At 73.5% G+C, this 110305-nt stretch carries 109 protein-coding genes and 2 pseudogenes (1 of these 111 only partly in view); 65 read left to right on the top strand and 46 right to left on the bottom strand.

Annotated elements, in window-relative coordinates:
• Positions 1-1032, bottom strand: partial view of a HelD family protein gene (locus tag IH00_RS0113745; RefSeq protein ID WP_234334845.1) — the 5' portion only. The gene continues 921 nt to the left of window position 1, outside the view; 1032 of the gene's 1953 nt are visible here — the first part of the coding sequence; its start codon is at positions 1030-1032; its stop codon lies off the left edge, out of view.
• Positions 1033-1355: 323 nt separating this feature from the next.
• Here IH00_RS0113745 and IH00_RS43345 point away from each other — a divergent pair, with 323 nt between their 5' ends.
• The gene (locus IH00_RS43345; protein WP_199819749.1) at positions 1356-1532 is read left to right on the top strand and encodes a hypothetical protein; all 177 of its coding nucleotides are present in this window, start codon (positions 1356-1358) and stop codon (positions 1530-1532) included.
• Here IH00_RS43345 and IH00_RS0113735 read toward each other — a convergent pair.
• The 3 genes from IH00_RS0113735 to IH00_RS0113725 form a co-directional block, all read right to left on the bottom strand.
• Positions 1519-3186 carry a DNA repair helicase XPB gene (locus tag IH00_RS0113735; protein ID WP_031073211.1) on the bottom strand — a complete coding sequence of 556 codons (1668 nt, stop codon included), beginning with the start codon at positions 3184-3186 and terminating at the stop codon, positions 1519-1521. The two genes, IH00_RS43345 and IH00_RS0113735, sit on opposite strands and share 14 nt — an antisense overlap.
• A gap of 127 nt (positions 3187-3313) precedes the next feature.
• Positions 3314-3475, bottom strand: coding sequence for a hypothetical protein (locus tag IH00_RS42735; RefSeq protein ID WP_158827806.1), 162 nt, complete (start codon positions 3473-3475; stop codon positions 3314-3316).
• A 225-nt stretch (positions 3476-3700) separates the two neighbouring features.
• Positions 3701-6391: a helicase C-terminal domain-containing protein gene (locus IH00_RS0113725; protein WP_052411376.1), complete on the bottom strand. Its 2691-nt coding sequence runs from the start codon at positions 6389-6391 to the stop codon at positions 3701-3703.
• 41 nt (positions 6392-6432) lie between these two features.
• Between IH00_RS0113725 and IH00_RS0113720 the strand changes: the two genes are divergently transcribed.
• Together IH00_RS0113720 and IH00_RS0113715 are read left to right on the top strand one after the other, a co-directional pair.
• Complete coding sequence (locus tag IH00_RS0113720; RefSeq protein ID WP_031073206.1) at positions 6433-7368, top strand: hypothetical protein; 936 nt, start codon at positions 6433-6435, stop codon at positions 7366-7368.
• 391 nt (positions 7369-7759) lie between these two features.
• Positions 7760-8404, top strand: a complete 645-nt coding sequence (locus IH00_RS0113715) for an HAD family hydrolase (protein ID WP_031073205.1) — start codon at positions 7760-7762, stop codon at positions 8402-8404.
• Here the strand turns inward: IH00_RS0113715 and IH00_RS0113710 are convergent.
• Positions 8371-8643, bottom strand: coding sequence for a hypothetical protein (locus tag IH00_RS0113710; RefSeq protein WP_031073203.1), 273 nt, complete (start codon positions 8641-8643; stop codon positions 8371-8373). The genes IH00_RS0113715 and IH00_RS0113710 overlap by 34 nt on opposite strands.
• Before the next feature lie 196 nt (positions 8644-8839).
• Here IH00_RS0113710 and IH00_RS45245 point away from each other — a divergent pair, with 196 nt between their 5' ends.
• Positions 8840-9223, top strand: coding sequence for a cold-shock protein (locus tag IH00_RS45245; protein WP_031073201.1), 384 nt, complete (start codon positions 8840-8842; stop codon positions 9221-9223).
• Between the two features lie 92 nt (positions 9224-9315).
• On the opposite strand, the gene IH00_RS0113700 is transcribed toward IH00_RS45245, so the two are convergent.
• The 4 genes and pseudogenes from IH00_RS0113700 to IH00_RS0113685 all read right to left on the bottom strand — a co-directional run bounded on the left by IH00_RS0113700 (position 9316) and on the right by IH00_RS0113685 (position 12770).
• On the bottom strand, positions 9316-10194 hold the full coding sequence (locus tag IH00_RS0113700; RefSeq protein WP_031073199.1) for a 1,4-dihydroxy-6-naphtoate synthase: 879 nt from the start codon (positions 10192-10194) through the stop codon (positions 9316-9318).
• Positions 10191-10914: pseudogene (locus tag IH00_RS0113695) on the bottom strand (futalosine hydrolase). The gene IH00_RS0113700 and the pseudogene IH00_RS0113695 overlap by 4 nt, the downstream one beginning before the upstream one ends.
• A complete protein-coding gene (locus IH00_RS0113690) occupies positions 10911-11393 on the bottom strand; it encodes a hypothetical protein (protein ID WP_031073194.1) in 483 nt (160 codons plus the stop codon). Before IH00_RS0113690 ends, IH00_RS0113695 begins: the two are co-directional and overlap by 4 nt.
• 27 nt (positions 11394-11420) lie before the next feature.
• On the bottom strand, positions 11421-12770 hold the full coding sequence (locus IH00_RS0113685) for an MFS transporter (RefSeq protein ID WP_031073192.1): 1350 nt from the start codon (positions 12768-12770) through the stop codon (positions 11421-11423).
• Between the two features lie 292 nt (positions 12771-13062).
• Between IH00_RS0113685 and IH00_RS0113680 the strand changes: the two genes are divergently transcribed.
• From IH00_RS0113680 to IH00_RS0113665, 4 genes are all read left to right on the top strand, one after another.
• A complete protein-coding gene (locus tag IH00_RS0113680; RefSeq protein ID WP_031073190.1) occupies positions 13063-13986 on the top strand; it encodes a DUF3027 domain-containing protein in 924 nt (307 codons plus the stop codon).
• A gap of 669 nt (positions 13987-14655) precedes the next feature.
• Entirely contained in the window at positions 14656-17772 is a 3117-nt protein-coding gene (locus tag IH00_RS0113675; RefSeq protein WP_039946909.1) for a sacsin N-terminal ATP-binding-like domain-containing protein, read from the top strand.
• A 203-nt stretch (positions 17773-17975) separates the two neighbouring features.
• The gene (locus IH00_RS0113670) at positions 17976-18227 is read left to right on the top strand and encodes a hypothetical protein (RefSeq protein ID WP_158827804.1); all 252 of its coding nucleotides are present in this window, start codon (positions 17976-17978) and stop codon (positions 18225-18227) included.
• A 32-nt stretch (positions 18228-18259) separates the two neighbouring features.
• Positions 18260-19048, top strand: a complete 789-nt coding sequence (locus tag IH00_RS0113665; protein ID WP_031073184.1) for an SAM-dependent methyltransferase — start codon at positions 18260-18262, stop codon at positions 19046-19048.
• A gap of 64 nt (positions 19049-19112) precedes the next feature.
• Here the strand turns inward: IH00_RS0113665 and IH00_RS0113660 are convergent, their stop codons facing one another.
• The gene (locus IH00_RS0113660) at positions 19113-19667 is read right to left on the bottom strand and encodes a GNAT family N-acetyltransferase (RefSeq protein ID WP_158827802.1); all 555 of its coding nucleotides are present in this window, start codon (positions 19665-19667) and stop codon (positions 19113-19115) included.
• Between the two features lie 46 nt (positions 19668-19713).
• Here IH00_RS0113660 and IH00_RS0113655 point away from each other — a divergent pair, with 46 nt between their 5' ends.
• Positions 19714-20310, top strand: coding sequence for a methyltransferase family protein (locus IH00_RS0113655; RefSeq protein WP_052411374.1), 597 nt, complete (start codon positions 19714-19716; stop codon positions 20308-20310).
• 162 nt (positions 20311-20472) lie between these two features.
• On the opposite strand, the gene IH00_RS0113650 is transcribed toward IH00_RS0113655, so the two are convergent.
• Together IH00_RS0113650 and IH00_RS0113645 are read right to left on the bottom strand one after the other, a co-directional pair.
• Positions 20473-22965, bottom strand: a complete 2493-nt coding sequence (locus IH00_RS0113650) for an HAD-IC family P-type ATPase (protein ID WP_031073176.1) — start codon at positions 22963-22965, stop codon at positions 20473-20475.
• Between the two features lie 150 nt (positions 22966-23115).
• On the bottom strand, positions 23116-23430 hold the full coding sequence (locus IH00_RS0113645; protein ID WP_052411373.1) for a DUF2530 domain-containing protein: 315 nt from the start codon (positions 23428-23430) through the stop codon (positions 23116-23118).
• Positions 23431-23621: 191 nt separating this feature from the next.
• On the opposite strand from IH00_RS0113645, the gene IH00_RS0113640 reads away from it, so the two are divergent.
• Positions 23622-25073 carry an NCS2 family permease gene (locus IH00_RS0113640; RefSeq protein WP_031073172.1) on the top strand — a complete coding sequence of 484 codons (1452 nt, stop codon included), beginning with the start codon at positions 23622-23624 and terminating at the stop codon, positions 25071-25073.
• A gap of 143 nt (positions 25074-25216) precedes the next feature.
• On the opposite strand, the gene IH00_RS0113635 is transcribed toward IH00_RS0113640, so the two are convergent.
• Positions 25217-25399 carry a hypothetical protein gene (locus IH00_RS0113635; RefSeq protein WP_031073170.1) on the bottom strand — a complete coding sequence of 61 codons (183 nt, stop codon included), beginning with the start codon at positions 25397-25399 and terminating at the stop codon, positions 25217-25219.
• A gap of 112 nt (positions 25400-25511) precedes the next feature.
• On the opposite strand from IH00_RS0113635, the gene IH00_RS0113630 reads away from it, so the two are divergent.
• Genes IH00_RS0113630 through thpR form a run of 3 tightly spaced genes read left to right on the top strand, consistent with a single transcriptional unit; the run spans position 25512 to position 27935 of the window.
• Positions 25512-25955 carry a MarR family winged helix-turn-helix transcriptional regulator gene (locus IH00_RS0113630; protein ID WP_031073168.1) on the top strand — a complete coding sequence of 148 codons (444 nt, stop codon included), beginning with the start codon at positions 25512-25514 and terminating at the stop codon, positions 25953-25955.
• Positions 25956-25980: 25 nt separating this feature from the next.
• Positions 25981-27321, top strand: a complete 1341-nt coding sequence (locus IH00_RS0113625) for an MFS transporter (protein ID WP_031073166.1) — start codon at positions 25981-25983, stop codon at positions 27319-27321.
• Positions 27322-27368: 47 nt separating this feature from the next.
• On the top strand, positions 27369-27935 hold the full coding sequence (gene thpR / locus IH00_RS0113620; protein WP_031073164.1) for an RNA 2',3'-cyclic phosphodiesterase: 567 nt from the start codon (positions 27369-27371) through the stop codon (positions 27933-27935).
• Between the two features lie 230 nt (positions 27936-28165).
• Here thpR and IH00_RS0113610 read toward each other — a convergent pair whose 3' ends face one another.
• From IH00_RS0113610 to IH00_RS0113600, 3 genes are all read right to left on the bottom strand, one after another.
• Entirely contained in the window at positions 28166-29155 is a 990-nt protein-coding gene (locus tag IH00_RS0113610; protein ID WP_031073162.1) for an aldo/keto reductase, read from the bottom strand.
• A gap of 67 nt (positions 29156-29222) precedes the next feature.
• Positions 29223-29813, bottom strand: coding sequence for a Uma2 family endonuclease (locus tag IH00_RS0113605; RefSeq protein WP_031073160.1), 591 nt, complete (start codon positions 29811-29813; stop codon positions 29223-29225).
• Between the two features lie 111 nt (positions 29814-29924).
• Positions 29925-30440, bottom strand: coding sequence for a MarR family winged helix-turn-helix transcriptional regulator (locus IH00_RS0113600; protein WP_234334844.1), 516 nt, complete (start codon positions 30438-30440; stop codon positions 29925-29927).
• Between the two features lie 78 nt (positions 30441-30518).
• Between IH00_RS0113600 and IH00_RS0113595 the strand changes: the two genes are divergently transcribed.
• Positions 30519-30974 carry a carboxymuconolactone decarboxylase family protein gene (locus tag IH00_RS0113595; RefSeq protein ID WP_199819756.1) on the top strand — a complete coding sequence of 152 codons (456 nt, stop codon included), beginning with the start codon at positions 30519-30521 and terminating at the stop codon, positions 30972-30974.
• Positions 30975-31027: 53 nt separating this feature from the next.
• Positions 31028-31309, top strand: coding sequence for a ribosomal protein L7/L12 (locus tag IH00_RS0113590; protein WP_031073153.1), 282 nt, complete (start codon positions 31028-31030; stop codon positions 31307-31309).
• 217 nt (positions 31310-31526) lie between these two features.
• Here the strand turns inward: IH00_RS0113590 and IH00_RS0113585 are convergent, their stop codons facing one another.
• The gene (locus IH00_RS0113585; RefSeq protein ID WP_031073150.1) at positions 31527-32414 is read right to left on the bottom strand and encodes a LysR family transcriptional regulator; all 888 of its coding nucleotides are present in this window, start codon (positions 32412-32414) and stop codon (positions 31527-31529) included.
• A gap of 85 nt (positions 32415-32499) precedes the next feature.
• Here IH00_RS0113585 and IH00_RS0113580 point away from each other — a divergent pair, with 85 nt between their 5' ends.
• The 3 genes from IH00_RS0113580 (at position 32500) to IH00_RS0113570 (ending at position 34285) form a co-directional block, all read left to right on the top strand.
• Positions 32500-33357 (top strand): PhzF family phenazine biosynthesis isomerase, encoded by an 858-nt coding sequence (locus tag IH00_RS0113580; RefSeq protein WP_031073147.1) that lies wholly within the window; start codon positions 32500-32502, stop codon positions 33355-33357.
• A gap of 70 nt (positions 33358-33427) precedes the next feature.
• Positions 33428-33913, top strand: a complete 486-nt coding sequence (locus IH00_RS38920) for a hypothetical protein (RefSeq protein WP_052411372.1) — start codon at positions 33428-33430, stop codon at positions 33911-33913.
• Between the two features lie 42 nt (positions 33914-33955).
• Positions 33956-34285 (top strand): hypothetical protein, encoded by a 330-nt coding sequence (locus IH00_RS0113570; protein ID WP_158827800.1) that lies wholly within the window; start codon positions 33956-33958, stop codon positions 34283-34285.
• 38 nt (positions 34286-34323) lie between these two features.
• Here IH00_RS0113570 and IH00_RS0113565 read toward each other — a convergent pair whose 3' ends face one another.
• The 3 genes from IH00_RS0113565 to IH00_RS0113555 form a co-directional block, all read right to left on the bottom strand.
• Complete coding sequence (locus IH00_RS0113565) at positions 34324-35142, bottom strand: alpha/beta fold hydrolase (RefSeq protein ID WP_031073144.1); 819 nt, start codon at positions 35140-35142, stop codon at positions 34324-34326.
• A gap of 71 nt (positions 35143-35213) precedes the next feature.
• Entirely contained in the window at positions 35214-35879 is a 666-nt protein-coding gene (locus IH00_RS0113560) for a DUF4097 family beta strand repeat-containing protein (protein WP_031073143.1), read from the bottom strand.
• Positions 35880-36212: 333 nt separating this feature from the next.
• On the bottom strand, positions 36213-36947 hold the full coding sequence (locus IH00_RS0113555) for a helix-turn-helix domain-containing protein (protein WP_031073141.1): 735 nt from the start codon (positions 36945-36947) through the stop codon (positions 36213-36215).
• Positions 36948-37199: 252 nt separating this feature from the next.
• On the opposite strand from IH00_RS0113555, the gene IH00_RS0113550 reads away from it, so the two are divergent.
• The 3 genes from IH00_RS0113550 (at position 37200) to IH00_RS37285 (ending at position 40075) form a co-directional block, all read left to right on the top strand.
• The gene (locus IH00_RS0113550) at positions 37200-38306 is read left to right on the top strand and encodes a serine hydrolase domain-containing protein (protein WP_031073138.1); all 1107 of its coding nucleotides are present in this window, start codon (positions 37200-37202) and stop codon (positions 38304-38306) included.
• A gap of 144 nt (positions 38307-38450) precedes the next feature.
• The gene (gene sigJ / locus IH00_RS0113545; RefSeq protein ID WP_031073136.1) at positions 38451-39386 is read left to right on the top strand and encodes an RNA polymerase sigma factor SigJ; all 936 of its coding nucleotides are present in this window, start codon (positions 38451-38453) and stop codon (positions 39384-39386) included.
• A gap of 98 nt (positions 39387-39484) precedes the next feature.
• Positions 39485-40075, top strand: a complete 591-nt coding sequence (locus tag IH00_RS37285; protein ID WP_031073134.1) for a DUF6461 domain-containing protein — start codon at positions 39485-39487, stop codon at positions 40073-40075.
• Positions 40076-40597: 522 nt separating this feature from the next.
• On the opposite strand, the gene IH00_RS0113535 is transcribed toward IH00_RS37285, so the two are convergent.
• Positions 40598-41191 carry a hypothetical protein gene (locus IH00_RS0113535; protein WP_052411371.1) on the bottom strand — a complete coding sequence of 198 codons (594 nt, stop codon included), beginning with the start codon at positions 41189-41191 and terminating at the stop codon, positions 40598-40600.
• A gap of 203 nt (positions 41192-41394) precedes the next feature.
• Here IH00_RS0113535 and IH00_RS0113530 point away from each other — a divergent pair, with 203 nt between their 5' ends.
• Positions 41395-42504, top strand: a complete 1110-nt coding sequence (locus tag IH00_RS0113530) for a hypothetical protein (protein WP_031073130.1) — start codon at positions 41395-41397, stop codon at positions 42502-42504.
• A 30-nt stretch (positions 42505-42534) separates the two neighbouring features.
• On the opposite strand, the gene IH00_RS0113525 is transcribed toward IH00_RS0113530, so the two are convergent.
• Together IH00_RS0113525 and IH00_RS0113520 are read right to left on the bottom strand one after the other, a co-directional pair.
• On the bottom strand, positions 42535-42771 hold the full coding sequence (locus IH00_RS0113525) for a DUF397 domain-containing protein (protein WP_031073127.1): 237 nt from the start codon (positions 42769-42771) through the stop codon (positions 42535-42537).
• Positions 42768-43586 carry a helix-turn-helix domain-containing protein gene (locus IH00_RS0113520; protein ID WP_031073125.1) on the bottom strand — a complete coding sequence of 273 codons (819 nt, stop codon included), beginning with the start codon at positions 43584-43586 and terminating at the stop codon, positions 42768-42770. The genes IH00_RS0113525 and IH00_RS0113520 overlap by 4 nt, the downstream gene beginning before the upstream one ends.
• A gap of 82 nt (positions 43587-43668) precedes the next feature.
• On the opposite strand from IH00_RS0113520, the gene IH00_RS0113515 reads away from it, so the two are divergent.
• Together IH00_RS0113515 and IH00_RS0113510 are read left to right on the top strand one after the other, a co-directional pair.
• On the top strand, positions 43669-44079 hold the full coding sequence (locus IH00_RS0113515; RefSeq protein ID WP_031073123.1) for a hypothetical protein: 411 nt from the start codon (positions 43669-43671) through the stop codon (positions 44077-44079).
• Positions 44080-44180: 101 nt separating this feature from the next.
• On the top strand, positions 44181-45122 hold the full coding sequence (locus IH00_RS0113510) for a hypothetical protein (protein ID WP_031073122.1): 942 nt from the start codon (positions 44181-44183) through the stop codon (positions 45120-45122).
• Positions 45123-45130: 8 nt separating this feature from the next.
• On the opposite strand, the gene IH00_RS0113505 is transcribed toward IH00_RS0113510, so the two are convergent.
• A complete protein-coding gene (locus IH00_RS0113505) occupies positions 45131-46090 on the bottom strand; it encodes a TIGR04222 domain-containing membrane protein (RefSeq protein WP_031073120.1) in 960 nt (319 codons plus the stop codon).
• Positions 46091-46540: 450 nt separating this feature from the next.
• On the opposite strand from IH00_RS0113505, the gene IH00_RS0113500 reads away from it, so the two are divergent.
• On the top strand, positions 46541-46978 hold the full coding sequence (locus tag IH00_RS0113500) for a hypothetical protein (protein WP_031073119.1): 438 nt from the start codon (positions 46541-46543) through the stop codon (positions 46976-46978).
• A gap of 254 nt (positions 46979-47232) precedes the next feature.
• Positions 47233-47727 carry an SgcJ/EcaC family oxidoreductase gene (locus IH00_RS0113495; protein ID WP_031073117.1) on the top strand — a complete coding sequence of 165 codons (495 nt, stop codon included), beginning with the start codon at positions 47233-47235 and terminating at the stop codon, positions 47725-47727.
• Here IH00_RS0113495 and IH00_RS0113490 read toward each other — a convergent pair.
• The gene (locus tag IH00_RS0113490; protein WP_031073115.1) at positions 47699-48406 is read right to left on the bottom strand and encodes a GDSL-type esterase/lipase family protein; all 708 of its coding nucleotides are present in this window, start codon (positions 48404-48406) and stop codon (positions 47699-47701) included. The genes IH00_RS0113495 and IH00_RS0113490 overlap by 29 nt on opposite strands.
• Positions 48407-48465: 59 nt before the next feature.
• Here IH00_RS0113490 and IH00_RS0113485 point away from each other — a divergent pair, with 59 nt between their 5' ends.
• The 4 genes from IH00_RS0113485 to IH00_RS0113470 all read left to right on the top strand — a co-directional run bounded on the left by IH00_RS0113485 (position 48466) and on the right by IH00_RS0113470 (position 51333).
• Positions 48466-49476: an SdiA-regulated/phytase-like domain-containing protein gene (locus IH00_RS0113485; protein WP_031073114.1), complete on the top strand. Its 1011-nt coding sequence runs from the start codon at positions 48466-48468 to the stop codon at positions 49474-49476.
• Between the two features lie 54 nt (positions 49477-49530).
• On the top strand, positions 49531-50067 hold the full coding sequence (locus tag IH00_RS0113480; RefSeq protein WP_052411370.1) for a GNAT family N-acetyltransferase: 537 nt from the start codon (positions 49531-49533) through the stop codon (positions 50065-50067).
• Between the two features lie 196 nt (positions 50068-50263).
• Complete coding sequence (locus IH00_RS0113475) at positions 50264-50599, top strand: ArsR/SmtB family transcription factor (RefSeq protein ID WP_031073110.1); 336 nt, start codon at positions 50264-50266, stop codon at positions 50597-50599.
• Positions 50590-51333 carry a cation efflux transmembrane domain-containing protein gene (locus tag IH00_RS0113470; RefSeq protein ID WP_420710873.1) on the top strand — a complete coding sequence of 248 codons (744 nt, stop codon included), beginning with the start codon at positions 50590-50592 and terminating at the stop codon, positions 51331-51333. The genes IH00_RS0113475 and IH00_RS0113470 overlap by 10 nt, the downstream gene beginning before the upstream one ends.
• 70 nt (positions 51334-51403) lie before the next feature.
• On the opposite strand, the gene IH00_RS0113465 is transcribed toward IH00_RS0113470, so the two are convergent.
• The gene (locus IH00_RS0113465; protein ID WP_078887727.1) at positions 51404-52258 is read right to left on the bottom strand and encodes a TetR/AcrR family transcriptional regulator; all 855 of its coding nucleotides are present in this window, start codon (positions 52256-52258) and stop codon (positions 51404-51406) included.
• Positions 52259-52356: 98 nt separating this feature from the next.
• On the opposite strand from IH00_RS0113465, the gene IH00_RS0113460 reads away from it, so the two are divergent.
• Both IH00_RS0113460 and IH00_RS0113455 read left to right on the top strand, forming a co-directional pair.
• Positions 52357-53373 carry a daunorubicin resistance protein DrrA family ABC transporter ATP-binding protein gene (locus IH00_RS0113460; protein WP_031073104.1) on the top strand — a complete coding sequence of 339 codons (1017 nt, stop codon included), beginning with the start codon at positions 52357-52359 and terminating at the stop codon, positions 53371-53373.
• Positions 53370-54233 (top strand): ABC transporter permease, encoded by an 864-nt coding sequence (locus IH00_RS0113455; RefSeq protein WP_078887726.1) that lies wholly within the window; start codon positions 53370-53372, stop codon positions 54231-54233. The genes IH00_RS0113460 and IH00_RS0113455 overlap by 4 nt, the downstream gene beginning before the upstream one ends.
• Before the next feature lie 55 nt (positions 54234-54288).
• On the opposite strand, the gene IH00_RS0113450 is transcribed toward IH00_RS0113455, so the two are convergent.
• Together IH00_RS0113450 and serC are read right to left on the bottom strand one after the other, a co-directional pair.
• Positions 54289-54957: a DUF4360 domain-containing protein gene (locus tag IH00_RS0113450; protein ID WP_031073096.1), complete on the bottom strand. Its 669-nt coding sequence runs from the start codon at positions 54955-54957 to the stop codon at positions 54289-54291.
• Between the two features lie 242 nt (positions 54958-55199).
• Complete coding sequence (gene serC, locus IH00_RS0113445; protein ID WP_031073093.1) at positions 55200-56318, bottom strand: phosphoserine transaminase; 1119 nt, start codon at positions 56316-56318, stop codon at positions 55200-55202.
• Positions 56319-56693: 375 nt separating this feature from the next.
• Here serC and IH00_RS0113440 point away from each other — a divergent pair, with 375 nt between their 5' ends.
• The 9 genes from IH00_RS0113440 to IH00_RS0113400 all read left to right on the top strand — a co-directional run bounded on the left by IH00_RS0113440 (position 56694) and on the right by IH00_RS0113400 (position 67753).
• Entirely contained in the window at positions 56694-57614 is a 921-nt protein-coding gene (locus tag IH00_RS0113440; protein ID WP_039946901.1) for an EamA family transporter, read from the top strand.
• 84 nt (positions 57615-57698) lie between these two features.
• On the top strand, positions 57699-58484 hold the full coding sequence (locus IH00_RS0113435) for a TIGR03084 family metal-binding protein (protein WP_031073091.1): 786 nt from the start codon (positions 57699-57701) through the stop codon (positions 58482-58484).
• Positions 58481-60163: an acyclic terpene utilization AtuA family protein gene (locus IH00_RS0113430; protein WP_031073089.1), complete on the top strand. Its 1683-nt coding sequence runs from the start codon at positions 58481-58483 to the stop codon at positions 60161-60163. Before IH00_RS0113435 ends, IH00_RS0113430 begins: the two co-directional genes overlap by 4 nt.
• On the top strand, positions 60160-61758 hold the full coding sequence (locus IH00_RS0113425; RefSeq protein ID WP_031073088.1) for an acyl-CoA carboxylase subunit beta: 1599 nt from the start codon (positions 60160-60162) through the stop codon (positions 61756-61758). The genes IH00_RS0113430 and IH00_RS0113425 overlap by 4 nt, the downstream gene beginning before the upstream one ends.
• 10 nt (positions 61759-61768) lie before the next feature.
• On the top strand, positions 61769-63661 hold the full coding sequence (locus IH00_RS0113420; protein ID WP_031073086.1) for an acetyl/propionyl/methylcrotonyl-CoA carboxylase subunit alpha: 1893 nt from the start codon (positions 61769-61771) through the stop codon (positions 63659-63661).
• On the top strand, positions 63658-64800 hold the full coding sequence (locus IH00_RS0113415) for an acyl-CoA dehydrogenase family protein (RefSeq protein ID WP_031073084.1): 1143 nt from the start codon (positions 63658-63660) through the stop codon (positions 64798-64800). Before IH00_RS0113420 ends, IH00_RS0113415 begins: the two co-directional genes overlap by 4 nt.
• Positions 64801-64842: 42 nt before the next feature.
• Positions 64843-66420 carry a 4-coumarate--CoA ligase family protein gene (locus IH00_RS0113410; protein WP_031073082.1) on the top strand — a complete coding sequence of 526 codons (1578 nt, stop codon included), beginning with the start codon at positions 64843-64845 and terminating at the stop codon, positions 66418-66420.
• Positions 66417-67154, top strand: coding sequence for an enoyl-CoA hydratase family protein (locus tag IH00_RS0113405; RefSeq protein WP_031073080.1), 738 nt, complete (start codon positions 66417-66419; stop codon positions 67152-67154). The genes IH00_RS0113410 and IH00_RS0113405 overlap by 4 nt, the downstream gene beginning before the upstream one ends.
• Positions 67142-67753, top strand: a complete 612-nt coding sequence (locus tag IH00_RS0113400; protein WP_031073078.1) for a TetR/AcrR family transcriptional regulator — start codon at positions 67142-67144, stop codon at positions 67751-67753. The genes IH00_RS0113405 and IH00_RS0113400 overlap by 13 nt, the downstream gene beginning before the upstream one ends.
• Positions 67754-67838: 85 nt before the next feature.
• Here the strand turns inward: IH00_RS0113400 and IH00_RS0113395 are convergent, their stop codons facing one another.
• A complete protein-coding gene (locus IH00_RS0113395) occupies positions 67839-68939 on the bottom strand; it encodes a citrate synthase 2 (protein WP_031073076.1) in 1101 nt (366 codons plus the stop codon).
• Between the two features lie 262 nt (positions 68940-69201).
• Between IH00_RS0113395 and pdxH the strand changes: the two genes are divergently transcribed.
• Positions 69202-69870, top strand: coding sequence for a pyridoxamine 5'-phosphate oxidase (gene pdxH, locus IH00_RS0113390; protein ID WP_078887746.1), 669 nt, complete (start codon positions 69202-69204; stop codon positions 69868-69870).
• Between the two features lie 31 nt (positions 69871-69901).
• Here pdxH and IH00_RS0113385 read toward each other — a convergent pair whose 3' ends face one another.
• Positions 69902-70219: a hypothetical protein gene (locus IH00_RS0113385; protein WP_031073070.1), complete on the bottom strand. Its 318-nt coding sequence runs from the start codon at positions 70217-70219 to the stop codon at positions 69902-69904.
• 455 nt (positions 70220-70674) lie between these two features.
• On the opposite strand from IH00_RS0113385, the gene IH00_RS0113380 reads away from it, so the two are divergent.
• The gene (locus IH00_RS0113380) at positions 70675-71982 is read left to right on the top strand and encodes a PAS domain-containing protein (protein WP_031073067.1); all 1308 of its coding nucleotides are present in this window, start codon (positions 70675-70677) and stop codon (positions 71980-71982) included.
• 51 nt (positions 71983-72033) lie between these two features.
• Here the strand turns inward: IH00_RS0113380 and IH00_RS0113375 are convergent, their stop codons facing one another.
• Entirely contained in the window at positions 72034-72789 is a 756-nt protein-coding gene (locus IH00_RS0113375; RefSeq protein WP_031073065.1) for an SIS domain-containing protein, read from the bottom strand.
• Positions 72790-72961: 172 nt separating this feature from the next.
• Here IH00_RS0113375 and IH00_RS0113370 point away from each other — a divergent pair, with 172 nt between their 5' ends.
• Together IH00_RS0113370 and IH00_RS0113365 are read left to right on the top strand one after the other, a co-directional pair.
• Entirely contained in the window at positions 72962-73654 is a 693-nt protein-coding gene (locus IH00_RS0113370) for an iron-dependent transcriptional repressor DtxR (protein WP_031073063.1), read from the top strand.
• 547 nt (positions 73655-74201) lie between these two features.
• Positions 74202-75074, top strand: a complete 873-nt coding sequence (locus IH00_RS0113365; RefSeq protein ID WP_031073061.1) for an alpha/beta fold hydrolase — start codon at positions 74202-74204, stop codon at positions 75072-75074.
• Between the two features lie 6 nt (positions 75075-75080).
• On the opposite strand, the gene IH00_RS0113360 is transcribed toward IH00_RS0113365, so the two are convergent.
• The 3 genes from IH00_RS0113360 to IH00_RS0113350 all read right to left on the bottom strand — a co-directional run bounded on the left by IH00_RS0113360 (position 75081) and on the right by IH00_RS0113350 (position 78253).
• Positions 75081-76670 (bottom strand): transporter, encoded by a 1590-nt coding sequence (locus tag IH00_RS0113360; RefSeq protein WP_234334843.1) that lies wholly within the window; start codon positions 76668-76670, stop codon positions 75081-75083.
• Positions 76667-77461: an ABC transporter ATP-binding protein gene (locus IH00_RS0113355; RefSeq protein WP_031073058.1), complete on the bottom strand. Its 795-nt coding sequence runs from the start codon at positions 77459-77461 to the stop codon at positions 76667-76669. The genes IH00_RS0113360 and IH00_RS0113355 overlap by 4 nt, the downstream gene beginning before the upstream one ends.
• 114 nt (positions 77462-77575) lie before the next feature.
• A complete protein-coding gene (locus tag IH00_RS0113350) occupies positions 77576-78253 on the bottom strand; it encodes a bifunctional DNA primase/polymerase (protein WP_031073056.1) in 678 nt (225 codons plus the stop codon).
• A gap of 302 nt (positions 78254-78555) precedes the next feature.
• On the opposite strand from IH00_RS0113350, the gene IH00_RS0113345 reads away from it, so the two are divergent.
• Positions 78556-79938 carry an NsdA family TPR-like regulatory protein gene (locus IH00_RS0113345; protein ID WP_031073053.1) on the top strand — a complete coding sequence of 461 codons (1383 nt, stop codon included), beginning with the start codon at positions 78556-78558 and terminating at the stop codon, positions 79936-79938.
• Positions 79939-80083: 145 nt separating this feature from the next.
• Positions 80084-81445, top strand: a complete 1362-nt coding sequence (locus IH00_RS0113340) for a ferritin family protein (protein WP_199819747.1) — start codon at positions 80084-80086, stop codon at positions 81443-81445.
• A gap of 50 nt (positions 81446-81495) precedes the next feature.
• Here IH00_RS0113340 and IH00_RS0113335 read toward each other — a convergent pair whose 3' ends face one another.
• Complete coding sequence (locus IH00_RS0113335; protein ID WP_031073049.1) at positions 81496-82782, bottom strand: ABC transporter substrate-binding protein; 1287 nt, start codon at positions 82780-82782, stop codon at positions 81496-81498.
• 169 nt (positions 82783-82951) lie between these two features.
• On the opposite strand from IH00_RS0113335, the gene IH00_RS0113330 reads away from it, so the two are divergent.
• Positions 82952-83398 (top strand): SCO4402 family protein, encoded by a 447-nt coding sequence (locus tag IH00_RS0113330; protein ID WP_031073047.1) that lies wholly within the window; start codon positions 82952-82954, stop codon positions 83396-83398.
• A gap of 46 nt (positions 83399-83444) precedes the next feature.
• Positions 83445-84296 (top strand): formyltetrahydrofolate deformylase, encoded by an 852-nt coding sequence (gene purU / locus IH00_RS0113325; protein WP_039946866.1) that lies wholly within the window; start codon positions 83445-83447, stop codon positions 84294-84296.
• 33 nt (positions 84297-84329) lie between these two features.
• Here the strand turns inward: purU and IH00_RS0113320 are convergent, their stop codons facing one another.
• Positions 84330-85646 (bottom strand): zf-HC2 domain-containing protein, encoded by a 1317-nt coding sequence (locus IH00_RS0113320; RefSeq protein WP_031073043.1) that lies wholly within the window; start codon positions 85644-85646, stop codon positions 84330-84332.
• Entirely contained in the window at positions 85643-86206 is a 564-nt protein-coding gene (locus tag IH00_RS0113315; RefSeq protein ID WP_031073042.1) for a sigma-70 family RNA polymerase sigma factor, read from the bottom strand. The genes IH00_RS0113320 and IH00_RS0113315 overlap by 4 nt, the downstream gene beginning before the upstream one ends.
• 196 nt (positions 86207-86402) lie before the next feature.
• On the opposite strand from IH00_RS0113315, the gene IH00_RS0113310 reads away from it, so the two are divergent.
• A complete protein-coding gene (locus IH00_RS0113310; RefSeq protein WP_031073040.1) occupies positions 86403-86786 on the top strand; it encodes an STAS domain-containing protein in 384 nt (127 codons plus the stop codon).
• 32 nt (positions 86787-86818) lie between these two features.
• Entirely contained in the window at positions 86819-87328 is a 510-nt protein-coding gene (locus IH00_RS0113305; RefSeq protein WP_031073038.1) for an EF-hand domain-containing protein, read from the top strand.
• Positions 87329-87421: 93 nt separating this feature from the next.
• Here IH00_RS0113305 and IH00_RS0113300 read toward each other — a convergent pair whose 3' ends face one another.
• Positions 87422-88930 (bottom strand): class I adenylate-forming enzyme family protein, encoded by a 1509-nt coding sequence (locus IH00_RS0113300; RefSeq protein ID WP_031073037.1) that lies wholly within the window; start codon positions 88928-88930, stop codon positions 87422-87424.
• 122 nt (positions 88931-89052) lie between these two features.
• Between IH00_RS0113300 and IH00_RS0113295 the strand changes: the two genes are divergently transcribed.
• The 4 genes from IH00_RS0113295 (at position 89053) to IH00_RS0113280 (ending at position 93305) form a co-directional block, all read left to right on the top strand.
• The gene (locus IH00_RS0113295) at positions 89053-90243 is read left to right on the top strand and encodes an amidohydrolase family protein (protein ID WP_031073034.1); all 1191 of its coding nucleotides are present in this window, start codon (positions 89053-89055) and stop codon (positions 90241-90243) included.
• Positions 90243-91376 carry an acyl-CoA dehydrogenase family protein gene (locus tag IH00_RS0113290; RefSeq protein ID WP_031073031.1) on the top strand — a complete coding sequence of 378 codons (1134 nt, stop codon included), beginning with the start codon at positions 90243-90245 and terminating at the stop codon, positions 91374-91376. The genes IH00_RS0113295 and IH00_RS0113290 overlap by 1 nt, the downstream gene beginning before the upstream one ends.
• 8 nt (positions 91377-91384) lie before the next feature.
• Positions 91385-92500 (top strand): acyl-CoA dehydrogenase family protein, encoded by a 1116-nt coding sequence (locus IH00_RS0113285; RefSeq protein ID WP_031073029.1) that lies wholly within the window; start codon positions 91385-91387, stop codon positions 92498-92500.
• Between the two features lie 331 nt (positions 92501-92831).
• Complete coding sequence (locus IH00_RS0113280) at positions 92832-93305, top strand: ATP-binding protein (RefSeq protein WP_031073026.1); 474 nt, start codon at positions 92832-92834, stop codon at positions 93303-93305.
• Positions 93306-93500: 195 nt separating this feature from the next.
• On the opposite strand, the gene IH00_RS0113275 is transcribed toward IH00_RS0113280, so the two are convergent.
• Positions 93501-94427, bottom strand: coding sequence for a cyclase family protein (locus IH00_RS0113275; RefSeq protein WP_031073024.1), 927 nt, complete (start codon positions 94425-94427; stop codon positions 93501-93503).
• Positions 94428-94516: 89 nt separating this feature from the next.
• Here IH00_RS0113275 and IH00_RS0113270 point away from each other — a divergent pair, with 89 nt between their 5' ends.
• From IH00_RS0113270 to IH00_RS40185, 4 genes are read left to right on the top strand one after another with little or no spacing between them, the layout of a single operon-like run.
• The gene (locus IH00_RS0113270) at positions 94517-95428 is read left to right on the top strand and encodes an SDR family oxidoreductase (RefSeq protein WP_031073022.1); all 912 of its coding nucleotides are present in this window, start codon (positions 94517-94519) and stop codon (positions 95426-95428) included.
• Positions 95429-95441: 13 nt separating this feature from the next.
• The gene (locus tag IH00_RS0113265; protein ID WP_031073020.1) at positions 95442-96605 is read left to right on the top strand and encodes an acyl-CoA dehydrogenase family protein; all 1164 of its coding nucleotides are present in this window, start codon (positions 95442-95444) and stop codon (positions 96603-96605) included.
• Positions 96602-97684, top strand: coding sequence for a Zn-dependent alcohol dehydrogenase (locus tag IH00_RS0113260; RefSeq protein ID WP_031073018.1), 1083 nt, complete (start codon positions 96602-96604; stop codon positions 97682-97684). The genes IH00_RS0113265 and IH00_RS0113260 overlap by 4 nt, the downstream gene beginning before the upstream one ends.
• A gap of 51 nt (positions 97685-97735) precedes the next feature.
• A complete protein-coding gene (locus IH00_RS40185; protein ID WP_078887725.1) occupies positions 97736-98989 on the top strand; it encodes an MFS transporter in 1254 nt (417 codons plus the stop codon).
• Here the strand turns inward: IH00_RS40185 and IH00_RS0113250 are convergent.
• Positions 98891-99946: a GlxA family transcriptional regulator gene (locus IH00_RS0113250; protein WP_052411369.1), complete on the bottom strand. Its 1056-nt coding sequence runs from the start codon at positions 99944-99946 to the stop codon at positions 98891-98893. The two genes, IH00_RS40185 and IH00_RS0113250, sit on opposite strands and share 99 nt — an antisense overlap.
• A 71-nt stretch (positions 99947-100017) precedes the next feature.
• On the opposite strand from IH00_RS0113250, the gene IH00_RS0113245 reads away from it, so the two are divergent.
• Positions 100018-101334 (top strand): MFS transporter, encoded by a 1317-nt coding sequence (locus tag IH00_RS0113245; RefSeq protein ID WP_420710872.1) that lies wholly within the window; start codon positions 100018-100020, stop codon positions 101332-101334.
• Positions 101335-101353: 19 nt separating this feature from the next.
• Here the strand turns inward: IH00_RS0113245 and IH00_RS0113240 are convergent, their stop codons facing one another.
• The 3 genes from IH00_RS0113240 to IH00_RS0113230 are packed head-to-tail and all read right to left on the bottom strand — an operon-like array spanning position 101354 to position 104965.
• Positions 101354-101935, bottom strand: coding sequence for a flavin reductase family protein (locus IH00_RS0113240; RefSeq protein ID WP_031073011.1), 582 nt, complete (start codon positions 101933-101935; stop codon positions 101354-101356).
• 19 nt (positions 101936-101954) lie between these two features.
• The gene (locus IH00_RS0113235; RefSeq protein ID WP_420710871.1) at positions 101955-102746 is read right to left on the bottom strand and encodes an enoyl-CoA hydratase/isomerase family protein; all 792 of its coding nucleotides are present in this window, start codon (positions 102744-102746) and stop codon (positions 101955-101957) included.
• Positions 102743-104965 carry an acetate--CoA ligase family protein gene (locus tag IH00_RS0113230; RefSeq protein ID WP_031073009.1) on the bottom strand — a complete coding sequence of 741 codons (2223 nt, stop codon included), beginning with the start codon at positions 104963-104965 and terminating at the stop codon, positions 102743-102745. Before IH00_RS0113230 ends, IH00_RS0113235 begins: the two co-directional genes overlap by 4 nt.
• Before the next feature lie 197 nt (positions 104966-105162).
• Between IH00_RS0113230 and IH00_RS0113225 the strand changes: the two genes are divergently transcribed.
• Both IH00_RS0113225 and IH00_RS0113220 read left to right on the top strand, forming a co-directional pair.
• A complete protein-coding gene (locus IH00_RS0113225) occupies positions 105163-106521 on the top strand; it encodes a COG1361 family protein (protein WP_031073007.1) in 1359 nt (452 codons plus the stop codon).
• A 188-nt stretch (positions 106522-106709) separates the two neighbouring features.
• A complete protein-coding gene (locus IH00_RS0113220) occupies positions 106710-107168 on the top strand; it encodes a Zn-ribbon domain-containing OB-fold protein (protein ID WP_107064457.1) in 459 nt (152 codons plus the stop codon).
• Here the strand turns inward: IH00_RS0113220 and IH00_RS0113215 are convergent.
• Positions 107131-107436, bottom strand: coding sequence for a hypothetical protein (locus tag IH00_RS0113215; protein ID WP_031073003.1), 306 nt, complete (start codon positions 107434-107436; stop codon positions 107131-107133). The two genes, IH00_RS0113220 and IH00_RS0113215, sit on opposite strands and share 38 nt — an antisense overlap.
• Before the next feature lie 88 nt (positions 107437-107524).
• Between IH00_RS0113215 and IH00_RS0113210 the strand changes: the two genes are divergently transcribed.
• Positions 107525-108295, top strand: coding sequence for a class I SAM-dependent methyltransferase (locus tag IH00_RS0113210; protein ID WP_031073001.1), 771 nt, complete (start codon positions 107525-107527; stop codon positions 108293-108295).
• Between the two features lie 6 nt (positions 108296-108301).
• Here IH00_RS0113210 and IH00_RS0113205 read toward each other — a convergent pair whose 3' ends face one another.
• Positions 108302-108712, bottom strand: a complete 411-nt coding sequence (locus IH00_RS0113205; RefSeq protein ID WP_031073000.1) for a hypothetical protein — start codon at positions 108710-108712, stop codon at positions 108302-108304.
• 84 nt (positions 108713-108796) lie between these two features.
• Here IH00_RS0113205 and IH00_RS0113200 point away from each other — a divergent pair, with 84 nt between their 5' ends.
• Positions 108797-109612 (top strand): helix-turn-helix domain-containing protein, encoded by an 816-nt coding sequence (locus IH00_RS0113200; protein WP_234334842.1) that lies wholly within the window; start codon positions 108797-108799, stop codon positions 109610-109612.
• Positions 109609-109851: a DUF397 domain-containing protein gene (locus tag IH00_RS0113195; RefSeq protein WP_031072997.1), complete on the top strand. Its 243-nt coding sequence runs from the start codon at positions 109609-109611 to the stop codon at positions 109849-109851. Before IH00_RS0113200 ends, IH00_RS0113195 begins: the two co-directional genes overlap by 4 nt.
• A 2-nt stretch (positions 109852-109853) precedes the next feature.
• Here the strand turns inward: IH00_RS0113195 and IH00_RS44025 are convergent.
• Positions 109854-110305 (bottom strand): annotated as a pseudogene (locus tag IH00_RS44025) (GOLPH3/VPS74 family protein); the annotation flags it as partial.

Raw genomic sequence — 110305 nt, 5'->3', positions numbered from 1 at the left:
CGCCGCGTTGCGCGCCACCGCGTTCTGCACGCGGTCGTCGGGCGCCTCGCCCGCCTGCTCCATGCGGACCAGCACCGCGTGCGCGATCCGCTGCGGCAGGGCCTCGCGCGCCGCGCCGTACCGGATGTCCCGGTCCAGCAACTCCCGCACCATCTCCTCGAGTTCGTGAGCGGGCACCCGCCACCGCCGCGAGCCGCGCACCACCATCAGCGGCTCCGTGGGCAGCGTGACGTGGGCGTACAGCGCCCGCCGCAGCACCTCGGCCATCCGGGCGTCGCCCTTCACCAGGGCCGCCGCGGCGTCGTCCACGCCGCGCACCTCGACGTGCGCCACCAGGTCGTCCACCGTCGCCTGCCGGACCTCCAGCTCGCCCAGCGCCGGCAGCACCTGCTCGATGTAGTGGAGGAAGGAGCGGTTCGGCCCGATGACGAGTGTTCCGGTGCGCGCCAGCCGCTCCCGGTGCGCGTACAGCAGGTACGCCACCCGGTGCAGGCCCACCGCCGTCTTGCCCGTCCCCGGGCCGCCCTGGACGCACACGGTGCCGGCCAGCCCCGACCGTACGATCGCGTCCTGCTCCGGCTGGATCGTCGCGACGATGTCCCGCATCGGGCCGACGCGCGGCCGCTCGATCTCCGCCTGGAGCAGCCTCGACGTCCGCTCCGCCTCACCGGGGTCGGACAGGTGCTCGTCCTCGTACGCCGTGAGCTCGCCGCCGGTGTAACCGAAGCGGCGCCGCAGCGCCACGTCCTGCGGGTCCTTCTTCGACGCCCGGTAGAACGGCTGCGACACCGGCGCACGCCAGTCGATCACCATCGGGTCGCCGTCCCCGTCGTGGACGTGCCGCCGCCCGATGTAGAAGCGCTGTCCCTCCTGCGTGGTGTGCAGGTAGTCCAGCCGCCCGAAGAACAGCGGGGTGTGGGACAGGTCGGCCAGCGCCTTGATGCGCTGCTCGATCTGCCCCTCCAGGACGGCGGCGTTGACCCAGTTCGCGGTGACGTCGCGGATGTCGAGCGCCTCGACGTCCTCCCTCATCGCGCGCAGGGCGGCGCGCGAGGCGGCGAGGTGGGCCCTTTCGTGAGCCAGGGGGTCTGGGGCGGGCGCGGGCACGGCGGAGCCTCCGTCGGTCGTACGGGCGGGGTGGCGGGGCCGTCCGGTTTCCGACCGGGCGGCGGCGCTCCACGGACGGGAGGCGGGCAAGGCGGGGGAGTCTAGCCACCCGCCCCACCTACGGGCCACCGGATTACGACCCGTAGGGGATGCCCCGCCCGCCGTATGCCCGGAGTCGTACGCGGACGGCGGCCCGGTTCCGTCCGAGGACCGATGTACCGCTCCCGGACGCGAACCATCATGGAGACATGACCACAGCCGCCTTCACCCCCGACAGCTCGGGCGCCACGGCCCTGGGCCCCGACCAGCACCCCTCCCACCGCCTCGGCAACACCCTGCGTGCGATCAAGGTGTTCGCCGAAGCGGCGTTCGGGGTCGTCGTCCTCGGCGAGTACGGCCCGGAAGCGGGCGTCAGGCGCCGCTGAGACCCACGTCCGGATCGGCGGCCAGCAGCTGGTCCGCGTCCATGATCCGGTACGCGTACCCCTGCTCGGCCAGGAACCGCTGCCGGTGCGCCGCGAAGTCCTGGTCGATGGTGTCCCGCGCGACCACCGAGTAGAACATCGCCTTGTGCCCGTCCGCCTTGGGCCGCAGCACCCGGCCCAGCCGCTGTGCCTCCTCCTGGCGCGAACCGAACGTGCCCGACACCTGGATGGCGACCGTCGCCTCCGGCAGGTCGATCGAGAAGTTCGCGACCTTCGACACCACCAGCACACCGAGTTCGCCGTTGCGGAACGCGTCGAAGAGCTTCTCGCGCTGCGCGTTCGACGTCTCACCCTTGATGACCGGGGCGTCCAGGTGCTCGCCCAGCTCGTCGAGCTGGTCGATGTACTGGCCGATCACCAGCGTCTGCTGGCCCCGGTGCTTCTCGACCAGCGCCTCCGTCACCTTCCGCTTCGTCGCGGTCGTCGCGCAGAAGCGGTACTTCTCCTCCGTCTCGGCCGTCGCGTACGCGAGCCGCTCCGAGTCGGTCAGGTTCACGCGGACCTCGACGCAGTCGGCGGGCGCGATGTAGCCCTGCGCCTCGATCTCCTTCCACGGCGCGTCGAACCGCTTCGGCCCGATCAGCGAGAACACGTCCGACTCGCGGCCGTCCTCGCGCACCAGCGTCGCGGTCAGCCCGAGGCGCCGCCGGGCCTGGAGGTCGGCGGTGAACTTGAACACCGGCGCCGGCAGCAGGTGGACCTCGTCGTAGACGATCAGGCCCCAGTCGCGGGAGTCGAAGAGCTCCAGGTGCGGGTAGACGCCCTTCCGCTTGGTCGTCAGCACCTGGTAGGTGGCGATGGTGACCGGGCGGATCTCCTTCTTCGTACCGCTGTACTCGCCGATCTCGTCCTCGGTGAGCGAGGTCCGCTTCACCAGCTCGTGCTTCCACTGGCGGGCCGAGACGGTGTTGGTGACGAGGATGAGCGTGGTGGCCTTGGCCTGCGCCATGGCCCCCGCCCCGACGAGCGTCTTGCCGGCGCCGCAGGGCAGCACGACCACGCCGGAACCGCCGTGCCAGAAGCCCTCGACGGCCTGCTTCTGGTACGGGCGCAGCGCCCAGCCGTTCTCGTCCAGGTCGATGCGGTGCGCCTCGCCGTCCACGTAACCGGCGTGGTCCTCGGCCGGCCAGCCCAGCTTCAGCAGAGTCTGCTTGATCTGCCCGCGCTCGGAGGGGTGCACGGCGACCGTGTCGGGGTCGATGCGCTGCCCGACCAGCGGCTGCACCTTCTTGGAGCGGAGGATCTCCTCCAGGACGGGCCGGTCGGTGGTGGTGAGCACCAGGCCGTGCGTGGGGTGCTTGGAGAGCGTGAGCCGCCCGTAGCGGGCCATCGTCTCGGCGACGTCGACGAGCAGCGCGTGCGGCACCGGGTAGCGCGAGAACTCGACGAGCGCGTCCACGACCTGCTCGGCGTCGTGCCCGGCGGCCCGGGCGTTCCACAGGCCGAGCGGGGTGACGCGGTAGGTGTGGATGTGCTCGGGAGCCCGCTCCAGCTCCGCGAACGGAGCGATGGCGCGACGGCACGCGTCGGCCTGCTCGTGGTCGACTTCGAGCAGGAGTGTCTTGTCGCTCTGGACGATCAGTGGTCCGTTCACGCCTCACCCTTTCCTGGCGTTCCTGGTGTGGCCTCGGGACTCGGCCAAACATCCAGTGTTACGCATCGGCGGGGCGAGTGGCGGAGCCATGGGGGACCCCGGGGTCCGCGGGGGCGGGTGGCGATGGTCACAGCGGGGGCAGCGTGATGGTCTGGATCAAGGGGCCCTCGATCTGGAGGTCGCTCAGCGGGCCGCTGATCGGAGGCAGCCCGATCGCGGCGGCGGGCGTGGCGAGGGTGGTGAAGAAGATCGTGACGGCGGTCAGGACGAGGGCGAGGCGACGGCTCATGGGTGGGTCCTTCCACGCGGCGCGGGGACGGCGGACGGGCCCGCGCCGCGTGCGGCGGGACGGGCCCGGTCACCTCTTTCCGTGCGGTGCCCGAGGTGGCGGGCCGGACGCCTTGTGGCTGCCCGTGGCGCGCCGCGGGGATGCGGACCGTCCCCCGGGAGTGGGGACTTGCTCACTCCGGGGAGGGAAATCCCGGCAGCGGGCGCATGACGGGGACGCGCCCCGTCACAACTGGTCGTCCGCCACTTCCGCCACACCCGTGATGCGGTGCAGCGGGTAGGTGCGGACCTCGTCCGCGGTGTGGTCGTACGCCGTGACGAAGCCGCCCTCGACGCGCACGGGGGCGATGACGCGCTGGCTCGCGGCGCCGTCGGCGTTGACGTAGCCGATCCAGACGGCCGAGCCGGTCATGGCGGCGGCCTGGACGGTGGCGAGGGTCTCGGCGGCGGAGGTGCGGGGCAGGTCGCCGCCGCCCTGCCCGCTGCTCTCCTCCTTGCGCACGACCGCCGCGGCCTGGTCCCCGGCGCGGATCGCGCGGACGGCCGCGTTGAGGAGCGTCGCGTCGGGCACGGGCGGCCCGTCCGGTACGGGGGCGGGCGGTGTACGCGGCGGGGTGCGGCGGGCGTGGGCCCGGGTGACGAGGACGTCGCCCTCGGCGGATTCGGCGGCCGGCGCGAAGCCCATGGCCCGCAGCCCCTCCAGCAGCGCCGCGGGGTCGGCCTGGGCGGCCAGCACGGTGGGCGCGAGGCGGCGCAGCCGCAGGGACGCCGACCGCTTGTCGGCGAGGATCTCGCCGAGCACCGCGTCGTCGTCGCACCGCACGTAGGCGGAGGCCGCCCCGACGCGCAGGTGGCCGTGTCTGCGGGCGACGTCGTCGATGAGGTACGCGAGGGGCTGGGGGACCGGCGTGCGCGAGTGCGCCGCGAGGAAGGCGTGCAGGTCGGCCGCGGTCTGCCCGGCGTCGAGGGCGCGGCGCACGGAGGCGGGCGTGAACCGGTACACGGTGGCGCCGCCCTTGGACTCGACGTCCGCGAGCACGGAGAGCGTCTCGGCGAGCGGCCGCCGGAGGGGGCCGGGGGCCACGGCGGTGAGGTCGGCCTGGAGCAGGACGTGGTCGACGGGGTCGGGCAGCAGCGGCGCGAGCAGCGCGGCGGCCCGCGCGGCGCCTTCGGCCGCCTCGGCGACGGAGATCCCGCCGTCGGCGCCGGGGCCCCGCGGGTCCGCCCCCGCGGCGGGCCCGCCGGCCGGAGCCGCGCCGGCGGCCGGAGCGGCCCCGGTGGTCCGGGCGGTCCCGGCCGGGCTCGAAGCGGCGGTGGCCCCCGCGGTCGTCGCCGGCCCGGCGGCCGGGGTCGCGTGGGGCGTTCCGGTGCCGGGGGCCGGCGCGTCCTCGTACGCCTGCGCGGGCGTGAGCAGGGCGCGGCCGGGGGAGGAGAGGGCGCCCCGGCCCGTGATGCCGAGGAGCTCCGCCTCCGCGAGGGCCCAGGTGGCGAGGCGCGCCCGCAGGTCGGTGCCCGCCGCCGCGGCGGAGCCGCGCAGGGGGCGCTCCCAGCGCAGGCGGGCCAGCAGCGTGTCCGGGTCGGGGGACGCCCCGGCGGGCAGTCCGGCGAGCAGGGTCAGCACGCGGCGGCGTACCTCCGGGGCCGCGCCGCGGTCCAGGTCGGGGCCGAGCGCCGAGAGCGTACGGCCCTTGGTGTCCTGGCCGCCGACCAGGCCCGGCGTCCGCGACGCGGGCAGCCAGGCGGCGACCAGCCGGGCCCACCGCTCGGCCGTCGGCAGGTCGAGCCACTCGTCGTAGGCGGGCGTCGGGGCGTACCGCTCGTCGGCCTCGCCGTCCGGGGCGACCAGCCCGGCCGCGTACGCGAGCTCCACCCAGAACGCCGCCACCGGCTCCGGCACGTCCAGGGCGGCCGCGGTGCGCTTCAGGTCCCGTACCGCCAGGCCGCCGGACCGCAGGACCGGCGGCCCGCCCTCGTGCCACTCCCTGAGGAGCTCCTCGACGGTCGCCAGAGCCGTGTACGCCTGACCCGCCGCCGCGCTGTCCACAACCTGTGGACGGCCTTCGGCCGTCGCCACGGACCTCGCCGGGGCGACCACGGGCGGCACCGGCTCTGGCACCCGGTGCGCCCGCCCGCCGCGCAGGTGCAGCGCCGCCTCCCGCGGCAGCACCACCGTGCGGGCCGTCGCCGGCAGCAGCAGGCCCCGGTCCCGCAGCCAGCGCACCGGCGGGGCCGGGTTCGGCGTCACCTCGCCGTACGGCGGGCCCCACACCAGGCGGTCCAGCACCCCCAGCGCCTCCGTCGGCGCGTCGTCGAGGAGCGCGGCCATCCGCTCCCGGTCGGTGAACAGCTCCGTCAGCGCCGCCACCGCCGACACCGGGTCGTGCGTGGTGGGCAGACCGACCGCCGCGAGGATCTCCTGGATCCGCGTCGGGGACATGCCCGACGTCGCCTCCGCGACCGTCGGGCCGAGGCCCGTCGGCGACGGGTGCTGCGGCGACGGTGCGAGCAGCTCGCGCGCCGTGCGCACCAGCCGCAGCCGTTCGTCGTCGCCCCACACCAGCGCCTGGTCGCGCAGGAGCGCCACCGCGCCGGGCAGCGCCGCCTCGATGGCGGGGTCGCCCTCGTCACCGGCCATCAGGGCGAGGAGCACGGGGTACGGCGCCGGGTCCGGCGCCACCGCGAGCGCCTCCGCCGTCTGCAACGAGAAGCGGTCGAGCCGCTCCAGGGCCCGCACCACCGAGGCGCGCGTACCGGCGCGCGTGGCGAGCTGGGTCAGATCGCCCGGTACGGGTACGAGGAGGTCCGGCCGCGCCCGCAGCAGCACGGCCAGGCCCTCGTCGCCGCGCGCGCGGAGCGCCTCCGCGAGGGTGCGGGGAGCGGACGTACCGCCCTTGCCTTCGTTGCCTTCGGTCCCCATCCGCCCCACGTTAGCCCCTGCGCGCACGCTAACGTCGGGACGTGGGGATCGAGAGCGACCAACTGGTCTTCGACTACCTGAGCCGGGTCGGCGACCTGGCCCAGCAGCAACAGCTGCCCTCCCAGGCGCGGATGAGGCTCGTCGCCTCGCTGCGCGGCGAGATCGAGCGGCGGCGCGGGAAGAGCGACAGCCCGGAATCGGTGCGGCGGATCCTGACGCGTCTCGGCACGCCGGACGAGGTGGTGTCGGCGGCCTCGTCGGGCGGCGGCCTGGCGGTGCCGTCGCAGCGGACGGCGGCGTCACCGGAGTCCCCGGCGGATGCCCCCGCCGCGCACCCCGTGGAGGCCGGCGGCAGCCCGCACCTGGCGGGCATGGACGAGGTCGGCTCCGGGGACTTCCAGCCGGACTGGTGGCGTGTCGAGGACGTGCCGGCGGGCTTCCACGGCGGCGTGGAGATCCCGGAGATGCTCAAGCCCCCTCCGAAGGAGGAGGCGAAGCCGGCGGAGGCCGGTCCTCCGGCGGACGCGGCCCCCGCCGGGGCGCGCCGCCTGCTGCGGCTCCGTCCGCGCCGCGGGCGCAAGGCCGCGGCGGAGGCGGCACCCGCGGCTCCGCCCGCGCCCCCGGCACCGGTGCGGTCCCGGGTGTCGCACCCGATGCTGCTGTTCGCGGCCGTGCTGCTGGTCGCCGGTGCCGTCCTCGGCTCCTGGCTGCCGCTCGCGGGCGGCTGGCTCCTCGCGTACGGCTCGCGCCGCCTCAGCCCCCGGGAGGCGAAGTGGGTGGTCATGGGTCTGCCGGGCCTGGTCGCGGCGGCCGCGGTGGTCTGGCTGTGGGGCCGGGCGGACGGCCGCTGGGGCGAGCCGCTCCCCGCGGGCGGCGGCGCCATGAGCGAGGCGCTGGCCGGAACCTGGCCCTGGGTCGTCCGCGGCGCGGCGGTGGCCTCGGCGCTCTACCTGGCCTGGCGCGCCCGCCGCTCCTGAGACACCCGCCCGGGAGGGGCGCCGGTCGCGGTGGCCCGGCGTGCCGCCCGGACCACCCGGGAGGGTCGCCGGTCACGCCCGGTGCCTTCCGCGCCGGACCGGCGCGTGAACCCCCCGGTCGCGCCGCCAGGCGTGCCCCCCGGTTCCGCCCGGACGATCCGCCACCGTCACCGGGCCGGGACGAGCCCGGCAGCCGGGCGGACGAGCCCGCCCCCGTCGCCGGGGCGGCGACCCGGACCCGGTGCGCAGAGTGGCCGGCCCATTTCGGGATCCCGGCAGCCGGGAGGGCGACCGCTGCCACCGCTGCCGGGGCGCGGGCCGAGGGCAGGGGTGCCCGACCGGAAGGCGTACCGGGGGTGGCCCGGAGTGGCCGGCGGGCACAATGGCGCCCATGGCCTCGTACGCGTCCGCCGCGCCCACCGTCGGCTTCGACCTCGACATGACCCTCATCGACTCGCGCCCCGGCATCCGTGCCGCCTTCCGCGCGCTCTCCGCCGAGACCGGTGTGCGGATCGACGCCGACCTGGTCGTCACCCGGCTCGGGCCGCCGCTCGAACAGGAGCTCGCGCACTGGTTCCCGGCGCACCGGATCCCGGAGATGGGCGACCGCTACCGCGAGATCTACCCCGCGTACGCGATCGAACCGACGCTCGCGATGCCCGGTGCGAGGGATGCGATTCAAGCCGTTCGCGCGGCGGGCGGCCGGGCCGTCGTCGTGACCGCCAAGCACGAGCCCAACGCCCGGCTGCACCTCGCCCACCTGGGCATGGAGCCCGACGCCGTGATCGGCTCGCTCTGGGCCGAGGCCAAGGCGGAGGCCCTGCACGAACACGGCGCGAGCGTGTACGTCGGCGACCACATCGGCGATGTGCGCGGCGCCCGCACGGCGGGTGCCCTCGCCGTCTCCGTACCGACGGGCCCGTGCGCCGCGGACGAGCTGCGGGCGGCCGGCGCCGATGTCGTGCTGGACGACCTGACAGCCTTTCCTGCCTGGTGGGACGCCTACCGGGCGTCGCCGGCGGCCGCCTTGGCCTGACGGCGCTGCGCCGCGATCGACCGCAGCACACCCGCGGCGGCGACGGCGAACCCGACGCCCATCAGCATGCACACGGCGTACGCGACCGGCGGGAACGGATCCGTGCCCAGGAACAGCGGGGCCACGGTGACGAGCGTGGCGACGGCGCCGATGACGAAGACGATCCCGCCGGCGCGGACGAGACCGTCACCTGGGGCGGAGCCGGCGGCGGCCCCGCCGGTGGGGGTTTCACTATGCATTCGGCCAGGGTAGTTCCCAGGCCGGAGGAACAGACCGGCGACGTCTTGTCACGAGCCCCTGGACCATTAGCCTTGCTGGGGGTACCCCCTGCTCGAGCAAAGCGAGAGCTTGGGGGGAGGGTCCGGGCGACCCGCTGCAGTGCCATCCAGAGCCGTTTTTCGGCGTCATACAACGAGTACGAGGACGAGGACAGACGTGCCTACCGGCAAGGTCAAGTGGTTCAACAGCGAGAAGGGCTTCGGCTTTCTCTCCCGCGACGACGGCGGCGACGTCTTCGTGCACTCGTCGGTGCTCCCTGCCGGGGTGGACGCCCTCAAGCCCGGCCAGCGCGTGGAGTTCGGCGTCGTCGCCGGCCAGCGCGGTGACCAGGCGCTGTCCGTGACGGTCCTCGACCCGACCCCCTCGGTGGCGGCGGCACAGCGCCGCAAGCCGGACGAGCTGGCGTCGATCGTGCAGGACCTGACGACCCTCCTGGAGAACATCACGCCCATGCTGGAGCGGGGCCGCTACCCCGACAAGGTCCACGGCAAGAAGATCGCGGGCTTGCTGCGGGCGGTCGCCGACCAACTGGACGTGTAGTCCGGGCCGGACACCGCTCCCCGTCCGGGAGTCGTCGCGGCCTGGGGCCGTCCCGGCCGGAAGGCGTCCCGGCCGGGGGGCGTCCGAAAACGTCACGGGAACGACAGCGCGTCGGGCTTCAGGGGCGGAACCAGCCCCTCGGCCGCCGCACGCGTCAGCAGCCCGCGCACCGCCGCGTAGCCGTCCTCCCCGAGGTCGGCCGTGAACTCGTTGACGTACAGGCCGATGTGCTGATCGGCCACCCCCGGGTCCATCTCCTGCGCGTGGGCGCGTACGTACCCGCGTGACGCCTCCGGGTCGTCCCACGCCTTCCGCACCGAGGCGCGGGCCGACTCGGCGAGCAGCTTCAGCGTGTCCGCGCCCAGGGAGCGCTTCGCGATGATCGCGCCGAGGGGGATCGGCAGGCCCGTCGTCGACTCCCAGTGCTCGCCCATGTCGGCGAGCCGGTGCAACCCGTAGTCCTGGTACGTGAAACGGGCCTCGTGGATGACGAGCCCCGCGTCGACCCTGCCGTCCCGCACCGCCGGCATGATCTCGTGGAACGGCAGCACCATGACCTCGCCGACGCCGCCCGGAACGACGTCCGCCGCCCACAGGCGGAAGAGGAGGTACGCGGTCGACCGCTCGCTCGGCACCGCGACCGTACGGCCCGTCAGGTCCAGGCCCGGCTCGCGGGTGAGGACCAGGGGGCCGCAGCCCCGGCCCAGCGCGCCGCCGCAGGGCAGCAGCGCGTACTCGTCCAGCACCCACGGCAGCGCGGCGTACGACACCTTCAGGACGTCCAGCTCGCCGCGCTCCGCCATGCCGTTCGTGACGTCGATGTCCGCGAAGGTCACGTCCAGCACGGGCGCGCCGGGCACCTCGCCGTGCGCCCAGGCGTGGAAGACGAACGTGTCGTTGGGGCACGGCGAGTACGCGATCCGCACCGGGCCGGGGACGGGGCTCGTGCTCGCGGACGTCTCGGACGTCATAGCTCCTCCAGGAAGACGGTGGTGCTGAGCAGCTGGACGGCGTACCGCAGCGAGTCCATCGCCTGCCCGATCCGCCAGGCGGCGCGGTCGCGCGGGCCCACCGTGTTGGAGACGGCGCGGATCTCGACAGCGGGCACACCGTGCGCGGCGGCCGCCTCCGCGACGCCGAAGCCCTCCATCGCCTCCGCGGCGGCCCGCGGGTGCCGGGCGCCGAGCTCGGCCGTACGGGCGGCGGTGCCGGTGACCGTCGACACCGTGAGGACCGGCGCGACGACGTGCCGCTGCCCGCCCTCGTGCAGGGCCTTCGCGATCCGGTCCGTCAGCGCGGGAGGCGGCAGGTGGACGGAGCGGCCGAAGCCGAGCTCCTCGACGGCGAGGTAGCCGTCGGGTGTGTCGGCCCCCAGGTCGGCGGCGATGATCGCGTCGGATACGACGACCGCCCCGAGGGGTGCGTGGGCGGCGAAACCACCGCCGATACCGGCCGACACGATCAGGTCGTACGGGTACGGCGACGAGGCCAGCGCGCCGGTGGTCGCCACGGCGGCGGCAGCGGGGCCGACACCGCCGACGACCACGTCGACCAGCCCGTCGGGGGAACCGGGCGCGGGCGCGGCACCGGGCCAGGGTACGGCGGGCGGGGCCCGCGTACCCGACGAGGCCGGCGGCGACGGCGTCCGCTTCGGCCGCCACCGCCGTCACCACCAGGACGCGCAGGGTCAGGACGCCTTCTTCAGCTCGAAGTGCCAGATGCCCGTCAGCTTCTTGCCGCTCGTCTCGACGATGCTGATCTGGGCCGTGTTCGACATCTCACCGGTCTGGCTCGACAGGAACGCGCTGGCCGGGATCGTCCGGTACGTCTTCTTGTACGGCTCCTGCTCGGCCTGCTGGCCGCCGATGAACAGCGTCCAGCCGTGCTCGGCGATCTCCGGGTCCACACCGAAGTGGATCTTGTCGTCGAGGGAGACCTCGATGGTCTTGCCGGACTTCGTGTCCAGGCACTTCTTGATCTCCGACTCCTTGATCGCCTCGCCGTCGTTGTAGCAGGTCGCTTCGGCGTTGACGGAGTCGGACCCGACCGTCACGGTCGCGAGCGGGGTCGGCTTGTCGCCGCAGGCGGAGAGTACGAGGAGTCCCGCGGAGACGGCACCCAGAGCGACGCCGGCCCGGCGGGCCTTACCGGAATTGAACGCAACGGTCATGGCTCGAAGGCTATACGCCGCCCGGCATCACGCCACGCGGGGGTGCGGCGTGCCGCCGCGCCGGGCCGCCGTGAGCAGGCCCCGGACCGTCAGCATCGCCCCGGTGGCCAGTATCGACGCCGCGACCCACATGCCCAGCGAGCCGTTCAGCGGCAGCGCGATCCCGATCGCCCCGCCCACCACCCACGCCATCTGCAGCAGCGTCTCGGAGCGGGCGAACGCCGAGGTGCGCACCACCTCCGGCACGTCCCGCTGGATCATCGCGTCCAGCGACAGCTTCGCCAGGGCCTGCGTCAGGCCGGCCACCGCGCCCAGGACCGCCACCGCGATCCCGCCGAAGAACAGCGCCGCGACGATCACCGCCGACAGCGCCAGCGCCAGCATCGTCACCACGATCAGTTCGGGCGCCCGTGACCGCAGCCACGCGCCGACCGCCGTACCGCAGGCGTTCCCGACCCCGGCGGCCACGCCGACGATGCCGAGCGAGACCGCCGCGCTCTGCCCGGGCAGCGGGTGCTCGCGCAGGAGGAAGGCGAGGAAGAAGATCAGGAACCCGGAGAGCGCCCGGTGCGCGGCGTTCGCCTGGAGGCCGTGCAGGACGGACGGCCCGACCGTGCGCAGGCTCGGCTTCTTCTCGCCGTGCGTCAGCATGTGCGCCTTGCGCTCACCCCGCGCCGAGTCCACTTTCGGTGGCATCGACAGCGCCAGGAGCGTTCCGCCGACGAAGAGCACGCACGCGCCGTACAACGGCCACTGCGGCCCGATGAGCTGCAGTCCGGCGCCGATGGGCGCGGCGGCGCCCGTGGCCAGCAGCCCTGCCAGGGTCACGCGCGAGTTCGCCTTCACGAGCGAGAAGCGGGGCGGCAGCAGCCGCGGCACGACGGCACTGCGGACGACGCCGTACGCCTTGGACGCGACGAGCACGCCGAGCGCCGCCGGGTACAGCTCCAGTCCGCCGGTGGCCACCGCCCCCGACAGGGCGACGGCGAGGAGCGCACGCGTGAGCATGGCACCCGCCATCGCGGCGCGCCGGCCGTGCGGGATGTGGTCCAGGAGCGGCCCGATGACGGGGGCGAGGAGCGTGAACGGGGCCATGGTGATCGCGAGGTAGAGCGCGACGCGGCCACGGGCCTCGTCCGTCGGCACGGAGAAGAACACCGTGGAGGCGAGCGCCACGGTGATCATCACGTCACCGGCGCCGTTGACGGCGTGCAGTTCGATCAGCTTGCCGAGGCCGGACTCGCCCGCGCCGTGCGCGTGCGTGGCACGGCGGATGCCCCGGGCCGGGCCGGTGATCGGCAGGTGCAGGACACGGCCGATCCGCCCGGCCGCCCTGCGGAGCGGCCCGGCGTCGTCGGACGACCTCGCGGCTGCCACCCCGTCATAGTGCCCCACGTGCCACTTCGATGAACCGCTGTGACGGCTACTTGGGGCGGGCAGGTGGGCGGCGGGCTGCGGAAGGGGTAGCGTGCGTAGCGCGCCACCGGCGGTAGTTCTCGGCCGCGCGCCTCTTCGGCATCCCGCAGAATGGATGACGATAGGTGTGCCCGGGAAACGGAAACGTCGGGCGCGGACGTCGATGCGGCCCTCTGGTCCGCTCCGCCCGCCGCCCGTACATCGCGACTCGGCCGGCGCATCTGTGAGACGGCGTAGGAGAGAAGCGAGACCTGTGAGTGCTGCGACGACGCGAAGCCGTACTGCGCGTACCCCCGCCCCCGACCGTCTGTGCGCCGAGGCGGTAGACCTCGCCCGGGAGGCGGCCGCGGAGGCCGCGGCGCCCGGTGTCGTCGGAGAGCACGTGGGGCTGGTCGCCGAGGGCGACCGGGTCGTCACGCACTTCTTCGAATGCCGGGAGTTCGGGTACCGGGGCTGGCGGTGGGCGGTCACCGTGGCCCGCGCGTCCCGCGCCAAGAACGTCACGCTCGACGAGGCCGTGCTGCTGCCGGGCCCCGACGCGCTCCTGGCACCCGAGTGGGTGCCGTGGAGCGAGCGGCTGCGGCCCGGGGACCTCGGGCCCGGCGACCTGCTGCCGACCGAGCAGGACGACCTGCGGCTGGAACCGGGGTACTCCGGCGAGGACGAGCCGCCGCCGAACTCCGCGGTCTCCGAGGACATGGCGGACCACCTGGACGCCGAGGACGCCGACCTCGTCTCCCGCACGCCTTCGCGCGGCGCCATCGCGGCGGTCGCCGAGGAGCTCGGCATGCGCCGGGCGCGGGTGCTGTCCCGGTACGGGCTCCACGTCGCGGCGGACCGCTGGGAGGAGTCCTTCGGGGCCAAGACCCCGATGGCGCAGGCGGCGCCCGCGTCGTGTGTGAGCTGCGCGTTCCTCGTGCCGCTGGCGGGTTCGCTGCGGCAGGCCTTCGGGGTGTGCGCGAACGAGTTCTCCCCGGCGGACGGCCGGGTGGTGTCGCTGGCGTACGGCTGCGGCGGTCACTCGGAGGCCGCGGTCATGCCGAAGCCGCCGCGTCCGGCGCCGCCGGTCCTCGACTCGATGGGCGCCGACGAGTTCCCGCTGCGTCCCGCCCGCGACCAGGGCTCGGTTCCTCCGACCTCCCCGGACGCGGCCTCCGAGGACCTGGGCCACAGCTGACGCTCCCCCCGCGCGGGGGTTCCCTCCGGGGCGGCACCGCGCCGGCGGGAGCCGCCCCAGGGCGTCTCGCGGGCGGCGCGTCCCGGGCGTAAGCCGCCCGCGCGCGCCGCGCCGCGCGCCGGGATGCGCGATTCCTGCCGCTTCGCGGCAGTAGGCGGGCTGCGCGGGGCTTCGCCCCGAGGCCGGGGCCGGCTGCTCGCTCGAAGGTGTTGGTGCGCCGGGGCGTGGCGTGCGCGAGTGTGTTTTCTGCCGCTTCGCAGCAAGCCCTGGGGCCGCCGGGGCTTCGCCCCGGATGCCGGACACCGGATGCCGGACACCGGACCCCGGACCCCGGACACCCGGACCCGAGGCGCTCCGCGCCCGGAGGCGTGATTCCCTGCCGCTTCGCGGCGGTATGCGGGCTGCGCGAGGGCTTCGCCCCCGCGAGCTGTGGGCCCCGGGCCCGGGGCGCTGCGCGCCCCGGGGTGTGATCCTTGCCGCTTCGCGGCGGTACGCGGGTCGGGGCTTCGGCCCTTCGGCCGCCGTGCGCCGGGCCCCGGGTGACGGCTGCGGGGACGGGCGGAGGCATGGTGGCGGGGAGCGCGGGGTGGGGGAAAAGGCTCCGGTGCGGCACGCGGTACCTTCGGGCGTCGTACAGGCAGAGCCGAGAGAGCGGAGCACGACGTGAGCGTGAGGGCTACGGCGACCGAGGGGGCGGCCGACCCGTTCGGGACCGCACGGCTGCGGCGCGGAGTGCTCGACGCGTGGGGCGCCGGACCCGCGCGGTTCCGGGAGGACGCGAACGCCGAGGAGGACCTGGCGCTCGGGGGCTACCGCGACCGGCTGGTCGTGGAGCTCGCGCAGAACGCCGCCGACGCCGCCGCCCGCGCCGGGGTCCCGGGACGCCTGCGGCTGACGCTGCACCCGGCGGAGGCGACGGGTGACGGCCGGGCCGTGCTCGCCGCCGCCAACACCGGCGCGCCCCTGGACGCCGCGGGCGTCGAGTCGTTGAGCACGCTGCGCGCCTCGGCCAAGCGGGAGGGCCACGAGGGCGCGGTCGGCCGCTTCGGCGTCGGCTTCGCCGCGGTGCTCGCGGTGAGCGACGAGCCGGCGGTCGTGGGCCGGCACGGCGGCGTCCGCTGGTCGCTGCGCGAGGCGCGGGAGATGGCCGCCGACGCCTCGCTGGGCAGCCCGGGCCTCGGTGACGAACTGCGCCGCCGTGAGGGCCACGTACCGCTGCTGCGGCTCCCGCTGCCCGCGGAGGGCACCGCTCCGGAGGGGTACGACACCGTCGTCATCCTGCCGTTGCGGGATGCCGCCGCCGAGGACCTGGTCGGGCGGCTGCTCGACGCCGTGGACGACGCGCTGCTGCTGACCCTGCCGGGGCTGAGCGAGATCGTCGTGGACGGGCCGAAGGGCACCCGGACGCTCGTGCGCCGCGAGCAGGACGGGTACGTGCACATCGAGGACAGCGGGAGCGGGACGCACCGCTGGCGGACGGTCAGCCGCGGTGGTGGCATCGACGCCGGTCTGCTGAAGGACCGGCCCGTCGAGGAGCGGCTGCGGCCGCACTGGTCGGTGACGTGGGCGGTGCCCGTGGACGGGGAGGGCGCGCCGGTCCGGCCGCGTACCGCGCCCGTCGTGCACGCCCCGACGCCCACGGACGAGCCGCTGGGCATCCCGGCGCTGCTGATCGCGACGTTCCCGCTGGACACCACCCGCAGGCACCCGGCGCCGGGGCCGCTGACCGACTTCCTGGTGGAGCGCGCGGCCGACGCGTACGCCGAACTGCTCGCGGACTGGCGGCCGGTGACGGCCGGCACGATCGATCTCGTGCCGGGCCCGCTCGGCAAGGGTGTCCTGGACGGGGCGATCCGCGGCGCCGTCCTGGAGCGGCTGCCGCGGGTGGCGTTCCTGGCTCCCGCGGCCGAGCCGTCCGGGGACGAGGAGCCGCACGCCCTGCGGCCGTTCGAGGCGGAGGTCGTCGAGGGGGCGGGCGCCGACACCGTGCGCGTGCTGGCGGAGGTCCTGCCGACGTTGCTGCCCGCCGGTCTGGAGCGCCGCACCGAGCTGCGCGCGCTGGGTGTGGCGCGGTTGTCGCTGGGGGAGGCGATCGACCGGCTCGCGGGCGCGGAGCGGGCGCCGGAGTGGTGGTACCGGCTGTACGACTCGCTCGCGGGGGTGGATCCGGACCGGCTGACCGGTCTGCCGGTGCCGCTGGCCGGCGGCCGGACCGCGATCGGGCCGCGCCAGGTGCTGCTGCCGTTGCCGGACACGCCGGCGGAGCTGTCCCGCCTGGGCCTGAAGGTGGCGCATCCGGATGCCGCGCACCCGGTGCTGGAGAAGCTGGGCGCCCTCCCGGCGACGCCGCGGGCGGTCCTGACGACCCCGCAGGTGCGGGCGGCGGTGGCGGCGTCGCTGGATGCCGAGGACGTGTGGGACGACGACGCCCCGGACGCGGAGGAGCTCGCCGACACGGTGCTGGCGCTGGTGCGCGACGCCGGTCTGGAGCCGGGTGACGAGCCGTGGCTGGGTGCGCTGGCGCTGCCCGACGAGGACGGCGAGCCGGCGCCGGCCGCGGAACTGGTCCTGCCGGGCAGCCCGTTCGCCGCAGTGATGCGCGAGGGCGAACTGGCCCTGGTGGACGCGGAGACGGCCGAGCGCTGGGGCGAGCAGCCGCTGGCGGCCTGCGGGGTGCTCGCCGGCTTCGCTCTCGTACGGGCCACGGACGTCGTCCTCGACCCGGACGAACTGGAGCCGCGCGACGGGGACTTCCCCGAGCCGGACGACGTGGGCGTGCTCGACGCCGTCGACGTGTGGTGCGAGGACGTCCTGGACCGGTTGCCCGACACACCGGTGCCGCCGGTCGCGACGGAGATCGTCGCGGTGCGGGACCTGGAGCTGGTGGACGACGACGCCTGGCCGCGGGCGCTCGCGCTGCTCGCGCAGCCGCCGCTGCGGGACGCGCTCACCCAGCCGGTACGGATCCTGATGCCCGACGGCACGACCGAGACGGTCCGCTCGTACACGGCCTGGTGGCTGCGCGGTCATCCGGTGCTGGACGGCCGCCGCCCGGCCGGTCTGCGTGCCGCGGGCGCCGATCCGCTGCTGGAGGGCCTGTACGACCCGGCGGACACGACGGGGTTCGCGGACGCACAGGTGCTGCGGGCGCTGGGCGTGCGGACGTCGGTCGCCGCGCTGCTGGACGAGCCGGGCGGGGCGGCCGAGCTGCTGGCGCGGCTCGCGGATCCGGAGCGGGAGGTGACGGCCGCGCAGTTGCACGGCCTGTACACCGCGCTCGCCGACCTGGACCCGGAGCAGGTGACGCTGCCGGACGAGTTGCGCGCGGTCGTCGACGGCGAGGTGCGGGTGGTGGACGCGGCGGACGCGCTGGTCGCCGACGCGCCTGACCTGCTGCCGCTCACCGCGGGCCGTCCGCTGCTGCCGGTGGCGCCGGCGCGGGCGGCGGACCTGGCGGAGCTGTTCCAGGTGCCGCGGCTGAGCGAGGAGGTCGACGCCGAGGTCACCACGGACGGGGAGGAGCACGACGTACCGGAGTCCGTGCACGCCCTGCTCGGTCCCGCGACGCCCGCCACGTACGTGGAGCACGAGGAGCTGCGGGCCGGGGGCGTCGAGCTGGACTGGCGGCGCACCCCGGACGGCACGCTGCACGCGGCGACGCTGGAGGGCGTGGCGGCGGGTCTGGCGTGGGCGGCGGGCCAGTGGCCGCGCCGCTTCGAGGTGGCGGCGCTGCTGGAGGACCCGTCGCGTACGGAGGAGCTGGCCCGGGACCGCTGGTTCGACTGAAGGGCCCGGTCGGTCGGTCCGGAGCCGCGGGCGCGGGCGCGGCACCGGGCCGCGCGAGCCCCTGCGCGACGGGCCGTCATGTGCTGGCCGTGGCTCCGGGACGAACTTCACTCGTAGATGCGGTTTACATCCTTAATGGCCCACTTCGCTCCTGATCTGTGGTGCTCTGGTAAGCGTTCCATCCCCCACGAGAAGGAGCGAACATGCCTGCCGCAGTAGTCGACTTCATGGAAGAACTGGTCACCCAGCCACGCCGGCAGCACGCCTACCGCCGCTCGGCGGAGGCGTACGTCGCCGACAGCGCCCTGACCGCCTCGGAACGCGAGGCGGTCGTCTCCGGCGACGTGGACCGCATGCGCGCCGTGCTGGCGGAGCACAGCGGGGTCAAGGAAGAGTGCCACGCGGTGCTCGTCGTCATCATCTTCGACCCCGACGAGGTTCCGTCCGGCGCGTGATCCAGCAAACGCACGAGGGAGTCGGTGGTCCGATGCAGGAAACCACGGGCAATGCGCAACTCGTCGTCGTGGGGACCGGCTTCCGGGCCATCGGCGACCTCACCGTCGAAGCACGGGCCTGTCTGGAACAGGCCGACAAGGTGCTGTGCCTGATCGGGGACCCTCTGGTCACCCGTCATATCGAGAAGCTGAACGCCTCGGTCGAGACGCTCGACGTCCACTACGCCGTCGGCAAGCCGCGTTCCGCCTCGTACGAGGACATGGTCGAACACATCATGTCCGAGCTGCACCGCGACCAGTTCGTCTGCGTGGCCCTGTACGGGCACCCCGGGGTGTTCGCCTACACCGGGCACGAAGCGATCCGGAGGGCGCGCGAGGAGGGCATCGCGGCGCGGATGCTGCCGGCGTGCTCGGCGGAGGACTGGCTCTTCGCCGACCTGGGCCTGGACCCGGGAGAGCGGGGGTGCCAGAGCTTCGAGGCGACCGATTTCCTGATCCGCCACCGCGTCTTCGATCCCACCGGCCTCCTGATCCTGTGGCAGGTAGGTGTGATCGGCATGATCGACCGCGATCCCGGGTACGACGCGCGTCCCGGCGTCACGACTCTGACCGACGCCCTGGTCGCCTCCTACGGTTCCGGTCACCCGGTCACGGTCTACGAGGCTTCGCCGTACGTGACGGCGGAGCCGCGCACGACGACCGTTCCCCTGGCCGAGCTCCCCGACACCCCACTGTCGGCGGCCTCCACGCTGGTGGTGCCGCCCCTGCCGCCGCGGCCCGTCGACCGGGAGCTGCTGGCCCGCCTCGCCGCCCGCCGTTGACGGGCGAGGGACACGTGCCGGGCGTCGCCGGGCGCCCGGCGTGTGCCGGGCGCCGGCGACGCTCTCAGTCAGCCACCAGTGCCGGCGCGGCATCGCCGCGCACCACGGCCAGCACCTCGATGTCGCGCCAGCCGCCCCCGCGCCAGACCGCACCGCGGGCCGTGCCCTCATAGACCATCCCCGCCTGCTCGGCGCAGAGGCGCGCGGCCTTGTTGCCGGCCTCCACATGCGCCTCGATGCGGTGGGCCTGGGTGTGCGCGAAGAGGTAGTCCACGAGTGCGCGGCCCGCCTTCGACATCACGCCGCGCCCACGTGCCTCCGGCAGGAGGTAGGCCCCGACGTTCCAGCACTGCGACACCCCGTTGTAGGCCACCGGGCGCCAGGTCACCGCGCCCACGGCCGTGTCCTCCCGTACCACGGCCAGCATGCTGATCTCCGGTGACAGCAGCCGGTTCGCCTCCCACTGCTGGCGGAGCGTCGATGTGTGGCCGGACCACCCGGTCCACGCGTACTGGCCCATCACCTCGGGGTCGTTCAGCGCCCGGTCCAGCATCGCGAGTTCGCTGTCCTGGAAAGGACGGAAGGGAACACCACTCCCCATGCCCGGTACCTCGCTCATCTCTCGCCTCACCCTTCGGAAATCCTCACCGGAGCCGGTGTCCGGAGTGTCGAAAGCCGCCCTCGTCTGGACCCTGGCGGGCGCCACGGCGGCGCTGGAGTACGGACTCGAAGCCAGGTGGGCGCTGCGCCGGCGGCGCACGGACCGCCGCCGCCCGCCCCAGCCGCTCGCCGCGGACCGGCGCAGCACGTACGTCCTGTTCGGTGCCATCGCCCTCGGTGAGGCCGGCGCGGCGGTCCTGCTGCGCCGCGCCCCCTCCGCACGGATGACCGGGGACCGGGCGACCAGCACGCTGATCGCCCTGCCCGGTGTCTGGGCCGGGATGGCGCTGCGCCACTGGGCGGTGGCCACCCTGGGCGAGTACTTCCGCGGCACCGTCGACGTCCGCCCCGGCCAGCCGGTGATCCGCACCGGCCCCTACCGCCACCTGCGGCACCCCTCCTACGCCGGAGGACTGCTCATGGTCGCCTGTGCAGGGTTCGCCCTGGACCATCCCCGGGCCCACCTCGTGTTCTTCGGCTGCACCCTGGCCGGGATGCTCCACCGCATCCGTGCCGAGGACGTCGTCCTCATCTCGGCGCTGGGCCCCCGCTACGCGGAGTACGCCGCCCGCACCGCACGTCTCGTCCCCGGTGTGTGGTGAACCGTCGGACCCGGGGAGGGAGCGGGGTGCGGAGCTCATGACCGGTTACCTGGGCCGCACGACCGCCCCTCATGCGACGGCAGGACGCACACCGCCCGATGGAGTGAACGGACGCGTCGACGCGTTCTCCTGGCGGTCGCCGGGCTCTGTTCCGCGCCGGGCCTATGCGGCCGCCGGGCTCTGTTCGGCCGCCGGCACCTTCCGCGCCACCCACCGCCACGCCAGCTCCAGCACCGCCGCGCCCACGGCGGCGATGGCGACGGCGGTCCACGGCATCGTCGTGCCCACCAGCCGCAGCGCGAAGAAGTCCTGGAGCCAGGGCACGACGAGGACGACCAGGAACGCCCCGCCCATGACCGCGACCAGTGCGATGCGCCACCAGGTGTAGGGGCGGGCGATGATCGCCAGGACCCAGAGGGAGACCAGGAACAGCGTCAGGGTCGCCGCGCTGGTCTCGGCCGCGAGGGCGCCGGGCCCGCTGTAGTGGTGGGCGGCCAGCAGGTACGTGGTGAAGGTCGCCGCCGCGGCGATGATCCCGCCGGGGACCGCGTACCGCATGACGCGGCGGACGAAGTGCGGCTTGGCGCGCTCCTTGTTGGGCGCGAGCGCCAGGAAGAAGGCCGGGACGCCGATGGTCAGCGTGGAGAGCAGGGTCAGGTGCCGGGGCAGGAAGGGGTACTCCATCCCGAAGCACACCACGAGAATCGCCAGCAGCACCGAGTAGACCGTCTTGGTCAGGAACAGGGTGGCGACGCGGGTGATGTTGCCGATGACGCGGCGTCCCTCGGCGACCACCGACGGCAGGGTCGCGAAGCTGTTGTTGAGCAGCACGATCTGGGCGACGGCTTTCGTCGCCTCCGATCCGGACCCCATGGACACGCCGATGTCGGCGTCCTTGAGCGCCAGGACGTCGTTGACGCCGTCGCCGGTCATGGCGACGGTGTGCCCGTGCGCCTGCAGCGCGCCGACCATGTCGCGTTTCTGCTGCGGGGTGACGCGCCCGAAGACGGCCCCCTGGTCGAGGACCGCCGCCATCTCGTCGCGGTCGGCGGGCAGGCGGCGGGCGTCGACGGTCCGGTCGGCGCCCGGCAGGCCGAGCTTGCTCGCCACCGCGCCGACCGAGACGGCGTTGTCGCCGGAGAGGACCTTGGCGTCGACGTTCTGGTCGGCGAAGTAGGCGAGCGTGTCGGCGGCGTCGGGCCGCAGGCGCTGCTCCAGGACGACGAGCGCGGTGGCGCGGGCGTTCCCGGCGGCGTCCGGGTCGTCCAGCTCGCCGCGGACGCGGGAGAGCAGCAGCACGCGCAGGCCCCGCTGGTTCAGGTCCTCGATCTCGTCGAGGACCGGGTCGCCGTCCGGGAGGAGCACGTCGGGCGCTCCCAGCAGCCAGGTGCTGCTCTGCCCGTCGCCCTCGCTGAAGGTGGCGCCGCTGTACTTGCGCGCCGACGAGAACGGCAGTGCCTGTGTGCACCGCCAGTCGCCGCCGTCGGGGTAGGTGTCGATGATCGCCTGGAGGGAGGCGTTGGGCCGCGGGTCGGATTCGCCGAGCGCGCCCAGCACGGTGCGCACGTACGTCTCGTCGGCCCCGTCGAGGGTGCGCAGCTCGGTGACGTCCATGCCGCCCTCGGTGAGGGTGCCGGTCTTGTCGAGGCAGACGACGTCGACGCGGGCGAGGCCCTCGATGGCGGGCAGCTCCTGCACCAGGCACTGCTTGCGGCCGAGCCGGATGACGCCGATGGCGAAGGCGACGGACGTCAGCAGGACCAGCCCTTCGGGGATCATCGGCACGATCCCGCCGACCGTGCGGGCGACGGACCGTTTGAAGTCGGTGTCCTTGACGACGAGCTGGCTGATGATGAGCGCGATCGACGTCGGCACCATCATCCACGTCACGTACTTGAGGATCATGGAGATGCCGGACCGCAGCTCGGAGTGGACGAGCGTGAAGCGGGACGCCTCCTCGGCGAGCTGCGCGGCGTACGCCTCGCGCCCCACTTTCGTGGCGGTGAACGCGCCGGTGCCCGCGACGACGAAGCTGCCGGACATGACCTGGTCGCCACGTTTCTTCACGACGGGATCGGCCTCGCCGGTGAGCAGCGACTCGTCGACCTCCAGGCTGTCGGACTCGGCGACCTCGCCGTCCACGACGACCTTGTCGCCGGGGCCGAGTTCGATGCAGTCGCCGAGGACGATCTCCGAGGTGTGGACCTCGGCCGCGGTGCCGTCGCGGCGGACCGTGGGTTTCGTCTCGCCGATGACGGCGAGCCCGTCGAGGGTCTTCTTGGCGCGCAGCTCCTGGATGATGCCGATGCCGGTGTTGGCGACGATGACGAACCCGAACAGGCTGTCCTGGATCGGCGCGACGATCAGCATGATCACCCACAGGACGCCGATGATGGCGTTGAAGCGGGTGAAGACGTTGCCGCGGATGATGTCGACGGCGGAGCGGGAGCTGCGGACGGGTACGTCGTTGACCTCGCCGCGTGCGACCCGTTCGGCCACCTCGGCCGCGGTCAGCCCGCCGGGCCGGTGCTGGAGGGGCGGCGGTACGGGGTGGACGGGGTCGAGCTCGGCCCCGGCGTCGATGAGCGGCCCGCCCCGGCCGCCGCCGCCCGGCGGCTCGGGCCCATCGGTGTCGATCTTCGCCCGCTGCGTCATGTCTCCGACGGTACGACCCGGAGCGCGGGCGCACCCGGTGAGCGGCGGGAAGATCCGACCAGAGGAGGACGTGGACCGTCCCTGCGTCGTACGGGCGCCCCCGGGGGTGTCCCGTCGATCATGCCGGGCGCGGTCCCGCCGGCCCCCCGGTCAGTGGTGCGCGGTGTCCGGGTGCTCGTCCGGCTGCTTGTCCGGCTGCTCGTCCGGGCCGGCCGCGGCCCCGGCACGGGCGCGCTCGATCGCGGCCTCGCGCTTGCGGACGTACCAGATGCCGATCAGCCCGAGGCCGCCGCCGGCGAGGCAGGTCCACACCCACCAGGTGAGGTCGCGGTCGGCGAACCAGCCGTAGAAGGGGACCTGCACGAGGAAGAGCACGAACCAGATGATCGTGCCGCCGGTGATCGTGGCGACGACGGGCCCCTCCAGGGGCTCGGGTGCCTCGTGCTTGGGGGTCCACTTCGCCATGCGGCGAGTCTATGCCGGACGTGCCGGTGGTCTCCCGGGCCCCGGTCGCCCGGCTATCTACGCGCGGAGATACCGATCTTCGCATGATGCGTTCATACTGAAACGTCTTGTGCCTGACCGGTTTCTTTCGTGTGAATGAACGAAAATGACAGGTCGCGCCCCCATCCCACCCCCGCACCCTGAGGTTTCGCATGCCCTCCTCGGTCACCGCCGTGGACCCCGGCACCACGCCGCCGTCCCCGCAGCAGCCGATCAGCGGCCTGGACCGCTTCTTCAAGATCTCCGAGCGCGGCTCCACGGTCGCCCGGGAGGTACGCGGCGGATTCGCGACCTTCTTCGCGATGGCCTACATCATCGTGCTGAATCCGATCATCCTCGGCAGCGCCAAGGACATGTACGGTCACCAGCTCGACAGCGGCCAGCTCGTCACCGCGACCGTCCTCACCGCCGCCTTCACGACGCTCCTCATGGGTGTCATCGGCAACGTCCCCATCGCCCTCGCCGCGGGCCTGGGCGTCAACACGGTGGTCGCCCTCCAGCTCGCGCCGCGCATGTCGTGGCCCGACGCCATGGGCATGGTGGTGCTCGCCGGCTTCGTCGTGATGCTCCTCGTCGCGTCCGGCCTGCGCGAGCGGGTGATGAACGCCGTGCCCGTCGGCCTGCGCAAGGGCATCGCCATCGGCATCGGCCTGTTCATCATGCTGATCGGCCTGGTGGACTCGGGCTTCGTCTCCCGCATCCCGGACGCCGCCCACACCACCGTCCCGCTCCAGCTCGGCGCCGACGGCCACCTCACCGGCTGGCCGGTCCTGATCTTCGCCCTGGGTGTCCTGCTCACCCTCGCGCTGATCATCCGCAAGGTGCCCGGCGCCATCCTCATCTCGATCGTCGTCATGACGGTCGTCGCGATGGCCGTCAACGCGGTGGCCACCGTCCCGTCCTGGGGCCTGACCACCCCGGAGTGGCCCGGCAACCCGGTCGCCACCCCCGACTTCGGGCTCGTCGGCCAGGTCAGCCTCTTCGGCGGCTTCGAGAAGGTGGGCCTGCTCACCGGCTGCCTCTTCGTCTTCACCGTGCTGCTGTCCTGCTTCTTCGACGCGATGGGCACCATCCTCGGCGTGGGTGACGAGGCCAAGCTGATGGACAAGGACGGCAACTTCCCCGGCATCAACAAGGTGCTCCTGGTCGACGGCCTCGCCGTCGCCTCCGGCGGCGCCACCTCGTCCTCCGCCACCACCTGCTTCGTGGAGTCCACGGCGGGTGTCGGCGAGGGCGCGCGCACCGGTCTGGCGTCCGTCGTCACGGGCGGGCTGTTCTCGGTGGCGCTGTTCCTCACGCCGCTCGCGACGATGGTGCCCTCCCAGGCGGCCACGCCCGCGCTGCTCGCGGTCGGCTTCCTGATCCTGGCCGGCTCCGTCAGGGACATCGACTGGAGCGACTTCACCATCGCCGTGCCCGCGTTCCTCGCGATGGTGATGATGCCGTTCACGTACTCGATCACCAACGGCATCGGCATCGGCTTCATCGCCTTCAGCGTCCTGCGGCTGGCGGCCGGGCGGGGCCGCGAGGTGCCGGTGGCGATGTACGTCGTCTCGGCGGTCTTCGTCTTCTACTACGCGATGCCCGCGCTCGGGCTGACCTGAGCCGAACGGCGGCCCTGAGCCGAGCGTGCCGGGCCGGTCCGCGCCGAGTGCGCCGGGCCGGCCCGCGCCGTCAGGGGCGCCGGACCGCCTGCGCCGCGCGCGTCAGGGGCGCCGGGTACGCCGGACCGCCTGCGCCGCGCGCGTCAGGTGAGGCCGTAGAACCTCTCCGTCTCGTCGACCGCCGCCTCGAAGCGCTGGTCGAAATCCTCGCGAATGAGCGTCCGGACCACATAGTCCTGGACGCTCATTCCGCTTCTCGCCGCATGCTGCCTGACCCGGTCGAGCAGCTCCCCGTCCATCCGCAGGCTGAGCACTGTCGATGCCATGCGGGTCAGGGTGACCGGGCCCCGGTGCCGTGCGCGGGGCTTTCCCCGCATCTCTCACCCCTTCGGGTGAAGCGCTGGTCTTTAGTCAGGGTAATGAGTTACGCTAAAGAACATGCCTGACCTCTCCCACGGCGACCCGGCTGACGCAGCCGCCGTGAATGCGCTCCGCTCGGCCGTCATGCGGCTGGGCCGACGCCTGAAGCACCAGCGCGTCGACGAATCGCTGAGTCCGACCGAGATGTCGGTCCTCGGCACCCTCGCCACCTGCGGCTCCGCCACCCCCGGTGAGCTGGCCCGCAAGGAGCACGTCCAGCCGCCCTCGATGACCCGCATCGTGGCGCTGCTCGAAGCCAAGGGACTGGTCCGGCTGGAGCCGCACCCCGACGACCGCCGGCAGAAGGTGGTCAGCCGGACCGAGACGGCCGAGGTCATGCTGGAGGAGTCCCGCCGCAAGCGGAACGCCTGGCTGGCCTCGCTCGCCGAAGGTCTGGACGAGGAGGAGTGGGCCAAGCTGCGTGCCGCGGCTCCCGTGCTGGAGAAGCTCGCGCACCTGTAAGCACACGAGGAGGAGGGGAACCCTTTTGAGTACGGGAAACGGAGCAGACTCCGCACCCGCACGCATATCCGATACCACTGACACCACCACCGACACGTCGACCTTCGCCTCCCTGAAGGTCCGCAACTACCGGCTGTTCTTCACCGGCGCCATCGTGTCCAACACGGGCACCTGGATGGCCCGCATCACCCAGGACTGGCTGGTCCTCAGCCTCACCGGTTCCGCCGCCGCCGTCGGCATCACCACGGCGCTGCAGTTCCTGCCGATGCTGCTCTTCGCCCTGTACGGCGGGGTGATCGCCGACCGTTACCCCAAGCGGCGCCTGCTGCTCCTCAGCCAGGGAGCGCTCGGCCTGTGCGGCCTGGCCCTCGCCGTCCTCACGCTCTCCGGGCACGTCCAGGTCTGGCACGTGTACCTGATCGCGTTCCTGCTGGGCATGGTCACGGTCGTCGACAATCCGGCCCGCCAGTCCTTCGTCTCCGAGATGGTCGGCCCCGCGCAGCTGCGCAACGCCGTCAGCCTGAACTCCGCGAACTTCCAGTCGGCGCGGCTCGTCGGCCCCGCGGCCGCGGGTCTGCTGATCGCCTCGGTCGGCAGCGGCTGGGCCTTCCTCGTCAACGGCCTGTCCTTCCTCGCGCCGGTGGCCGCCCTGCTGATGATGCGCACGAGCGAGCTGCACCGGGTCGACCGCGCCCCGCGCGGCAAGGGGCAGCTGCGGGAGGGCCTGCGGTACGTCGCCGGGCGTCCGGAGCTGATCTGGCCGATCACCCTCGTCGGGTTCATCGGCACCTTCGGCTTCAACTTCCCGATCTGGCTGACCGCCTTCGCGGACGACGTCTTCCACGTCGGCCCGGGGGCGTACGGCTTCCTCAACACCCTGATGGCCGTCGGCTCGCTCGTCGGCGCGCTGCTCTCCGCCCGCCGCGGCACGTCGCGGCTGCGGATGCTGGTCGGCGCGGCGGTGGCCTTCGGCGTCCTGGAGATCGCCGCGGCGTTCTCCCCGGCGTTCTGGCTGTTCGCCCTGCTGCTGGTGCCCATCGGCATGCTCGGCCTGACGGTGAACGTGACCGCGAACTCGTCGGTCCAGATGGCGACGGACCCGGTGATGCGGGGCCGTGTGATGAGCCTGTACATGATGGTGTTCGTCGGCGGTACGCCGCTGGGCGCGCCCCTCGTCGGCTGGATCACCGACACGTACGGCGCGCGCGTGGGCTTCGCCGCCGGTGGCGCGGTCTCGCTGGCCGCGGCGGTGCTGATCGGCCTGGTGCTGGCCCGGGTGGGCGGGCTGCGCCTGCGCGTGGACCTGCGCCGCGGGCACCCGCACGTGCGGTTCGTGCCGCGCGAGCAGCTCACCACGGCCGCGTAGCCGGTGACGGGGGCCGGTGGGGCGGCCGGCCGTGCCAGACTCGCGCCATGAGGCTTTTCGCTGCCGTGCTGCCGCCTCCCGCGGCCATCGACGAACTGGCCGGTGAGGTCGACCGGTTGAGGGCCCTGCCGGGTGCGGACGCACTGCGCTGGACCGGGCGGCCCGGCTGGCACTTCACCCTCGCGTTCATGGGTGAGGTCGACGAGCGGCTCCTGCCGGAGCTGCGCGAGCGACTGGCCCGCGCCGCGCACCGTACGCCGTCCTTCCCCCTGCGCCTCCACGGGGGCGGCCGGTTCGCCCACCGCGCCCTGTGGGCGGGCGCGGCGGGCGCCCTCGACGACCTGCGGCTGCTCGCCGAGCGGGCGGACGCGGCGGCGCGCCGCGCCGGTGTCGCGATGGAGGACCACCGCCGCTACACGCCTCACCTGACGCTGGCCCGCAGCCGGAGCGGGGACGCGGACCTGCGCCCGTTCGTCGACGAGCTCCAGCACTTCGAGGGCGCGCGGTGGCAGGTCGCCGAGCTGCACCTGGTGCGCAGCAACCTGGCCGCTCGCGGCGAGCCGGGCGGCGCGCCGCGCTACGAGACCGTCGGCTCCTGGGTCCTCGGCGAGTGAGCCGCGCGGCGGCCGGGGCGGTGAACCGGGTTCCGGCCGGTCCCGGGGCCGCGGGTGTGAGCACCCGCACGGCCCCCGCACCGCGGGCCGGCTCCGGCGGCGGTTAATCTCGAAGCGTGGACCCGAAGACCCGTAACCGGATCATGGCCGGTGCCCTCGTGCTGATGTTCGTGATCATCGCAGTGGCCTCGGTGGTCTGACCCGTACCCGCCCGCCGGCGACGCACCGGCCTACCAGGCGAACGCCTCCGGCGACGGCCCCGGTCCCGGGAAGACCGCGTCCAGCTCGCTCAGCAGCTCGTCCGACAGCCGCAGCTCCACCGCCCGCAGCGCGGAGCCGAGCTGCTCGGCCGTGCGCGGCCCCACGATCGGCGCCGTCACGCCGGGCCGGGTGAGCAGCCAGGCCAGGGCGACCTCGCCGGGCGCCAGCCCGTGCTTGTCCAGGAGGTCCTCGTACGCCTGGACCTGCCGGCGTACGGAGGTGTCGGCGAGCGCGTCCGCCGAGCGGCCCTGCGCGCGGCGGACCCCCTCCGCCTCCTTCTTCAGCACGCCTCCGAGCAGTCCGCCGTGGAGCGGGGACCACGGGATGACGCCGAGGCCGTACTCCTGCGCGGCCGGGACGACCTCCATCTCCGCGCGGCGCTCGGCGAGGTTGTAGAGGCACTGCTCGCTGACGAGCCCGAGCGTGCCGCGCCGGGCGGCGGTCTCGTTCGCCTGGGCGATCTTGTAACCGGGGAAGTTGCTCGACCCGGTGTAGAGGATCTTGCCTTGCTGGACGAGTACGTCGATGGCCTGCCAGATCTCCTCGAAGGGGGTGCGGCGGTCGACGTGGTGGAACTGGTACAGATCGATGTGGTCGGTGTTGAGCCTCTTGAGGCTCGCCTCGACGGCCCGGCGGATGTTCACGGCCGAGAGCCGGTCGTGGTTGGGCCACACGTTCCCGTCGGGTGCCATGTTCGCGTACACCTTGGTGGCCAGGACGACCTTGTCGCGCCGGGCGCTGTTCCGGCCGAACCAGGATCCGATGATCTTTTCGGTGCGGCCCTTGTTCTCGCCCCAGCCGTAGACGTTGGCGGTGTCGAAGAAGTTGATGCCCGCGTCGAGCGCGGCGTCCATGATGGCGTGGCTGCCGGCTTCGTCGGTCTGGGGCCCGAAGTTCATGGTGCCGAGGACGATGCGGCTGACCTTGAGTCCGGTGCGTCCGAGCTGCGTGTACTTCATGGACGTACAGCCAACGCCTTGGAGCGCGCTCGAAGCAAGGGGGCGCGGGGCGGGGCGGGGGTGCGCGTCAGTCGCGGGGGAACGCGGAGGTGTCGAGCTGGATCCCGGCGGGCGTCCCGGTCAGGTCGACCGTCTCCCCGAAGTCGAACCTGGCCTCCACGGTGTACTCCTCGCCCTTGGGCTGCGTGTGCAGGACGCACCTGCCGATGTACGGGTCCACGATCAGGTAGGCGGCCACCTCGGCGGCGGCGTAGGCGGCCTTCTTGGGCCCGTAGTCGTTCATGCCGGTGCTGCGGGAGATGACCTCGGCGACGAACTCGACGTCCTGGTGGCGCCACTGCCCCTTGGCGTTCTTCCCGGCGTCGGCGCGGAGCATGGCGACGTCCGGTGCGAACCCGTTCAGGTCGCCGGGGAAATCGATCCGGATGTCGGACTTGATCCGCGTCCTCGGGTGCTCGGTCCGCAGCTGCTCGACGATGTCGAGAATGATTTCCCAGTGGGTGTCCCGTTGCGGCGACATGAAGATGTGCCCCCCGACGATCTCGGCCTTGTAACCCTCGGGGACGGGCATCCGCTCAAGCCCCTCGAACATGTCGTCCAGGGTGCGCTCGTCGTCGCTCTCGGCCATGTGGATCCTGTCGCTCTCTACGACGGTCATCGTGGCGCTCCTCCCCGCTGCCGCGTGAGTGCATGCAGCCGCGCGCCTCAACGATAGGCGGGCAAGGGCCGACACGCGGGTGGCGAGAACTCGCCAGGGCGGTCGGTGGGGCTACGCGCCGCCCAGCCAGCTCGCCGCGTCCAGGCGGAAAGCCGTCCCTGCCGGCACGGCGGTGCGCAGGGCGTCCTCCAGGTCGTGGAGGCGTTGCGTCCCGAGGGCCGTCGCCCATTCGGAGCGCAGCTCCTCGAAGACCGCGGCCGACAGGGCGAGGCAGTCCAGGCCGCGGGGGGTGAGGCGGACGAGTTTGCGGCGGGCGTCCGTGGGGTCGTCGGCGCGTTCGGCATACCCGAGGGTGACGAGCCGGTCGACGGTCTTGCCGGCCGCCTGCTTCGAGACGCCGAGGCGCCGCCCGACCTCGCTGGCGGTGGCGCCGCCCGCGCCGATGGCCTGCAGGGCGAAGCCGTACGCGGGGCGGACGTCCGGGTGGCCCCGCAGGGCGAGTTCGGCGTGGAGCCGGTCGATGAGGGTGCGGAACCCCGCGAACAGGAGCAGCGGCAGTTCGTACCCCGGCGTGCCGTCGCCCTTGCCGCTTTCGACAACCTGGTTTACCTTCTTGTCGTCAACCACGTTGTCTATTTTACGGAGCCCGCCGCCGTGTTCGTCGACCACACCCTTGAAACCGCTCCTCCCGAGGCGCGTCCCACGATGGAGGCCGTCGCCCGCCGGGCGGGCCACCTTCCGCCCGCCGTGGCACGCCTCGCCACCTCGCCGCATCTGCTGAACGGCTTCATGCATCTCACGGCCCTGTTCGACCGCACGACGCTGGATCCCGTCGCCCGCGAGGTGGTCGTGATGGCCGTCGCCACCCGCAACACCTGCCACGTCTGCATCGACCTGCACTCGGCGAAACTCCGCGCCCTCGGGGCCGCCGAGCCCCTGATCGCCGCCCTCACCGACGGCACACCCCTCCCCGACGAACGCCTCGAAGCGGTACGGCGGTTCGTCGCCTGCGTCTACGCGACGTCGGGTGCCGTGCCGGACGACGACCTGCGCGCCTTCCTCGCCCACGGGTTCACCCCCCAGCACGCCCTGGAGGTGGTGATGGGCATCGGCACCTACACGATCTCCACCTTCGCCAACCGCCTCACCCGCGCGGCCTGAACCGGTCACCTCCGACGGCCGTCACCGCCACGGGCGACCTAGGATCGGTGATCATGGACATAGCACTCATCGCGCTGCTCATCGTCGGCGTCGCCCTCGCCGTCTCCGGCCTCGAACAGAAGCTCAGGCGCACCGATCGCCGCCTCGCCCGCCTCGAGACGAAGGTCGATCTCATCCTCGACCACCTGGGGATCGAGCACGCCGACCCTCGGCTCGGCCGGGTCGGAGAACTGCTGCGGCAGGGGAAGAAGATCGAAGCGATCAAGGAGTACCGCGAGATCACGGGCGCGGGCCTGAAGGAGGCCAAGGACGCGGTCGACGCGATGGGCTCCTGAGGCGCGCTCCACTCCCACGGATCCGTCCGTCTCCCCCGGCAGGCGGCAGGATCCGGACCGCGGGCGGCCTCCTCGGCGGCGGGCAACGGCATCACGGCGAGCCGTCCACACCGGCCGCCCTCCCCGCCGGACGCCTGCCGCCGCCCCCGGGCGGGCAGCGCTGCCGCACCTCAGCCGGCCGCGTGCCGCCCCCGGGCGGGGCACCGGCCGCCGCGCCTCAGCCGGACATCTGCCGCCGCACCTCCCGCGTGAACGCCTCCGCGGCCGGTCCGACCCAGCGCCTGCGGTGCCGGGCCAGGTGGAGCGGCACGTCGGCGAGGTGCGGGCCGCGGATCCGCGCCAGGCGACCCGACCTCAGGTGCTCCTCCACCGTCGTCAGCGGCAGCACGGTCAGCCCGAGCCCGGCGGCGACGCAGTTGCGCGCCGCGTCCACGCTCCCGAAACGCGTCAGCCGCGGCCGGCCGCCGGGCACGGCGAGCAGCCGCCGCTCCAGCTCGTCGCTGTAGGAGCAGCCCTGCTCCAGCAGGAAGAAGCTCTCCGTCGCGAGGTCCTCCCAGGACACCGCCTCCGTCCGGGAGGCGAGCGGATGGCCGGCGGCGCACAGCAGCGCCAGCGGTTCGCGGGTGACCGGCTCGGCCGTCACCTCGGGGAAGCCGGCCTCGTGCTCCAGCAGCAGTGCCAGGTCGAGGCGTCCGGACCGCAGGCCGTCGACGCACTCCGCGGTACCGGCGGCGTGGAGGTGGACGTCGACCTCGGGGTGGTGCGTCCGCAGGGCCGCGATGACGCCGGGCAGCCGGGTGGCGCACAGCGACTCGGGGGTGCCCACCACCACCCGTCCCCGTACGGCGCCGCCGCTGTCGCAGCCGGCGCGCAGGCGGGCCACGGCGTCGAGGACGTTCTCGGCCTCGGCCAGCAGGTGCCTCCCGGTCTCGGTGAGGAGCGCGCCGGTGGGGACGCGGTCGAAGAGCCGGGTCCCGAGCTCCCGTTCCAGGGCGCGGATGTGCACGGTGACGGTGGATTGCGCCAGGTGCAGTTCCGCGGCCGCGGCGGTGAAGCTGCCCGTCCGGGCGAGGGTGGTGAAGGTGTTCAGCAGGCGGGTGTCCACGTTTCCCAGGGTATGCGGGAGCCCGATGGATGGGATCGGTTTTCATCGTTGGACGCGATGGCCCGGCCCGCGGAACCATGGGCCCATGACCACCGAAGCGAGCCAGGCCCTCCGATACTCCGCCTTCACCACCGACCCCGACGGCGGCAACCCCGCCGGGATCGTCCTCGACGCCTCCGGGCTCGACGACGCCGCGATGCTCGCGATCGCCGGGGAGATCGGGTACTCGGAGACCGCGTTCGTGACGCGCCGCGACGAAGCGGCGCGACGCTTCCAGGTCCGCTACTTCAGCCCCCTCGCGGAGGTCGCCTTCTGCGGGCACGCCACCATCGCCCTGTCCGTCGCGCTCGCGGAGCGCCTCGGCGCCGGTGACCTCCTCCTCGACACTCCGGCGGGCGAGATCCCGGTGATCACGACGGAGGACGCCGAGGGCGCGGTCCTGGCCACGCTCACCAGCGTCCCGACCCGCAGCCGGCCCGCCGCGAGCAGCGAACTCGACGCCACTCTGCACTCCTTGGGATGGCCGGCCGCCGACCTCGACCCTGCCCTGCCCCCGCACGTGGCCTTCGGCGGCAACGACCACCTCATCCTGGCCGCCGCCTCCCGCGAGCGCCTCGCCGGCCTGGACTACGACGTCGACGCCCTGGCCGCGGTGATGCGGCAGTATGGCTGGACGACCGTGAACCTGGTGTGGCGCGAGTCCCCGGAGCGCTTCCACGCCCGCAACCCCTTCCCGGTGGGCGGGGTGGTGGAGGACCCGGCCACCGGAGCGGCGGCCGCGGCGCTCGGCGGCTACCTCCGCGCGCTGGGCCTGGTCACCGGCCCCATGACGATCGCGATCCGGCAGGGCGAGGACATGGGCCGCCCGAGCGACCTGCTGATCGGCGTCTCCCCGGAGGACGACCGCACGCGCGTCACGGGACGGGCCGTACGTATGGGATAAGGACGAGCACTTGTTGATCTTGCTCGCGTAAGGTGTGCGTGTCCTTCAACCCCCATCAAAGGAACAGCACATGCGCTCTCGGCGTGCCCGCAACCTGACGGCCACCGCGGTGGCGGCCATATCCTTCGTCTTCGCCGGGGCCATCCCGGCGCACGCCGCACCGGACTGGCAGACCTACAAGGCCACCTCCAACTGGGAGTGCGGGGACGACAAGCCCCACAAGGTCTCCCGGGACCTCATCTTCCAGACGTGCATCGTCAAGGGGAACCGCAAGGCGCAGGCCGTCCTGGTCGTGTCCAACCGCAGCACGAAGGACGTCGTCCTTCCCATGGCCAGGGTCCACTCCAACGGTCTGTACGGGTCCGGTGTCGAGAACGAGGTCCAGTGCGGCGGCATGTTCGGCGGCGCCTACACGCTCCGGGGCGGCCAGGCCCGCGCGTGCTTCGCCCCGACCGTCCCCGTGCACTGCGCCGAGATCATCGCCTACGGCAGACTGTGGGCCAACAGCGTCGGCGAGGACGCGACGCACAACGCCGTCGCCAGGCCCGGCTGCTGATCCACCCGCTGCGCGGGCGGGCCGGCCCGTAGCATCCTCCGCATGACGACCGGGGGCGGCGCAGCAGCGGTGCACACTGTTCTCGTCGGCCGGGGCATCACGACCCGGATCGACGGGACGGAACTGATGGACTTCGTCACCGTGGACGGGCGGCCCATGAGGGGCGTCCCCTCCGTGGTGACGAAGTGGGCCTTCTCCGCCGGCACCCTGCCCGGCAGCCCGGTCACCCTCGTCCACGATCCCGAGCACCCCGAGCGGGCGAGCCGTCCGCCGACGGCCGGGTTCCTCGCGCGTACGGCGGTGCTGGCCTGCGTCGGGGCCGTGCCGTTCGTGGCGGGGGCGGCCATGGTCGTGACGGCCCTCACGGGCTGACCCCGGCCGCCGGCCGCGGGCGCCGGCCCCCTTCCTCCTCAGCGCCCCTCACGGTCGAGGGCGGCGACCTCGCGTACGGCCCCGGCGATGGCCGGGTGGTCCTTGCGCAGCAGGGCACCGTGGTTGCTGGGGACCTTCGCGCTCACCTCGATGTGCGGGTTGCGGGCGGTCACCGCGTCCAGACCGGCGCGGATCCGTTCCTGCTCGTCGCCGCGGCTTCCGAAGGACGTCCCCGAGGCGACCACGTACCGCACCGGCACGGTGATGCCGTCCAGCACGGGGCCCAGCTCGCTCTCGCGGCTGAGCCTGCCGAGCTCGATGTTGCTCTCGGCCTGCTGTGCGGCGGTCATGCGCGGGGCCAGGCCCGTCGGGCGCGCCAGCGCCATGACCCAGCTCAGCCGCCGGAACAGCGTCCGGATCCGCTTCTCCATGGCCTCGTCGAGCCAGTCGTACGGGAAGGCGCCGTCGACCAGGACCGCGCCCACGGCGCGGTCAGGGTTGCGGTCGGCCCAGTGCGCCGCGACGACCGCTCCGTAGGACCAGCCCACCACCAGCGCCCGGTCCACGCCCCGGGCCGCGAGGACCGCGTCGACGTCGCGGACGGCGGCCTCGAAGGAGTAGTCCGCCGAACGCTTCGACTTCCTGCCGCGGGCGCGCTCGTCGTAGGTGATGTGCCGCCATCCCGCCCCCAGGTCGGCGATGACCCGCCGCCAGTACCCCTGGGTGGCGAACTGGCCGTTCAGGTAGACCACGGGGATACCGGGACCGCCCGTGTCGGTGACCGCGAGGGCCGTGTCCTCGACCGGCACCATGCCGGTCCACGCCGAACCGGCCGAGGACGTGCTGTTCTTCGTCATGTGTTCCCCCTGGTGATGTGTGGTGTCGGTCGTGCTGGTCCGGGAGGTGGGCTCCGGTCCGGGAGGTGGGCTCAGAGGCTGCGGGCGGTGATGTCGCCGTGGGAGGTGGTGGCGCGGATGTCGAGTTCCGCTGTGCCGTCGTTCTTGAGGGCGTTGCTGATGCGGCCGTGGCCGGTGCCCGCGTCCAGGGCGGCCGAGGTGCCGGCGGCGGCGCCGACCGAGATGTCACCGGACTGGGTGCTGAGCACCACCGTGCCGCGCACGGCCTCGCTGATCCGGATGTCGCCCCGCGCGGTGCTGATCTCCGCGGGGCCGCCCAGCCGGCCGACCTCGACGTCGCCGTCGATCGCGGTGAGGCGGACGCTCGCCGCCTCGTCGATCTTGATCCGGCGGTACGCGCCCTCGAATGCGACGTCACCGACGCGGCCGACGACGCGGAGCTCCGAGCTGGCGGTCTTCCCCTCGACGTGGGAGCCGGCGGGCAGCTTGACGGTGACCTCCAGGGATCCGGAGGGGCCGAGGAGCCGGCTCTCGGGGCTCGTCGTCCGGATCCGCAGGACGCCGTCCGCGTAGCTCACGGTGGTCTGCTCGGCGGACCGGACGTCGCGGCTCTTGCCCGGGTCGGCCGGCCGGACCTCGACGGTGGTGTCGGCGCGGTCGGCGGCGATGATCTGGACGCGTCCGGCGGGGATGTCCACGACGGTGGAGATCGGGGCCGGGGTGTCGAACTGCTGCATGGTGTTCTCCAGTGCTTGCCGGTTTGTTTCTGACACCGGAAACGCTACGTAGCTTTCCATGGGAGTGCAACAAGCTCATTGCATCTGTGAGGAATAACAGCAGGTCAAATGCAGGAAAACGTTGCAACGGATTGAAGGAGCAATGCAACGCCCCGCGCTGTGTGTTGCAATGGGATGGGAGTGAACGCTATGGAGCGGGGGTGGAGGGCCGGCGAGGGTGATGTGCCGGAGCGGTCGACGTGCGGCACGTCCATCGGCGAGGAGGAGCATGCAGAAACAGGCCGACGCCCCGGCGGTGGTCGCCGGGGCGTCGGCCTGTGGACCGGGGGTGGCTCAGGTGGTGTCGTCCGAGGCCGCTGCGGAGCTCGTGTGGAGGATTTCGCGGGCCTGGTCCGCGGCGCGGGCGATGCTCTCGGACACGAAGTCGATGAAGCGGGCGATGTTCTCCAGTCGGGTGGCGGCCGGGGTGCCGGCCCCGAGGATGCTCACACCCTGCCGGGCGATCTCGCCGAGATGGGCGGTGGACCGGGCGCTGGCCATCGTGGACTGGTACATGACGTCGTCGTCGACGACATAGCGTTCGCGACGGCGTTCGTCGCGTTCCCGGCGGATGAGGCCCTGGCTTTCGAGGAACGTGATCGCCTTGGAGACGGATGCCGGGCTCACCTGGAGGTGCCCGGCGAGTTCGGAGGCGGTGAGGCTGCCGGCGTCCGTGGTGAAGAGGCTGGCCAGCACGCGGGCCGTCATCTTCGGCAGGCCCGATTGCATGAACACGGTGGTGAACGTCTCCTCGTACTCGCGTACGGCTTCGGCGTCGCGTCCGTGCGCCTGCGGGGGGGTGTTGTGATCCCGCGACGCGACCTTCCTGCGCCGGTGGGCGCGGCGTTCGGTGGCGCGGTGGGCCAGGTCCGCGCGGTAAGCGGTGGGGCCGCCGTTGCGCATGACCTCACGCGTGACCGTCGAGGTCGGGCGGTCAAGGCGCCGGGCGATCTCCGCGTACGCGAGGCCGTCGGCCAGTCCCAGCGCGATCTGCTGGCGTTCCTGCTGGGTGAGCCTGCCTCCCGGCATCGTGGTCTCCTTCGTGCTCCGTGGTGCCCCCACCATAGCTTTCCCTTCCAACCATTGCAATGATCGGCCTCATGGCTGTTGCGTTGCTGATGAGACCATTGCAATGAAAAGTGGCAAATGAGCTGCACATGCGTCGGCACGACGCAACAACTGTCTTGCTGAGTCAATAAAGGCAACGTAGCGTTTCCGGTGTCAGAAACGACGGGCGGACATGGCGACATCGCCGCCCACAGCCTGTGAGGGGCACTTCCCATGACCAACCCGACCATGTCCGGTTCGGACCGCCCGGAACTGCAGAAGGCCATCGAGGCGTTCGTCGACGCCGGCTTCGCCGGCATACAGATGCGTGTGCACGACGAGCGGGGTGAGTGGGTCGGCAGCGCCGGTGTGCGCAAGCTGGGCGAGACCGCCGAACCGCCGACGGACGGACGGTTCTGGGCGGGCAGCGTCGCCAAGACCTTCACCGCGACCGCAGTGCTGCAACTGGTGCACGAGGGAAGGATCGGGCTGGACGGCCCGGTGGCCGACCACCTGCCCGAGCTCGGGCTGGACCCGCGGATCACCGTGCGGATGCTGCTCCAGCACACCAGCGGACTGTTCAACTACACCGGCGAGTACGGCGAGGACGGGACGTTCGCGCCGGGGATCCCCGCCACGGGGAAGGAGTGGGTGGACAACCGGCTGCGCGCCTACCGGCCGCAGGAGCTGGTACGGCTGGCACTGTCCAGGCCGGCGCGGTTCGAGCCGGGCACGGGCTTCAGCTACTCCAACACCAACTACACCCTGGCCGCGCTGCTGATCGAGCAACTGACCGGCAGCACCTACGGCGAGGAGATGCAGCGGCGGATCCTGCAACCGCTGGGGCTGCGGGACACCGTGCTGGCGGGCGACACCACGGAGCTCCCCGAGCCGCACGCCCACGGCTACTACCGCTACCAGGACGGGGACGACTGGAAGGTGGTCGACGTCTCCCGCCAGAACCTCTCCATGCTGCTCGCGGCCGGCGGCATGATCTCCACCACCCGGGATCTCCACACGTTCTTCTCCGCACTGAACGGCGGCAAGCTCCTGCCGGCCCCGCTGCTGGCCGAGATGTGCACGCCGCACGGGCCGCTCGGATACGGCCTCGGGCTGTTCGTGCAGGACCTCGGCCCGGACTGCGGCGGCACCGTCCACCACCACAACGGCGGTGCTCCCGGGGGCTACGGGGCGCTGATGTACAGCACGCCGGACGGCCGCAGGACCCTGACCGCGGGGCTGACCACCGGCGACGCAGCGGTGAACCCGGCCGAGGTGTTCCCGGCGGCACTGGACAGGCTCGTCAGGGAGGTGTTCCGCGGCGGGCAGGCCGGGAGCTGAAGCGCGCGTCAGCAACCGCTCCAGCATGTCCCACCGTCCGTCCGGCGGCCCGGGGGAATGTGAGGCGGTGCGCCGATCTCACATTCCGGGGCGCTGCCTCGTCATGGAGGTGAGGGAAGATCCGACCGAGGGAGCCTCAGGACCATGACGCCCAGTTCGACCGCGCCGCAGGACGGCCGACTCGACCCGACGCCGAGCGCGCTCACGGGTGAACGCCGCCGGCTGATCAACCTCGCCTACCGGATGCTGGGTTCCCTGGCCGAGGCCGAGGACGTCGTTCAGGAGACGTACGCCCGCTGGTACGCGATGTCCCGGCGGCAGCAGGAGGCGGTGGCGTCCCCCGGGGGGTGGCTGACCAAGGTCGCCGGCCGTATCTGCCTCGACGTGCTCCGCTCGGCAAGGGTGCGGCGGGAGCGTTACGTGGGGGAATGGGTCCCCGAGCCGCTGCCCGCGCGCACCGATCGGCCCGCCGGCGCGATGGACGACAGCACGGCCGATCCGGCCGATCGCGTCACGCTCGACGAGTCGGTCAGTATGGCCTTCCTCGTCGTGCTGGAGGCGATGACCCCGGCGGAGCGCGTGGCGTTCGTCCTCCACGACGTCTTCCGCTACCCCTTCTCCGAAGTGGCCGACATCGTCGGCCGCACCCCGGCGGCCTGCCGCCAGCTGGCGACCTCGGCCCGCCGCCGCGTCAGCGCCTCGCGGGCTCCCTTGTCGCCGACGGCCCAGCGGGCCCGTGTCGTCAAGGAGTTCAGGCTGGCGTGGCAGGCCAAGGACATCAACGCCCTCATCGGCCTGCTCGACCCGGACGCCACCGCCGTCGGGGACGGTGGCGGGCTCGTCACGGCACTGCCCCACCCGATCGAGGGTGCCGAGCGGATCGCCCGCTTCTTCGCCGGCCGGACCCGCCCGGGTCGGCTGGCGGTCAGGGAGTGCACGGTCAACGGTGAGCCTGGTCTGGCCGCCCACCTGGACGGAGCCGTCGTGTCGGTGTACGCGTTCGACATCGCGGACGGCAGGATCCGGCGGATCTGGGCCGTGCTCAACCCGGAGAAGCTCCGGCCATGGAAGAGGGAATGACGCCCGCCTCGCCGGTGGGCCGGCGCGCATGCCCAGGGTGTGCGGCTTCTTGAACACCGCCTGGAAGGGTGTCAGTGAGGCGTGGCAGCATCCGCCGCATGACGAGCATCGATGCGCACCGCGGCCTGGACGTGCTCCGGGAGGGGGACTTTCCCTTCTACACGCTGACCTTCGTGCGGGATCTGCGTCCTGAGGAGCTGCTGACCCGCATGGGGGTGGATCCGACGACCCTGGCGCTTCGCGACGACATGGATTTGTCGGAGGACTTCGACGACGACCTCTACGACGACGAGGAACCCGTCGTCACCACGGGTGTCGACGGGCCCTGGACGTGGGCCTGGGAGCAGGGCGGGACGCATGGACTCGACGAGCGGATCCTCGGCGCTGTCTCCGCGGGGACCGAAGCGGTCGTGCTGCACTACAACGAGAAGCCGATGCACTGGTTCAAGTATGCGGTGGGCGGCGGGATCATCGTCGACTTCCATACGCTCCAGGCGATCGAACCGGTGGGGCAGGACCCGGCAAGGCTCGACGACATCATGGGACCCCTCGGGCTCGTGCCTGGCCGGGTGGCACCCCTGCACAGCGTCCTGGGGCTGGTGGAGAACGCCTTCGGCGTCCGCTTGACGAAGCCCGCCGAGACCGACGCCGGGCGTTGGAGCGGCCGGCTGCGTCCCCTGTCGGACTGAACGTGTGAGGTCGTTGCACCGGCGGGCGCTTCAGCGGGCCCGGCGAAGGGGGACGACGCGTCTGCGAGACCCGTCTCACCTGGGGACTCAGGACCCTCATGGCCAGGCGTTCGACCCGGAAAACCCTTCTCAGTCCACCAGGGAGAAGTGTTCAACGACAACAGGTGTGTCATCGGTGACGGTCCAGTCGGGGAAGGTCGTCTTCGATCACGCCGGCAGGTACCGACCCACGAGTGCCGCCTCTGGCCCTTCGGCGTGGTGAGGGCTCGTGCCGGGTGGCGGAGCCCTCACCGGGAGCAGGGTCGGCTCACCCTGCGGTGCTCATGCGGTCAGCCGCGGCCGTCGCATGCCTTGCAGTCGCCGCTCCCGCGGCAGCTGTCGCACTTCCACACACCCCGGTAACCGGATCCGTCGCAGGTGGTGCACTTTCCGTTGCCGTTGCAGCGCTGGCACTTGTTCCACATGGTGAGTCCTCTTTCGTCACTGGTCGTCGGCGGGGAGGGGCGTCGCGGGCCGGGCCCGTCACAGGTTGACGGTGCCGCTCCACCCGGCCTTGGGCAGGAGCTTGTTGTAGTAGTGGTTGGGGGTCAGGGACACGCCGTACGGCTTGGGGTCGGGCAGACGGCGGCTGTTGTTGAGCCAGGGGCTGTAGGCGTGGAAGATGTCGACGCTCTTGGTCAGGCAGTTGTTGCGGGCCAGGTTGTAGCCGTTGGTCGCGCTGGTACGGGCCGCCCGCTGTGCCTTGGCCGCGTTGGCGGACGGCGTGCCGAGGCACCGGTACTTCACGTAGCGCTTCTTGCCGGTGTGCCTGGCCTTGAAGTTCTGGAGCATCCGGTTCCAGGAGCCGGTCGCGATGAAGGTGTTCTTGCGCTCACCGGTGTCGCCTTCGGTGGCGCCGTAGGTCCAGGTCTTGCTGCTGTTGCGGAAGGCCCAGCCGATGTGGCCGAGCGGCCGGAGCTTCCCGCCCCCGTCCACGTCGACGGAGTTGGGCGCCAGTACGAGGCACACCCGGCCACCCGCGGCCGCCTCGGCGGGCGTGGACAGCGTGGTGAGGGTCCCGGTGGCGAGCACGGCCGCGGCCGCGGTCGTCGCGAGGGCGCTCTTGATCCTGCTCATGGTGGTGGTTCCCCTGTTCTCCTCGGGCCCCGGCGAGGGGGCGGCGGCCGGGGGTCCGTGCCGCTGCAACCGAATGTGGCGCAGCCGGAACGGGAGATCACCAGTGCAAGTGGAGCGAGGATTTGCAGCGCAACTCGCACCCTCCGTAGCCTGCTGCTTCCCGGTTGCACCGCAAGGAAATGGCCCTCGGAAGGGAGCCGTTGATGGGGGATCAGGCGGAGTCGTTCGCCGATCTGGCACACCGTCTCGCGCAGGCGCTCGACGCGTGGCAGGCGTGCGTGGGGGAGCCGACCGCCCAGGGCAGGCCGACGCGCAAGGCACTGGTGGCCGCGCTGGAGGCGGAGCGGCGGACGTCCGGCCGCCAGTCCCGCAAGAAGATCGACGAGGCGCTGCTGTCGTACTGGCTGAAGGGCCGTGAGCAGCTGCTGCCCGGCACCAAGCACAACCGGCTGCCCAGCGAGGAGGACTGCGATGCCCTCGCTCGGGCGCTGGCGGAGAAGGCGCCCCGGAGTGCCCGGCAGCTTCCGCGGATCGGCCGGGAGATCGCCCACCTGGCGCGCGACCTGAGGGACGTCGGCGGGCCGGGATGGCGGAACCGCGTCCTGACGAGCATCACCGTGCCGCCCGTCGAACGGGCGGAACCCCCGGGGCAGCCCGGCCCCACCGATCAGGCCGCGCCCGTCGAGACCGCCGAGCCGGTGACCGGGCGGCGACGGTACCGGAATCACCGGTGGCTCTGGGCCGGAGCGGCGTCGGCCGTGGTGGCGGCCGGGTCGGCAGGGGCATTCATGTGGCCGGACGGCGGCGAGTCCGCCTCCGCCGGGAAGCCCCCGGACGCACGGGCCGCGCCGAGCGCGCAGGGCCCGGGCGTCTCCGTCCCGGGTCGTACGGCTTCCCGCGGGCCGGGCGGCGTGCAGGGCGACCACCGGTGCGGAAAGGCCCGCAGCGCGGGTGCGGTGTCGTGGACGCCGTGCACTTTGGCCGCCGAGGACGGGACCATGTCCTTCCTGGTGCAGCTCACGAACACCTCGGCCCGACCGGTCACCGTCAGGGCGAAGCTCGCTTACGTCCAGGCCGCGGTGGAGCAGACCTGTCCCGGGCCGTGGGGCACGTCGGCGACGGTCACCGTCGGCGCCGGGGCGACCAGAACCAGCCCACTGGACGCGTGCGCCGTCGCGCCGGCACCGGCGCAGGCGTACCAGGCCCGGGTCTGGGTGGTGCCCGACGGCTCACCTCGGTGGGGATACCGCGAACACTCGCCGACCCTGCACGTGCAGGCCGACGGTACGCCTGTGTGGGCCGACGAGGCGTGACGAGGCGACCGGCAGCTCCTTCTTCGCGACCTACCGGAGGTTCTCCAGGAGTGCGGTCCAGGCGGCGGGGGAGAGGGTGAGGGCGGGGCGGGTGATGTCCTTGGAGTCCCGGACGTGGACGGTGTGGGGGCAGGCGGCGACCTCGACGCAGTCGCCGCCCTGGTCGCCGCTGTACGAGGACTTCGTCCAGGCGAAGGCTACTTCGACGCAGTCGCCGCCTTGGCTGCCGCTGTAGCTGCTCTTGAACCAGTCGAGGTTGGTGCTCATAGCTCGCATGCCACCTGTTCGATGAGTTTGGCGGAGTCCTCCGGGCTGAGTGCCTGTGCCCGCAGAATGCCATAGCGTGCGAACACGTCACCGAGGTCCGGTTGTTCGCTGAGAAAGTAGCGCCCGCTCTGTCCCTCGATGTAGGCCAGTTGGCCGCGCCGCTCGGCCGTTTCCAGCAGGGCGAAGGAACCGTCGAGTCCCGCGTGGGTCTTCCGGTTGGTCGGCATCACCTGAATCTCGATGTTTCGTAGTCGTCCGACTTCGAGGATGTGCAGCAGGTTGTCCTTGAGGACCGCCACGCCGCCCAGTGGCCGTGTGAGCACGCTTTGCTCCATCACGAAGCTGACCAGGGCGGTGGGCTTGCGGTGGAGGAGTTTCTGGCGGGCCAGCCGAGCGGCGACCATCGCGTCGATCTCGTCATCGTCCAGCGCCGGGCAGTGGGAGCCGAAGACTGCCCGCGCATACGGCTCTGTCTGCAGCAAGCCGGGAATCACGTGGTTCTCGTACTTATGGATGGCCGCCGCCTTGGCCTCCTCCTCCAGGTAATCCTCGAACCACGCCGCCACACCGCTCGCCTTCAGCTCCTTCGCCACCTCCAGCAGTGCACCTTGTGCACCCACGAGATCATCCGCGAGCTCCACGAAGGTGCCCCGCGGGCGGCGCTCGCCGCGCTCGATCATGGCCACCTGGGACTTGGAATAACCCGTATGCCTGCCCAGCGACTCCTGTGAGACCTTCGCTCGTTCGCGGTGGAAGCGGAGCAGTCTGCCGAACGCCTTCGCGGCGCCCGGAGTGCCGTTGTTCCCGATGTTCACGCCCGTCCTCCCCAGGTGCACAGCGCGGCACAAACAGCTTGTGGCGCTGGTCACAGTAGAGCCGGACCGCAAAGCTGGCCGCATGAATCCGCGCAATTCACTTGACACGGTGCCGTCCTGGGTTCCGGCGGCCGGGCATGCCCTGCGGCATGCGGGCATCCACTTCGACGCCGTCCGCATCGGCGGGATGCTCGGGGAGGAAGTGGCCTACGAGCTCATGCAGTTCACGCACTTCGAGGCCGGGCCGATCGTCCGGGAGCTGGCCGGGGAGCAGAACCTCTACTTCCTGCTGCCGCCGCAGACCGCCGCCGCCTACTCCTGGCCGGCGGGAGCGCGGGCGCTGAGCCGCAGCGGGCGCAGTGCCGCGTTCGTGGGAGTGCCCGCGCTGGACGGGCTGACGTGGCCGCTGGACTGGAGATCGCGGCCCACCGAGGAAAGCCCCTTCGTGGAACCGGACTTGTTGTACGAAACGGTGCTCCGTGCTGTACGGTGACCGCGTCATCACGCTCCGTGTGTACACATGGGGCGGTCCCCGGCGGTGCGCCAACACCGTCCGAGGACCTTCATCACCAGTGGAGAGGCAGTCCACCAGAAATGCTTCGGCATGCTATCGCGCCGCTTCGGCGCTTCACCAAGGTCTCGCACGACCTCGTACGGCATCCGCGTCTGAACAGCGACGCGAAGCTGCTGCTCATCCACGTCCAGGGGCTCCCGGACCACAAGGCCGGCAAGCCGCTCGGTGAGCACGCCACCGACCTCGGGATGAAGCCCCGCGCGTACCAGAGGGCCAAGCAACTGCTGGTGGAGTGCGGGTACTTCCACGAATGGCAGTGGCAGGACCGGCGGGGCCGCTGGAACACCGACCAGCTCTGCTCGAACGTCACCCTCACGAGGGAGGAGGCGAGCAGGGTGCGGCACGGTGTCCCGCCCGAGGGGCCACCGAGTGCGCCGGAACCGGCGGTCGGTGAAGCGGCTTCCCGGAGCCTCGGCGGCCCCCCTCCGGTAGAAGAAGACCAGGAGAAGAACGCTCCCCACCCCCCACCCCAGGACCCCGACGCGGCTGACGCGCCCGGGCGGCCCGAAGGACCCGGGGCCTCCCGGGCGCCGGAGGTCGCCCAGGCGGAACGCGTGCTGCTCTCCCTGCGGCACACGCACCCCGGCCTGCTGCTGGGCGTCCGGGAGGCACGCGGCCTCGCCGATGCCGCGGCGGAGTGGCTGCGGCGCGGCCTGACGGCGAAGGACCTGCACCGGGCGCTGACGCAGGGCCTCCCGGCCGACGGGGTCCGCTCGGCGGTGGGCTTCGTACGCCACCGTCTCGTCGCCAAGCTCCCGGCGCCCGCGGAGACGTCCCCGCCGCTGCCTGTCAGGGGTCCGGTGGCGTGCGCGGGTCCGGGCGACGAGCACTACTTCCGGCCCCTCGGCGACGAGACGCACTGCGGCCGCTGCCGCACGGCCGCCGCTGCCGCGCCGCCCGCACGCCGCAGGGCCATCCCCTGGCGCGCCCTCGTCGAGCAGGAGGCCGCCGCCCGCGGGTAGGGAGCGCCTCACGGCCCGCCCCCGCCGCACCCCCCGCCACCGCCACCGCTCCCGCCGCAGGCGGCCCCGCCTCCGCCGCCCGCGCCGCAGCCCGCCGGGCCCGCGCAGGAGGTGCCGCCCCAGTCCGCAGTGGTGCCGCACCAGTAGGCGGCGCCGAAGCCGGGGGAGCCGCTGCCGGAGCCGAAGGGGCTCTGGCGGCCGGACCAGGTCTCGGGGGTGACGAGGGCCGTGAACTCCGGTTCGCGCGAGGCGGCGAGGCCGTCGAGGGCGACGGCCCCGACGGGGGTGGCCGCCAGTGCGGTCAGGGTGTCGGCCGACCGGGACGTGGGCGGGCGTTTCCGCTCGGCCCGCAGGGTGCTCAGCTTCCGGCGGACCTCGTCCGGCACGCGGGCGTGCACCGGCCGCGGCAGCCACGCCGGTACGGCGGCGATCGCGGACAGCAGCAGCCCGGCCCACCAGCGGTGCGGCGAGCCGAGCGCGAGCTCGCCCGCCGTGAGGGCGGGCGACAGGACGGCCGCGATCCGCAGGAGGCGCCGTGCCCGGTGCTGGCGGCGCAGCAGGGCCGGGCTGACCAGCACCGACTCGGTTTGCAGGCGGTCGCCGACCGACTGCACCGCGCGGGTCGAGGCCGCCCGGGCCACCAGCTTCCCGAGGTTCTCGGAGCGGTGGATGCCCGCGGCCTGGACGAGTGCCTTCTCGACGGCGTCCGCGGTGCCGGAGGCGCCGGCGCCGTCGTGGAAGGTGACCGTGCCGTCCTCCGCGACGGCTAGCAGTCCCCGCCGCTTCATCCGGTACAGCGCGATGGTCACCACGCGTCGCGGTCCGCCCGCCAGGAAGGCCAGCTCGTGGGCCGTCAGGTCCTCGCGGACCCGCACCGCGCGCCGCGTCTCCCGCCGGATCGCCGCCGCCACGACCAGGCGGTGGGCGAGCGCGCCGGCCACCACCACCAGTGCCGCGCCATAGAGCACACCAGGCCACATGGCCGTACCCCCGTTGTTCCCCCGTATCCCCGTCCCCTGCGTTGTCCCCGCGGGGCGAGATCGCCAAGCGTGCGCCGGAGCGCAGGCGTGATCAGGTGCGCGGAGAGCACCCGGTGTCCGCGCGGGCGTGTTCCGGTCCGCCGGGTGGCAGTAGGCGCAGCTCATCGCACTAGTGGCGTGGCCCTGTCAATACCGCTTCGTCGTGTGCTCCTCGGGGACATTCACGGTGGGGTTGCTCGATCCCTCCGCCGGCAGCTCCGTACGAGCAGCGGACTGCCGCCAGGTCGCGACGCCGTGTGCCGCGAACCACCAAGCCCCTTCCCCGGACGGTCCGGTGACCGGCTGAGGGCAGCCGTGCTCTCGGCGCACCGGCCGGCCGACACGTCTCCCGGAGAGCCGGGGGATCTCGTACCGGCAACGACGAAAAGGAACAGTGATATGGCCGACATCACGAAGATCTCCGCGTACCTCTACACCGCCGACGTTCCCGCAGCCGACACCGACGGAATCGTCTACCTCGGCATCGCGGGACGGGAGTTCAACCTCGACAGCGACAGTGACGACTTCGAGCGCGGGGCCCAGTTCACGTACGTCCTCGGCGAGGGTTCGAACGTCAAGAACTCCGAGTACAACGACCCGCGCAAGCCGCAGCTCGACACCGATGACCTGGACCGCTACCCGGCCTACATCCGGTTCGTATCCGCGGGTCAGTACCCCGGCTGGTGCCTGGAGCGCGTCACCGTCACGGTGAACCCCGACTCCACCACCCCGCACCGGTTCGACAACCCCCGGCTCATCGGCCTCGGCGAGAACCACCGGATCTGGCTGTACAACGAGGGCGGCAACCAGCTGTACCTCAAGCGGTACGACGGCTGACCCGTCATATCCGGCGAGGGCGGCCGGAACCACCGCCACTGGTTCCGGCCGGCCCCCTGTCCCCGGCCCACACCACGGCGACGGCGGATGAGGCACGGGCGGGCCGGTGACTCCTTCCGGCGCCGGTGCGCACGGCCCGGAGCCCGTGCACGGGTTCCGGGCTTCTCCCCGTGGGCGTCCCAAGGCGCTTGACATCAAGCGTGGTTGAGGTCGGAGGCTGTGGTCACCACGAGGGAAGGTCAAAGGGAGGGATCATGGGTTTCCAGGTCACAGGCGTCACGGTTCCGCAGGCCGACGTGGACGCCATCGTCGCGCTGGTGGGGCAGGTCCAGGAGGCGCAGCAGAAGGCGCTGCCGGAGGACTTCCTGAGCGTCTTCCGCGAGGACGCCATCTGGACAACCGGCCACGGCAAGCGGCTGTTCGGCCTGGAGGAGATCGGCGCCTTCACCCGCACGGTGCTGCCGGGGTCGGCCGCGCACGACGTGACGGCCACCTTCGAGGTGGAGTACATCCTGTTCGTCCGCCCGGACATCGCGGCGGTCAAGGTGCGCCAGCGGCCGGTCACCAGGGGCGGGCAGCGGCTCGACGAGGTGTTCCTGAGCAGCGAGGACCCGGCGGCCCTGGTGGCGGACCACCCCGACGCCGTGCCGGGTACGCCGATGTACGTCCTGGCGAAGGACGACGGCGTGTGGCGCATCGCCGCCGCTCAGAACACCAAGGTCATCGACCCCGGGAGCCTCGTCCGGTGAGCCCCGCGTAGGGGCCGCCCATGTCCCACGCCTGGTGCATGGCCGTCGCGAAGGCAGAGGCCAGCTTGTGCTCGCCCGACGGGCCGGGGTGGGTGCCGTCGTAGGTGTCGGTGTGGAGGTCGTACGACTCGGGGGGCGTCGCCAGCAGCAGGGGGGAGGCGGGCTCGTCGAGGTCGGCGACCGCCTTCGCCAGCAGTTCGTTGAAGCGGGCGCACTCGGCGGCGAAGGCGGGCTCGTCGCGGGCGCGGACGTTGGGTATGACGGGCAGCAGCACGGCGCGGACGTGCGGATTGGCGGCGCGGGCCTCGCGGATGAAGGCGCGGGCGTTCTCGGCGGTCTGGTCGCTGTTGGTGTAGAAGCCGAGGTCGATCAGCCCGAGGGCGACCAGGAGGACGTCGGCCTTCGTCGCGGCGACCGTCTCGCGGATCAGCGGCGCCATGTGCAGCCAGCCCTCGCCCCAGCCGGCGAGGTGGCGGCGCGCCCTGTCGGGGAAGTCCGGGTCGCCGTAGTCGTGGGAGACGGGCGCGTCGGCGGTGGTGTCGTACAGCTCGGTGCGGGGGCCGACGATGCGGTACGGGCCGCCGTACGTCGCGTTGAGGTGCTGCCACATGCGGTAGCGCCAGGTGTAGTCGCCGGCGCGCCCGATGGTTTGGCTGTCGCCGACGAACATGAAGCGCATGGGGGCCATCATCCCCGACCGGGACGGTGGTGTGCGATGTGACCATGGACACTGGGGGCATGGCTTCGTGGCGTACGGCTCTGGGGGCGGCGGCCCTGGTGGTGGCGGGTGTGGTGTCCGCGGCGGCTCCGGCGGCGGCCGAGGACGGCGGGTTCACCCTGGAGGACGGCAGGATCACCGAGTCCAGCGGTCTCGCCGCCAGCCGCGCCCACCCGGGCGTCTACTGGACGCACAACGACCAGGACGGGCCGCGGGTGTTCGCGGTCGACTCGCGCACCGGAAGGACGGTGGCGACGGTAACCCTGCGCGGGGTCGGCACGCCGCGCGACATGGAGGCGATCTCGGTCGGGCCGGACGGCGCGGTGTACGTCGGGGACATCGGGGACAACCTCGACGGGTCGTGGGACCACGTGTGGATCTACCGCTTCCGCGAGCCGGAGCGGCTGCGCGACCAGACGGTGGACGCCACCCAGCACGTGGTGCGGTACGCGGACGGGCCGCGCAACGCCGAGGCGCTGATGGTGCACCCGAGGACGGGCCGGGTGTACATCGCGTCGAAGAACGAGGACGGGGGCGGGCTGTACGAGGGGCCCGCGCGGCTGTCGGCGGGCGGCGCGAACGTGTTCCGGCGCGTCGGCGAGGTGCCGTGGGTGACGGACGGCGCGTTCTCGCCCGACGGGACGCGGCTGGTGCTGCGCGGCTACTTCAGCGCCCGGGTGTACGCGTGGGAGGACGGGCGGCTCGGCCGGCACGAGCCGGTGAACGCGCCGTTCCAGGGGCAGTCGGAGTCGGTGACGTACACACCGGACGGCTCGGCGATGCTGTTCGGCTCGGAGGGGGAGCGCAGCGGGGTCGTGAGCGTGGCGGTCGAGGACGCGCCCGCCCGGTCGCGGACGCCGTCCCCGGCGGGCGGCGAGCCCGGCGGAGGTGACACCGCGGGCCGCGGGGGCAAGGGTGACGGCGGCGACGGGGGTGGCGGGAACGCGACGGTCGGGGCGCTGGTGCTGGGCGGCGCGGCGGTGCTGTACCTGGGGTGGAAGCGGCTGAGGCGGGGCGCGCGGAGCGGTTGAGGAGCGCAATAAGCGCGTGCGGTGCGGTGGTGGCGCGTGATACTCCTCCCTGCCATGGGCGATCTGGTGACCACGCGGCTCGTGCTGCATCCGATGACCGTCGGCGAAGCCGGGCGGGTGGTGGCCGGCGCGCCGGGCGACGGTGACCGGTGGGCGCCGGGATATCCCACCGACGGTGACGTGTCCGCCGCCGGGCGCTTCCTGAGCACCTGCGCGAGCACCGGCGATCCGCGGCCGTTCGGCAATTACGAGATCCGCCGCCGCGAGGACGGGCTGGCGATCGGTGGCATCGGTTTCCACGGGCCCCCGGACGAGGAGGGCGGTGTCACGATCGGCTACGGCCTCATCCCGTCGGTGCGGGGGCGGGGGTACGCCTCCGAAGCCCTGCGGGAACTGCTGCTGTTCGCGCGGGCACGCGGTGTCACCCGGGTGAAGGGCGACGCCGACCTCGACAACGTCGCGTCGCAGCGCGTCATGACGGCGGCCGGCATGCGGCCGGCCGGGCAGGACGACCGCGTCCGGTACTTCGAGGCCACGTGGACCGACGAGGCCGCGTGGACCGACGAGACGGCGGGCACCGGGCGTTCCTGACGCGCCGGGCAGGGCGAGCCGGTCCGCGCACTCCCGGTTCCGCCTCCCCGGGGTGAGGCACCTCCGCCGGCACACCTGCGGCTGAATACCGGTCACAAGCCTCTGCACGGCTTCCGGCGCCGCGACCCGGGACCCGGGGCCGAGCCTCCGACGGTTCAGGATTTCCTGGATTCAGGTTTGCCTGTACTCTCGTGGAGTGCTGACTGCTGCCTCCGACATCGAGGTGCTGGCCCGGTTCGGCCGCGCGCTCGCCGATCCGATCCGCTGCCGGATCCTGCTCGCGCTGCGCGACGCCCCCGCCTACCCCGCCGACCTCGCCGACGTACTCGGCGTCTCCCGTACCCGGCTCTCCAACCACCTGGCATGTCTGCGCGACTGCGGGCTGGTCGTCACCGTGCCCGACGGCCGCCGCACCCGCTACGAACTCGCCGACGAACGCCTCGGCCGCGCCCTCGACGACCTGCGCACCGCCGTCGTCGCCGTGGAGACCGACCGCACCTGTCCGGACGCCGGCGGGATGGGATGTTGCTGATGACCGCCGGGAACCCCATGCCCCTCGGCCCCTCCCCGGCCCGCCGCGAGGCACTCATCCGCCGGATACGCCTGCTCGTGGCGGCCACCATCACCTACAACGTCATCGAGGCGATCGTCGCCCTCGTCGCCGGCACCCGCGCCTCCTCCACCGCCCTCATCGGCTTCGGCCTCGACTCCGTCATCGAGGTCTCCTCCGCCGCCGCGGTCGCCTGGCAGTTCTCCGCGCGCGACCACGCCGTCCGCGAGGCGCGCGAGCGGCGCGCACTGCGGATCATCGCCGTCTCCTTCCTCGCGCTCGCCGCGTACGTCGCCACCGACGCCGTCCGGGCGCTGACCGGCACCGGCGAGGCCGAACGATCCGTTCCCGGCATCGTCATCGCCGCCCTCTCCCTCGCCGTCATGCCGTTCCTGTCCGCCGCCCAGCGCCGCGCCGGCAGTGAACTGGGCTCGGCCAGTGCCGTCGCCGACTCCCAGCAGACCCTGCTGTGCACGTACCTGTCGGCCGTGCTCCTGCTCGGCCTGGTTCTCAACGCCACTCTCGGCTGGTCCTGGGCCGACCCCCTCGCCGCCCTCGTCATCGCCGCGATCGCCGTCAAGGAAGGCCGCGACGCCTGGCAGGGCAAAGGGTGCTGCGCGCCCCCGGCCGTTGCGGCCGCGGCCGGCGCGGCCTCGGCCGCCGGCACCGGGACGGACGCCTGTGGCTGCCGCCCCGGCTGCGACTGCTGCACCTGACCGCGTGTCCGGCGCCGGGTCCCGGCGTCACGCCGGGACCCGCTGCGCGTTCCGGATCACGCGCCGAGCGCTATCGGCCGCCGCGTCGTCCCCCGGGGCCGTCCCGTTCCGTGTCTGCGGGCGTGCCCGGGGTTCGGGGCGCGGGGGCCTGCGCGGCGGTCGCGCCGGCGCGCCGGGCGACCAGGGTCTCGAAGCCGCCGATCAGGGCGCGCAGGCCGAAGGCGAAGTGGTCGAAGTCGGCCGTGAAGGTGTCCTCGGCGAGCCCCGCCATCAGGGGGTAGTCGCCGGTCTCCAGGGCGCGGACGAGGAAGGGCTCCTGCCGCTTCCAGAACTCCGCGTCGCTGACGCCCGTCTCCTTCGCGGCCTCGACCGCCTCGGCCTCCATGCGCGCGATGCCGGTGACGAAGCTCTGGACGGCGATGAGCACCGAGATGGTCTCGGGATCGCTCAGGCCCATCCCCCTGAGTCCCGCCAGGGCCAGCTCCAGGCCGCGCAGGGCGCTCGGGCCGAGGACCGTGCGGGTCTGGTTGACCTTGAGCAGCCAGGGGTGGCGGCGGTACTGGTCGAGCTGGGCGCGGGCGATGGCCTCCACGGCCGTGTGCCAGTCGCACGGGAGGGGCGCGCCCGGTTCGAGCGGCGGCCGCTGGACGTGGTCGAGCATCAGGTCGAGCAGCTCGGCCTTGCCGGGGACGTACCGGTAGAGCGACATCGTGCCCACGCCCAGTTCGGTGGAGAGGCGGCGCATCGAGACGGCGCCCAGGCCTTCGGCGTCGGCGACCTCGACCGCGGCGGTGACGATCCGGGCGAGGGTGAGGCCGCGTTTCGGGCCCCGGGAAGGCGGCTCGCCGGTCCCCCACAGCAGCTCCAGGCTGCGCACGATGTCGCCGCTGCCGGTGTTCACCGTCGTCTTGTCGCTGCTGGCCATGGCGTCAGCGTAGTCGTCGCCGTAATCCGCTGGACAAAAACTGAGTACGCTGTACGCTCACTTGGGTACGGTGTACTCAGTTTCAGTGGGAGGGCGGCATGGACGACTGGGCGGTACGGGCCGAGGGCCTGGAGAAGCGGTACGGGGAGAAGCGGGCGCTGGACGGGTTCGACCTCGCCGTCCGCGCCGGGACCGTCCACGGGCTGCTCGGCCCCAACGGAGCCGGCAAGACCACCGCCGTGCGGGTGCTGGCCACGCTCCGCCGGTTCGACGGCGGCCGCGCCGAGGTCGCGGGGGTCGACGTGGCGCGCGAGCCGCGCCGGGTCCGGGGGCTGATCGGTCTCACCGGGCAGTACGCCGCGGTCGACGAGGTCCTCACCGGCCGGCAGAACCTGGAGATGTTCGGGCGGCTGTTCCACCTGGGCGGCCGGCGGGCGCGCCTGCGCGCCGACGAACTGCTGGAGCGGTTCGGCCTGGTGGAGGCCGCCGACAAGGGCGTCGAGGGGTACAGCGGCGGCATGCGCCGGCGCCTGGACCTGGCCGCCTCCATGATCCTGGCACCCCGGGTGCTGTTCCTGGACGAACCGACGACCGGACTCGACCCGCGCGGGCGGGGCGAGGTGTGGGACGCGGTGCGGGACCTGGTCGCGGGCGGTACGACCGTCCTGCTGACCACGCAGTACCTGGAGGAGGCCGACCGGCTGGCCTCGCACGTCACCGTCATCGACCGCGGCCGGGCCATCGCCGACGACACCCCCGAGGCGCTGAAGGACCGCGTCGGCGGGGACCGTATCGAGGTCGTCGCCGCCGAGGCCGGCGACCTGCCGCGCGTCGCCCGGACCGTCGCCCGCGTGTGCAACGGCGAGCCGCGGGTCGCCGCTGCCGAGCGCCGCGTCCACGCGCCGGTCAGCGACCGGGTCGCGGCGCTCACGGAGGTGGCCAGGACGCTCCAGGACGAGGGGATCGCCGTCGAGGACATCGGACTGCGCCGGCCGAGCCTGGACGACGTGTTCCTGCGCCTGACCGGTCACGCGACCGAGGGCGACGGCAGCGGCGGCACGGAGCCGGACGCGGCGGAGAAGGAGACCAAGGAGAAGGAGGTGGCGGCGGCATGAGCGCGGACGCGCTGAGCCCGGGCGCCCTGGGCGGGGAGACCCTGGAACCGATCGCGGGCCGCGGGCGGGCCTACTGGGCGGTGGCCGACTGCTGGAACATCGTCCGTCGCCAACTGACGCACTACCGGCGCAAACCCGTCTACATCGCCTGGCAGCTCGGCTTCCCGATCCTGTCGGTGCTGCTGTACGGGTACGTCTTCGGTGGCGCGATGAAGCCGCCGGGCGGCGGCGGGGCCTCGGACTACCGGGACTTCCTCATGCCGGGCATGTTCGTGATGACGATGGCGTTCGGCTTCATCAACACGGCGACGGCCGTGGTCACCGACGCCAACAAGGGTGTCATCGACCGGTTCCGCTCGATGCCCATGGCGCCGTCCGCGGTGGTCACCGGGCGCGGGGTGACCGATGTGATCGTGGCCTGCGCCGAGCTGACGATCCTCGCGGGGACGGCGTTCGCGATGGGCTGGCGCTCCGACGGCGGGTTCCTCGCGACGGCGGGCGCCTTCGGGCTGCTGCTGCTCCTGCGCTACTGCCTGACCTGGGTGGGCATCTGGCTCGGGCTGCTGGTGCCGGACCCCGAGGCGGCCGGCGGGCTCTTCGCGGTGGCGTTCCCGCTGACCATGATCTCCAGCGTCTTCGTCCAGCCCGGCACGATGCCCGGCTGGCTGGGCACGCTCGCCGCGTGGAACCCGATCTCCTCGACGGCGGCGGCGACCCGCGAGCTGTTCGGCAATCCGGTGGGGAGTGACGGGAGCTGGATCCAGGAGCACGCGCTGCTGATGGCGGTGGTGTGGCCGCTCGTGCTCACGGCGGTGTTCGTGCCGCTGGCGGTGCGGCGGTTCCAGCGGCTGAGCCGGTAGGGCCGCGAGGGCGGGCCCGCGGAGGGGGCGCGGGCCCGCCCGGTCACGGGACGGCCTACGCCGGGCACTCCTTCCAGGCCAGGCGGTACACCGTCTTGATGTCACCGTCGGTGGAGTCCATCGCGATGAAGCTGTTGGTCTTCGAGGTGTCCGAGGTGCCCGCGTTGACCCGCAGCTCGGTGTTGATGTTGAAGTTGCGCTTCACGCCGCAGGGCGCCCAGACGAGCTGCCCCCAGTCGGTGGAGTCGGTCGCCTGCCAGTTGTTGTCGTACGGGCCCTTGTAGGGGTGGGTCCTGGTGGCGGTGTCGGGCGAGCCCTGGAAGTAGTACGACGCCCGCTGGACCGCCGAGGCGCCCGGCTCCAGGTGGGCGTAGCCGCGGTAGTCGGCGCTGGCGACGGCGTAGGTGAAGCCTTGCGGGACGTGCACGACCAGGTTGAGCTGGCAGTTCTTGCGGAAGTCGGTCGGCTCGGCGCCCACGCCCACCTGGGCGAGGTAGTCGCTGTAGGTGACGGTGAAGGCCGTGTTGTCGGGGGCGACGGCGACGGCGGCGGTGCCCAGCGGGCAGCCGGATCCGTTGACGGTCGCGATCTCGATGACGATCTTGTCGGGCGGGGCGACGATGCCGCCGGTGGTGGCCGCGGAGGCGCCGGGGGACAGGGCGATCGAGGCGACTAACGCCGCGGCCGCGCCGATGACGGCGCCGGTACGGGTTGCTCTGGGCATGGGTCTCCGATCGGTTGCCTGGCGGTCGAAGTGGGGGGTCCAACCGTGGATGGTGTGCGCATGCCGGCTGCGCGCTACGGATGGTAAGGACGGGTACCGGGGGCCGATAGAGCGGTTATCGGCCGCGTGTGCCGGGCGGTGGGGACGTATACGAAAGGGCCCGGCGCCTGCGCGCCGGGCCCTGGTCGTGCCTCATGCCTGCGGGGCACGCCCCGGACCGTGCGTCCGGGCCGTGCGGGGGGTCAGAGCTTCTCGATGACGTGGTCGATGCACTTGGTCAGCGCCTCGACGTCGGACGGCTCGACCGCCGGGAACATCGCGATCCGCAGCTGGTTGCGGCCGAGCTTGCGGTACGGCTCGGTGTCCACGATCCCGTTGGCGCGCAGCACCTTGGCGACGGCCGCCGCGTCGACCTCGTCCGAGAAGTCGATGGTGCCGATGACCTGCGAACGCTTCGCCGGGTCGGAGACGAACGGCGTGGCGTACTTGGACTCCTCGGCCCAGCCGTACAGCGTGCGCGCGGAGGTGGCGGTGCGGCGCACCGACCAGTCCAGGCCGCCCTGGCCGTTGATCCACTTCAGCTGCTCGTTGAGCAGGAAGAGGGTGGCGAGGGCCGGGGTGTTGTACGTCTGGTTCTTCAGCGAGTTGTCGATCGCCGTCGGCAGGGAGAAGAACTCCGGGATGTGGCGGCCCGAGGCGTGCACCCGCTGTGCGCGCTCCAGCGCCGCCGGGGAGAACACGCCGATCCACAGGCCGCCGTCCGAGGCGAAGGACTTCTGCGGGGCGAAGTAGTAGACGTCGGACTCGGTGACGTCGACCGGCAGGCCGCCCGCGCCGGAGGTCGCGTCGACCAGGACCAGCGCGCCCTCGTCCGCGCCCTCGACGCGCTTGACCGGGGCGGCGACACCGGTGGAGGTCTCGTTGTGGGTGAAGGCGTAGACGTCGGTGCCGGCCTCCGCGCGCGGCTCCGGGTGCGTGCCCGGGTCGGAGGAGATCACGGTCGGCTCCTCCAGCCACGGGGCCAGCTTGGCCGCCTTCGCGAACTTGGACGAGAACTCGCCGAAGGTCAGGTGCTGCGACTTCGACTCGATGAGCCCGTGGGTCGCGATGTCCCAGAAGGCGGTGGAGCCGCCGTTGCCCAGGATCACCTCGTACCCGTCGGGCAGCGAGAAGAGCGCGCGTACGCCCTCGCGGACCTCGCCGACCAGGTTCTTGACCGGTGCCTGGCGGTGCGACGTACCGAGAAGGGACGTGCCGGTGGCGGCCAGGGCGTCCAGCGCCTCCGTACGCACCTTGGAGGGGCCCGCGCCGAAACGGCCGTCGGCGGGCTTGATGTCGGTGGGAATCTGGATCTCAGCCACGGGCCGGAGCCTAGCCGCTCGGGGGCCGGACCGAAGGGCGTGTCCGTCGGGTGAGACGTCGCGATGAGACGCCGCCGGCCCCGCCGCGGGCGGTCCGGCAGGCGGTCCGGTGGTCGGCGGCGGCGGGGCGGAGGAGCCGGTCACGGCGTTGACGGCGGCCGGGGCGGGGCACTCGTGGGCGGCGGGCGGCGCGCCTACGGTGGAGGTGCGGGCCACGGTGCGGCCGTCTGGAAGGCACCGGCCACGGTGCAGTACATTTGACTTCAAGTTCAATGCAATGCACTCGCTGCTCACGGAAGTCATGAGGGTCGCCCGGTGAACGACACCGCCCGTACGGACGCCGCCGCCCGGGGCGCGGACGCCGCCGCCGTCGCGCTGCCCGAGACCGCCGCCGCGCATCCCGCCGCCGCGCCCCCGCGGGGCGGTGTCCTGCGGCGCGGGGCGCTCGGGCCCGTGGCGCTGGTCGTCGCGGGCGGGATGTCCGTGCAGTTCGGGGCGGCCATCGCGGTCATGCTCATGCCCCGGGCGGGGGCGCTCGGCGTCGTCACGCTGCGGCTGGTCCTCTCCGCCGTCGTGCTGCTGGCGGTCTGCCGGCCCCGGCTGCGCGGGCACACGCGCGCCGACTGGGGCACGGTCGCCGCCTTCGGCGCCGTGATGGCCGCGATGAACGTGCTCTTCTACCAGGCCGCCGACCGCATTCCGCTCGGCGTGGCCGTCACCCTGGAGGTGCTCGGACCGCTCACCCTGTCGGTGATCGCCTCGCGCCGGCTGGTCAGCCTGGTCTGGGCCGGGCTCGCGCTGGCCGGCGTGGCGCTGCTCGGCGGGGGCGGGTTCGACCGGCTCGATCCGGTGGGCGCGGCCTTCGCGCTGTCGGCCGGTGCGATGTGGGCCGGGTACATCGTCTTCAGCGCGCGCACCGGGCGGCGCTTCCCGCAGGCCGACGGGCTGGCGCTGGCGATGGCCGTGGGCGCGGTCCTCACGCTGCCGCTGGGCATCGCGGAGGCCGGGTCCAAGCTGCTCGTGCCCTCGACGCTCGGACTCGCCCTCGGGGTCGCCCTGCTGTCGTCCGTCCTGCCGTACACCCTCGAACTGCTCGCGCTGCGCCGGCTGCCCGCGCCCACCTTCGCGATCCTGATGAGCCTGGAGCCGGCGATCGCGGCGGCGGCCGGCTTCTTCCTGCTGCGCCAAGCCCTGTCCTTCGTCGATGCGTTGGCGATCGCGCTGGTCATCGCGGCGAGCATGGGCGCGGTGCGCTCGCAGGCGGCCCCGGGGGCCGCGCCGGACGCCAAAAAGTAAAGCAAGCACGCTTGCTTGTTTCTCCGGGCGCTGCCATGCTCCGGGGCACGCACTGCCGTGTCCGTGCCCCGGAGGGAGCGCTCCGTGTCCGATGCCCTGCTGGATGATCTGCGCGACGAGAGCGAGGAGCTCGACCGGCTGGTCGCGGACCTGAGCCCGGAGCGGTGGGCCACGCCCACTCCCGCGCCCGGCTGGACGGTCGCCCACCAGATCGCCCACCTCGCATGGACCGACGACGCGGCCCTGCTCGCCGCCACCGACCCGGAGGGCTTCGCCGCCCACGTCACCGAAGCGCTGGACGCCCCCGGCACCTTCGTCGACGAAGGAGCCGCAAAGGTCGCCGCCGCACCGCCCGGCGAACTCCTCGCACGCTGGCGCGACGGCCGCGAGCGCCTGCGGCAGGCCCTGGCCGCCGCCCCCGCCGGGGCCCGCCTCCCCTGGTACGGGCCACCCATGAGCGCCGCCTCCATGGCGACCGCCCGGCTGATGGAGACCTGGGCACACGGCCAGGACGTCGCCGACGCCCTCGGAGCCGTACGCACCCCGACCGCCCGGCTGCGGCACGTCGCCTGGATCGGCATCCGGGCGCGGGACCACGCCCACGCGGTGCGCGGCCTGACGGCACCCGCCGAACCCTTCCGCGTGGAGCTCACCGCGCCCGACGGGACCCCGTGGGCGTACGGGCCCGAGGACGCGGCGCAGCGCGTGACCGGACCGGCCCTGGACTTCTGCCTGCTCGTCACCCAGCGGGCGCACCGCGCCGACCTGGCGGTGCGGGCCGAGGGCGCCGACGCGGACCGGTGGCTGGACATCGCCCAGGCGTTCGCCGGACCGCCCGGCCCGGGCCGCGCGCCGCGGGGGGCCGCGTGAGGCGGCCGCTGCGCATCGGCAACGCCTCCGGCTTCTACGGCGACCGCTTCGACGCCGTGCGGGAGATGCTCACCGGAGGCGAACTCGACGTCCTGACCGGCGACTACCTCGCCGAGCTCACCATGCTGATCCTCGCCCGCGACCGGATGAAGGACCCGCGACTGGGGTACGCCAGGACCTTCCTGCGCCAGATGGAGGAGGGCCTCGGCCTCGCCCGTGAACGCGGGGTGAGGATCGTGACCAACGCCGGGGGCCTCGACCCGGCCGGTCTCGCCGACGCCCTGCGCGCGCTGGCAGGACGGCTCGGCCTGCCGGTGCGCGTCGCGCACGTCGAGGGCGACCGGCTGCCCGCCCGCGAGGGTGTGCTGGCCGCCCACGCCTACCTGGGCGGCGCCGGCATCACCGCCTGCCTGCGCGCCGGCGCCGACGTGGTGGTGACCGGGCGCGTCACGGACGCGGCGCTCGTCAGCGGCCCGGCGGCGTGGTGGTTCGGGTGGGGCCCCGAGGAGTACGACCGGCTCGCGGGCGCGGTCGTCACCGGACACGTCCTGGAGTGCGGGACGCAGGCGACCGGCGGCAACTACGCCTTCTTCACCCGCCACGACGTCCGCAGGCCCGGCTTCCCCCTGGCCGAACTGCACGAGGACGGTTCGTGCGTCATCACCAAGCACCCCGGCACCGGCGGCGTCGTGGACACCGGCACGGTCACCGCGCAGCTGCTGTACGAGACGGCCGGCGCGCGGTACGCCGGGCCCGACGTGACCGCGCGGCTGGACACCGCCGCCCTGGCGCCGGACGGACCGGACCGGGTGCGGATCTCCGGCGTACGGGGCGAGGCGCCGCCCCCCACGCTGAAGGCCGGGCTCAACCGGCTCGGCGGCTGGCGCAACGAGGTCGTCTTCGTCCTGACCGGACTCGACATCGAGGCCAAGGCGGCACTCGTGCGCGAACAGCTGGACGACGCCTTCGCCCGCGCGGGCCGCCGCCCGGCGCACGTGCGCTGGGAGCTCGCCCGCACCGACCGGCCCGACGCCGCCACCGAGGAGACCGCCAGCGCGCTGCTGCGGCTCGTGGTGCGCGACCCGGACCCGGAGGTGGTGGGCCGGGCGGTCAGCGGCGCCGCGATCGAGCTGGCCCTCGGCAGTTACCCCGGCTTCCACGTCACCGCGCCGCCGGGCAAGGGCACGCCGTACGGCGTCTTCGAGGCGGAGTACGTCGACGCGGGCGCGGTCACGCACACCGCGGTGCTCCCCGACGGCGAGCCGGTGGTGCTCGCCCCGCCCGCGCGGACCCGCGCCCTGCACCCCGTACCGCAGCCGCCGCTGCCCGAGCCGCTGCCCGAGGGGCCGGTACGCGGCGCGCCGCTCGGCCTGGTCGCCGGGGCCCGCAGCGGCGACAAGGGCGGCGACGCCAACGTGGGCGTGTGGGCCCGGTCCGAGGAGGCGTGGCGCTGGCTCGCCCACGCGCTGACCACCGACCGGCTGCGCGAGCTGCTGCCCGAGACCCGGGACCTGCCGGTCGTCCGGCACGTCCTGCCGAACCTGCGCGCGCTGAACTTCGTGGTGACCGGCCTGCTCGGCGAGGGCGTCGCGGCCCAGGCCCGCTTCGACCCCCAGGCCAAGGCCCTCGGCGAATGGCTGCGCGCCCGCCACCTCGACATCCCGGAGGTCCTGCTGTGACCGTGCTCGCCTCGGCCCTCGACACCGCCGGCGCCGACTACGCGGCCCACCGCGAGGCCATGCTCGCCAAGCTCGCCGCGCTCGACGCCGAACACGCCAAGGCCCTGGCGGGCGGTGGCGCGAAGTACACCGACCGCCACCGCGGGCGCGGCAAGCTGCTCGCCCGCGAGCGCATCGAACTGCTCCTCGACCCCGACGCGCCGTTCCTGGAGCTGTCGCCGCTCGCCGCCTGGGGCAGCGACTACCCGGTCGGCGCGTCGCTCGTCACCGGCATCGGCGTCGTCGAGGGCGTCGAATGCCTGATCACCGCCAACGACCCCACCGTGCGCGGCGGCGCCTCCAACCCCTGGACGCTGAAGAAGGCCCTGCGCGCCAACGAGATCGCGTACGCCAACCGGCTGCCCTGCATCAGCCTGGTCGAGTCCGGCGGTGCCGACCTGCCCTCGCAGAAGGAGATCTTCATCCCCGGCGGGGCGCTGTTCCGCGACCTCACCCGGCTGTCCGCCGCCGGGATCCCCACGATCGCCGTGGTCTTCGGCAACTCCACGGCGGGCGGGGCGTACGTCCCGGGCATGTCCGACCACACCGTGATGATCAAGGAGCGGTCGAAGGTCTTCCTCGGCGGACCGCCGCTGGTGAGGATGGCCACCGGCGAGGAGAGCGACGACGAGTCGCTCGGCGGCGCCGAGATGCACGCGCGCGTGTCCGGGCTCGCCGACCACTACGCGCTCGACGAGGCCGACGCGCTGCGCCAGGCCCGGAGGATCGTCGCCCGCCTCAACCACCGCAAGGCGCACCCTGATCCGGGCCCCGCCGAACCACCGAAGTACGACCCGGAGGAGCTCCTCGGGATCGTCCCCGGTGACCTGCGGACCCCCTTCGACCCGCGCGAGGTCGTCGCCCGGATCGTCGACGGCTCGGACTTCGACGAGTTCAAGCCGCTGTACGGGCCGTCCCTCGCGACGGGCTGGGCGCGCCTGCACGGCTATCCGGTCGGGATCCTCGCCAACGCCCAAGGGGTGCTGTTCTCCGCCGAGTCGCAGAAGGCCGCCCAGTTCATCCAGCTGGCGAACCAGCGGGACATCCCGCTGCTGTTCCTGCACAACACCACCGGCTACATGGTCGGCAGGGAGTACGAACAGGGCGGCATCATCAAGCACGGCGCGATGATGATCAACGCGGTGTCCAACTCGAAGGTGCCGCACCTGTCCGTGCTCATGGGCGCCTCGTACGGCGCCGGCCACTACGGCATGTGCGGCCGGGCCTACGACCCGCGCTTCCTGTTCGCCTGGCCCGGCGCCAAGTCCGCCGTCATGGGCCCGCAGCAGCTCGCCGGCGTCCTGTCGATCGTCGCCCGCGCCTCGGCCGCCGCCAAGGGGCAGCCGTACGACGAGGAGGGCGACGCCGCGCTGCGCGCCATGGTCGAGCAGCAGATCGAGGCCGAGTCGCTGCCGGTGTTCCTGTCGGGGCGGCTGTACGACGACGGGGTCATCGACCCGCGCGACACCCGCACCGTCCTCGGCCTGTGCCTCTCGGCGATCCACACCGCCCCGGTCGAAGGCGCGCGCGGCGGCTTCGGCGTCTTCCGGATGTGAGGACCCTTCCATGATCACTTCCGTCCTTGTCGCCAACCGGGCCGAGATCGCCTGCCGCGTCTTCCGCACCTGCCGGTCGCTCGGCATCGACACGGTGGCGGTGCACTCCGACCCCGACGCGGGCGCCCTGCACGTCCGCGAGGCCGACGCGGCCGTACGGCTCCCGGGCGCCGCGCCCGCCGACACCTACCTGCGCGGCGACCTGATCGTGCGGGCCGCGCTCGCCGCGGGCGCGGACGCGGTGCACCCCGGGTACGGCTTCCTGTCCGAGAACGCCGACTTCGCGCGGGCCGTCACCGACGCCGGGCTCACCTGGATCGGGCCACCGCCCAAGGCGATCGAGGCGATGGCGTCCAAGACGCGGGCCAAGGAGCTGATGGCGGCGGCGGGCGTCCCCCTGCTGGACCCCGTCGACCCCGCCACGGCCACCCCGTCCGACCTGCCCCTGCTGCTGAAGGCGGCGGCGGGCGGCGGCGGGCGGGGCATGCGGGTCGTACGGGACCTGGCCGCGCTGCCCGGCGAACTGGCGGCGGCGACGGCCGAGGCGCGCTCCGCGTTCGGCGACGGCGAGGTGTTCGCGGAGCCGTACGTCGAGCGGGGCCGCCACGTCGAGGTCCAGGTCCTCGCCGACGCGCACGGCACGGTGTGGGCGCTGGGCACCCGGGACTGCTCGCTCCAGCGGCGCCACCAGAAGGTCGTCGAGGAGGCCCCGGCCCCCGGCCTGGCCCCGGCCCTGCGCGAGACGCTGCACACCGCGGCCGTGGCCGCCGCCACGGCGGTGGGATACGTGGGCGCGGGCACCGTCGAGTTCCTGGTCGCCGGCGACCGGGCGTACTTCCTGGAGATGAACACCCGCCTCCAGGTGGAGCACCCCGTCACCGAAGCGGTCTTCGGGCTGGACCTGGTGGCCCTCCAGCTCCGGGTCGCCGAGGGCGCCGCACTGCCGCCCGCACCCCCGGCCGCCTCCGGCCACGCCGTGGAGGCACGCCTCTACGCGGAGGACCCGGCCCGCGACTGGTCACCCCAGACGGGGGTCCTGCACGCCCTGGAGCTGCCCGCCGGGCTCCGGGTCGACGCCGGGTACGCCGCCGGCGACACCATCGGCGTCCACTACGACGCCATGCTCGCCAAGGTGATCGCCCACGCGCCCACCCGGGACGAAGCCGTACGGAAACTGGCGCACGCCCTCGCGCGGGCACGGGTGCACGGGCCCGTCACCAACCGGGAGCTGCTCGTACGGTCGCTGCGGCACCCCGACTTCACCGCCGGGCGGCTCGACACCGGCTTCTACGAGCGGAACCTCGACGGGCTGACCGCGCCCGCACCCGGCGAGGCCGAGGCGGCCGTCGCCGCCGCGCTCGCGGCCGCCGCACGCCGCGGCGGCCGCTTCGGCGGTTTCCGCAACGTGCCGTCGCAGCCGCAGAGCGCCCGGTACGGCGGGCACGAGGTCCGCTACCGGTCCACCCGCGGCGGCGGGTGGACCGTCGTGTCCCACCCGCACCTGCACGTGGTCGACGTGACGCCCGAGCTCGTCCGCCTCGCCGACGACGGCGTCGTACGGGCCTGGGAGGTCGCCGCGTACGGCGACGGCACCGTCCACGTGACCACGCCGGGCACCGCACACCGGCTGGCCGAACACCCCCGGTTCACCGACCCCGCCGAGCGCACCGCGCCCGGCTCGCTGCTCGCGCCCATGCCCGGCACCGTCGTCCGCGTCGCGGACGTGGCGCCCGGCGACCGGGTCGCCGCCGGGCAGCCGCTCGTCTGGCTGGAGGCGATGAAGATGGAGCACCGGGTCACCGCTCCCGCCTCCGGCACGCTCGCCGCGCTCCACGCCGCCCCCGGCCACCAGGTCGAGGTCGGTGCCCTGCTCGCCGTCGTGGAAGAGGAGACAGAGGAATGAGCACCGTCATCGAGAGCGAAGAGCAGTCCGCCCTGCGCACCGCCGTCGCCGCCCTCGGCCGGCGCCACGGCCGCCCCCACGACACCGCCTCCCGCGACGCCCTGTGGGCCGAGGCCGGCAAGCTCGGCTACCTCGGCGTGAACCTCCCCGAGGAGTACGGCGGCGGGGGCGGCGGCATGGCCGAACTGTCCATCGTGCTGGAGGAGCTGGGCGCGGCCGGCTGCCCGCTGCTGATGATGGTGGTCTCACCGGCGATCTGCGGCACGGTCATCGCCCGGTTCGGCACCACCGAGCAGCGGGACCGCTGGCTGCCGGGCCTGGCCGACGGCACCCGCACGATGGCCTTCGGCATCACCGAACCCGACGCCGGCTCCAACTCCCACCGCATCACCACCACGGCCCGCAGGACGGACGACGGCTGGACCCTGACCGGCCGGAAGGTCTTCGTCTCCGGCGTCGACATCGCCGACGCCACCCTCGTCGTCGGCCGCACGGAGGACGCCCGCACCGGCAAGCTCAAGCCGTGCCTGTTCGTCGTCCCCCGCGACGCCCCGGGCTTCGGACGGCGCCCGATCGAGATGGAACTGCACGCCCACGAGAAGCAGTTCGAGCTGACGCTGGACGACGTACGGCTCCCCGCCGACGCGCTCGTGGGCGAGGAGGACGCGGGGCTGCTGCAGCTGTTCGCCGGGCTCAACCCCGAACGCATCATGACCGCCGCCTTCGCCGTCGGCATGGGCCGGTACGCGCTCGGGCAGGCCGTCGCCTACGCCAGGGACCGCCAGGTCTGGAAGGCCCCGATCGGCGCCCACCAGGCCATCGCCCACCCCCTCGCCCAGGCGCACATCGAGCTGGAGCTGGCCCGCCTGATGATGCAGAAGGCGGCCCACCTGTACGACGCGGGTGACGACACGGGCGCGGGCGAGGCCGCCAACATGGCCAAGTACGCCGCCGCCGAGGCGTGCGTGAAGGCCGTCGACCGGTCCGTCCACACGCTCGGCGGCAACGGCCTCACGCGCGAGTTCGGCCTCGCCTCGCTCATCACCGCGTCCCGGGTGGCACGCATCGCTCCGGTCAGCCGGGAAATGATTCTGAACTACGTGTCCCACCAAACGCTCGGCCTGCCCAAGTCGTACTGAGTACGCCCGTACTCGGTACCGCCGTACCGACAGGAGCCGTCAATGGTGTTCCACAGCGAGTACGCGGACGTCCCGGCCCTCTCCCTGCCCATCCACGACGCCGTACTGGGCCGTGCGGCCGACACCTACGGCGACGCCGTCGCCCTCGTGGACGGGGCCGGCGAGCTGACCGTCACGTACACCCAGCTCGACACCTACCACCGCCGCATCGCCGGCGCGCTCGCCGGGGCGGGGCTGCGCAAGGGGGACGTGCTGGCGCTGCACAGCCCGAACACCGTGGTCTACCCGGCCGTCTTCTACGCGGCGACGCGCGCCGGCGCCGCCGTCACCACCGTCCACCCGCTGTCCACGGCGGAGGAGTTCGCCAAGCAGCTGCGCGACTCCTCCGCCCGCTGGATCGTCACCGTCTCGCCGCTGCTGGAGGTGGCGCGAAGGGCCGCCGAACTGGTCGGCGGAGTGCGGGAGATCTTCGTCTGCGACCAGGCCGACGGCCACCGCTCGATCCTCGACATGCTCGGCCCGGCCGCGCCCGGGCCTGCCGTCGCCATCGACCCGGACGAGGACGTCGCGGTCCTGCCGTACTCCTCCGGCACCACCGGCGTCCCCAAGGGCGTCATGCTCACGCACCGCTCCATCGCCACCAACCTGGCCCAGCTCGAACCGCTGATCCGGATGGGGCCGGGCGACCGGATCCTCGCCGTGCTGCCGTTCTTCCACATCTACGGCCTCACCGCGCTGATGAACGCCCCGCTGCGGCTGGGGGCCACCGTCGTCGTGCTGCCGCGCTTCGAACTCGACCAGTTCCTCGGGGCCATCGAGAAGCACCGCATCAACGGCCTGTTCGTCGCCCCGCCGATCGTGCTGGCCCTCGCCAAACACCCGGCGGTCGCCCGTTACGACCTGTCGTCGCTGGAGTACATCGTCAGCGCCGCCGCCCCGCTCGACGCGCACCTCGCCCGCGCGTGCTCGGCGCGGCTCGGCCTGCCCCCGGTGCGGCAGGCGTACGGGATGACGGAGCTGTCACCCGGCACGCACGTGGTGCCGCTGTCCGCCGAGGACCCCCCGGCGGGCACGGTCGGCAAGCTGCTGCCGGGCACGGACATGCGGATCGTCTCCCTCGACCAGCCCGGCAAGGACCTCGGCGTGGGGCAGGAGGGCGAGATCCTCATCCGGGGGCCGCAGATGATGAAGGGCTACCTGGGGCGCCCCTCGGAGACCGCCGCGATGATCGACCCGGACGGCTGGCTGCACACCGGGGACATCGGGTACACCGACGCCGACGGCTGGCTGTTCGTCGTCGACCGGGTCAAGGAACTGATCAAGTACAAGGGGTTCCAGGTGGCCCCCGCCGAACTGGAGGCCGTGCTGCTGACCCACGACGGCATCGCCGACGCGGCGGTGATCGGCGTGTACGACGAGGACGGCAACGAGGTCCCCAAGGCGTACGTCGTACGGCAGCCCGACGCGACCGGCCTGAGCGGCGACGACATCATGGCCTTCGTGGCCGGGAAGGTCGCCCCGTACAAGAAGATCCGGCGCGTGGAGTTCATCGGCGGTGTGCCCAGGGCAGCCTCGGGGAAGATCCTCCGGCGGGAACTGAGGGAGCGGGAGGGCGCATGACCGGCCTCGTCACCACCGCGCACGAGCGCGGCATCACCACCCTGACGCTGGATTCCCCCGACAACCGCAACGCCCTGTCGGCGCGGCTCGTCGGGGAGCTGGCCGAGGCGCTGGACGGCTGCGGCAAGGACCCGGCGGTGCGCGCCGTGGTGCTCACGCACACCGGGCCGACGTTCAGCGCGGGGGCGGACCTGAAGGCACCGCCCAGCCCGTACACCTTCGTGGCGCTGCTGCGGGCCGTCGTGGAACTGCCCAAGCCGGTGGTGGCGCGGGTGACCGGGCAGGTCCGGGCCGGCGGCCTGGGGCTCGTCGGGGCGTGCGACATCGTGGCGGCCCAGGAGGGCGCGGACTTCGCGCTCACCGAGGCCCGGATCGGCGTGGCCCCCTCGGTGATCTCGCTGACCCTGCTGCCGCGCCTCGACGCGCGCGGGGCGGGCCGCTACTACCTGACCGGTGAGCGGTTCGACGCGGCGGAGGCGGCCCGGATCGGGCTGGTCACGGTGGTCGGCGACGACGTCGACACGGCTCTGGCGCCCGTGCTGGACGGGCTGCGCAAGGGGTCGCCCCAGGGGCTGGCGGAGGCCAAGCGGCTGGTCACGGCTAGGGTGCTGGAAACCTTCGAGCGCGACGCGGAGGACCTCGTCCAGCGCTCGGCCTCGCTCTTCGCCTCGGCGGAGGCCCGCGAGGGGATGACCGCCTTTCTGGAGCGACGGGACGCTGCATGGGTGTTGTGACCTCGACGGCCGCGGCGCGGGCCGCGGCCGCGAAGGCGCCGAAGCAGGACCGCAGCCGGGCCACCCGGCAGCGGCTGCTGGAGGCGGCCGTGGCCTGCCTCGCGGAACGCGGCTGGGCGGGCTCGACGGTCTCGGTCGTCGCCGAGCGCGCCGGGGTGTCGCGCGGCGCCGCGCAGCACCACTTCCCGACCCGGGAGGACCTGTTCACGGCGGCGGTCGAGTACGTCGCCGAGGAACGCTCCCAGGCCCTGCGCGCCCTGCCCGTGCAGAGCCGCGCGGCGGTCGTCGCGGCCCTGGTCGACCTCTACACGGGCCCGCTGTTCCGGGCGGCGCTGCACCTGTGGGTGGCCGCGTCGAACGAGGAGCAGCTGCGGCCCCGGGTGACCGAGCTGGAGGCGCGCGTCGGCCGGGAGACCCACCGCATCGCGGTGGAGCTGCTCGGCGCCGACGAGTCCCGTCCGGGCGTCCGTGAAACCGTGCAGGGCCTGCTGGACATGGCCCGCGGCCTCGGCCTGGCGAACCTGCTCACCGACGACCGCACCCGGCGCGACCGGGTGGTGGCGCAGTGGGCGGCGCTGCTGGACGAGTCGCTGGGCTGAGCCGTCACCCCCGCCGCCGGACACGGGAACGGCGCCGCACCCCGCGCGGGGTGCGGCGCCGTTCCCGTGTCCGGCGGTCCGGGCGTCAGCCGGCGATGTCCTCGTAGCCGGCGATCTCGCGCGGGCTGCGCGAGCCGGGGCCCACGTAGCGGGCCGAGGGGCGGACCAGGCGGCCGGTGCGCTTCTGCTCCAGGATGTGGGCGCTCCAGCCGGCCGTGCGGGCGCAGGTGAACATGGAGGTGAACATGTGTGCCGGGACCTCCGCGAAGTCCAGCACGATCGCCGCCCAGAACTCGACGTTCGTCGCCAGGACGCGGTCCGGGCGACGGGCGTGCAGCTCCTCCAGGGCGGCCTTCTCCAGGGCCTCCGCCACCTCGAAGCGCGGCGCGCCGAGCTCCTTGGCGGTGCGGCGCAGGACGCGGGCGCGCGGGTCCTCGGCGCGGTAGACGCGGTGGCCGAAGCCCATCAGGCGCTCGCCCTTGTCCAGGGCCTGCTTGACGTACGCGGTGGCGTCACCGGTGCGCTCGATCTCCTCGATCATGCCCAGCACGCGGGACGGCGCGCCGCCGTGCAGCGGGCCCGACATGGCGCCGACCGCGCCGGACAGCGCGGCGGCGACGTCGGCGCCCGTGGAGGCGATGACGCGGGCGGTGAAGGTGGAGGCGTTCATGCCGTGCTCGGCGGCGGACGTCCAGTACGCGTCGACGGCCTTGACGTGCTTGGGGTCCGGCTCGCCGCGCCAGCGGATCATGAACCGCTCGACGACGGACTGGGCCTTGTCGATCTCGCTCTGCGGCACCATCGGCAGGCCCTGCCCGCGCGCCGACTGGGCGACGTACGACAGCGCCATCACCGCGGCGCGGGCCAGGTCGTCGCGGGCCTGCTCGACGTCGATGTCGAGCAGCGGCCGCAGGCCCCACACCGGGGCGAGCATGGCCAGCGCGGACTGGACGTCGACGCGGATGTCACCGGAGTGCACCGGGATCGGGAACGGCTCGGCGGGCGGCAGTCCGGGGTTGAACGCGCCGTCGACCAGCAGGCCCCACACGTTGCCGAAGGAGACGTGACCGACCAGTTCCTCGATGTCGACGCCGCGGTACCGCAGCGCGCCGCCTTCCTTGTCCGGTTCGGCGATCTCCGTCTCGAACGCGACGACTCCTTCGAGTCCGGGTACGAAGTCGGACATCAGGCGGCTCCTCGTGAGGTGTGCGACAGGTCGGGTGTCTTCCGGTGTCGTTCCGGTACTTCGGGTGGTGCGGTGATGCCCCGTACGGCCGGTGGTCATCCCGCCACCGTCGTAGGGAGGGAACAGTGACCCAGCGCATGAGTCTGTCGGGTTCCCCCGATGCGGGGAAGCGTGACATCCGGCACACTGCGCCGAACCGGTCAGGGAGGATTAGTGGCACTCCGTGCCGGGAAAACTGGGGTGCTACGGCAGGATGGCCCTCGTGACAGACGCTCTCGACCCAGCAGCTCTCGATCCCGCCGACATGCGCGAGCAGTACCGCACGCCGTTGTTCCGGAAGGCGGACCTCGCGGCCGAGCCGATGGAGCAGTTCGCGCGCTGGTTCAAGGAAGTCGCGGCCGGCGGCGTGATCCACGAGCCGAACGCCATGGTCGTCTCGACGGCCTCCCCCGACGGCCGGCCCTCCTCGCGCACGGTGCTGCTGAAGCACTACGACGAGCGGGGATTCGTCTTCTTCACCAATTACGGCTCCCGCAAGGGCATGGAGCTGGAGACCAACCCGTACGTCTCGCTGCTCTTCCCGTGGCACCCGGTGGCGCGCCAGGTCATCGTCACGGGCCTCGCCGAGCGCGTCGGCCGCGACGAGACCGCGGCGTACTTCCGCACCCGCCCGCACGGCTCGCAGCTGGGCGCCTGGGCCAGCGAACAGTCGTCGGTGATCGCCTCGCGGGCGGAGCTGCTGGCCCGGTACGAGGAGCTCGCGGCGCGCTACCCGGAGGGCGAGCAGGTCCCGGTGCCGCCGCACTGGGGCGGGTTCCGGGTCGTCCCGGAGACGGTCGAGTTCTGGCAGGGCCACGAGAACCGGCTGCACGACCGGCTCCGGTACACCGGGGAGGGCGGCGCCTGGCGGATCGAGCGCCTGTCGCCCTGAGCCGGCGCGGGGCGTGAGGGCCCGCCCGCGGTCAGGCGAAGTCGACGGCGGCCAGGAGCGGGCAGGCGAGGGCCAGCGCGTACTGGACGCACACGGCTCCGCGGCGCACGGCGTGGCGGACGGCGTCCTGGGGGAGGGACAGCGCCCACAGGCCCAGGAGGCCGGAGAAGCCCAGGGACCAGAGGGCCAGTTCGCCCAGGGGGCCGCTCGCTCCGTCCCCGGAGTAGGCCTGCTCGAGCACGATGACGCCCCAGGCGACGAGGGCGACGGGGAGGAGCAGCAGCCCGGCCCCGGCGAAGATCCGTACGGGTCGTGTCGAGGGGGTGGGGGTCGTCCCGGGTGCGGTCATGCCCCCATGCTGCGGGCCGGACCGGGCCGGCGGCACCGTGCCGCGTACTCAGGCCGCCCCCGGCCGGGTACTCAGATGCGGGCCGGCCGCGCACCCGCCCGGTGTGCGGGGAGACGGGCCCGGACATGCGGAAACCCGCGGGCTCTGGTCCCTCCTGACGGAGAGGTCGGCCGGATGTGCCGACGAGCCCGCGGGCCGGTGACTGCTTGGGATTGCGGCAGGAGGCCTGCCGCCTTTGCACAGAGTGCGACGGCAGGCGTCAGCCCGCAGTCACCTCACGCATCCGAAAAGAAACCACTTCCGGATCACCTCCTTTCCTGTGTGCCCACAGATTAGGAAGACGGCCCGCGGCGGCACAACGCATTTTCCGGAACCGGCTGTGTCCTGGGTCACGTTCCAGTTGAATGACCGGTACGTGAACACACGTGAGTACACGTCCTGCAGGGGGTGCGGGGATGAGTGCGTCCAGGAGCGAGACCGCGAGCGAACGCGGTTCGGATCTGCTCGCCGCGTTGCTGGACGGGATGGACGCGGCGCTCTGCGCGTTCGACGCCGACGGGGTGGTGACCCACTGGAACCGTGAGGCGGAGCGGATCCTCGGCTGGGCCCCCGAGGAGGCCGTCGGGCGGCGCGGGCTCGGCGGGTGGGCCGCGCGGGCCGAGGACGCCGACGACGTGCAGGCACGGCTGATGGGAGCGATGCGGGCGGCCGGGCGGCAGGTGCACGAGTTCGCGCTGCTGCGCAAGGACGGCGGGCGGGTGCTCGTGCGGACGCAGTCGGCGGGCGTGCGGGGCGCGGACGGCCGGCCGGCCGGGGTGTACTGCGCGTTCAGCGAGGTGCACGCGCAGATCGACCTGGAGCGCTCCATCGCGCTGAGCGAGGCGCTGTTCGAGGACGCGCCGTGGGGCGTCGTGCTCGTCGACGTCGACCTGCGGCCCGCGCTGGTGAACGCCCACGCGGCGCGGGCCTTCGGGTCGGGGCGCGCGACCCTGCTGGGGCGGCCGCTCGGCGAACTCGTGGTCCAGGGCGTGGAGGAGCTGGAGGGGGCGCTCCAGCACGTCCTCGTGGAGGGCCCGCCGCGGGCGCTGGTGGAGCTGTGGGTGACGGTGCGGACGCCGGAGGGCGAGCGCAGGCGCTGCTGGCGCAGCGGGTTCGTACGGCTGGCGTCGCCGCTCGCGGAGGAGCCGGTGCCGCTGGGCGTCGGCTGGCTGTTCCGCGACGTGACGGAGGAGAAGCTCGCCGAGCAGCAGAGCGACCGGATGCGGTTCCGCGCCAGCCAGCTGCACCGCGCGGGCTGTGCGGCGGCGGAGTGCGAGGACCCGATGGAGGCGGCGGCCGTCCACCTGGACTTCGCGCTCGCCGGCTTCGCCGACCATGTGGTGCTGGACCTGATGGGCGACGACGGCCGGCTGGTGCGCGCGGCGGCCTCGCCGTCCGGCGGGCCCGGTCCCGTCACCCGGGAGGGGGGAGGCATCCCCGTGCGGTACGGCCCGGGTCATCCGGCCCTCCAGGCGGTGGACCGCGCGGGCTCGGTGCGGGCGAGCGCGTCCTCGGAGACCTGGGCGGCGGATCGCCGGTGGCCGGGGGACGCGGCGCACGCGCTGTGCGCGGTCCTGCGCAGCCGGGGCCGCACCCTGGGCGTGCTGACGTTCCTGCGCTCCCCGGCCCGTCCCGCCTTCGAGCGCCCGGACGCGACGTACGCGGAGAGCGTGGCCGCCCGGGTGGCCGCCTCGGTGGACCTGGCGGGGGCGAAGGACGGCTGAGGGGCGGCCGGCCCGGAGAGGGGCGGCGCCGGGGTGCGGGTGGGGCGGGCGTCAGTGACGGAAGAAGATCCGGTCCGCGTACTCGGTCATGACCCGGCCGTTCCACTCGTGGCCGCCGTCCACGTTGCCGGAGCGCAGCAGCGGGGGCTCGATGCCGCGCGCCACCAGGGCCTCGGTCGCGGCGGCCATCGTCGCCTGCATCAGCGCGCTCGTGACCACCGTGGACGCCGGGGCGAACGGTGCCGCCACCCCGTCGTGGGTGAGCTCCGCGTCCCCCACCGCGATCTTGGAGTCCAGGACGACGTCGCAGTGGTCCTTCAGGAACGTGCCCGACACGTGCCGGGACTTCGTCTCCCGCGCGTACGCCACCGACGTCACGCCGATGACCTTCAGGCCGAGGGCCCGGGCGTTCATCGCCATCTCCACGGGCAGCGCGTTGCGGCCGGACAGCGAGACGACGATCAGTACGTCGCCGGACCGGGCCGGCGAGGAGTCGAGCACCGCGCCCGCCAGGCCGTCGACCCGCTCCAGCGCGGAGCCGAGGGTCGCGGGCATGACGTCGACGCCGACGACGCCGGGCACGGCGAGGAGGTTCACCAGGGCGAGCCCGCCGGCCCGGTAGACCACGTCCTGGGCGGCCAGTGACGAATGGCCGGCGCCGAAGGCGAACAGCCGGCCGCCCGCGGCGACGGTGTCGGCGATCGTGGTCCCGGCGGCGGCGATGTTCTCCGCCTCCTCGTCGCGCACCTTCCGCAGGAGGCCGATGGCGGCGTCGAAGAACCGGCCGGCCAGCTCGCTCTCGCCCATGCTCCGGAGCTCCTTCTCCTCGTGCCGCTCCCCGTGTCGCGGATCACGTTGCGGTCTGGACCATTGCTCTGTCAATACCGCCCACCGCACCGGCTCAGGCCCGACGCGGCACGGTTGTCACCGGGATGCGTAAGAATTGAGGCAGGGCCAGCGCACGAATCGAGGGGCATGAATGTCCGGACTGATCGACACCACGGAGATGTATCTCCGCACCATCCTCGAGCTGGAAGAGGAGGGTGTGGTGCCCATGCGCGCCCGCATCGCCGAGCGGCTCGACCAGAGCGGCCCGACGGTCAGCCAGACCGTCGCCCGCATGGAGCGCGACGGCCTGGTCCAGGTCGCGGGTGACCGCCACCTGGAGCTCACCGAGGAGGGCCGCCGCCTGGCCACGCGCGTGATGCGCAAGCACCGGCTGGCCGAATGCCTCCTGGTCGACGTCATCGGCCTGGAGTGGGAGCAGGTCCACGCCGAGGCCTGCCGCTGGGAGCACGTGATGAGCGAGGCGGTGGAGCGCCGCGTCCTGGAGCTGCTGCGCCACCCCACCGAGTCGCCCTACGGCAACCCGATCCCGGGGCTGGAGGAGCTGGGCGAGAAGGCGGACGCCGGGGCGTTCCTCGACGAGGGCATGGTGTCGCTGGCCGAGCTCGACGCGGGCACGGAGGGCAAGACCGTGGTGGTCCGCCGGATCGGCGAACCGATCCAGACGGACGCCCAGCTGATGTACACGCTGCGCCGCGCGGGCGTGCAGCCAGGCTCGGTGGTGAGCGTGACCGAGTCGCCCGGCGGCGTGCTGGTCGGCAGCAGCGGCGAGGCCGCGGAACTGGGCGCGGACGTCGCGTCCCACGTGTTCGTCGCCAAGCGCTGACGCCACCTCGCCTCCGCACCGGACGTCCCTCCTCCGCTCCGGCCGCGGCCCCTTGCGCCGGTGCGCGGGGGCCGGTGCCCGTGTGCCGCACCGCGAGAGCCCCGTGCCCCCTGCCGCGCCGTCGCCTTCCGGCTCGCGGGGCGCTCGTCCGGGAGGCGAATTCCGGACGGAGGGGAGCGCCCGGGCGCCCGCGCATGCCAGTCTTGGCTCAGGCATATGACCTGAGGGCGTGAGCCGGGGCTGCGCGCCCGGGGGAGGAGCTGGCCGATGCGCCCTGCGTGCACGCACATGGAGAGCCCCGGCGCCGTACGGCGCCGGGGCCTCACCTCCCCTGTTCTGACCCGGAGCCCCGAGCTCTCAGGGTCAACCCCCTCGGACCGATTTCCCCGAGCGGCCCGCCTCCCGATGAAGATCTCCCCCCGGGCACGCCCGTCAATCCTTGAGCAGGGTCACTCGAACGAGCGGTGTTGGACGCCGGAACCCGATTTTCGAATATGGGTTCGATAGTCTGGGCGTCGGCACGAGACAGAAGGGGGTGCCAGGACACATGGTGCGCCGCATCGACCTGACCGCAGCCGACGGCTTACGCCTCGCGGCCTGGGAGTTCGCCGACCCGCCCAAGGAGCAGGGCGCCGAGCCCGAGCGGGCGACGGCCCCCGGGATCCTGCTCCTCCACGGCCTGATGGGCCGCGCCTCCCACTGGGCCCCCACCGCCCGCTGGCTCGCCGAACGGCACCGCGCGATCGCGCTCGACCAGCGCGGGCACGGCCGGAGCGACAAGCCCGCCGACGGCCCCTACACCCGCGAGGCGTACGTCGCGGACGCGGCCGCCGCGGTCGAGCAGCTCGGCCTCGCCCCCGCCGTCCTCATCGGCCACTCCATGGGCGCCCTGACGGCCTGGCAGCTCGCCGCCGAGCGTCCCGACCTCGTCCGCGCCCTGGTCATCTGCGACATGCGCGCCTCCGCGCTGGGCGCCGCCTCCCAGCGCGAGTGGGAGCAGTGGTTCCGCTCCTGGCCCGTCCCCTTCGCCACGCTCGCCGATGTCCGCAAGTGGTTCGGCGAGGACGACCCCCGCCTGGAGCGCCCCAGCCCCGCCCGCGGCGAGTTCTTCGCCGAGGTGATGGCCGAGCGGGCCGACGGCTGGTACCCCGTCTTCTCCCGCCGCCAGATGCTCACCTCCCGCGAGACCTGGGTCCACGACGCCCACTGGGACTACCTCGCCCAGGTCCGTTGCCCCACGCTCGTGGTCCGCGGTCTGGACGGCGAACTGGGCCGCGCGGAGGCCCAGGAGATGGTGCGGGTCCTGCCGCGCGGCCAGTACGCCGAAGTGGCCGACGCCGGCCATCTCGTCCACTACGACCGGCCGGACGGCTGGCGCGCCGCCGTCGAGCCGTTCCTCGACAGCGTCCTGACGCCCTGACGGCGCTCAGCCCTTGCTGACCGCCGCCAGGATCTCCGGCAGCCGCGCCGCCGTCCGCGGCGCCGCGATCCGCAGCCCCGCCCAGGTGAGCAGCGCGCCCCACAGCGTGCCGAGCGGAAGGAGCAGCCACAGCCAGTACGTGGCGCCGGCGAGGTGCAGGGCGACCGTCAGCGCGATCAGCGGGGAGCTCAGCACCGCCGCCGACAGCAGGCCACCGCCGAGGGACATCCACGCCAGCCCCGCCTGCCCCGGGGCCACGTTCTTGTAGCCGCTGTCCTGCGGGATCGAGTACGGGAAGTACGCGGACGCCACCGCCCCCGTGCCGAGCATCGCGCCCAGCACCGCGAACGACAGCCCCAGCGCGTCCGGCAGCGTCTGCCAGTCGCCCAGGAGCGCCGCCGTCGCGCCCGACACCAGCACCACGTACGGCAGCGTGATCAGCAGCAGCGCCCCGGCCCGCGCCCGCAGTTCCTCGTAGGCGTCCCGGGGCGCGGAGATCGTCATCGCCACCATCCAGAAGGCGGAGGTGTCCTGGCCGAACTGGTTGTACATCAGGATGCCGAGCATCCCCGCCGCGAAGCACGCGAAGTAGACCGAGCCCGCGCCCTGCAGCGCGTTGAACAACGGCACGATCAGGCCGATCGCCAGCGACGTCACCCACGCCGCCTTCGTCTTCGGGTCCCTCAGCACGTACCGCAGGCTGCGCTGCATCACTGTGCCCGCGCGACCCTGCGGGAACAGCCGTCCCGACGGACCGGAGGACGCCGCCGCCTCACGCCGCGACGGACGGGAGGCCGCCGCCAGCGTCGAGCCGTCCGGCGCCGTCATCAGCTTCACCAGGCTGCGCCGCCACCCGTACAGCAGCCCGCCCAGGGCCGCCGCCGACAGCAGGAGCCCGGCCACCGCCTCGCCGTACGCGCCCTCGCCCGCCGCGTCCACCGCGCCGACCGCCGACGCCGGCGGGATCCACCGCATCACGTCCGCCACCGGCTCCAGCGACGACAGCCCACCCGTCCGGCTGAGGCGCTGCACACCGAAGTTGACGACCTGGATGCCCACCGCGATCACCAGACCGCTCAGCACCGCCAGGTCCCGCCCCTTGCGCGACGTCAGCAGCCGGATGTTCGCCGCCGCGACCGCCCGCGCCAGCGCCACGCACACCAGCAGCACCAGCGGCACGGCGAGCACCGCCACCACCACCGCCCCCGCCCCGCGCGCCAGTGCCAGCGCCGCGCCGATCCCCAGGCACAGTGTGAACAGCGGCCCGATACCCACCAGCGACGACACCAGCAGCGCCCGCACCAGCGGCCCCGGGCGCAGCGGCAGCATCACCAGCCGCGTCGGGTCCAGCGTCTCGTCCCCGCTCGGGAAGAACAGCGGCATCACCGCCCACCCCACCGCCAGGACCGCCGTGAGCAGCACCACCACCGAGTCCGCCTGTGCCGCGCCGCGCAGCAGCACCAGCCCGAACAGCAGCCCCACCGCGCACAGCACGGTCAGCACCACGGAGGTGATGTACGCGGCCGCCCGCCCCGCCGACTGCCGCAGCCCGTTGCGCAGCAGCGACAGTTTCAGCCGTACGAAGACCGCGATCACCGGCCACCGCCCAGCCAGTCCAGCGACTCACCGGCGTCCCGGCCCTGCGCACCCACCAGCTCCAGGAACGCCGCCTGGAGCGACGGCGCGTCGCCGCGCACCTCCGCGAGCGTGCCCTGCGCCCGGATCCGGCCGGCCGCCATCACCGCGACCCAGTCGCACAACGACTCCACCAGCTCCATCACATGGCTGGAGAACACCACCGTCGCGCCCGACGCGGTGTACCGCTCCAGCACTCCGCGGATCGTCTGCGCCGACACCGGGTCGACGCCCTCGAACGGCTCGTCCAGGAACAGCACTTCCGGGTTGTGCAGCAGCGCCGCCGCCAGGCCGATCTTCTTGCGCATACCGGTCGAGTAGTCCACGACCAGCTTGTGCTGCGCCCCCGCCAGGTCCAGGACGTCCAGCAGTTGCGCCGCCCGCCTGTCCACCTCGTCGCCCGGCAGCCCCCGCAGCCGTCCGGTGTACGCGAGGAGTTCCCGACCGGAAAGGCGCTCGAACAGCCGGAGCCCCTCGGGCAGTACGCCGATCCGTGCCTTCACCTCGGCCGGATCGCGCCAGACATCGTGGCCGACGACCTCGACCCGTCCGTGATCGGGCCGCAGCAGCCCGGTCACCATCGACAGCGTCGTGGTCTTGCCCGCGCCGTTCGGCCCGACGAGCCCGATGAACCGGCCCGCCGGCAGCAGCAGGTCGATCCCGGCGACGGCGACCTGCTCGCCGAACCGCTTCCACAGCCCCTCGACCCGAACGGCCGGCGCGGCTCCCTGCACATGGTCCGGCATGGTCATGGTCTCCCCTGGTCCCCGTTCCGTACCCGTCGATCGGCCGACGGTCGTACGGTCGTACGGTCGTACGGGAGCCAGCCTACGGACGCGCCGGTGCGTCCGCAGAGGGCCGGGCGGTCAGCCCTGCCGGGCGCGGGCGGCGGCCGCCTCGCGTCCGCACGCGTACGCCAGCGGGCTGATCAGCTCCTCGGCGTCGGGCAGCCAGCGGTTCGCGGGTGTGGGGCGGCGGGCCCACTGCACCGCGCCGTGCCCGCCCACCCGGGTCGGGGGCGCCGCCACGTACTGGCCCTCGCCCAGCGCCACCAGATCGAGCGAGGCCGGCGACCAGCCCAGCTTCCGCACCAGGTCGGCCACCTTGACGGCGCCGCCCGGCAGGACGAAGAACTGCATCCGGCGGGCCGGGGTGCAGGTCACCGGGCCCAGGGTGAGGTCCATCCGCTCCATCCGCGCCAGCGCCAGGAAGCCCGCCGACTCGGGGACGTCCAGCGCGTCGAAGGTGCGTCCCGTGGGCAGCAGGATCGACGCCCTGGGCTGCTTGCCCCACATGCGGCGGGCCGCGACGGCGCTGCCGGTGGCCTGGGTCGCCCAGTCCGGCCTCGCCGGGTGCGCGCCGGGCGCCGGGCACGCCGTGTCGCCGCACGAGCACCGCTCCGCGCCGTCCACCGGCTCCAGCCAGGTGCCGGGGAACACGTCCCAGTGCCGCTCTTCCGCGTACCGCACGGCGCTGTCCAGCAGCTGCTCGCCTCGCTGCTGGGGGATCTGTGCGGCTTCCGTGACTCCGATGGTCTCTTCCACGGACAGCTCAACTACCGGCCTCACGACGGGTTACGGGGCGCGGAGGCGGAGGGGGAGGAGCATCGATTCGGCATCCGGGGCGCATGGAGGCACGGGTGGGGGCGCGCGGGAGGGCCGGGAGTGGTCCGCGGGTAGCCACAGTCGGGTGGGCGGCATGCCATGAATATGGCAGTCTCCCGTCATTGCACGTCATGGCGCGATGTATGGGCACAAGTCAGCGATCCGACGTCAACTTCTGCATTCTCCGCATTCTCGCCGGGCAGTGATCAGGCGACTGATCACCGCGGCAACAGGGGGTAGTCATGGCAGCGAGGCCGCTCGTCGCCCGACAGCCGAACGAACGGCTGCAGGCTCTCATCCAGGAAGCGGGGTGTTCCAACGCCGGGCTCGCCCGCCGCGTCAACATGGTCGGGCAGGAGCGCGGACTCGACCTGCGCTACGACAAGACCTCCGTGGCGCGCTGGCTGCGCGGCCAGCAGCCGCGGGGACGGGCGCCCGGGATCATCGCCGAGGCGCTGGGCCGCAAGCTGGGGCGCACGGTCACGATCGACGAGATCGGCATGGCCAACGGCAAGAACCTCGCCTCCGGCGTGGGCCTCCAGTTCGCGCCGACCGTGCTCGGCGCCATCGAGCAGGTCTGCGAGCTGTGGCGCAGCGACGTGGGGCGGCGCGACTTCCTCTCCGGTACGACGGTCGCCGCCTCGGCGCTGGTCGAGCCGAGCCGCGACTGGCTGATCACGGGCGCCGACCCGCAGGTGGCGCGGCAGGCCGGGGCCCGGGTCGGGGCGTCGGACGTCGAGGCCGTACGGGCGATGACGGACGCGCTCGTGGACCTGGACCACCGGTTCGGCAGCGGGCACGTGCGGCCCGTCGTGGTGCACTACCTCAACAGCGTGGTCTCCGGGCTGCTGTCGGGCTCGTACCGCGACGCCGTGGGGCGCCAACTGTTCGCGGCGGTCGCCCGGTTGACCGAGCTGGCCGGGTACATGGCCGTGGACACCGGGCAGCCGGGGCTGGCGCAGCGGTACTACATCCAGGCGCTGCGGCTCGCCCAAGCGGCCGGGGACCGCGGGTACGGCGGGTACGTCCTGGCCGCGTCCATGAGCCACCTGGCGGCCCAGCTCGGCAATCCGCGGGAGATCGCGCAACTGGCGCGGGCCGCGCAGGAAGGCGCGCGGGGGCACGTGACGCCGCGGGCCGAGGCGATGTTCCTGGCGGCCGAGGCGCGCGGGTACGCGCTGCTCGGCGACGCGCGCCTGTGTCAGGAGGTGGCGGGCCGCGCGGTCGCCGCGATGGACCGGGCCGACCCGGACGCGGGCGACGACCCGGCGTGGATCGCCCACTTCGACCACGCGTACCTCGCGGACGAACTGGCGCACTGCCACCGGGACCTGGGGCAACCCGAGTTGTCGGCGCGGGCGGCGCGCGACGCGCTGGACGGGCACCCGGAGACGCGGGCGAGGCGGCGCGCGATCGGGCTGGTGCTGCTGGCCACGGCCCAGGTTCAGCAGCGCGAGGTCGAACTGGCCTGCCACACGGGCACGCGCGCGGTGGAGCTGCTGGGCACCCTGCGCTCGACGCGGGGCGCGGAGTACCTGGACGACCTCCAGTACCGCCTGGAGCCGTACGCGAACGAGCCGTCGGTCCGCGAGTTCGGCGCCCGTCTGGAACTGCAGGCAGCCTAGGAGGGGCGGCGGGACACCGCCGGAAAGCCCCTCAACAGCGTCCCGAAGGAGGTTCTTGTTACTGCTGCCACACACGTGTGCGCGGGCCGGGAGTCACCCGGTAGCGTGAACCGACGATTCCGTAGGTACACACGTAGGAGTCCCGGTGACGCAGAGCGGACAGGGTCAGGAGCCGCACCTTCCGGCGGCGCGGCCCGCGCACGAAGGTGTCGTGCTGCCCGCCGAGGGCGGCGAGACCTGGGCCGCGGACGCGGGCGCCGCGGGTGCCGGTCCGGCCGGCGGACAGGCGTGGGGCGGACCCTGGGGCCCGCCGGACGGCGGTCAGCAGGCGCAGCCGGGCGACTACGGGCAGCCGCGGCAGCCGGGGGCGTACCAGCAGTACCCGGCCCCCGCGCAGTACCCGCAGCAGCACGCGCAGCCGCCGCAGGCCCAGCCCCCGCACGGCCAGCAGCACCAGCAGCCGCCGCACGGCCAGCAGCACCAGCAGTACGGGACCGTCGCCCAGCCGCTGCCGCCGGAGATGCCCACCGGGGCGGCAGCCGCCCCTGCGGGGGCCGATGCCGACGCCACGCAGTACATACCGCCGGTCGCGGGACACCCCGGCCCGGTGGCGCCGCCGGCCGGGTCCGACGCCGAGGCCACCCAGTACCTGCCGCCCGTTCCGCCGCAGCCGACCGGTGCGCCCTACGGCATCCGGCCCGGCACCCCGGACGAGCGCCAGCCGCCCGCGGAGTTCGACAGCCTCTTCCGCAGCGACGCGGGCGCCACCCAGCACATGCCGCGCTACGGCGCACAGCAGCAGTACCCCCAGCAGCACCAGCACCAGCAGTACGAGCAGCCGTACGACGAGCCGCAGCGGCCCGCGCCGCGGCGGTCGGCGAAGGTGACGCTCATCACCGCGGTCGTCGTGGGCTGCGCGGCCGTCGGTCTCGGCGCCGGGGCGCTGCTCAGCGGCGGCGGTGACGACTCCGGCACCCGGCGCGACACCACGGACGTCGCCGCGGCGACCTCACCGGCGCCCCGCGGCAGCGGGGCCCCGGCCGCCGCCGACCCGGTCCGGACGCAGGCGGAGGCGCTCGACAAGCTCCTCGCCGAGAGCAACGACAGCCGGGCCGCGGTCATCCGCTCCGTCGAGAACATCAAGCGGTGCAAGAGCCTGGACCAGGCCGCCACCGACCTGCTCGATGCCGCGAAGCAGCGCCGCGGGCTGGTGACCAAGCTGCAGACCCTGCAGGTCGACAAGCTGCCGGACCACACTACCCTGACCGCGTCCCTCACCAAGGCGTGGCAGGCGTCCGCGTCCGCCGACGACCACTACGCGATCTGGGCCAAGCAGGTGGACGGCAAGAAGGGCTGCAAGGACGGCCAGGCGCGCACCACCAGCCACACCGCCCAGGCCAACCGGGCCAGCGGGGAGGCGACGGCCGCCAAGCAGCAGGCGTCCGCCCTCTGGAACAAGATCGCCACCACCTACGGCCTGACCCTGCGCCAGCCGACCCAGCTCTGAGCCGGCGACGGCCCCGCCGGGCCGTCGCCGTCCGTCGCGTACGGGCCGGCTCAAGCGACGCTGGACAGGCTGCTGAGCGTCGGCCCGGTGTCGACGAAGCCGTCCTGCTGAGCGACCAGGCGTCCCTGGCGCACCACCTGGAAGGTGACATCCCGGTTCACTATGCGCGGGAAGCCGGGCGTGCCGAGCATGTCCTCGTAGCGCCAGCGCAGCGGGGGTGTGAGGCCGCCGGTGTCCACCTCGACGCCGCGGTCCAGGGCGTGGGCGATCGCGCTCGCGGTGATGTCGTCGGTGCCGAGCACTTCGATCACCCGGCGCAGCACGGTGTAGGCGATCCACGTGGTCTGGACACCCGCGTCGGCCGGGTCGATCCGGTCGTCGTCGAAGGCGTGTTCGCGGATGACCTGCTTCATCGCGTCCCAGCGGGGGTCGTCCGCCTCCGGGTACCAGCCGGTGATGTAGGCGCCTTCGAAGGGGCTGCTGGCGCCGCCGGTGCGGTCCACCAGCGGCTGGTCGACGCTGCCGAGGACCGAGGAGACCTTCACCGTGCGCCCGTCGGGCGGCAGGCGGCGGAAGGAGTCGAAGAAGTTCGCGGTGCGCTCGCCGAGGGCGGCGGTGACGCAGCCGCCCGCGTCGCCCGCCCGGTTGCGGGACTGCCGGGCCGTGGCCGTGTACTCGCCGGCGTCCTCGGCGGCCGGGATGTCGGTGGCGGTGCGGTGACTGCGCTGCGCGAGGCCGGAGTTGAGGAGGTGGGGGAGGCTGTCGCCGTTGACGGAGTCGGGCCGGACGAGCGAGACGCGCTCGCAGGCGTCGGCGAGCTGCATGCCGTTGCCCGCGAGCAGCGCGGGCTGGCCTCCGTTGACGGGGTAGGAGAGGAAGCTGGTGAACTCGTCGTCGGTGAGGCCGTAGCCGCCGATGTAGGGGATGCCGGCCGCCTCCAGCGGGGCCATGAAGGCCCTGCCGTTCTGGCTGTACGAGCCGACGACGGCGACCACCCCCTGGTCCGCGGCGCGGCGGGCGCAGTCGGCGGCGCCCCCCGGGTCGTTGCGCTCGTTGCAGGTGAGGACGCGCAGCTCGTGGCCGTCGATGCCGCCCCGGGCGTTGACCCAGCGGGCGTACGCCTCCGCCATGGCGGGCATTCCGGGCATATTGGTGGCACGGGTGCCTTCCGGTGCCCAGGTCATCACCGTGACGGGCTCCCTGGAGCCCCCCGTGGCTCCAGGGAGGGCTCCGCAGCCGGCGAGGAGACAGGCCGAGACGAGTGCCGTCGCGGCCCTGAAGGGGAGGGTTGTGGGGAAACGTCGCGTGCTGGGCCTGCCGTTGCCGCTACCGGTCATGCTCACGCACACTTCCGCCTCATGGGTAACGCTGTTGTGAGGGCGGTTCAACGCTGGGTGACGACGAGGTGAATTGCGGGGTGCGGTCCGCCCGTACCGGAGGGGAACGTACGATCGAAACGTGTCCAGTTCGGTGAACTCTTCCCGTCGCGGCCGTCGCTCCTCCACCATGGGCGGCATGCCGCTCAATGACATGCCGTGGTGGCGCTGGCGCAGCAATGTGCGCTCGGCGCTGCACATGCTTTCCGACCCGGTGTTCCACCAGGAGTGCTGGCTGGCCGGCCGTGAGGGGTACGGGGACGTCACCGACGCCGTGTACCGGCTGGTGGAGGACACGTGGCTGGACAACTGGTCCGCCGAGAAGTACGTCGGGACGATATTCCGGGACTCCGCCGAGGCCGCGCTGGTGGACGTCGCCGTGCTCCGGGTGCTGCGGATCATGCACCAGGTGGGGCCGGACGCCCCGGTCACGGACTACATGGCGCACCACGGCTGGCCGGAGGCGGTGCGGGCGGCGCGGGACGCGCACGTGCGGCTGGCGGCGAACGACGGGGAGGACCCGGACGAGCCGCCGCGGTCGCTGGACGTGCTGCGGATCATGACCCGGTCCGCCTGACGGACCCTCGGACCGGGGTGCCGCCGGAATGTGGCATCCTGCGAGGATGACTGACCAGTATGTCCTCACCCTCTCCTGCCCGGACAAAAAGGGCATCGTGCACGCCGTGTCGAGCTACCTCTTCATCACGGGCTGCAACATCGAGGACAGTCAGCAGTTCGGGGACCGGGACACGGGCCTGTTCTTCATGCGCGTCCACTTCTCGGCCGAGGCGCCGGTGACGGTGGAGAAACTGCGGGCCAGCTTCGCGGCGGTCGGGGACTCCTTCGCCATGGAGTGGCAGATCCACCGCGCGGACGAGCGCATGCGGGTGGTGCTGATGGTGTCGAAGTACGGGCACTGCCTCAACGACCTGCTGTTCCGTACGCGGATCGGCGCGCTGCCCGTCGACATCGTCGGCGTGGTCTCCAACCACACCGACTTCGCGGAGCTCGCCGCCTCCTACGACGTCCCGTTCCACCACATCCCGGTCACCAAGGACACCAAGGCCCAGGCGGAGACCGAACTGCTGGAGCTGGTGCGCGGCGAGAACGTCGAGCTGGTGGTGCTCGCCCGGTACATGCAGGTCCTCTCGGACGACCTGTGCAAGCAGCTCAGCGGCCGTGTGATCAACATCCACCACTCCTTCCTGCCGAGCTTCAAGGGCGCCAAGCCCTACCACCAGGCGCACGCGCGCGGCGTGAAGCTGATCGGCGCGACGGCCCACTACGTCACGGCCGACCTCGACGAGGGCCCGATCATCGAGCAGGAGGTCGAGCGGGTCGGCCACGAGGTCACCCCCGAGCAGCTCGTGGCGATCGGCCGCGACGTCGAGTGCCAGGCGCTGGCCCGCGCGGTCAAGTGGCACGCGGAACGCCGCATCCTGCTGAACGGCCGCCGCACCGTCGTCTTCGGCTGAGGCGGCGCGAACCCCCGCCCGGGGCCGCCGCCGCTACATGCGGCTCAGGGAAGCGGCGGCGAAGAGGACGTCCTTGATGGCTTCCCGGTCGCCGTCCTGGCCGGCGGCCGCCTCCTCCGGGGGAACGTGGCCCGCCACCAGCTGGCAGAACTCCTCCGCGTCCAGGGCCACCTGCGCGACCGTCTCGTCGGGGGTGCCGACCGCCCCCGGCGAGTCCAGGGCGATGTACCAGTGGCCGCCGCCCGAGCCCTCGACCTCCAGGTGGAGCGAGCGGCCCGGCGCACCGGCCGCGACCAGGTGGCGGGGCGGGGCCGCGAGCCCCGCACGGCGGCGGTCGGCGAGCGCGGCCGGCAACTGGCGGGCCGCGAGGTCGATCATGCCGTGCAGATGCGCGCCGCTGGGCGCCTCGTACGGGTAGTCCACGGCGTTCGCGATGTCCTCCGCGTGCACCCAGCACTCGAAGGCCCGGTCGAGCAGCGAGTCCCGCAGCGGAAGGGCGAAGTCGCCGTACGACACGGAGAGTTCCGCCACCCCGCGGCCCGCGAAGGAGACCGTGCGGATCAGGGTGTGGCTCTGCTCGCGCCACGGCTCGCGGATCGTCCGCGTCGGCGGGTGGTGCGCGGCGCGCCAGTACGCCTCCGTACGGTCCCTCGGGACGACCGGCGCGGCAGGCCCCGGCGGCGTGCCCGGGTCCCCGGCGACCAGCGGGTCGCCCAGCCCGAGCGCCGACATGACCAGCCCGTCCACCGCGAGGAGGTGGCCGATCACCCCGGCCACGGTGGTCCGGCGGCTGACCGCCCCCTCGCCGTCGAACCACTTCAGCCGCACCGGGGTGTGCCACTCCGCGTCCCCGATGTCCCGCAGCAGCGCGTCCAGCCGCGCCGTCTCCGCGTCGTACGGCCCGGCCCAGTCGGGCACCGGGATACGGGCCGGGCGGCGGCCCAGGCAGTTCTCCAGCACCCGCGACCGCAGCAGCGGATCGAGGTCCAGGTCGCGCTCGTGGTGCAGCAGCGCCACCGCGTCGCGCAGCCGCAGCGCCTCGTCCGCGCACGGCGCGCACTCGGTCAGGTGGTCCTCGACGGCCGCGGTCTCCTCGGCCGAGCAGGCCGACAGCGCCCACGCGCCCAGCAGGGACTTCAGGACCGTGTGCGGCAGGCCGGGCGGCGCCTGCGCCGCGGCGCCCGGCCCCGGTCCGGGCGCGGGAGCGGTCGCCGGAACGGGGGCCGGTCCGGGCGCGGGCGGCATCGGGTCGAAGTCGTCGACGGCCCGCCGCGGTGCCGGTATGCGCGGAGCGCCCCGCACCTCGTCCTCCCCGCCGTCCCGGCCGCCGCCGTCCAGGGGCCCGGTCACAGCGTCCGCCCGTCCACCGGCCGGGTGTTCGCGGTGGACAGCAACTGGAGACCCAGCCGCAGCCGGCGCCGCGCCTCGTCCTCCGTCACCCCGAGGTCCGCCGCGGTCTGGCGGTAGTCGCGGCGCTGGAAGTACGCCAGCTCCAGCGCCTGCCGCAGCGGCGTCGGCATCGACTGGACGATGTAGTCCGCGCGGGCGGCCGCCGCCGCGCGCCGCACCTTCTGCTCCAGCTCCTCCTGCGTGCCCCCGCCGCGCTCGGTGAACGCCGCCGCCTCCGCCTGCCGCAGCCGGTGCACGGCCTGGCTGCGGGTGAGCCGGGCGATCCAGGACCGCATGGAGCCCTCGCGGCGCGGCTCGTACGCGTCCGGGTTCTCCCACACGTACCCGAACACCTCGCGCGTGACCTGGTCGGCGGCCTCCTCGTCGTCCAGCACGCGGTGCGCGGTGCTGTGCACGAGCGAGGCGAACCGGTCGTACAGCTCACCCAGCGCCGCCGCCTCGCCGCGCGCCAGGCGCTGCTGCATCCTGCGGTCCCAGCGCGGTGGTGTGTCCTTCGCCATACGGAGCCTCCGGAGTCTGCCGACCCGACTCTCCCGAATGTAGTGGGCGGCACCGGCCGCGTACCTCTCTTTGGGGAGGAAAACCCCACACAGCGGGAATGGTGTTTCATGGCGGGGCGGTGGGGCAGCAGCCCGCGAAAGCAATCGACGCCTCGGGTTCGGCGAACCTGGCGGTTCCCTGACGAAAGGTGCGCGCGTGACGACGCTCACGGTGGACGAAGCCGAGCACGGCGCCTGGTCCGTGCTGCGCATCAGCGGGGAACTGGACCTGGTCACCTCGCCCGTCGTGCGGCGGCACGTCCACGACGCCGTCGCCGCCGGCCGCCACGACGTGGTCCTGGACCTGTCCCGGGTGCGGTTCTGCGACTCCAGCGGCGTCGGCGTGCTCATCGCCGCCCGCCGCCTCCTGCACTCCTGCCGCGGCAGGCTGCGCCTGATACTCCCCGCCCAGGGTGCCGCCATGGGGGAAGGCTCGCACGTCAACCGCGTCCTCGCCGCCCTCGGCGTACGGCGGCTGTTCGCCGTGTACCCCGACCTCGAGACCGCCACCGCCGACGGGGCGGAACCGCTCTCCGCGTGACGGCGCAGCCCGCGCGTCGTACCCTCCCCGTCATGGACGCAGAGGACTTGTACCAGCGCCGGATCGCCGCCCGGTTCGACGCCTTCGACCAGGACGGCAACGGGTATATCTCCCGCGAGGACTTCACCACCGCGGCCTCCCGGCTGCTGGAGGCGTTCGGCACGCCGTTCCGCTCCGACAAGGGCCAGGCCCTGTCGGGCGGCGCCGAGGCCTTCTGGCAGGGCCTGGCCGGCATCGCCGACGTGGACGGCGACCAGCGGGTCACGCGGGGCGAGTTCGTCAACGGCGCCGTCAAGCGGCTGCGCGACAACCCGGAGCGGTTCGCCGAGATCGCCCGCCCCTTCGTCCGTGCCGTACTCGCCGTCGCCGCCCGGGACGGCGACGGCCGCACGGAGGTGGCGGCGCTGGAGCGGGCCCTGTGCGTGCTGGGCGTCGACTCCCACACCGCTGCGCTCGCGGCCGAGTCGCTGGACGTGGACCGCAGCGGATGCGTCGACGAGGAGGAGGCGGTCACCGCCTTCGCCCGCTACTGCATGGCCTAGGGGCCTCGCCCCGGAGCGCTGTTCACGCGGGTCCTGCCGGGCTCCACGAGGGACCCGCGGGAACCGCGCGGCTCGCGGTGATCCGGGGGCGGTTCAGGAGTACCGCTCCCGCAGCCGGTGCTTGAGCACCTTGCGCAGGGTCTCGTTGCGGGGCAGCGCGTCCACCACTTCGAGGCGTTCGGGCAGTTTGTGCACGGAGAGGCCCTGCGCGCGCAGGTGGGCGGTGACGTCCTCCAGGGTGAGCCGCCCGGTGCCGTCCGGCTGCTCCACGACCGCGCACACCAGCTCGCCGCGCGCGGCGTCCGGCAGCCCGATCACCGCCACGTCCCGGATCGCCGGGTGCTTGTGGAGCAGGTCCTCGATCTCGCGGGCGGAGATGTTCTCGCCCTTGCGGATGATGACGTCCTTCAGGCGTCCGGTCAGCACCAGGTGCCCCGACCCGGTGAGGTGCCCGAGGTCGCCGGTCCGCAGGAACCCGTCGGTGTCGAACGCCGCGGCGGTCTGCGCGGGATCGAGGTAGCCCCGGCACACGGCCTCGCCGCGGAGCCGCACCTCCCCGTCGACGATGCGTATCTCCATCCCGGCCGGGGGCCGGCCCTCGGTGGTGGCCAGGTTCTCGTCGGTGTCGTCCGGCGACCCCATGGTGATCATCGGCGCCTCGGTCATGCCGTACCCGTGGGTGAGCCGGCACCCCATTTCCCGTACGACCGCGTGGTACAGCTCCGGCGGCTTGGGCGCGCCGCCGCCCGCCAGCAGCCGCAGCGTGGGGATCAGCTTCCGGCCCGGCGGCAGGGCGCGCTGCGCGGCGAGGAACATCGAGTAGAAGGCGGTGGACCCGCCGGCCGTGGTCACGCCGTGCCTGCGGTACTCGGCCAGCGCGCCGGGCAGGGCGAACACCTCGAAGAGCACGGCCGGGAAGCCGTACAGCAGCAGCATCACGAGGTAGTCCAGCCCGCCGACGTGCGCGAAGGGGAAGGCGATCGAGCCGACGTCGTCCGCGGACAGGCGCAGCGCGTGGGCGAGGCACGCGCCGCCCGCGATGAGCGAGCGGTCGGTGTGCAGGACGCCCTTGGGGTCGGAGGTGGTGCCCGAGGTCCAGTACACCCAGCGGACGTCGGTGCCGGAGGCGGGCGGGGCCGGCAGGACGGACGGGTCGTCGTCCGGGAGGCTCCGGTACGCCTCGAAGACGCCACGCGCGCCGATCCGCCAGGCCATCGCGCCGTGGTCGAAGCCGCGCCACGCGCCCGGCCCGGGTACGGCGAAGAAGGCGGCCCCGGCCTTGCGCAGGGCGAAGCCCACCTCGCGGTCGCGGTGGAAGGGGATCAGCGGGGTCTGCACGGCGCCGAGGCGGGCCAGTGCCACGCACAGCACCACCGTCTCGATCCGGGTGGGCAGCTGCCAGCCGACGACCGTCCCGGGCCGGACGCCCATCCGCCACAGCCCGGCCGCGGTCCGCTCGGCGCGGTCGCGCAGCCCGGCGAAGGTGAGGGTGCGGCCGCCCTGGAGGAGGACGGGCCGGTCGGGGGTGAGGTGCGCACGGCGTTCGACGAGCTCCCACAGGGTCGTGGAGGCGTCCAGGGTGTGCGGGGTCTCCGGCGGCACGGCGCCCTCCTCGGCTGACGGACTGTCAGGTCGGTGCGGTGAGCGTAGGGCGGTGCGCCTTGTCGGTCCAGGGGGCCGGGGCTAGGCTCGCATCTGACGGGTCATCAGAAACGGGAGGCGTCATGCCGGACCTGCCCCGGATCATCAGCGTCGACGACCACGTGATCGAGCCGCCCCACCTCTTCGAGACCTGGCTGCCCGCGAAGTACCGCGACCGCGGTCCGAAGCCGCTCACGGCCGGCATCGGCGAGCTCGCCTACGTCGGCGGCGCGTACCGCATCACGATGGACCCGGACGGCCCGCCCGCGGACTGGTGGATCTACGAGGACCTGCAGTTCCCGTACAAGCGCAACATCGCCGCCGTCGGCTTCGACCGCGACGAGATGACCCTCGAAGGGATCACCCGCGAGGAGATGCGGCGCGGCTGCTGGGACCCGAAGGCGCGGCTGGAGGACATGGACCTCAACCACGTCGAGGCGTCCCTGTGCTTCCCCACCTTCCCCCGGTTCTGCGGCCAGACCTTCGCCGAGGCCAAGGACAAGGAGGTCGCCCTGGCCTGCGTCCGCGCGTACAACGACTGGATGGTGGAGGAGTGGTGCGGTGACAGCGGCGGCCGGCTGATCCCGCTCTGTCTCATCCCCCTCTGGGACATCGGCCTCGCGGTCGCGGAGGTCCGGCGCAACGCCGCCCGCGGTGTGCGGGCGGTGACCTTCTCCGAGATCCCCACGTACCTGGGACTGCCCTCCATCCACTCCGGCCACTGGGACCCCTTCTTCGCGGTGTGCGAGGAGACCGGGACGGTCGTCAACATGCACATCGGGTCGTCCTCGCAGATGCCGGCGGCCTCCCCGGACGCCCCGCCCGCCGTGCAGGCGTCGCTCAGCTTCAACAACGCCATGGCGTCGATGATGGACTTCCTCTTCAGCGGCGTCCTGGTGAGGTTCCCGCGCCTGAAGCTCGCCTACAGCGAAGGCCAGATGGGCTGGATCCCCTACGCCCTGGAGCGCGCCGACGACGTGTGGGAGGAGCACCGCGCCTGGGGCGGGGTGCGCGACCTGGTGCCCGAACCGCCCTCCACGTACTACTACCGGCAGGTCTTCTGCTGCTTCTTCCGCGACAAGCACGGCATCGCGTCCCTCGACGTCGTGGGCCGGGACAACGCCACCTTCGAGACCGACTACCCGCACGTCGACTCCACCTTCCCGCACACCAAGGAGGTCGCCCTCGACCACGTCGCGGGCCTCGACGACGAGACCGTCCACAAACTGATGCGCGGCAACGCCATCCGCATGCTGGGCCTGGACCTCGACTGATGGACCTGGCGTACGGCGAGGCCGAGGAGGACTTCCGGCGCCGGCTGCGGCAGTGGCTCGCCGGCGCCCTGCCGGCCCTGCCGCCGAAGCCCGCCCCCGACGACTGGCCGGCCCGGCGGGCGTACGACACCGGCTGGCAGCGCATGCTGTACGACGCCGGGTACGCGGACGTCCACTGGGAGGCCTCCCCGACCCTGCGCCTGATCTTCCTGGAGGAGACCGAGCTCGCCGGCGCGCCGTACGTGGGCGCCAACTTCGTCGGGCTGCTGCACGCCGGGCCGACGATCGCGGCGGAGGGCACGGCCGCGCAGCGCGAACGGTGGCTCGAACCGATCCTGCGGGGCGACGAGGTGTGGTGCCAGGGCTTCAGCGAGCCCGGCGCGGGCTCCGACCTGGCGTCCTTGCGCACGCGCGCGCGGCGGGACGGCGACGCGTACGTGGTGACCGGCAGCAAGATCTGGACCTCGCACGCGGAGGTCGCCGACTGGTGCGAGCTGCTGGTACGGACGGACCCGGGCGCTCCCCGGCACCGCGGCATCAGCTGGCTCGCCCTGCCCATGGACGCCCCCGGGGTGACGGTGCGGCCGCTGCGCACGCTCGCCGGGCCGGCGGAGTTCGCGGAGGTGTTCCTGGACGAGGTGCGGGTGCCCGTGGCCAACCGGGTGGGGGAGGAGAACGACGGCTGGCGGGTCACCCTGGTCACGCTCTCGTACGAGCGGGGCACCGCCTTCGCGGGCGAGGTCGTCGCCTGCCGCCGGGTGCTCGGCGAGCTGGCCCGCGAGGCCCGCGGGAACGGCCGCTGGGACGACGACGCGCTGCGGCGCCGGCTCGGACGGCTGGCCGCCGAGTTCCGCGCGCTGTGGCGGCTGACGCAGTGGAACGTCAGCGAGGCGGAGGCGACCGGCGCGGTGCCCGGCACCGGCGGCTCCGTGTTCAAGCTGCGCTACTCGCACGCCCGGCAGGAGCTGTACGACGCGGCGGCCGAGGTGCTGGGGCCCGGCTGCCTGGACCTGGACGGCGCCTGGACGGCGGACCGGCTCTCCTCGCTCTCGTACACCATCGCCGCCGGCACCTCGCAGATCCAGCGGAACATCGTCGCCGAGCGGATCCTCGGCCTCCCGAAGGGCAGGTGACCGGTGCCGTGCGCTTCCGGCTGACGGACGACCAGCGGGCCCTGCGGCGCGGTGTGCGCGAGGTGCTGGAGAGGCGGTTCGCGAGGGACGCGCTGCGGGCGGCGGTGGACGGCGGGACGCTCGACCGCGGCCTGTGGCGGGAGCTCGGGCGGGCCGGGTTCTTCGCGCTGCGGCTGCCGGAGGCGGACGGCGGGGCCGGGCTCGGGCTGCCGGAGGCGGTGCTGGCCTTCGAGGAGGCCGGGCGGGTGCTGCTGCCCGGACCGCTGGTGGCGACGCACCTGGCGGCGGGCCGGATCCCGGGCGCGGCGCGGGGCGAGGTGGTCGTCACGGCCGTGACCGGGAGGCTGGTGGAGTGGCTGGACGCCGCGGACGTCGTCGAGGGCGACGCCACGGGGGCCGAGCCGGTCCGCTCGGTGGACCCGCTGACGCCGCTCCACCGCCTCCCTGCGGACCGCCCGGAGGCGGCGGGCGCGAATCGTGCGGCGGATGTGGCGGATGGGGTGCAGGTGACGGGCGGGGCTCAGGCGGTGGATGGGGCGGAGGTGACGAGCGTGATGCACGCTGCGGGTGGGGCGAAGGTGACGAGCGTGACGCACGCCGCGGGTGGGGCGGAGGTGACGGGCGTGGCTCAGGCGGTGAAGGCGGCTTGTGCGGCGGGCGCGACGGGCGCGGCGGATGGGGCCCACGCGGCTCACCTGGCCGCCGTGCTGCTGACGGCCGCCGAGCAGCTCGGCAGCGCGGGGCGGACGACCGAGCTGGCGGCGCGGTACGCGTGCGTCCGGGAGCAGTTCGGGTCGCCCATCGGGGCCTTCCAGGCGGTCAAGCACCTGTGCGCCGACATGCTGGTGCGGGTCGAGGTGGCCCGCGCCGCGGTGTACGCCGCGGCCGTCACCGGCGACCCGGTGGACGTCGCCGCCGCCAAGCTGCTGGCCGACGAGGCCGCGGTGCGGGGCGCGCGGGACTGTCTCCAGGTGTACGGGGGCATGGGCTTCACCTGGGAGGCCGACGTCCACCTGCACCTCAAGCGGGCGTGGGTGCGGGCGGAGCGCGGGATGACGGCGCGGGTCGCGGAGGAGGTGTGCGCGGCCGCGCTCGGACCGGACGCCGCCGATCACAGCGTGTGACGACGCGTCGATACCGGGTTGTGTCCTTGGGAGCACCCGTCACGGCCCGTCGCGGGCGTCCCGCTCCGGTACTCTCCGTGGGATGCGAGTGCTGACCGGACCGGGGTGTTCCCGCGCTGAAGCGCGCCCCTGTTCGACTCTCCGCAACGTGCGTCGCACAGTATGCCCCAGGCGTACTCCCTTGCGCTGGAATATGCCCGAAGCGCTTGTTGCGGTGACTGTACGTCAACCATGCTGTCCCACAGGGAAATCACGTTCAGTGACGACTGTTTCGGCTGTGGTCGCTGTGAGGCGCGAGGCGATGTGTCCGCCGGTTCGGATGGTGTGAGCGGTGCAGGTGCTTCAGGTTCAGTTGGAAATCGGCCCGGACCCCGCGGAGGTGGGGCGCGCCCGTAGATGGGCGCGGTCGCGTCTCGCCGGCTCCGGGATAGGGGAGGACGAGCCCCTGGCCGAGACGCTGGTGCTGCTCATCTCGGAGCTCGTCACCAACGCCGTCGTGCACACGGGCTGTCCGGCCGTGCTGCGGATGCTCTTCGGGGCGGGCGCCGCCGAGGCGGGGACGGTGCGGGTGGAGGTCGCCGACCGCAGTGCCCGCGCGCCGCAGCCCCGGCACGCGGCCGGGGACGACACCAACGGGCGGGGCCTGGAGCTCGTCGACGGGCTCGCCGACCGGTGGGGCTGGGTGCGCGAGGGCGCCGGCAAGAGCATCTGGTGCGAGGTGGACCGGGGCGCACCCGTCATGACGCGGGCGGCGCGCGAGCCTGGGGCGTACGAGCCGTCGTGCGCTGTCACCCATCGGCTGTGATCGAACCGCCCCCCTGACGGGGTGTTGACGTGCCGTGGCCGGTTGATCACCCTTGGATCAGCGATTCGTGGCGAGGGGACGCCGAGGGCTTGACGCCCTCGGCGAGTGCGGGTCGCGGCGGTGGCGGCCCGCCGTGCCGTGCTCGGGGCGCGCATGAGTGCGCGCCGCCACCTCCTTCCACACCTGTCCCACGACTCACAGGACGGCGACCGGGGCGACCGGTGTCCCCGTACCGCCCACGAACGGCTCGGGCATCGCGGCCAGCAGGAAGGCGTACCGCCCGCTCCGTGCACAGGCTGTGGACAACTCCTCGAGGTTCCAGTTCTGCCCCTGGAGCATGCCCATCTCGACCAGGTGCAGGGCGTGGACCGGCAGCCACAGCCCCTCGACCTCGGGCGGGAAGATCTCGAAGGTGAGCGTGTCGTTGGCGACGGCCGCCACGTCGTGCGCGTGGAACCACTCGGGCGTACGGACCGACAGGCCGGGCGACGGATACCCGTACGCGTGCCGGTCGCCCGCGAGGTACACCCCTACCTGTCCCGTCCGGACGAGCACGACATCGCCCGCGCGCACGTCCACCCCGCCGAACTCCGCGGCCTCGTCCAGGTCTTCCGGCGTGACCGCATGGCCCCCGGGCAGCCGCTCCACCCCTCGCGCGCGGGCGACGTCCAGCAGCACCCCGCGCGAGACCACGTGCCGGGCCCTGTCGATGCCGCAGTAGGCGCTGCGGCCGTGCGGGGTGATGGAGGCGGCGGGGCGGCCGTTGTAGATCCGGCCGGAGTGCGACACATGGGTCAGGGCGTCCCAGTGGGTGGCCGCCTGGAGCCCCATGGTGACGACGTCGTCGCTGGTGGCGACCGTGCCCGGCCCGAACAGCTCCTGGTTGACCTGGACCATCGCGTGCAGCGGGTTCACACGGCCCGGGACGAGCCCGGTCTGCACGCCGTCGTGGCGCAGGTCCAGCGCGAGCGGGACCCGCAGTCCGGTGCGCACGGTCGCGACGGCCCCGCGGACGACCTCGTCGGTGATCAGGTTCAGCGTGCCCCGCTCGTCGTCGGCGCCCCAGCGGCCCCAGTTGTTGACGCGCCCGGCGATGTCGTGGAAGACGGCCGGCAGTGACATGGGGCCTCCCCAGGGCTTGTGCTCGCGCATCTGACGGACCGTAGAATCTAACGATCCGTCAGATACGGCTGGCGCGGGAAGGGGACGGCATGGGGAACTTCTTGACGGGCAAGGTCATCGCCGTGACCGGCGCCGGGCGGGGCATCGGCCGTGCCGTCGCCCTCGCCTGCGCCGCCGAGGGTGCCCGGGTCGTCGTCAACGACCACGGCGTCTCCGTCGCGGGCGCGGAGCCCACGTCCGAGGTCGCGGCCGCCGTCGTCAAGGAGATCGCCGCGGCCGGCGGGGAAGCGGTCGCGGTCGCCGACGACATCTCCACCATGGCGGGCGGGCAGCGCGTCGTGGACACCGCCCTCGCCGCGTACGGGCGCGTCGACGGGGTGGTGTGCGTCGCCGGCATCCTGCGCGAGCGGATGCTGTTCAACATGTCGGAGGAGGAGTGGGACGCGGTCGTCGGCACCCACCTCAAGGGCACGTTCACCGTCTTCCGTGCCGCCTCCGCCGTCATGCGCGCCCAGGGCGGCGGCACGCTCATCGGATTCACCAGCGGCAACCACCAGGGCTCCGTCGCCCAGGCCAACTACTCCGCCGCCAAGGGCGGCATCATCTCCCTGGTGCGCAGCGCCGCGCTGGGGCTGCACAAGTACGGCGTCACCGCCAACGCCGTCGCCCCCGTCGCCCGGACGCGCATGTCCGCGGGCGTCCCCATGGAGCTCAAGGAGATCGGCGAACCCGAGGACGTCGCCGCGCTCGTCGTCTACCTCCTCTCCGACCGGGCGCGCGCCGACAAGGTGACCGGGCAGGTGTACACGATCGCCGGACCCAAGATCGCGGTGTGGGCCCAGCCGCGGGAGCTGCGCGCCGCCTACGCGGAGACGCCCTGGACCCCGGAGCGGATCGCCGAGTTCCTGCCGGGGACCGTGGGCACCGACCCGATGCCCCTGCTGGAACGGCTGGAGGAGATGGCCAGGGCGGCGGCCTCCTCGGCCCGGCCGAACGCGTAGGGGAGCGGCGGTCGTGGACTTCGCGTTCGGGGCGGAGGACGAGTCCTTCCGGGGTGTCGCGCGGGAGTGGCTCGCGCGGGAGTGGCGCGCGCGGCACCGGACCGGCGGCGAGCCCGGCGACGGCGGCCGGGCCTGGGAGCGGACGCTCGGCGCGGGCGGCTGGATCGGCCTCGGCTGGGGCACGGCGGCGTACGGCAACCGGTGCGCCACGCTCACCCAGCAGGTCGTGTGGGCCGAGGAGTACGCCCGCGCGGGCGCGCCCGGCCGGATCGGCCACATCGGCGAGAAGCTCCTCGCCCCGACCCTGCTCGCCCACGGCGACGAGGACCAGCAGGCCCGGTTCCTGCCCGGCATCGCGCGCGGCGAGGAGGTGTGGTGCCAGGGCTACAGCGAGCCGGACGCGGGTTCCGACCTCGCCGCCCTGCGCACCCGCGCCGTGCGCGACGGCACCACGTACCGGATCAGCGGACGGAAGATCTGGACCTCGCTGGCCCACCAGGCCGACTGGTGCTTCGTCCTGGCCAGGACGGGGGAGGGCACGCGGCGCCACCACGGGCTGTCGTTCCTGCTGGTCCCGATGGACCAGCCCGGCCGGATCGAGGTGCGGCCCATCCGCCAGATGACCGGGACGAGCGAGTTCAACGAGGTGCTCTTCGACGGGGCGGTCGCCCGCGCCCGCGACCTCGTCGGCGGCGAGGGCCACGGCTGGCGCGTCGCCCTGGGCCTGCTCGCGGTGGAGCGCGGGGTGTCGACCCTCGCCCAGCAGATCGGGTTCGAGGCGGAGCTGCGCCGCGTGGTGCGGCTGGCCGTCGACAGCGGCGCCCTCGCCGCCGACCCCATCCTCCGGGACCGCCTCGTACGGCAGTGGGCCGAGCTGCGCACCATGCGGTGGCACGCCCTGCGGACGCTGGGGGGCGCCGCCGACGCGGGGGCGCCGAGTGTGGCCAAGCTGCTGTGGGGGCGGTGGCACCGGCGGCTCGGCGAGCTGGCCCTGCAAGTGCGGGGCGCGGCGGGAGCGACGGGTCCGGGGGCCTGGTCGCCGGACGCGTACGAACTGGACGACCTGCAGCGCTCGTTCCTGTTCAGCCGGGCCGACACCATCTACGGCGGTTCGGACGAGATCCAGCGCGGCATCATCGCCGAGCGCGTGCTCGGCCTGCCGAGGGAGCCGGGATGAAGGGTGTCGTGTTCGACGGCGAGCGGGCGCGGGTCGTCGACGACCTGGTCGTCCGGGACCCGGGGCCGGGCGAGGTCCTGGTGGCGGTCGCGGCGGCCGGGCTGTGCCACAGTGACCTGTCGGTGATCGACGGGACGATCCCGTTCCCGGTGCCCGTGGTGCTGGGCCACGAGGGCGCGGGCGTCGTCGAGGCCGTCGGGGCCGGGGTGACGCACGTGACGCCCGGTGACCACGTCGCCCTGTCGACGCTCGCCAACTGCGGGGCGTGCGCGGACTGCGACCGGGGACGGCCGACGATGTGCCGCAGCGCGATCGGGCGGCCGGGCACACCGTTCACGCGCGGCGACGGGCGGCCGGTGCACCAGTTCGCGTCGACCTCCGCCTTCGCCGAGCGCACCGTCGTCCGCGCCGTCCAGGCGGTGCGGATCCCGCCGTCCCTCCCCCTCACCTCGGCCGCGCTCATCGGCTGCGGCGTCCTCACGGGCGTCGGCGCCGTACTGAACCGCGCCCGCGTCCGGTACGGCGACACCGTCGTCGTCATCGGCGCCGGCGGCATCGGGCTCAACGTCCTGCAGGGCGCACGGCTCGCCGCCGCCTCCGTGATCGTCGCCGTGGACGCCAACCCCGCGAAGGACGCGGTGGCCCGGCGCTTCGGCGCCACGCACTTCCTCACGGACACCGCCGCCGTACGCGACGTCCTGCCCACCGGTGCCGATCACGTCTTCGAATGCGTGGGCCGCACCGGCCTGGTCCGCACGGCCGTCGGCCTGCTCGACCGGCACGGCCAGGCCGTCCTGCTCGGCATGACCGCCCCCACCGCCGAGGCCGCCTTCCCGCCCGCCTCGCTGTTCCTCGACAAGTCCATCCTGGGCTGCCGCTACGGCAGTTCGCGGCCGCAGCACGACATCCCGCGCTACGCCCGGCTGTACGAGGAGGGCAGGCTGCTGCTCGACGAGCTGGTCACCGCGGTCCACCCGGTCGAGGACTTCGCCAGGGCGGCGGACGACGCCCACCACGGGCGGGTGGCGCGCGGCGTGCTGACGATGGGTCCGCGGACGGCCGGGGCCGGGCGGGGCTGACCGGCCGAATCGAGGTGAAGCCGCATCCGGTTCCTGGTTACGGTCGGGCCCATGCCTTACCGTTCCGTGCTCACCCGGCCCGTACTGGCCTGGGGAGCCGTCACCATCGCCGCCCGGCTGCCGGTGGCCATGGCACCGCTCGCCCTGGTGTTCCTGGTCCGCGAGCGGCCGGGCGGCTACAGCCTCGGTGCCGTCCTCGCCGCCGTGTACGTCGTCGGCGAGATACTCGGCGCGCCGGTCTTCGGCACCCGGCTGCGCCCCGAGCGGGCGCGGCCGCAACTGGCGGCGGGGCTCGTGGGCGGCGGGGTGGCGTTCGCGGGGCTCGGCCTGGCGCCCCAGGCACCGCCCGTGGTGCTGGGCGTGCTGGCGTTCGTCGCGGGCGGGGCGCCGGGCGCCGTGTCCGGCGGGATGCGCGCCCTGCTGACCGGCATGGTCCCGGCGGGCGCGGTCGGCCAGGCGATAAGCCTCGAGTCCGTGCTGACCTCCGCCGTCTGGGCCGTCGCACCCGCGCTGACGACCTGGCTGGCGCTGGGGGCCGCGCCGTACGTACCGCTGCTGCTCGCGGGCGGGCTGATGGGCGCGGCCGTCGCCGGGCTGTGGGCGCTGCCCGCCGGGTGGGCCGCCGACGACGGCGACCGGGGAGGCGTGCCCATGCGGCGGCTGCTGGCCCGGGCGTGGCCGGTGTACGTCACCGGCGCGGCGAGCCTGACCCTGCTCGCGCTCGCCGAACTCGTCCTGCCCGCGCTGCTGGAACAGCGCTCCCTCGGCCTCGGCTGGGCGGGGCCGCTGCTGGCCGGCTTCTCCCTCGGGTCGGCGGCCGGGGCGTTCGTGTACGGGCTGCGCGGCTGGCCCGGGCGGCTGGCGGTGCAGAGCGTGGTGCTGCTGCTCGGCGTGTCCGGCTGCGTGGCGCTCGTCGCGCTGCTGCCCTGGACGGGGGCCATCGCGGCGGGTCTGGTCGTGGCGGGCGTGCTCCAGGCGGGCGCGATGGTCACCCGGAACATGCGGCTGCGCGAGGTGCTGCCGGCGAGCGCCCTGGCGGCCGGGTACGCGGTGATGTACGCGGCCATCGGCGCCGGATACGCGGCGAGCGGGACGCTCGCGGGCGGGCTGCTGCGGGTGGTGTCGCCGTCGACCGCGATCCTCGCCGGGGTCGGGCTCACCCTGGTGCTCACCGCGATCGGCGCGGTGGGCGAGCGGCGGCTGGCGTCAGGCGTGCGGGACGCCGCCGGAGACGCCGCCGGGGACACGGTCGGCGCGGAAGGTGCGCCGGTAGACGGTCGGCGGGACCCCGAGCGCAGCCTGTAGGTGCTGGCGCATCGACTGGGCGGTGCCGAAGCCGGCGTCCGCGGCGACCCGGTCCATGGACAGCTCGGTGGACTCCAGCAGGTGGCGGGCCCGTTCGACGCGCTGCCGGGTGAGCCACTGGCCGGGACTGACGCCGACCTCCTCGCGGAAGCGGCGCGTGAAGGTCCGTACGCTCATCGACTCCTGCCGGGCGAGGTCGCGCAGCCGGATCGGCTCGTGGAGCCGGGCCAGCGCCCAGGCGCGGGCGGCGGTCGTCGTCGCGCGCTGCGCCGGCTCGGGCACGGGGCGCTGGATGTACTGGGCCTGGCCGCCGTCGCGGTGCGGCGGTACGACGGTGCGGCGCGCCACCTCGTTGGCGACGGCCGCGCCGTGGTCGCGGCGCACGATGTGCAGGCACAGGTCCACCCCCGCGGCGACGCCGGCGGAGGTCAGGACGTCGCCGTCGTCGACGAACAGGACGCCGGGGTCGACCTCGACGGCGGGGAAGAGCCGCTGGAAGTGCTCCGCGGACGCCCAGTGCGTGGTGGCGGGCCGTCCGTCGAGGTAGCCGGCGGCGGCCAGCACGTACCCGCCGGTGCAGATGGAGACCATGCGGGTGCCGGGGCGGACGTTCCCGAGCGCGGCCCTCAACTCGTCGGTGAGCCGGCCCTCCTCGTACACCGGGCCCAGTTCGTACGAGGCGGGGACGACGACGGTGTCGGCGCCGGCGAGCGCCTCGGGGCCGTGGCGGACGTGGATGTCGAAGTCGGCGTCGGTGCGGACCGGACCCGGGGCGACGCCGCAGGTGACGATCTCGTACAGCGGGTGGCCCTCCGGAGAGGCGGCCCGGCCGAAGATGCGGTGCGGGATGCCGAGTTCGAAGGGCAGCAGACCGGCGAGGGCCAGGATCACCACGCGGTGGGGCCGGCCGGCGGCGGCCCGTGCCGGAGCGGCGGCCTTCCGGGTCCCGTTGTCCATGGCCTGATCCTAGCGAAACCTGTCATCCGGGCCAGTGGTTGAGCGATCACCGTCCCCGGCAGGGTGGTGACGTGGCCCAGACGACTCCCGAACCCGGCGTGCACAGCCCCGGCGCCCCCGCTGCCCCGGCTCCCGGCCGCCGTCCCCGCTTCCACCGCGCGTGGTCCGTCGCGGCCGTCACCTTCGTGACGATCGTCGGCGCCGCCGCCTTCGCCTCCCTGCCCGGCCTGCTCATCGAGCCGCTGCACGAGGAGTTCGACTGGTCGCACGGCACGATCGGCTTCGCCGTGTCGGTCAACCTCGCGCTGTACGGCCTGACGGCACCGTTCGCGGCCGCCCTGATGGACCGCTTCGGCATCCGCCGGGTCGTGGCCGTCGCGCTGACCGTCATCGCGGCCGGCTCGCTGGCCACGGTGTGGATGACCGCGGCGTGGCAGCTCGTGCTGTTCTGGGGCGTCCTGGTGGGGCTCGGCAGCGGCTCGATGGCGCTCGCCTTCGCCGCGACGGTGACGAACCGGTGGTTCGTGGCCCGCCGCGGACTGGTCACCGGCGTCCTCACCGCCGCCGGCGCCTCCGGGCAGCTCGTCTTCCTGCCACTGCTGTCCTGGCTGGTCGAGGACCACGGCTGGCGCCCCGCCGCGGTCACCGTCGCCCTCTCCGCGCTCGCCGTCGTGCCGTTCGTCCGGCTGCTGCTGCGCGACCACCCGGCGGACGTGGGGCTCGCGCCGTACGGCGCCGCCGACGTCGTGCCGAAGCCCGCACCGGTGCCGGGCGCGGCCCGCCGCGCGGTCACGGTCCTCGCGTCGGCGGCCCGCACCGGCCCCTTCTGGCTGCTCGCCGGCACCTTCGCCATCTGCGGCGCCTCGACCAACGGCCTGGTGAAGACCCACTTCGTCCCGGCGGCGCACGACCACGGCATGCCCATCACGGCCGCCGCCTCGCTCCTCGCCGTGATCGGCGTCTTCGACGTGGTCGGCACGGTCGCCTCCGGCTGGTTCACCGACCGCTTCGAGGCCCGGCGTCTGCTGGCCGTGTACTACGCGCTGCGCGGCGTCTCGCTGCTCTTCCTGCCGATGCTGCTCGCGCCGTCCGTGCAGCCGCCCATGGTGTTCTTCATCGTCTTCTACGGCCTGGACTGGGTGGCCACCGTCCCGCCGACGATCGCCCTGTGCCGCGAGCACTACGGCGAGGACAGCGCCATCGTCTTCGGCTGGGTCCTCGCCTCCCACCAGGTGGGCGCCGCGGTGGTGGCCTTCGCGGGCGGCGTCGCGCGCGACCTGTTCGGCTCGTACGACGTGGTCTGGTACGCCTCGGGCGCGCTGTGCGCGGCGGCGGCGCTGATGTCCCTGGTGATCCGCCGCCGCCCGGCCGTCCCGGCCCTGGCCTGACCGCGGTCCCGGGGCGCCGTCACTCCGTGAACCGGCCGAAGCGGCCCCGGTGGAAGAGGAGGGGCTCGCCGTCGTCCCGTGCGCCCAGGGCCGCCACGCGGCCCACCACGATCAGGTGGTCGCCGCCCGTGTGGACCGCCTGGATCGTGCAGTCGACCCAGGCGGGGACGGCGGCGAGGCGCGGTGAACCCGTGGCCGGTGCCGGGTCGTACGGCACCCCCGCGAACTTGTCGGCGCCGCTCACCGCGAACGCCCGGCAGAGGCCCGCCTGGTCCGCGCCGAGGACGTTCACGCAGAAGGCCCCGGCGCGGGCGATGCGCGGCCAGGTCGTCGACGTGCGGGACACCATGAACGCGACGAGCGGCGGGTCGAGCGAGAGGGACGCGAAGGACTGGCAGGCGAATCCGGCGGGCCCGCCGCCCTCCTCGTCGTACGCCGTGACGACCGTGACGCCGGTCGCGAAGTGGCCCAGCACCCGCCGGAAGACGGCCTGGTCGACCGGCAGGCGCTCGTCGTCGCGCACCGCGCGCAGCCTCGGCGGGGGCGCGGCCGTGGTGGGCGCGCCGGCGGAGCTCAGGTACCGGACGGCCGCGGCCGCCATCCCGGCGTGTCCCATCACGTCACTCACCCCTGAAGCGGGGCGTGCGGCGCTCCACGAAGCCCGCCACGCCCTCGTTCGCGTCGTACGTCGTCATGGTGATCTCCTGGGCGGCCGCCTCGGCGGCGAACGCGGTCGCCCGGTCGCCGTCGAGCGAGGCGTTGACCAGCTGCTTGGTGAGCGCGAGGGTGCGGGTCGGCCCCTGCGCGAGGCGCTCCGCCCAGGCGCGGGCCGTCTTCTCCAGGTCGCCGTCCGGCACGACCCGGTTGACCAGGCCGAGGCGTGCGGCGTCCGCCGCGGCCAGCGCGTCGCCGAAGAACATCAGCTCCTTCGCGCGCTGCGGCCCCACCAGGCGGGCCAGCAGGTAGGCGCCGCCGCCGTCCGGTACCAGGCCCCGGCGCACGAACACCTCGATGAACCGCGCCGATTCGGCCGCGAGGACCAGGTCGCACGCGAACGCGAGGTGCGCCCCGAGCCCGGCGGCCGTGCCGTTGACGGCCGCGATCACCGGCTTCTCGCAGTCGAGGACGGCGGCGACGAGGCGCTGCGCCCCGAGCCGGATGGTCCGCGCCACGTCCCCGGCGACGCGCTCCCGGCCCGCCGGCCCCGCACCGCGCAGATCGGCGCCCGCGCAGAAGCCGGGGCCGGTGGCGGTCAGGACGACCGCCCGGACGGCCGGGTCGGCGGAGGCGTCGGCGAGCAGCGCGACGACCCGGTCCCGCTGGACCGGCGTGAGCGCGTTCATCGCCTCCGGGCGGTTGAGGGTGATCCACGTGACGCCGTCGCCGGTGGCGTGCAGCACCGGCCCGGTCACCGGCACACCGCCAGCGCGTCCAGCGCCACCGCGCCCTGGCCGCGCTCCAGCACCATCAGCGGGTTGATGTCCAGCTCCGCCAGGTCGTCGCCCAGCTCCAGCGCCATCCGCTGCACCCGCAGCACCACCTCCACCAGCGCGTCCACGTCCCGGGGCGGCGCCCCGCGGACGCCGTCGAGGAGGGTGCGCCCGCGCAGTTCGCCGAGCATCGCCCGCGCCTGGTCCTCGCCGAAGGGCGGTACGCGCACGGCGGTGTCCCGCAGCACCTCCACCAGCACGCCGCCCAGGCCGACCGTCACCGTCGGGCCGAAGAGCGGGTCGTGCGTCATGCCCACCACCATCTCGACGCCCCGTTCGACCATCTGGCACACCAGCACGCCGTCCAGCGCGACGTCCTCGTAGCGGGCGATGTCGATGAGCTCGCGGTACGCGTCGCGGACCTGGCTCGCGGAGGTCAGCCCGATCTTGACCAGGCCCAGTTCCGTCTTGTGGGCGAGCTGCGGGGCGGACGCCTTCATCACGACCGGGTAGCCGACCTGTCCGGCCGCCCGGACCGCCGCCGCCGCGCTGGTCACCAGCTGCTCGCGCGGTACGCGGATGCCGTACGCGCGCAGGAGCTGCTTCGCCGCGTGCTCGCTCAGGCGGTGGCCCGGGCGCACCAGGGCCTGCGCCTTGCGGTACGAGGGGGACGGTGTGCGCGGCGCCTCGTCGAAGGGCGAGCGGTACGCCCGGGTGAACCGGTGGTGGTCCAGGTACGCCTTGACGGCGGTGACGCAGTTGCCGACCGTACGGAAGGTCGCCACGCGCGAGGAGCCGAGCAGCGTCTCGCGGTAGGCGGGCTCGGTGCCGACCGGCGAGCCCCACACCACGCACACCAGCTTGTCGGTGGTCTCCGCGGCGTCCACCAGGTCCTGCGCCAGCCGGTCGCTCATCGGCGGGAAGGGGCCGGTGATGGGGCAGATCAGCACGCCGACGTCCGGGTCGGCCAGGATCGCGTCGATGATCAGCCGGCCGCGCCGGTCGCCGACCGGGTGGCCGCCGCTGTCGACGGGGTTCGCGACGCTCAGGTCGTCCGGTATCCACCGGTGCAGCTCGTCCTGCCGGGCCCGGGAGAGCGCCGGCAGCGTCAGCCCGGCGGCCGTCGCCAGGTCGGCCACGTGCGCGCCGGTGCCGCCCGAGATCGAGTAGACCACCACGCCGTCGGCGGCCGGCCGGCGCGCCCGCGCCAGGAGGGCGGCGGTGTCCTGGAGTTCGTCCAGCGCGTCCACCCGGACCACGCCGAACTGGCGCATGGCCGCGTCCACCACCTGGTCGGCGCCGGTGAGCTTGCCGGTGTGGGACGCGGCGGTCCGCGCGCCGGTGCCGGTGCGCCCGACCTTCACGGCGACGACCGGCACCCCGCGCCGCGCCGCGCGGTCCGCGGCCAGCAGGAAGGTGCGGCCGTCCTTCAGCCCTTCCAGGTAGCAGGCGACGGCCCCGACCTCGGGCCGCTCGGCGAAGTACGACAGGAAGTCGGCGGTCTCCAGGTCGGCCTCGTTCCCGGTGGGCGCCCAGTGGGAGACGCGGATGCCGAGCTGCTGGAGGGCGTGGAGCGGCCGGCCCTGGTGGCCGGACTGGGTGATCAGCGCGATCGCGGGACCGGGGAGGTCCTCGCGGAACTCCTCGAAGGCGTTGAGGTTGGTGTTCGGCCCCAGCAGCCGCAGCCCGGACCGCTCGGCGGCGGCGGCGAGCCGGGCCTGTGCGGCGGCGCCCGCCGCGCCGGTCTCGGCGTACCCGGAGGCGAAGACGACGGCGAACCTCGCCTTCGCGGCGCCGAGTTCCTCGATCACCGGCAGGGGGTCGGCGACCAGCAGCACGGCGAGGTCGACGGGTTCGGGCAGCCGGGCGACCGACGGCACGCAGTCGAGGCCGAAGACCGACGGGCGGCCGGGGTGGACCGGGTACAGCCGGGCGCCGGCCCGCCCGGCCCAGCCGAGCAGCTGCCGGGTGATGCCGGTGGTGGGCCGTCCCTCCGCGTCCGAGGCGCCGACGACCGCCACGGACTCCGGCCGGAACAGCCGGTCCAGGTCGGGAACGGGTGCGTGGAGGGGGCGGCCGCTGACGTCCAGGTCTCCTTCGCGCGCGGCGGTGCCGTGGACGGCCGCCCCGGGGGCCTGTCCGCAGGCCACCACGCGGGCACGGAGGTCGGTGGTGAGGGTGCCGTGGGTCGATCCAAGCATCGTTCCGCCGCTCCTGCTCGTCGGAGAACATGGCTGACGCTCTGTCAGGTTAGCAAACTGACGGTATGTCAGGAACAGGTGTGCGGCGGCCGTGCAACTTTCACCGGCCCTCGGAGGTCGATCTCGTCGACCCGGGAAACCGGTCCGGAGGGCCGCTCCGGCCGTTGGATCCCGCGCACACCACGAGGGGGAGACCCATGAGAACGCCTTCCGTCAGCCGCCGGGGCCGCGGCGCCGTGCGCTTCGGCGCCGCGTGCGTGGCCGCGGCGGGGCTGGTCACGGTCGCCGCGGCCACCCCGGCCGCCGCCGACAGCGACCAGCTGTGGATCCAGGCCCCGTTCCGCCACACCCTGCCGAAGGCGGCGGACGGCGGCCCGCAGCCTCCGGCGAGCATCCTCGCGCTGGGTCTGTACCACGACAACGACAACTTCACCGTGACCGACGGCCGGCTCACCGTCGACGTCTCCGGGCTGGCCGGCGTGGCCGAGGTGACCTGGCCCGAGAACTGCGCACCGGCCGGCACCACCGCGGTGTGCACCGTCCCGCGGGTGCCGTCGAGCTACACCACGCAGGTGCCGCTCCAGGTCCGGGCCGCGGCCGGCGTGGACGTCGGCGCCACCGGCCGCATCACCTACACCGCGAAGGCCGCCACGACGATGCCGGGCGGCGAGCTGACGGCCGCCGAGGGGTACGAGACCACGATCACGGTCGGCTCCGGACCCGACCTCGTCCTCGACCAGCCCGCCCGTGTGGAGGGGGTGCGGCCGGGGAGCACCGTCCCGGTGCCGTTCTCCGTCGTCAACCGCGGCAACGAGCCGGCGCGCGGCGTCCACGTCACCCTGTACGTGACCCGCGGCCTCGACGTGGGCGCCGTCGCCCCGCAGTGCACCGGCGGCCCGGCCGGCGGGGACGGTCCGGTCCGGCCCGTGACCAAGCTGGAGTGCGCCTTCGACACCGTGGTGGAGCCCGGCGGCACCTTCGCGCTGCCGCAGCCGCTGAACGCCGTGGTGGCGCGGCACGCCCTCTACGAGCGCGTGGACATGGCCGTCGCGCCCGGCGGCGGCGCCGAGGACCTGACGCCGGAGGACAACGGCGCGCTCGTCGAGATCAAGGCGGCCAACACGGCAGACTTCGCGATCCGCGGCGCCCGGGTGAGCGGCGCGGCGGGCCGGACCGTCACCGCGGACCTGACCTTCCGCAACCGCGGCCCGGCCTGGGTGGCGAACCTCGGCGCCGGTGACCCCGTCGCCCGGGTCGACCTCGTCGTGCCCGAAGGGGCGACCGTCACGGGCGTTCCCGCGGACTGCGAGGCCCGCACCCTGCAGGGCGAGTGGTACGACGGCACGACCGGCGCCCCGCGCTACGTGTGCAACCTGCCGATGTGGGTGGCGGAGAAGCAGACCGCGACGTTCCGCTTCCAGTTGCGGATCGACACCGTCGTACCCCGCGCCACCGGTGCGGTCCGGCTGATGCCGTCGTACGGCGACGGGACGCTGTCGTTCGACCCGAACACCGGCAACAACACGGCCGCGCTCGTCCTGAACCCGCGGGCCTGACCGCGGCGGCCCGCTCCCGGGCCCTTGCGCCCGGACCCCCGGCACGCTGAACTGACGTATCGTCAGAAATCGTGAAGGGGGTCCGGCATGCGGAGGATGCGGAGCGTACGGATCGGTGGCGCGGTGACGTGGTGGCCGGCGGGCCGGCGGACCCGGTCCCGCGCCGCCGCGACCGGACGGTGCGGGGCGTGACCGCCGCACCGGACGCCGACGCCTTCACCCGCCCCTACTGGGAGGCCGCCGCCGGGGGCCTGCTCCTGATCAGACGGTGCGGCGCCTGCGGCCGCGCGCACCACTACCCGCGCGAGTTCTGCCCGCGCTGCTGGAGCGAGGACGTCACCTGGGAGCCGGCGAGCGGCCGCGCCACGCTCTACACCTGGTCCGTCGTCCACCGCAACGACCTCGCGCCGTTCTCCGGCCGTACGCCCTACACCGCGGCCGTGGTCGACCTCGCCGAGGGTCCGCGCATGATGACCGAAATCGTGGACTGCGCCGGGGACGCCCTCCGGATCGGCATGGAGCTGGTGGTCGCCTTCCGTACGGAGGGGGAGGGCGGCCTCGCGGTGCCCGTGTTCCGCCCGGCGGGCGCCGCAGCTCCCGGAACCGCGGTCAGCGCTCCAGGTCCGGGTACCCCCAGTCGAGGGTGAGCTTCGCCGCGGGCGCGACCTCGTCCACCGCGAACTTCATGGAGCTCTCGAACTCGGGCTGCCAGAGGTGGAAGCGGGTGATGCTCAGCGGGAAGTCGGTCTCGCCGGAGACGAACGCCACCCCGCCGTCCCATGCGACGCCGAGGTTCACCTGATCCTGGATCCTCTCGTCCCGCATGACCTCGTCGAGGGAGCGCACGACCTCCCGGGCCTGCTGCTCGTCCTGGAGGTCGGTGACGGTGAAGCTGAACGCGATGTTGACGGACATGACTGAAGCGTACGGCGAGGGTCCGACAGCCGGACCACCGTGGGTCCCGCACCTCCGGCCCTCCCGCGCGGAGCGCGACAATGGGCCCATGTCACGCACCTTCGACGACCTGGTGGCCGAGGCCGACGCCGTGTCCGTGGAGGGCTGGGACTTCTCCTGGCTCGACGGCCGCGCCACCGAGCAGCGCCCCTCCTGGGGCTACCAGAGGCTGATGGGCGCACGGCTCGCCGACCCGGCCGTGTCCGCCGCGCTGGACATCCAGACCGGCGGCGGCGAGGTCCTCGCGGGAGCTGAGAAGCTCCCGCCCACCATGGCCGCCACCGAGTCCTGGCCGCCGAACGTCACCAAGGCGACCCGGCTGCTCCACCCGCGCGGGGTGGTCGTCGTCGCCGACCCGGACGAGCCGCCGCTGCCCTTCGCCGACGCGGCCTTCGACCTCGTCACCAGCCGCCACCCGGCCACCGTGTGGTGGACGGAGATCGCCCGGGTCCTCCGGCCCGGCGGCACGTACCTCGCCCAGCACGTGGGGCACTCCAGCGTCTTCGAGCTCGTGGAGTTCTTCCTCGGCCCCCAGCCCGAGGAGATCCGCCGGGCCCGCCACCCCGACGACGAGAGCGCGGACGCCCGCGCCGCCGGTCTGGAGATCGCCGACCTGCGCTTCGAGCGGCTGCGCACCGAGTTCCACGACGTCGGCGCGGTCGTCTACTTCCTGCGCAAGGTCATCTGGATGGTGCCCGGCTTCACCGTCGACGCGTACCGCGACAAGCTGCGCGAGCTGCACGAGCGCATCGAGGCCGAGGGCCCCTTCGTCGCGCACTCCACCCGCTTCCTCGTCGAGGCGCGCAAGCCCGCGATCTGACGCCCCTCACGCCTCGGGCGCCACGTACAGCTGCGCCGCCACCACCTCGTGCAGCAGCTCCACGTCCACGAACTCGCCCTCGACGGGCGCTCCGCAGCGCCACGACAGCGGGTACGTGTTGCCGTCCGGCGCCGGGATCCCCACGTACTGGTCCCGCACGGACGGCCCGAAGCACGTGGCCCCGGGCGGCCAGGTGTGCTCCTTGCTGCTGCCCGGCGGGACGAGGAAGTACGTCCACCGCCCGCCCGCGATCTCCCGCACGACCGGGCCGGGCCGCCCGCCGGTCGCTTCGGCCAGGTGGTGCAGCACGGCCTCACCGCGGACACCGCGCACCCGGATGGCGTCGAAGTGGACGCCCGCCAGGTGGAGTTGCAGCCCTGAGTCCGGGACCCAATCGGGGAGTTTGTTGCTCGTCATGGCTACGAGGATCGTGGCCGTCGCTTAGCGTGACCAGGGGGACACGATCCACTTCGGGGCGGTGTGGGAAGGACGGTGGCGGTTGTGGGGTCGAGTGGGGAGCCCTCGCCGGCGCGGCGGCACGTGGGCGAGCTGGTGAAGAAGTTCCGCGCCATGGCGGACCTGACGCAGAAGGACCTGGCGGACCGGCTCCTGATGTCGGAGTCGCTGGTCGGCGCGTACGAGCGGGCGGAACGCATCCCGACGACGGCGTTCCTCGTCGACGCGGACGCGGCGCTGGGGGCGCAGGGGGTGCTGCGGTCGTGCGTGGAGCTGATGGAGGAGGAGAAGTACTCGCCGAAGTTCCTGAACTGGAAGCGCACGGAAGCGGACGCGGCGAGCATCAGCGCGTACGAGTGCATGGTCGTGCCGGGGTTGTTGCAGACCCCGGCCTATGTGCGGGCGCTGTACGAGACGCGGGTGCCGATGTACGAGCCGGACGAGATCGACCGGCATGTGCAGGCGAGGCTGGAGCGGCAGGAGGTGCTGGACCGCAGGCCCAGGCCGATCGTCAGTTACGTCGTCGAGGAGTCGGTGTTCCAGCGGCCGATCGGTGGGGAGGCGGTACTCAAAGAGCAGTTCCTCCATGTCCTGGAAGCGGTCAGCAGCATGAACCACCTCACCGTGCAGGTGATGCCGACGCAGAGGTCGGTGCATGCGGGGCTGATGGGGTCGTTGAAGCTGCTGAGCACCCGGGAAGGACGAAATCTGGGGTACACGGAGGGGCAGGCCGGGGATACGTTGATCTCGAAACCTGAAGAGGTGAACCAGCTCATTGACCTCTTCGGCGCGCTGCGGGCCCAGGCGCTCACGCCCTGGGAGTCCGTGGAACTGATCGAGAGGATGGCGGCGAAGCTATGACCCCCGGCCTGGTCTGGTTCAAGAGCAGCTACAGCGGCAACACCGGCGGCGAATGCATTGAGGTCGCCTACGGCTGGCACAAGTCCAGCTACAGCGGCAACGAGGGCGACGCGTGCGTCGAGGTCGCCGCCTGCCCGCACGCCGTGCACGTCCGCGACTCCAAGGTCGCCGACGGGCCCACCTTCGCGGTGGGGCCCGCCGCCTGGGCCGCGTTCGTCGCGGGGGCGGCGGGCGCCTGAGGTCACATCACCACGGTGGCGGCCGTCGCCGCGGTGATCGCCAGCAGAGCGGCCTGCATGTTCCGGATCGCCTCACGGACGCCGTCGCCCGCCCACTGGCCTTCGCCGATCTCCGCCATGCGCGTCACGACCTGCTTGCGCGGCAGCTCGGGGAAGGCCAGGCGGTGCAGCTTGGCGGCGTGCAGCAGGGCGATCAGGCCGGATGTGCGGTCGTCCGGCTCCGTGCCCTCCAGGACCACCGACGCGAGGCGCTCGCGCAGATCGCGCTCCACCGAGCCGTCGGCCTCCGGGTAGCGGCGTACCGGGAAGAGCCCGAGCGCCCGGTGGCGCTCCTCGGTGACGAGGCCGCGCTCGCACAGGCTGTCCACCGTGGCCCGTACCGCCGTCGACTGGTCCTTGGTCAGCCAGTCCACCACCTTGCGCCGGCCGTTGCGCCGCGTCCACTCGTCCAGCT

Source organism: Streptomyces sp. NRRL S-118 (assembly GCF_000716335.1).
GTDB lineage: Bacteria > Actinomycetota > Actinomycetes > Streptomycetales > Streptomycetaceae > Streptomyces.
Note: the sequence above shows the minus strand (reverse complement) of the source record. Positions and strands in the feature narration are given on the sequence as shown.

Excerpts from the sequence above, each read along its gene's own strand:
- IH00_RS0113565 (WP_031073144.1), bottom strand. The coding sequence starts at position 35,142 with ATGACGAAGAACAGCACGTCCTCGGCCGGTTCGGCGTGGACCGGCATG.
- IH00_RS0113365 (WP_031073061.1), top strand. The coding sequence starts at position 74,202 with ATGGTGCGCCGCATCGACCTGACCGCAGCCGACGGCTTACGCCTCGCG.
- IH00_RS0113420 (WP_031073086.1), top strand. The coding sequence starts at position 61,769 with ATGATCACTTCCGTCCTTGTCGCCAACCGGGCCGAGATCGCCTGCCGC.
- IH00_RS0113385 (WP_031073070.1), bottom strand. The coding sequence starts at position 70,219 with ATGACCGCACCCGGGACGACCCCCACCCCCTCGACACGACCCGTACGG.
- IH00_RS0113710 (WP_031073203.1), bottom strand. The coding sequence starts at position 8,643 with ATGCATAGTGAAACCCCCACCGGCGGGGCCGCCGCCGGCTCCGCCCCA.
- IH00_RS0113250 (WP_052411369.1), bottom strand. The coding sequence starts at position 99,946 with ATGGACAACGGGACCCGGAAGGCCGCCGCTCCGGCACGGGCCGCCGCC.
- IH00_RS0113290 (WP_031073031.1), top strand. The coding sequence starts at position 90,243 with ATGGACCTGGCGTACGGCGAGGCCGAGGAGGACTTCCGGCGCCGGCTG.
- IH00_RS0113210 (WP_031073001.1), top strand. The coding sequence starts at position 107,525 with ATGTCACGCACCTTCGACGACCTGGTGGCCGAGGCCGACGCCGTGTCC.
- IH00_RS0113645 (WP_052411373.1), bottom strand. The coding sequence starts at position 23,430 with ATGGCGAAGTGGACCCCCAAGCACGAGGCACCCGAGCCCCTGGAGGGG.
- IH00_RS43345 (WP_199819749.1), top strand. The coding sequence starts at position 1,356 with ATGACCACAGCCGCCTTCACCCCCGACAGCTCGGGCGCCACGGCCCTG.
- IH00_RS0113635 (WP_031073170.1), bottom strand. The coding sequence starts at position 25,399 with ATGGCATCGACAGTGCTCAGCCTGCGGATGGACGGGGAGCTGCTCGAC.
- IH00_RS0113195 (WP_031072997.1), top strand. The coding sequence starts at position 109,609 with ATGACCCCCGGCCTGGTCTGGTTCAAGAGCAGCTACAGCGGCAACACC.
- IH00_RS0113700 (WP_031073199.1), bottom strand. The coding sequence starts at position 10,194 with ATGACGTCCGAGACGTCCGCGAGCACGAGCCCCGTCCCCGGCCCGGTG.
- IH00_RS0113715 (WP_031073205.1), top strand. The coding sequence starts at position 7,760 with ATGGCCTCGTACGCGTCCGCCGCGCCCACCGTCGGCTTCGACCTCGAC.
- IH00_RS37285 (WP_031073134.1), top strand. The coding sequence starts at position 39,485 with ATGACGAGCATCGATGCGCACCGCGGCCTGGACGTGCTCCGGGAGGGG.
- sigJ (WP_031073136.1), top strand. The coding sequence starts at position 38,451 with ATGACGCCCAGTTCGACCGCGCCGCAGGACGGCCGACTCGACCCGACG.
- IH00_RS0113500 (WP_031073119.1), top strand. The coding sequence starts at position 46,541 with ATGGCCGACATCACGAAGATCTCCGCGTACCTCTACACCGCCGACGTT.
- IH00_RS0113470 (WP_420710873.1), top strand. The coding sequence starts at position 50,590 with ATGTTGCTGATGACCGCCGGGAACCCCATGCCCCTCGGCCCCTCCCCG.
- IH00_RS0113490 (WP_031073115.1), bottom strand. The coding sequence starts at position 48,406 with ATGCGCTTCATGTTCGTCGGCGACAGCCAAACCATCGGGCGCGCCGGC.
- IH00_RS0113665 (WP_031073184.1), top strand. The coding sequence starts at position 18,260 with ATGCAGGAAACCACGGGCAATGCGCAACTCGTCGTCGTGGGGACCGGC.
- IH00_RS0113660 (WP_158827802.1), bottom strand. The coding sequence starts at position 19,667 with ATGAGCGAGGTACCGGGCATGGGGAGTGGTGTTCCCTTCCGTCCTTTC.
- IH00_RS0113590 (WP_031073153.1), top strand. The coding sequence starts at position 31,028 with ATGGACATAGCACTCATCGCGCTGCTCATCGTCGGCGTCGCCCTCGCC.
- IH00_RS0113550 (WP_031073138.1), top strand. The coding sequence starts at position 37,200 with ATGACCAACCCGACCATGTCCGGTTCGGACCGCCCGGAACTGCAGAAG.
- IH00_RS0113510 (WP_031073122.1), top strand. The coding sequence starts at position 44,181 with ATGCTTCGGCATGCTATCGCGCCGCTTCGGCGCTTCACCAAGGTCTCG.
- thpR (WP_031073164.1), top strand. The coding sequence starts at position 27,369 with ATGAGGCTTTTCGCTGCCGTGCTGCCGCCTCCCGCGGCCATCGACGAA.
- IH00_RS0113535 (WP_052411371.1), bottom strand. The coding sequence starts at position 41,191 with ATGAGCAGGATCAAGAGCGCCCTCGCGACGACCGCGGCCGCGGCCGTG.
- IH00_RS0113455 (WP_078887726.1), top strand. The coding sequence starts at position 53,370 with ATGAGCGCGGACGCGCTGAGCCCGGGCGCCCTGGGCGGGGAGACCCTG.
- IH00_RS0113305 (WP_031073038.1), top strand. The coding sequence starts at position 86,819 with ATGGACGCAGAGGACTTGTACCAGCGCCGGATCGCCGCCCGGTTCGAC.
- IH00_RS0113295 (WP_031073034.1), top strand. The coding sequence starts at position 89,053 with ATGCCGGACCTGCCCCGGATCATCAGCGTCGACGACCACGTGATCGAG.
- IH00_RS0113580 (WP_031073147.1), top strand. The coding sequence starts at position 32,500 with ATGACCACCGAAGCGAGCCAGGCCCTCCGATACTCCGCCTTCACCACC.
- IH00_RS0113335 (WP_031073049.1), bottom strand. The coding sequence starts at position 82,782 with ATGACCGGTAGCGGCAACGGCAGGCCCAGCACGCGACGTTTCCCCACA.
- IH00_RS0113315 (WP_031073042.1), bottom strand. The coding sequence starts at position 86,206 with ATGGCGAAGGACACACCACCGCGCTGGGACCGCAGGATGCAGCAGCGC.
- IH00_RS0113415 (WP_031073084.1), top strand. The coding sequence starts at position 63,658 with ATGAGCACCGTCATCGAGAGCGAAGAGCAGTCCGCCCTGCGCACCGCC.
- IH00_RS0113555 (WP_031073141.1), bottom strand. The coding sequence starts at position 36,947 with ATGCCGGGAGGCAGGCTCACCCAGCAGGAACGCCAGCAGATCGCGCTG.
- purU (WP_039946866.1), top strand. The coding sequence starts at position 83,445 with ATGACTGACCAGTATGTCCTCACCCTCTCCTGCCCGGACAAAAAGGGC.
- IH00_RS0113395 (WP_031073076.1), bottom strand. The coding sequence starts at position 68,939 with ATGTCCGACTTCGTACCCGGACTCGAAGGAGTCGTCGCGTTCGAGACG.
- IH00_RS0113375 (WP_031073065.1), bottom strand. The coding sequence starts at position 72,789 with ATGGGCGAGAGCGAGCTGGCCGGCCGGTTCTTCGACGCCGCCATCGGC.
- IH00_RS0113640 (WP_031073172.1), top strand. The coding sequence starts at position 23,622 with ATGCCCTCCTCGGTCACCGCCGTGGACCCCGGCACCACGCCGCCGTCC.
- IH00_RS0113450 (WP_031073096.1), bottom strand. The coding sequence starts at position 54,957 with ATGCCCAGAGCAACCCGTACCGGCGCCGTCATCGGCGCGGCCGCGGCG.
- IH00_RS0113240 (WP_031073011.1), bottom strand. The coding sequence starts at position 101,935 with ATGGCGGCCGCGGCCGTCCGGTACCTGAGCTCCGCCGGCGCGCCCACC.
- IH00_RS42735 (WP_158827806.1), bottom strand. The coding sequence starts at position 3,475 with ATGAGCCGTCGCCTCGCCCTCGTCCTGACCGCCGTCACGATCTTCTTC.
- IH00_RS0113465 (WP_078887727.1), bottom strand. The coding sequence starts at position 52,258 with ATGGCCAGCAGCGACAAGACGACGGTGAACACCGGCAGCGGCGACATC.
- IH00_RS38920 (WP_052411372.1), top strand. The coding sequence starts at position 33,428 with ATGCGCTCTCGGCGTGCCCGCAACCTGACGGCCACCGCGGTGGCGGCC.
- IH00_RS40185 (WP_078887725.1), top strand. The coding sequence starts at position 97,736 with ATGCCTTACCGTTCCGTGCTCACCCGGCCCGTACTGGCCTGGGGAGCC.
- IH00_RS0113355 (WP_031073058.1), bottom strand. The coding sequence starts at position 77,461 with ATGACCATGCCGGACCATGTGCAGGGAGCCGCGCCGGCCGTTCGGGTC.
- IH00_RS0113410 (WP_031073082.1), top strand. The coding sequence starts at position 64,843 with ATGGTGTTCCACAGCGAGTACGCGGACGTCCCGGCCCTCTCCCTGCCC.
- IH00_RS0113495 (WP_031073117.1), top strand. The coding sequence starts at position 47,233 with ATGGGTTTCCAGGTCACAGGCGTCACGGTTCCGCAGGCCGACGTGGAC.
- IH00_RS0113670 (WP_158827804.1), top strand. The coding sequence starts at position 17,976 with ATGCCTGCCGCAGTAGTCGACTTCATGGAAGAACTGGTCACCCAGCCA.
- IH00_RS0113405 (WP_031073080.1), top strand. The coding sequence starts at position 66,417 with ATGACCGGCCTCGTCACCACCGCGCACGAGCGCGGCATCACCACCCTG.
- IH00_RS0113530 (WP_031073130.1), top strand. The coding sequence starts at position 41,395 with ATGGGGGATCAGGCGGAGTCGTTCGCCGATCTGGCACACCGTCTCGCG.
- IH00_RS0113630 (WP_031073168.1), top strand. The coding sequence starts at position 25,512 with ATGCCTGACCTCTCCCACGGCGACCCGGCTGACGCAGCCGCCGTGAAT.
- IH00_RS0113270 (WP_031073022.1), top strand. The coding sequence starts at position 94,517 with ATGGGGAACTTCTTGACGGGCAAGGTCATCGCCGTGACCGGCGCCGGG.
- IH00_RS0113610 (WP_031073162.1), bottom strand. The coding sequence starts at position 29,155 with ATGAAGTACACGCAGCTCGGACGCACCGGACTCAAGGTCAGCCGCATC.
- IH00_RS0113400 (WP_031073078.1), top strand. The coding sequence starts at position 67,142 with ATGGGTGTTGTGACCTCGACGGCCGCGGCGCGGGCCGCGGCCGCGAAG.
- IH00_RS0113725 (WP_052411376.1), bottom strand. The coding sequence starts at position 6,391 with ATGGGGACCGAAGGCAACGAAGGCAAGGGCGGTACGTCCGCTCCCCGC.
- IH00_RS0113690 (WP_031073194.1), bottom strand. The coding sequence starts at position 11,393 with ATGACCGTTGCGTTCAATTCCGGTAAGGCCCGCCGGGCCGGCGTCGCT.
- IH00_RS0113230 (WP_031073009.1), bottom strand. The coding sequence starts at position 104,965 with ATGCTTGGATCGACCCACGGCACCCTCACCACCGACCTCCGTGCCCGC.
- IH00_RS0113275 (WP_031073024.1), bottom strand. The coding sequence starts at position 94,427 with ATGTCACTGCCGGCCGTCTTCCACGACATCGCCGGGCGCGTCAACAAC.
- IH00_RS0113515 (WP_031073123.1), top strand. The coding sequence starts at position 43,669 with ATGAATCCGCGCAATTCACTTGACACGGTGCCGTCCTGGGTTCCGGCG.
- IH00_RS0113525 (WP_031073127.1), bottom strand. The coding sequence starts at position 42,771 with ATGAGCACCAACCTCGACTGGTTCAAGAGCAGCTACAGCGGCAGCCAA.
- IH00_RS0113215 (WP_031073003.1), bottom strand. The coding sequence starts at position 107,436 with ATGTCCGTCAACATCGCGTTCAGCTTCACCGTCACCGACCTCCAGGAC.
- IH00_RS0113260 (WP_031073018.1), top strand. The coding sequence starts at position 96,602 with ATGAAGGGTGTCGTGTTCGACGGCGAGCGGGCGCGGGTCGTCGACGAC.
- IH00_RS0113380 (WP_031073067.1), top strand. The coding sequence starts at position 70,675 with ATGAGTGCGTCCAGGAGCGAGACCGCGAGCGAACGCGGTTCGGATCTG.
- IH00_RS0113225 (WP_031073007.1), top strand. The coding sequence starts at position 105,163 with ATGAGAACGCCTTCCGTCAGCCGCCGGGGCCGCGGCGCCGTGCGCTTC.
- IH00_RS0113560 (WP_031073143.1), bottom strand. The coding sequence starts at position 35,879 with ATGCAGCAGTTCGACACCCCGGCCCCGATCTCCACCGTCGTGGACATC.
- IH00_RS0113370 (WP_031073063.1), top strand. The coding sequence starts at position 72,962 with ATGTCCGGACTGATCGACACCACGGAGATGTATCTCCGCACCATCCTC.
- IH00_RS0113480 (WP_052411370.1), top strand. The coding sequence starts at position 49,531 with ATGGGCGATCTGGTGACCACGCGGCTCGTGCTGCATCCGATGACCGTC.
- IH00_RS0113485 (WP_031073114.1), top strand. The coding sequence starts at position 48,466 with ATGGCTTCGTGGCGTACGGCTCTGGGGGCGGCGGCCCTGGTGGTGGCG.
- IH00_RS0113650 (WP_031073176.1), bottom strand. The coding sequence starts at position 22,965 with ATGACGCAGCGGGCGAAGATCGACACCGATGGGCCCGAGCCGCCGGGC.
- IH00_RS0113570 (WP_158827800.1), top strand. The coding sequence starts at position 33,956 with ATGACGACCGGGGGCGGCGCAGCAGCGGTGCACACTGTTCTCGTCGGC.
- IH00_RS0113345 (WP_031073053.1), top strand. The coding sequence starts at position 78,556 with ATGGCAGCGAGGCCGCTCGTCGCCCGACAGCCGAACGAACGGCTGCAG.
- IH00_RS0113330 (WP_031073047.1), top strand. The coding sequence starts at position 82,952 with ATGGGCGGCATGCCGCTCAATGACATGCCGTGGTGGCGCTGGCGCAGC.
- IH00_RS0113605 (WP_031073160.1), bottom strand. The coding sequence starts at position 29,813 with ATGACCGTCGTAGAGAGCGACAGGATCCACATGGCCGAGAGCGACGAC.
- IH00_RS0113595 (WP_199819756.1), top strand. The coding sequence starts at position 30,519 with ATGGAGGCCGTCGCCCGCCGGGCGGGCCACCTTCCGCCCGCCGTGGCA.
- IH00_RS0113460 (WP_031073104.1), top strand. The coding sequence starts at position 52,357 with ATGGACGACTGGGCGGTACGGGCCGAGGGCCTGGAGAAGCGGTACGGG.
- IH00_RS0113205 (WP_031073000.1), bottom strand. The coding sequence starts at position 108,712 with ATGACGAGCAACAAACTCCCCGATTGGGTCCCGGACTCAGGGCTGCAA.